The 115058-nt window shown below is 70.8% G+C and carries 104 protein-coding genes (2 of these 104 only partly in view); 65 read left to right on the top strand and 39 right to left on the bottom strand.

The window, feature by feature from the left end:
• Nucleotides 1-30, top strand: partial view of a malto-oligosyltrehalose synthase gene (gene treY, locus ACBJ32_RS20020; protein WP_375127984.1) — the 3' end only. 2811 nt of this gene lie to the left of the window's left edge; only the last 30 of its 2841 coding nucleotides appear in the window; its start codon lies off the left edge, out of view; its stop codon occupies nt 28-30.
• Nucleotides 20-1735, top strand: a complete 1716-nt coding sequence (gene treZ / locus ACBJ32_RS20015; RefSeq protein WP_375127983.1) for a malto-oligosyltrehalose trehalohydrolase — start codon at nt 20-22, stop codon at nt 1733-1735. The genes treY and treZ overlap by 11 nt, the downstream gene beginning before the upstream one ends.
• A 224-nt stretch (nt 1736-1959) precedes the next feature.
• Here the strand turns inward: treZ and ACBJ32_RS20010 are convergent, their stop codons facing one another.
• Both ACBJ32_RS20010 and ACBJ32_RS20005 read right to left on the bottom strand, forming a co-directional pair.
• Nucleotides 1960-2940, bottom strand: a complete 981-nt coding sequence (locus tag ACBJ32_RS20010) for a hypothetical protein (RefSeq protein WP_375127982.1) — start codon at nt 2938-2940, stop codon at nt 1960-1962.
• 397 nt (nt 2941-3337) lie between these two features.
• On the bottom strand, nt 3338-4255 hold the full coding sequence (locus ACBJ32_RS20005; RefSeq protein ID WP_375127981.1) for a winged helix-turn-helix transcriptional regulator: 918 nt from the start codon (nt 4253-4255) through the stop codon (nt 3338-3340).
• Between the two features lie 279 nt (nt 4256-4534).
• On the opposite strand from ACBJ32_RS20005, the gene ACBJ32_RS20000 reads away from it, so the two are divergent.
• A complete protein-coding gene (locus tag ACBJ32_RS20000; RefSeq protein WP_375127980.1) occupies nt 4535-5089 on the top strand; it encodes a hypothetical protein in 555 nt (184 codons plus the stop codon).
• Nucleotides 5090-5202: 113 nt separating this feature from the next.
• On the opposite strand, the gene ACBJ32_RS19995 is transcribed toward ACBJ32_RS20000, so the two are convergent.
• From ACBJ32_RS19995 to ACBJ32_RS19955, 9 genes are all read right to left on the bottom strand, one after another.
• Nucleotides 5203-6786, bottom strand: a complete 1584-nt coding sequence (locus tag ACBJ32_RS19995) for an FAD-dependent monooxygenase (RefSeq protein WP_375127979.1) — start codon at nt 6784-6786, stop codon at nt 5203-5205.
• Between the two features lie 92 nt (nt 6787-6878).
• Complete coding sequence (locus ACBJ32_RS19990) at nt 6879-7169, bottom strand: MTH1187 family thiamine-binding protein (RefSeq protein WP_357875854.1); 291 nt, start codon at nt 7167-7169, stop codon at nt 6879-6881.
• A gap of 67 nt (nt 7170-7236) precedes the next feature.
• Complete coding sequence (locus ACBJ32_RS19985; RefSeq protein ID WP_357875852.1) at nt 7237-7557, bottom strand: hypothetical protein; 321 nt, start codon at nt 7555-7557, stop codon at nt 7237-7239.
• Nucleotides 7558-7567: 10 nt separating this feature from the next.
• Nucleotides 7568-8245 carry a uracil-DNA glycosylase gene (locus ACBJ32_RS19980; RefSeq protein WP_357875850.1) on the bottom strand — a complete coding sequence of 226 codons (678 nt, stop codon included), beginning with the start codon at nt 8243-8245 and terminating at the stop codon, nt 7568-7570.
• A 69-nt stretch (nt 8246-8314) separates the two neighbouring features.
• Entirely contained in the window at nt 8315-9691 is a 1377-nt protein-coding gene (locus ACBJ32_RS19975) for a M1 family metallopeptidase (RefSeq protein WP_375127978.1), read from the bottom strand.
• A gap of 72 nt (nt 9692-9763) precedes the next feature.
• Entirely contained in the window at nt 9764-10675 is a 912-nt protein-coding gene (locus tag ACBJ32_RS19970) for a carbohydrate ABC transporter permease (RefSeq protein ID WP_375127977.1), read from the bottom strand.
• Nucleotides 10672-12054, bottom strand: coding sequence for an ABC transporter permease subunit (locus ACBJ32_RS19965; RefSeq protein ID WP_357875845.1), 1383 nt, complete (start codon nt 12052-12054; stop codon nt 10672-10674). Before ACBJ32_RS19965 ends, ACBJ32_RS19970 begins: the two co-directional genes overlap by 4 nt.
• 12 nt (nt 12055-12066) lie before the next feature.
• Nucleotides 12067-13392 carry an ABC transporter substrate-binding protein gene (locus ACBJ32_RS19960; protein WP_357875843.1) on the bottom strand — a complete coding sequence of 442 codons (1326 nt, stop codon included), beginning with the start codon at nt 13390-13392 and terminating at the stop codon, nt 12067-12069.
• Between the two features lie 7 nt (nt 13393-13399).
• On the bottom strand, nt 13400-14647 hold the full coding sequence (locus ACBJ32_RS19955; protein WP_375127976.1) for an ABC transporter substrate-binding protein: 1248 nt from the start codon (nt 14645-14647) through the stop codon (nt 13400-13402).
• A 129-nt stretch (nt 14648-14776) separates the two neighbouring features.
• Between ACBJ32_RS19955 and ACBJ32_RS19950 the strand changes: the two genes are divergently transcribed.
• From ACBJ32_RS19950 to ACBJ32_RS19940, 3 genes are read left to right on the top strand one after another with little or no spacing between them, the layout of a single operon-like run.
• Nucleotides 14777-15283, top strand: coding sequence for a PadR family transcriptional regulator (locus tag ACBJ32_RS19950; protein WP_185109639.1), 507 nt, complete (start codon nt 14777-14779; stop codon nt 15281-15283).
• Complete coding sequence (locus ACBJ32_RS19945) at nt 15280-16008, top strand: ABC transporter ATP-binding protein (protein WP_375127975.1); 729 nt, start codon at nt 15280-15282, stop codon at nt 16006-16008. The genes ACBJ32_RS19950 and ACBJ32_RS19945 overlap by 4 nt, the downstream gene beginning before the upstream one ends.
• Nucleotides 16005-18272 carry an FtsX-like permease family protein gene (locus tag ACBJ32_RS19940; RefSeq protein ID WP_357875837.1) on the top strand — a complete coding sequence of 756 codons (2268 nt, stop codon included), beginning with the start codon at nt 16005-16007 and terminating at the stop codon, nt 18270-18272. Before ACBJ32_RS19945 ends, ACBJ32_RS19940 begins: the two co-directional genes overlap by 4 nt.
• On the opposite strand, the gene treS is transcribed toward ACBJ32_RS19940, so the two are convergent.
• Nucleotides 18259-19971, bottom strand: coding sequence for a maltose alpha-D-glucosyltransferase (treS, locus tag ACBJ32_RS19935; RefSeq protein WP_357875835.1), 1713 nt, complete (start codon nt 19969-19971; stop codon nt 18259-18261). The two genes, ACBJ32_RS19940 and treS, sit on opposite strands and share 14 nt — an antisense overlap.
• A 264-nt stretch (nt 19972-20235) precedes the next feature.
• Nucleotides 20236-21873 carry an asparagine synthetase B family protein gene (locus ACBJ32_RS19930; protein ID WP_375127974.1) on the bottom strand — a complete coding sequence of 546 codons (1638 nt, stop codon included), beginning with the start codon at nt 21871-21873 and terminating at the stop codon, nt 20236-20238.
• Nucleotides 21874-22011: 138 nt separating this feature from the next.
• Here ACBJ32_RS19930 and ACBJ32_RS19925 point away from each other — a divergent pair, with 138 nt between their 5' ends.
• From ACBJ32_RS19925 to ACBJ32_RS19905, 5 genes are all read left to right on the top strand, one after another.
• The gene (locus tag ACBJ32_RS19925) at nt 22012-23859 is read left to right on the top strand and encodes a hypothetical protein (RefSeq protein WP_357875831.1); all 1848 of its coding nucleotides are present in this window, start codon (nt 22012-22014) and stop codon (nt 23857-23859) included.
• A 10-nt stretch (nt 23860-23869) separates the two neighbouring features.
• A complete protein-coding gene (locus ACBJ32_RS19920; protein WP_375127973.1) occupies nt 23870-24484 on the top strand; it encodes an anticodon-binding protein in 615 nt (204 codons plus the stop codon).
• 124 nt (nt 24485-24608) lie between these two features.
• Nucleotides 24609-25991, top strand: coding sequence for a diaminopimelate decarboxylase (lysA, locus tag ACBJ32_RS19915; RefSeq protein WP_357875827.1), 1383 nt, complete (start codon nt 24609-24611; stop codon nt 25989-25991).
• Complete coding sequence (locus ACBJ32_RS19910) at nt 25988-27277, top strand: homoserine dehydrogenase (protein ID WP_375127972.1); 1290 nt, start codon at nt 25988-25990, stop codon at nt 27275-27277. Before lysA ends, ACBJ32_RS19910 begins: the two co-directional genes overlap by 4 nt.
• Before the next feature lie 33 nt (nt 27278-27310).
• On the top strand, nt 27311-27772 hold the full coding sequence (locus tag ACBJ32_RS19905; protein ID WP_375127971.1) for a hypothetical protein: 462 nt from the start codon (nt 27311-27313) through the stop codon (nt 27770-27772).
• A gap of 355 nt (nt 27773-28127) precedes the next feature.
• Here ACBJ32_RS19905 and ACBJ32_RS19900 read toward each other — a convergent pair whose 3' ends face one another.
• From ACBJ32_RS19900 to ACBJ32_RS19885, 4 genes are read right to left on the bottom strand one after another with little or no spacing between them, the layout of a single operon-like run.
• Nucleotides 28128-29795 (bottom strand): glycosyltransferase, encoded by a 1668-nt coding sequence (locus ACBJ32_RS19900; RefSeq protein ID WP_375127970.1) that lies wholly within the window; start codon nt 29793-29795, stop codon nt 28128-28130.
• Nucleotides 29792-31744 (bottom strand): glycosyltransferase, encoded by a 1953-nt coding sequence (locus tag ACBJ32_RS19895; protein WP_375127969.1) that lies wholly within the window; start codon nt 31742-31744, stop codon nt 29792-29794. Before ACBJ32_RS19895 ends, ACBJ32_RS19900 begins: the two co-directional genes overlap by 4 nt.
• The gene (locus tag ACBJ32_RS19890) at nt 31741-33234 is read right to left on the bottom strand and encodes a glycosyltransferase (protein WP_375127968.1); all 1494 of its coding nucleotides are present in this window, start codon (nt 33232-33234) and stop codon (nt 31741-31743) included. The genes ACBJ32_RS19895 and ACBJ32_RS19890 overlap by 4 nt, the downstream gene beginning before the upstream one ends.
• Nucleotides 33231-33692 carry a hypothetical protein gene (locus ACBJ32_RS19885; protein WP_357875817.1) on the bottom strand — a complete coding sequence of 154 codons (462 nt, stop codon included), beginning with the start codon at nt 33690-33692 and terminating at the stop codon, nt 33231-33233. Before ACBJ32_RS19885 ends, ACBJ32_RS19890 begins: the two co-directional genes overlap by 4 nt.
• Nucleotides 33693-33931: 239 nt before the next feature.
• Between ACBJ32_RS19885 and ACBJ32_RS19880 the strand changes: the two genes are divergently transcribed.
• On the top strand, nt 33932-35071 hold the full coding sequence (locus ACBJ32_RS19880; RefSeq protein ID WP_375127967.1) for a glycosyltransferase family 2 protein: 1140 nt from the start codon (nt 33932-33934) through the stop codon (nt 35069-35071).
• Nucleotides 35068-36696 (top strand): glycosyltransferase family 2 protein, encoded by a 1629-nt coding sequence (locus tag ACBJ32_RS19875; RefSeq protein WP_375127966.1) that lies wholly within the window; start codon nt 35068-35070, stop codon nt 36694-36696. Before ACBJ32_RS19880 ends, ACBJ32_RS19875 begins: the two co-directional genes overlap by 4 nt.
• A gap of 144 nt (nt 36697-36840) precedes the next feature.
• Here ACBJ32_RS19875 and ACBJ32_RS19870 read toward each other — a convergent pair whose 3' ends face one another.
• Nucleotides 36841-38268, bottom strand: coding sequence for a glycosyltransferase (locus ACBJ32_RS19870; protein ID WP_375127965.1), 1428 nt, complete (start codon nt 38266-38268; stop codon nt 36841-36843).
• Between the two features lie 240 nt (nt 38269-38508).
• Between ACBJ32_RS19870 and thrC the strand changes: the two genes are divergently transcribed.
• The 24 genes from thrC (at nt 38509) to ACBJ32_RS19750 (ending at nt 61684) form a co-directional block, all read left to right on the top strand.
• Nucleotides 38509-39567, top strand: coding sequence for a threonine synthase (thrC, locus tag ACBJ32_RS19865; protein WP_375127964.1), 1059 nt, complete (start codon nt 38509-38511; stop codon nt 39565-39567).
• Between the two features lie 27 nt (nt 39568-39594).
• Nucleotides 39595-40500, top strand: coding sequence for a homoserine kinase (gene thrB / locus ACBJ32_RS19860; protein WP_375127963.1), 906 nt, complete (start codon nt 39595-39597; stop codon nt 40498-40500).
• Between the two features lie 457 nt (nt 40501-40957).
• On the top strand, nt 40958-43045 hold the full coding sequence (rho, locus tag ACBJ32_RS19855) for a transcription termination factor Rho (protein ID WP_375127962.1): 2088 nt from the start codon (nt 40958-40960) through the stop codon (nt 43043-43045).
• Between the two features lie 164 nt (nt 43046-43209).
• The gene (locus ACBJ32_RS19850) at nt 43210-44463 is read left to right on the top strand and encodes a sensor histidine kinase (protein ID WP_375127961.1); all 1254 of its coding nucleotides are present in this window, start codon (nt 43210-43212) and stop codon (nt 44461-44463) included.
• Nucleotides 44464-44522: 59 nt separating this feature from the next.
• Entirely contained in the window at nt 44523-45158 is a 636-nt protein-coding gene (locus ACBJ32_RS19845) for a response regulator transcription factor (RefSeq protein WP_357875801.1), read from the top strand.
• A gap of 126 nt (nt 45159-45284) precedes the next feature.
• A complete protein-coding gene (gene rpmE / locus ACBJ32_RS19840; protein ID WP_357875799.1) occupies nt 45285-45503 on the top strand; it encodes a 50S ribosomal protein L31 in 219 nt (72 codons plus the stop codon).
• An 89-nt stretch (nt 45504-45592) separates the two neighbouring features.
• Nucleotides 45593-46645: a peptide chain release factor 1 gene (gene prfA / locus ACBJ32_RS19835; protein WP_357875797.1), complete on the top strand. Its 1053-nt coding sequence runs from the start codon at nt 45593-45595 to the stop codon at nt 46643-46645.
• Nucleotides 46642-47496: a peptide chain release factor N(5)-glutamine methyltransferase gene (gene prmC / locus ACBJ32_RS19830; RefSeq protein WP_080042514.1), complete on the top strand. Its 855-nt coding sequence runs from the start codon at nt 46642-46644 to the stop codon at nt 47494-47496. The genes prfA and prmC overlap by 4 nt, the downstream gene beginning before the upstream one ends.
• Nucleotides 47497-47506: 10 nt before the next feature.
• On the top strand, nt 47507-48154 hold the full coding sequence (locus ACBJ32_RS19825) for an L-threonylcarbamoyladenylate synthase (protein ID WP_357875795.1): 648 nt from the start codon (nt 47507-47509) through the stop codon (nt 48152-48154).
• An 89-nt stretch (nt 48155-48243) separates the two neighbouring features.
• Nucleotides 48244-50331, top strand: coding sequence for a hypothetical protein (locus ACBJ32_RS19820; RefSeq protein ID WP_375127960.1), 2088 nt, complete (start codon nt 48244-48246; stop codon nt 50329-50331).
• Nucleotides 50331-50699 (top strand): hypothetical protein, encoded by a 369-nt coding sequence (locus tag ACBJ32_RS19815; protein WP_357875791.1) that lies wholly within the window; start codon nt 50331-50333, stop codon nt 50697-50699. Before ACBJ32_RS19820 ends, ACBJ32_RS19815 begins: the two co-directional genes overlap by 1 nt.
• Before the next feature lie 63 nt (nt 50700-50762).
• Complete coding sequence (gene glyA, locus ACBJ32_RS19810; RefSeq protein WP_375127959.1) at nt 50763-52028, top strand: serine hydroxymethyltransferase; 1266 nt, start codon at nt 50763-50765, stop codon at nt 52026-52028.
• A gap of 57 nt (nt 52029-52085) precedes the next feature.
• Nucleotides 52086-53375, top strand: coding sequence for a glycosyltransferase family 4 protein (locus tag ACBJ32_RS19805; protein ID WP_375127958.1), 1290 nt, complete (start codon nt 52086-52088; stop codon nt 53373-53375).
• Nucleotides 53376-53505: 130 nt separating this feature from the next.
• Nucleotides 53506-53928 carry a hypothetical protein gene (locus tag ACBJ32_RS19800; RefSeq protein WP_357875785.1) on the top strand — a complete coding sequence of 141 codons (423 nt, stop codon included), beginning with the start codon at nt 53506-53508 and terminating at the stop codon, nt 53926-53928.
• Nucleotides 53929-53993: 65 nt separating this feature from the next.
• Nucleotides 53994-54209 (top strand): AtpZ/AtpI family protein, encoded by a 216-nt coding sequence (locus ACBJ32_RS19795; RefSeq protein ID WP_357875783.1) that lies wholly within the window; start codon nt 53994-53996, stop codon nt 54207-54209.
• 67 nt (nt 54210-54276) lie between these two features.
• The gene (gene atpB / locus ACBJ32_RS19790) at nt 54277-55074 is read left to right on the top strand and encodes a F0F1 ATP synthase subunit A (protein ID WP_357875781.1); all 798 of its coding nucleotides are present in this window, start codon (nt 54277-54279) and stop codon (nt 55072-55074) included.
• Nucleotides 55075-55146: 72 nt separating this feature from the next.
• A complete protein-coding gene (atpE, locus tag ACBJ32_RS19785; RefSeq protein WP_103955992.1) occupies nt 55147-55377 on the top strand; it encodes an ATP synthase F0 subunit C in 231 nt (76 codons plus the stop codon).
• Nucleotides 55378-55411: 34 nt separating this feature from the next.
• Complete coding sequence (locus ACBJ32_RS19780) at nt 55412-55966, top strand: F0F1 ATP synthase subunit B (RefSeq protein ID WP_357875779.1); 555 nt, start codon at nt 55412-55414, stop codon at nt 55964-55966.
• A complete protein-coding gene (locus ACBJ32_RS19775) occupies nt 55966-56775 on the top strand; it encodes a F0F1 ATP synthase subunit delta (RefSeq protein ID WP_375127957.1) in 810 nt (269 codons plus the stop codon). The genes ACBJ32_RS19780 and ACBJ32_RS19775 overlap by 1 nt, the downstream gene beginning before the upstream one ends.
• A 23-nt stretch (nt 56776-56798) precedes the next feature.
• Nucleotides 56799-58448, top strand: a complete 1650-nt coding sequence (atpA, locus tag ACBJ32_RS19770; RefSeq protein ID WP_357875775.1) for a F0F1 ATP synthase subunit alpha — start codon at nt 56799-56801, stop codon at nt 58446-58448.
• 3 nt (nt 58449-58451) lie between these two features.
• Nucleotides 58452-59354 (top strand): F0F1 ATP synthase subunit gamma, encoded by a 903-nt coding sequence (locus ACBJ32_RS19765; protein WP_357875773.1) that lies wholly within the window; start codon nt 58452-58454, stop codon nt 59352-59354.
• A 1-nt stretch (nt 59355) separates the two neighbouring features.
• Nucleotides 59356-60804 (top strand): F0F1 ATP synthase subunit beta, encoded by a 1449-nt coding sequence (gene atpD / locus ACBJ32_RS19760; RefSeq protein WP_375127956.1) that lies wholly within the window; start codon nt 59356-59358, stop codon nt 60802-60804.
• A 67-nt stretch (nt 60805-60871) separates the two neighbouring features.
• Nucleotides 60872-61273 (top strand): F0F1 ATP synthase subunit epsilon, encoded by a 402-nt coding sequence (locus ACBJ32_RS19755; RefSeq protein ID WP_080042501.1) that lies wholly within the window; start codon nt 60872-60874, stop codon nt 61271-61273.
• Nucleotides 61274-61303: 30 nt separating this feature from the next.
• Nucleotides 61304-61684 (top strand): DUF2550 domain-containing protein, encoded by a 381-nt coding sequence (locus ACBJ32_RS19750; protein WP_357875769.1) that lies wholly within the window; start codon nt 61304-61306, stop codon nt 61682-61684.
• A 14-nt stretch (nt 61685-61698) separates the two neighbouring features.
• On the opposite strand, the gene ACBJ32_RS19745 is transcribed toward ACBJ32_RS19750, so the two are convergent.
• Nucleotides 61699-62289, bottom strand: a complete 591-nt coding sequence (locus ACBJ32_RS19745) for a cob(I)yrinic acid a,c-diamide adenosyltransferase (RefSeq protein WP_375127955.1) — start codon at nt 62287-62289, stop codon at nt 61699-61701.
• 127 nt (nt 62290-62416) lie between these two features.
• Here ACBJ32_RS19745 and ACBJ32_RS19740 point away from each other — a divergent pair, with 127 nt between their 5' ends.
• From ACBJ32_RS19740 to ACBJ32_RS19725, 4 genes are read left to right on the top strand one after another with little or no spacing between them, the layout of a single operon-like run.
• Nucleotides 62417-63313: an ATP-binding cassette domain-containing protein gene (locus ACBJ32_RS19740; RefSeq protein ID WP_357875765.1), complete on the top strand. Its 897-nt coding sequence runs from the start codon at nt 62417-62419 to the stop codon at nt 63311-63313.
• A complete protein-coding gene (locus tag ACBJ32_RS19735) occupies nt 63310-64419 on the top strand; it encodes an ABC transporter permease (protein ID WP_375127954.1) in 1110 nt (369 codons plus the stop codon). The genes ACBJ32_RS19740 and ACBJ32_RS19735 overlap by 4 nt, the downstream gene beginning before the upstream one ends.
• Complete coding sequence (locus ACBJ32_RS19730; protein WP_375127953.1) at nt 64420-65586, top strand: sensor histidine kinase; 1167 nt, start codon at nt 64420-64422, stop codon at nt 65584-65586.
• A gap of 40 nt (nt 65587-65626) precedes the next feature.
• Nucleotides 65627-65944, top strand: a complete 318-nt coding sequence (locus ACBJ32_RS19725; RefSeq protein WP_225272131.1) for an STAS domain-containing protein — start codon at nt 65627-65629, stop codon at nt 65942-65944.
• 121 nt (nt 65945-66065) lie between these two features.
• Here the strand turns inward: ACBJ32_RS19725 and ACBJ32_RS19720 are convergent, their stop codons facing one another.
• The 5 genes from ACBJ32_RS19720 to nucS form a co-directional block, all read right to left on the bottom strand.
• Nucleotides 66066-66608 (bottom strand): TetR/AcrR family transcriptional regulator, encoded by a 543-nt coding sequence (locus tag ACBJ32_RS19720; RefSeq protein WP_375127952.1) that lies wholly within the window; start codon nt 66606-66608, stop codon nt 66066-66068.
• A gap of 144 nt (nt 66609-66752) precedes the next feature.
• Entirely contained in the window at nt 66753-68225 is a 1473-nt protein-coding gene (locus ACBJ32_RS19715; RefSeq protein WP_375127951.1) for an aldehyde dehydrogenase family protein, read from the bottom strand.
• A gap of 38 nt (nt 68226-68263) precedes the next feature.
• Complete coding sequence (locus tag ACBJ32_RS19710; RefSeq protein WP_375127950.1) at nt 68264-68812, bottom strand: GNAT family N-acetyltransferase; 549 nt, start codon at nt 68810-68812, stop codon at nt 68264-68266.
• A gap of 5 nt (nt 68813-68817) precedes the next feature.
• Nucleotides 68818-70116 (bottom strand): carotenoid oxygenase family protein, encoded by a 1299-nt coding sequence (locus ACBJ32_RS19705; RefSeq protein ID WP_375127949.1) that lies wholly within the window; start codon nt 70114-70116, stop codon nt 68818-68820.
• 107 nt (nt 70117-70223) lie between these two features.
• Nucleotides 70224-70886 (bottom strand): endonuclease NucS, encoded by a 663-nt coding sequence (nucS, locus tag ACBJ32_RS19700; protein WP_357875750.1) that lies wholly within the window; start codon nt 70884-70886, stop codon nt 70224-70226.
• Between the two features lie 104 nt (nt 70887-70990).
• Between nucS and ACBJ32_RS19695 the strand changes: the two genes are divergently transcribed.
• The 5 genes from ACBJ32_RS19695 (at nt 70991) to ACBJ32_RS19675 (ending at nt 82575) form a co-directional block, all read left to right on the top strand.
• Nucleotides 70991-71281: an ATP/GTP-binding protein gene (locus ACBJ32_RS19695; RefSeq protein WP_357875748.1), complete on the top strand. Its 291-nt coding sequence runs from the start codon at nt 70991-70993 to the stop codon at nt 71279-71281.
• A 12-nt stretch (nt 71282-71293) separates the two neighbouring features.
• Entirely contained in the window at nt 71294-71998 is a 705-nt protein-coding gene (locus ACBJ32_RS19690; protein WP_375127948.1) for an alpha/beta hydrolase, read from the top strand.
• A 222-nt stretch (nt 71999-72220) separates the two neighbouring features.
• The gene (locus tag ACBJ32_RS19685) at nt 72221-75430 is read left to right on the top strand and encodes a LamG-like jellyroll fold domain-containing protein (protein WP_375127947.1); all 3210 of its coding nucleotides are present in this window, start codon (nt 72221-72223) and stop codon (nt 75428-75430) included.
• Nucleotides 75431-75466: 36 nt separating this feature from the next.
• The gene (locus ACBJ32_RS19680; protein WP_375127946.1) at nt 75467-81706 is read left to right on the top strand and encodes an RHS repeat-associated core domain-containing protein; all 6240 of its coding nucleotides are present in this window, start codon (nt 75467-75469) and stop codon (nt 81704-81706) included.
• A 110-nt stretch (nt 81707-81816) separates the two neighbouring features.
• The gene (locus ACBJ32_RS19675) at nt 81817-82575 is read left to right on the top strand and encodes an SDR family NAD(P)-dependent oxidoreductase (protein WP_375127945.1); all 759 of its coding nucleotides are present in this window, start codon (nt 81817-81819) and stop codon (nt 82573-82575) included.
• 82 nt (nt 82576-82657) lie between these two features.
• Here the strand turns inward: ACBJ32_RS19675 and ACBJ32_RS19670 are convergent, their stop codons facing one another.
• Nucleotides 82658-83140, bottom strand: coding sequence for a CAP domain-containing protein (locus tag ACBJ32_RS19670; RefSeq protein ID WP_375127944.1), 483 nt, complete (start codon nt 83138-83140; stop codon nt 82658-82660).
• Nucleotides 83141-83359: 219 nt separating this feature from the next.
• Here ACBJ32_RS19670 and ACBJ32_RS19665 point away from each other — a divergent pair, with 219 nt between their 5' ends.
• Entirely contained in the window at nt 83360-84103 is a 744-nt protein-coding gene (locus ACBJ32_RS19665; protein ID WP_375127943.1) for an alpha/beta fold hydrolase, read from the top strand.
• Between the two features lie 54 nt (nt 84104-84157).
• On the opposite strand, the gene ACBJ32_RS19660 is transcribed toward ACBJ32_RS19665, so the two are convergent.
• The 3 genes from ACBJ32_RS19660 to mce all read right to left on the bottom strand — a co-directional run bounded on the left by ACBJ32_RS19660 (nt 84158) and on the right by mce (nt 87414).
• Nucleotides 84158-85354, bottom strand: coding sequence for an AI-2E family transporter (locus ACBJ32_RS19660; protein WP_375127942.1), 1197 nt, complete (start codon nt 85352-85354; stop codon nt 84158-84160).
• 137 nt (nt 85355-85491) lie between these two features.
• Complete coding sequence (locus tag ACBJ32_RS19655; RefSeq protein WP_375127941.1) at nt 85492-86787, bottom strand: DivIVA domain-containing protein; 1296 nt, start codon at nt 86785-86787, stop codon at nt 85492-85494.
• 204 nt (nt 86788-86991) lie between these two features.
• Nucleotides 86992-87414, bottom strand: coding sequence for a methylmalonyl-CoA epimerase (mce, locus tag ACBJ32_RS19650; RefSeq protein WP_357875730.1), 423 nt, complete (start codon nt 87412-87414; stop codon nt 86992-86994).
• 86 nt (nt 87415-87500) lie between these two features.
• Here mce and ACBJ32_RS19645 point away from each other — a divergent pair, with 86 nt between their 5' ends.
• Nucleotides 87501-88688, top strand: a complete 1188-nt coding sequence (locus tag ACBJ32_RS19645) for an acetyl-CoA C-acetyltransferase (protein WP_375127940.1) — start codon at nt 87501-87503, stop codon at nt 88686-88688.
• A 63-nt stretch (nt 88689-88751) separates the two neighbouring features.
• On the opposite strand, the gene ACBJ32_RS19640 is transcribed toward ACBJ32_RS19645, so the two are convergent.
• Nucleotides 88752-89126 carry a nitroreductase family deazaflavin-dependent oxidoreductase gene (locus tag ACBJ32_RS19640; protein ID WP_375127939.1) on the bottom strand — a complete coding sequence of 125 codons (375 nt, stop codon included), beginning with the start codon at nt 89124-89126 and terminating at the stop codon, nt 88752-88754.
• A gap of 66 nt (nt 89127-89192) precedes the next feature.
• Here ACBJ32_RS19640 and ACBJ32_RS19635 point away from each other — a divergent pair, with 66 nt between their 5' ends.
• Complete coding sequence (locus ACBJ32_RS19635) at nt 89193-89888, top strand: TetR/AcrR family transcriptional regulator (RefSeq protein WP_375127938.1); 696 nt, start codon at nt 89193-89195, stop codon at nt 89886-89888.
• Between the two features lie 9 nt (nt 89889-89897).
• On the opposite strand, the gene ACBJ32_RS19630 is transcribed toward ACBJ32_RS19635, so the two are convergent.
• On the bottom strand, nt 89898-90287 hold the full coding sequence (locus ACBJ32_RS19630; protein WP_375127937.1) for a hypothetical protein: 390 nt from the start codon (nt 90285-90287) through the stop codon (nt 89898-89900).
• A 213-nt stretch (nt 90288-90500) separates the two neighbouring features.
• Between ACBJ32_RS19630 and ACBJ32_RS19625 the strand changes: the two genes are divergently transcribed.
• The gene (locus ACBJ32_RS19625; RefSeq protein WP_375127936.1) at nt 90501-91922 is read left to right on the top strand and encodes a hypothetical protein; all 1422 of its coding nucleotides are present in this window, start codon (nt 90501-90503) and stop codon (nt 91920-91922) included.
• Between the two features lie 179 nt (nt 91923-92101).
• On the top strand, nt 92102-93208 hold the full coding sequence (locus ACBJ32_RS19620) for a hypothetical protein (RefSeq protein WP_375127935.1): 1107 nt from the start codon (nt 92102-92104) through the stop codon (nt 93206-93208).
• 283 nt (nt 93209-93491) lie between these two features.
• Here the strand turns inward: ACBJ32_RS19620 and ACBJ32_RS19615 are convergent, their stop codons facing one another.
• The 3 genes from ACBJ32_RS19615 to ACBJ32_RS19605 all read right to left on the bottom strand — a co-directional run bounded on the left by ACBJ32_RS19615 (nt 93492) and on the right by ACBJ32_RS19605 (nt 96187).
• Complete coding sequence (locus ACBJ32_RS19615; protein ID WP_357875716.1) at nt 93492-93644, bottom strand: hypothetical protein; 153 nt, start codon at nt 93642-93644, stop codon at nt 93492-93494.
• Between the two features lie 154 nt (nt 93645-93798).
• Nucleotides 93799-94470 carry a DUF4230 domain-containing protein gene (locus tag ACBJ32_RS19610; RefSeq protein WP_357875714.1) on the bottom strand — a complete coding sequence of 224 codons (672 nt, stop codon included), beginning with the start codon at nt 94468-94470 and terminating at the stop codon, nt 93799-93801.
• A gap of 28 nt (nt 94471-94498) precedes the next feature.
• The gene (locus ACBJ32_RS19605) at nt 94499-96187 is read right to left on the bottom strand and encodes a hypothetical protein (RefSeq protein WP_375127934.1); all 1689 of its coding nucleotides are present in this window, start codon (nt 96185-96187) and stop codon (nt 94499-94501) included.
• Nucleotides 96188-96417: 230 nt separating this feature from the next.
• On the opposite strand from ACBJ32_RS19605, the gene ACBJ32_RS19600 reads away from it, so the two are divergent.
• The 6 genes from ACBJ32_RS19600 (at nt 96418) to ACBJ32_RS19575 (ending at nt 101593) form a co-directional block, all read left to right on the top strand.
• A complete protein-coding gene (locus ACBJ32_RS19600; RefSeq protein WP_375127933.1) occupies nt 96418-96969 on the top strand; it encodes a MarR family winged helix-turn-helix transcriptional regulator in 552 nt (183 codons plus the stop codon).
• Nucleotides 96953-97894: a tetratricopeptide repeat protein gene (locus ACBJ32_RS19595; protein ID WP_357875708.1), complete on the top strand. Its 942-nt coding sequence runs from the start codon at nt 96953-96955 to the stop codon at nt 97892-97894. The genes ACBJ32_RS19600 and ACBJ32_RS19595 overlap by 17 nt, the downstream gene beginning before the upstream one ends.
• A 9-nt stretch (nt 97895-97903) precedes the next feature.
• Complete coding sequence (locus ACBJ32_RS19590; RefSeq protein WP_375127932.1) at nt 97904-98533, top strand: AAA family ATPase; 630 nt, start codon at nt 97904-97906, stop codon at nt 98531-98533.
• A 77-nt stretch (nt 98534-98610) separates the two neighbouring features.
• Entirely contained in the window at nt 98611-100020 is a 1410-nt protein-coding gene (locus tag ACBJ32_RS19585; RefSeq protein WP_357875704.1) for an NAD-dependent malic enzyme, read from the top strand.
• Nucleotides 100021-100525: 505 nt separating this feature from the next.
• Nucleotides 100526-100708, top strand: a complete 183-nt coding sequence (locus tag ACBJ32_RS19580) for a hypothetical protein (RefSeq protein WP_375127931.1) — start codon at nt 100526-100528, stop codon at nt 100706-100708.
• Between the two features lie 9 nt (nt 100709-100717).
• Nucleotides 100718-101593 carry a Crp/Fnr family transcriptional regulator gene (locus ACBJ32_RS19575; RefSeq protein ID WP_375127930.1) on the top strand — a complete coding sequence of 292 codons (876 nt, stop codon included), beginning with the start codon at nt 100718-100720 and terminating at the stop codon, nt 101591-101593.
• A gap of 33 nt (nt 101594-101626) precedes the next feature.
• Here the strand turns inward: ACBJ32_RS19575 and ACBJ32_RS19570 are convergent, their stop codons facing one another.
• The 4 genes from ACBJ32_RS19570 to ACBJ32_RS19555 form a co-directional block, all read right to left on the bottom strand.
• The gene (locus ACBJ32_RS19570; RefSeq protein ID WP_357875698.1) at nt 101627-102124 is read right to left on the bottom strand and encodes a hypothetical protein; all 498 of its coding nucleotides are present in this window, start codon (nt 102122-102124) and stop codon (nt 101627-101629) included.
• 47 nt (nt 102125-102171) lie between these two features.
• Entirely contained in the window at nt 102172-103722 is a 1551-nt protein-coding gene (locus ACBJ32_RS19565) for a glycerol-3-phosphate dehydrogenase/oxidase (RefSeq protein WP_375127929.1), read from the bottom strand.
• A 5-nt stretch (nt 103723-103727) separates the two neighbouring features.
• Nucleotides 103728-105206, bottom strand: coding sequence for a glycerol kinase GlpK (gene glpK / locus ACBJ32_RS19560; protein WP_375127928.1), 1479 nt, complete (start codon nt 105204-105206; stop codon nt 103728-103730).
• 74 nt (nt 105207-105280) lie between these two features.
• Nucleotides 105281-106027 (bottom strand): IclR family transcriptional regulator, encoded by a 747-nt coding sequence (locus tag ACBJ32_RS19555; protein WP_375127927.1) that lies wholly within the window; start codon nt 106025-106027, stop codon nt 105281-105283.
• A 92-nt stretch (nt 106028-106119) separates the two neighbouring features.
• Between ACBJ32_RS19555 and ACBJ32_RS19550 the strand changes: the two genes are divergently transcribed.
• Nucleotides 106120-106746: a TetR/AcrR family transcriptional regulator gene (locus tag ACBJ32_RS19550; RefSeq protein WP_357875690.1), complete on the top strand. Its 627-nt coding sequence runs from the start codon at nt 106120-106122 to the stop codon at nt 106744-106746.
• A gap of 81 nt (nt 106747-106827) precedes the next feature.
• On the opposite strand, the gene ACBJ32_RS19545 is transcribed toward ACBJ32_RS19550, so the two are convergent.
• Nucleotides 106828-107355 carry a hypothetical protein gene (locus ACBJ32_RS19545; protein WP_357875688.1) on the bottom strand — a complete coding sequence of 176 codons (528 nt, stop codon included), beginning with the start codon at nt 107353-107355 and terminating at the stop codon, nt 106828-106830.
• Between the two features lie 110 nt (nt 107356-107465).
• Between ACBJ32_RS19545 and ACBJ32_RS19540 the strand changes: the two genes are divergently transcribed.
• Nucleotides 107466-108044 (top strand): YqgE/AlgH family protein, encoded by a 579-nt coding sequence (locus ACBJ32_RS19540; RefSeq protein ID WP_080042458.1) that lies wholly within the window; start codon nt 107466-107468, stop codon nt 108042-108044.
• Here the strand turns inward: ACBJ32_RS19540 and ACBJ32_RS19535 are convergent, their stop codons facing one another.
• A complete protein-coding gene (locus ACBJ32_RS19535; protein ID WP_357875684.1) occupies nt 108045-108653 on the bottom strand; it encodes a TetR family transcriptional regulator in 609 nt (202 codons plus the stop codon).
• A gap of 160 nt (nt 108654-108813) precedes the next feature.
• Here ACBJ32_RS19535 and ACBJ32_RS19530 point away from each other — a divergent pair, with 160 nt between their 5' ends.
• The 6 genes from ACBJ32_RS19530 to ACBJ32_RS19505 form a co-directional block, all read left to right on the top strand.
• A complete protein-coding gene (locus tag ACBJ32_RS19530) occupies nt 108814-110409 on the top strand; it encodes an MFS transporter (RefSeq protein ID WP_375127926.1) in 1596 nt (531 codons plus the stop codon).
• Nucleotides 110410-110499: 90 nt separating this feature from the next.
• A complete protein-coding gene (locus tag ACBJ32_RS19525) occupies nt 110500-110760 on the top strand; it encodes a DUF3039 domain-containing protein (RefSeq protein WP_357875681.1) in 261 nt (86 codons plus the stop codon).
• 80 nt (nt 110761-110840) lie between these two features.
• A complete protein-coding gene (locus tag ACBJ32_RS19520; RefSeq protein ID WP_375127925.1) occupies nt 110841-111791 on the top strand; it encodes a zinc metalloprotease in 951 nt (316 codons plus the stop codon).
• Nucleotides 111792-111812: 21 nt separating this feature from the next.
• Nucleotides 111813-113204, top strand: coding sequence for an MFS transporter (locus tag ACBJ32_RS19515; RefSeq protein WP_375127924.1), 1392 nt, complete (start codon nt 111813-111815; stop codon nt 113202-113204).
• Between the two features lie 787 nt (nt 113205-113991).
• Nucleotides 113992-114471: a hypothetical protein gene (locus tag ACBJ32_RS19510; protein WP_375127923.1), complete on the top strand. Its 480-nt coding sequence runs from the start codon at nt 113992-113994 to the stop codon at nt 114469-114471.
• 124 nt (nt 114472-114595) lie between these two features.
• A protein-coding gene (locus ACBJ32_RS19505) for a DEAD/DEAH box helicase (RefSeq protein ID WP_375127922.1) crosses the window boundary here: on the top strand, nt 114596-115058 show its 5' end (the start). The gene runs 1289 nt beyond the window's last position; the window shows 463 of its 1752 coding nt (coding positions 1-463); the start codon lies at nt 114596-114598; its stop codon lies off the right edge, out of view.

Below are 115058 nucleotides of genomic sequence, written 5' to 3'. Positions count from 1 at the left end.
GTCTCACTCCTGGAGAGACATGATCTTTGAGGTCTGGGCACCGAAGGCCACGGCGGTCGAAGTGGACGTCCTGGGCGGTCGCCGGGCGATGTCCCCCCGCGTAGGGGGCTGGTGGTCGGTGGAGGTGGAGGGAGCCGAACACGGCACCCGGTACGGCTTCGTGGTGGACGGCGACGGACCGTACCCCGACCCCCGCACCCGGCGGCAGCCGGAGGGCATCTTCGGGCAGAGCGCGGTGTACGAGCACGCCCGCTTCACCTGGTCCGACCACGACTGGAAGGGTCGCGACCTGCGTGGAGCCGTGATCTACGAGCTGCACATCGGGACGTTCACCCCGGAGGGGACGTTCGCCTCGGCCATCGAGAAGCTGCCGCACCTGGTGGAGCTCTGCGTCGACTTCGTGGAGGTCATGCCGGTCGCGCCGGTGCCGGGCGGGCGCAACTGGGGCTACGACGGCGTGGATCTCTACGCGGTGAACGAGACGTACGGGGGACCCGACGGGCTCAAGTCGTTCGTGGACGCCTGCCACCGGGCCGGGATCGGGGTCATCCTGGACGTGGTCTACAACCATCTCGGCCCTTCGGGGAACTTCCTGCGGCCGTTCGGGCCGTACTTCTCCGGCTTCGACGGCAGCTATTGGGGTGAAGCGGTCAATCTGGACGGGCCGGACTCCGATGAGGTGCGGCGCTACTTCATCGGCAACGCGCTGCAGTGGCTGCGCGACTTCCACATCGACGGGCTGCGGCTGGACGCCGTGCACGCGCTGCACGACAGGCGCGCCAGGCATCTGCTGGCCGAGCTGTCGGAGGAGGTGGACGCGCTGGCCTGCTCCGTCGGCCGGCCGCTCTCGCTGATCGCCGAGTCCGACCTCAACGACCCGCGCATGGTGCGCTCGCTCGACGCCGGCGGGCTCGGCATGACCGCGCAGTGGGACGACGACGTTCACCATGCCCTGCACTGCGCCGTCAGCGGCGAGAGCCACGGCTACTACCAGGACTTCGCCCAGCTCTCCGCCCTGGCCAAGGTGCTCACGCACGGGGTCGTGCACGACGGGACGCACTCCAGCTTCCGGGCCCGAGCGCACGGCAGCTCGTTCGCGGGCGTGCCGGGGCACCGGCTGGTGGCCTGCCTGCAGAACCACGACCAGATCGGCAACCGGCCCGCGGGCGACCGCCTGCCGATCCCGGCGCTCAAGCTCGGCGCGGGACTGCTCCTGACCTCGCCGTTCACGCCCATGCTGTTCATGGGGGAGGAGTGGGGGGCGCGTACGCCGTTCCTGTTCTTCTCCGATCATGTCGAGCCTGAGCTGCGCAACAGCGAGGGGGTGCGGAGGGAGCGGGAGTTCGACGGGTTCGGGTACGTGTGGGAGGCGCCCAACCCTTCGGACGAGGAGACGTTCCTGCGCTCGAAGCTGGACTGGAGCGAGGTGAAGGAGGAGGCGCACTGGTCGCTGCTGTGCTGGTACCGCGACCTGATCGCGCTGCGCAAGGCGCTGCCCGAGCTGTCGGACCCGCGGCTGGACCGGGTGCGGGTGGAGATGGACCCGCTGGGCAAGTGGCTGCTGGTGTGGCGGGGGAAGCTGGCGGTGACGGTCAACTTCTCGCAGGAGTCGGTGACCTTGCCCTTGTCGCCCGGGACGGTGCTGCTGGCCTCGGACGAGCCGGTGTCGGCGGATGGGGAGGGGCTGCGGCTGCCCGCGCAGTCCATGGCGATCTGTCGCCCTTCTGCTGAGTGAGCAGCTCGCTCGCTGCTCTGGCTTGGGTGGATGCGGCGCCTCGGCGGGGTGGTGGCGGTTCGCATCGGCGGGGTGGAGGTGGTTCGCGTCGGCGGGTGGAGGTGGTTCGCGTCGGCGGGGTGGAGGTGGTTCGCCTCCACGGGGTGGAGGTGGTTCGCCTCGGCGCGCGTGGAAGCGGTGCTCCTCGGCGGGGGAGGTGGGCCGCTGGTGCGGGGCGGCCCGGATCATGCCGCGAGGACTCGTGCCGGCTCTGGGGCGCCGACGTCGATCGAGGTCAGGGCGGCGTGGTGGGCGGCCTGGGTGGCGCAGAGCCAGTCGTTCAGCGAGCCGGTGAACCCTGAGGGCGGGCCGACCTTGAGGCAGGTGATCTGGCCAGTGCCGGGGGCCGGGCCGACCTTCAGGCGGCGGATGCTGCCGGTGCGGCCCAGCTCTCCCGTGTCCGCGTCGTACGGGGTCAGGCGGACGCCGAAGGGGAAGCCGCCGTCGGGCTGGTCGGCGGGCTGGATGTGGAGGAAGTCGTCGATCTTGCGGTCGGTGGCCGCCGGGTGCGTGGCGAGGTAGGAGAGGTGGTCGGTCAGCAGGCGGTTGGCGACCGTGCGCAGGAGGTTGGTGGCGCACAGGTTGTGGGCGCAGGCGGCGCCGTCCAGGGTGATCTCCGGGAGGGCGAAGCGGCGCAGGCCCCGCGACGTGACGCGCAGGCAGTCGCACGCCCCCATGTCGGACGGGTCCCAAGGTGGGCAGGTGGCGGCGTCGTGGACCTGGACGTCCCAGGAGAGCCAGTCGTCGTCCAGGCGGAAGTGGGTGGGCTCGCCCGCGCATCTGCCGCACGTGAGGATGGTCGAGTCGGTCAGCGGGTCGATCAGGAGGCCGTCGCTCTCCCTGGCCAGGGCCCTGGCTGAGGCGCGGGCCACCTGCACGGTGGTGGGGAGCCTGTGCGGGGGTGCGGTGGTGGACACGATGACGTGTTGTTTCGTACGGCGGAGGCGGCGTCTCTCGTCGTCCGTGAAGGTGGTGGCCGTCGGTTTCCACGGGGTCGGGTGGAGGGTCACCTCGAGTGTGCCTTGGGCTGCTGAGGTGATGGCGGCACGTTTGAAGGGGCCGCCGACGCGCCACGGGACGAATGACTCGACGTCGAAGGGGGCTTGCTCCATCGCGACGATGAACTGGGTGGTCATGGTGCGGGGGAGGGGGATTGTGATCTTCATGGTGGGCCTCCGGGTGGGTGTGGTCAGAGTGGGCTGGATTCACGTCCGGACCTCGGTGGGATTCGGAGGCACTCAGGATCTGGGATGAGGGGTGGCGGGCGAGGACTGGAACGGCGTTCTGTGGATAAGCGGTGAAAGGGGTGGTCGGCCTGTGGAAAACCTCGGGCGGCTGGGTTGCGCTTTTTGTCTGGCGAAGAGCCGGCGGGAAGCCAAGGCTGAGGGCGCCCGGGCGGCAAGGGGTGACGGTGCGCAGGGTGGTGGGTGAATGCCCTGCGGGGGGTGAGGGCGCATGGAGGAGCGCGGGCGCGGGTGCGTGGGACCAGGGTGCGGGACGGGAGGAAGGGGCGAGGGCCAAGGCAGTGCGGAGGGGTGGGGCGGGGGAGGGCCGGGGTGAGGGTCAGGCGAGAGTGCGGGCCGCGTCGGTGGCTTCGGTGATGGCTGCGGGGATGTCCAGCACCGGGAAGATGACGTGGCGGATGATCCGGGAGCGGTCGATCACCAGGATCAGGCGCTTGAGCTTCAGGTCCTGACCGGCTCGGAACGTCGGCAGCCGCAGAGCCGCTGCCAGGCGCAGGTCCATGTCGGAGAGCAGGGGGAACGGGATCGACTCCGCGGCGGCGAAGGCGGCCTGCTGGTCCGGGCGTTGCGTGCTGACGCCGTGAACCGCGACACCGGCGCCGGCGAGCTCGGGATGCCGGTCACGGAACAGCCGGTTCTCCAGCGTGCATCCGACGGTTCCAGGCACCTGGTCCCAGTCCGGCGGCAGGGAGGTGGCCGGGCCGGTCGAGGGATAGGCGAACAGGATCGTGGCATTCGCGTCGGCGACCACGTCGAGCTGGGCGGGGCGGGGTGAGCCGGCGACCACGTTGAGCTGCGCGGGGTTGGGCGAGCCGGTGGGCAGGGCGAGCGGGGTGGGCACCTTCGTGCCGAGGACAGCCTGTACGCGCGAGATCTCCGTCCCTCCGGCCCGGGGAGCCCCCGTCACGGACCCGTCCCCCAGCAACCACCGATCGGCCCAGTCCTGCATGCTGATCAGCGTCGGCGCCAGCGCCCACCCCGTCTCCGTCAGCACGTACTCGTGCCGCACCGGCCGCGCCTGATACGGCTCCCGAGCCAGCACCCCGTGGTCCACCAGATGCTTCAGCCGCTCGGTCAGCACCTTCCGTGAGATGCCGAGCTCGCGCAGCAGGTCGTCGAAGCGGCGGTGCCCGCGCGTCACCTCGCGCACGATCAGCAGGCTCCACCAGTCGCCGATGACGGATGCCGCCTGGGCGATCGAGCACTGGATGTCCTGCTCACGCAGCTCCCTGACCATGACATGACCTTACCGCACAGTGAGTCTCTAATGGAGACTCAATCGGTTTCCGAAGGAGACTCAAGGTGTGGGCGAGCCGGCGAGAGCTGACGGCATCGGCCGGGTCGGCGGCGGTGGTGTTGCCGGTCGCCGTGATGGCGCTGTGTGGGGGAGGGGAGATGCCGGCGCAACTTGCGGGACGACCGAGACTGTTCTGACCTGGTTTGTTAGGAAATGTCCATGGTCATCCTGAACCGAATGGCGACGTGTGTCCGTCAAAGTGTCGTGATCCCGTTTGAGATGATCGACGAAGATCTGCACACGGCACGCCGGCGGGCGCGCCGCTGGGACGAGCTGCACGAGAGCCGCACGGCGATCACCGGCCTGATGCGGGACGCCGGGCAAGAGTTCGACGCCCCCGCGGAGGCCGGGCCGGGGGCGTACACGAGGGAACTGGCGACCGTGGAGCGGGAGCTGGCGGAGGTGGGGCCGGCCCGAGAGCTCTACGAGGAGCTGCTGGTACGCCGGGAGCGCCGCATGACGGGATCGGCCGATCCGCGGGGCGCTGAGCTGCTGGAGATCGGGCGGATGCTGGCCGAGCTGGACGTCGAGCTGCCCGCGCGGGAGCGGGCCAGGGCCGCCGGGTTCGCGGTGCTCGACGGCGGAGGCGATCGGGAGGAGACGGTGGCCGCGTTCGTCAGGGACGTCGGTGCGCTGGGCATGACCGTCACGCCGGACGTGGCCGACGGCGAGGTGGAAGGGGTGGTGGCGGGGCTGGAAGAGCGCTGCGCGGAGCTGGGACGGCTGCGCGACACGCTCCATGCCCGGCGTGAGGAGCTCCTGCTGGCCGGTTGAGGAGCGAACTGGCTGCCGTTCAACGGCCGGTGGTTCCGGCTGGCATGCCGTTCAACGGCCGGCGGTGACTGACCAAGGGCCGGCGTCGGCTGATCGGCGGCCGGCGTTGCCGGTCAGCGGCTGAGGATCTGCCGGAGGACCCGCTCCAGCGTGGCCGCCGGGTCCGCGACCGGCTCCGACGACCGCCAGGCCACGTACCCGTCCGGCCGCATCAGTACGGCGCCGCCCCCGCTGACGCCGTACCGCTGCTCGAAACGCCCCTCCACGTCCAGCAGCTCGTCATCCACCGGCAGCCGCGTCAGCCGCACCCCGAGCCGCTCCTTGACCACCCGCCCCGCCTCCATCCACGCCTGCCGGCCCTGCTTGGCGGCCATGAGCACGAAGCCGTCCCCGAACAGGTCGATGGTGGAGATGCGCTGCCCGTCCCAGTCGAGCACGACGTGCGGCGCCCGGCTGCCGGGCCGCCCGCCGGCCAGGCGCGGGTCCTCCAGGATCGAGCCGTCGTCGCCGGGCTCGTCGAGGATGGCCGTGGAGTGGTAGCGGTGCCCGAGCAGGGTGTGCAGGAGATCCGCCTGCCGCTCCGGGTAGCCGATGCGGGCCGCGGGCGGCATGCGCGCGCCGAGCTCGGCGAGCTGCGCGTCGGCGGTCAGCGTCCCGATCGGGCGGCGTTCGGCGTCGTAGGTGTCCAGGAAGGCGGGCCCGGCCTGCCCCGTGAGCACCAGCCACAGCCGCCAGGCCAGGTCGGCACCGTCCTGCAGGGCCGTGCTGCCGCCCTGGCCCCCGGTGGGCGGCATGGTGTGGGCGGCGTCGCCGGCGAGGAAGACCCGCCCTGCCCGGTAGGCACCGGCCAGCTCGTGCGCGATGCCGAACGTGGCCCGGTCGAGGATCCGCACGTCCAGGCCGGGCCGGCCGGTCGCCAGGCGTACCAGCTCGGCGCAGCGCTCCACGGCGATGGGGCCCTCGTCCTCCGTCTGGTGGACGCTGAGCACGTGCGCCCCGGCCCCCGCGCCGGTCACCAGCGCGCCGGTGAAGGCGTCGTTGCGCAGGTACCACAGCGTGACCTCGCGCTCGCGCACCAGGTCCGACAGGTCGGCGTCGAACATGATGGAGCACATCCGGCTCAGCGTGCCCCTGCCGGAGGTGGGCACGCCCAGCGACCGGCGCAGCGGGCTGCGGTGACCGTCGGCGGCCACCACGTAGTCGGCCCGTACGAGGCTGTCGCCGTCCTTGCCGCGGATCAGCGCCGTCACGCCGTCGCCGTCCTGTTCCAGCGAGACCAGCTCGGTGGAGAAGCGCAGGTCGGCGCCGAGCTCCTCGGCCTTGACCCGCAGCACGCGCTCGATGTCGGCCTGCGGCGCCCCCACCGGCGCTGCAGGCGTGAGCTCGGCCAGGAGTGCGTACTCGGCCTGCCCGCCGTCGGTGATCAGGTGGGGTTCGGGGTCGGCCAGGTCGCGGGCGATCGCGATGCGCATGCCGTCGCCGATCCCCGCCCAGATGCCGGCGAGCTCGTCCTCGATCCCGGGTACGGGCCGCAGCAGCTCGACGGCCCGCGGCCCGACCCCGAACGCCTTGGGCTGCACGGAGGTGCTCGGACGCCGCTCGACCAGCGTCACGGGCACCTCGCGCCAGGCCAGCAGCGTCGCGGCGCTCAGGCCCGCGTACCCGCCGCCGACCACCAGAACGGGCACTCGCTCCATTGATTCCACCTCCGGGCACGCGTACTATCGCGTCTGCGTAGAGCAACACGATATGACGCGTCCGCCGTAGGGTCAAGATATATCGCGTTTTGTCAGGAGAGGTGGCGCTCCAGGGACTCGAGCTTGGCGGTCATGCCGTCCGTGACCCCCTCGCGCAGGTCGGCCTTGAGCACGAGGCTCACCCGCGGCGCGACCTCGGCCACGGCGTCCACGGCGCGCTTGACGACGTCCATGACCTCGTCCCACTCGCCCTCGATCGTGGTGAACATGGCGTCGGTGCGGTTGGGCAGCCCGCTGTCGCGCACGACCTTGACGGCGCGGGCGACGGGCTCGGCGACCCCTTCGCCGACGCCCAGCGGGGTGATGGAGAAAGCGACGATCATCAAGGCTCCTCAAGAAGGGCAGCGAAAAGCCACGACGTCCGCAGAACGCCGTGGCCGCCGCAGTACGTCACGCGTGGTCGTGCTCTTCTTCCTCTTCCTCGCTCGGCCCCTCGGACGGCTCCACACCGAGCACGGCCTCGCGGGGCTCGATCTCGCTGATGTGCTCGACGAGCTGCAGCACGTGGTCGGGCTCGATCAGCCACTGCAGCGCCGAGGCGCCGGAGTCGTCGGAGGCGACCAGCTCGGCCTGCTCGGTGCGCTCCTCTTCGGTCAGATCGGCGTCGGGATGCCTGATCTCGGCCAGCGCCGCGGCCTGCAGCGCGTCCATGTCGAGCACCTCCACGGTCAGCTCGACCGTCAGGCGCAGGAACTTCGGTTCATCACTCATGGCGACGATGCTAGGGCAGCTTCCACTCGACAGGCGCCGCGCCTTGCTGCACGAGCAGTTCATTCGCCCGGCTGAACGGCCGCGAGCCGAAGAAACCGCTGCGCGCCGAGAGCGGCGAGGGGTGCGCGGACTCGATGCGCGGCACCTGGCCGAGCATGGGCGCCAGGTTGCGGGCGTCGCGGCCCCACAGGATGGCCACCATCGGCTTGTCACGCGCCACGAGAGCGCGGATGGCCTGCTCGGTGACCTGCTCCCAGCCCTTGCCCCGGTGCGAGGCGGGCTTGCCGGGCATCACGGTGAGCACCCTGTTGAGCAGCAGGACGCCCTGCTCGGCCCACGGCGTCAGGTCGCCGTTGGACGGCCGGGGCAGACCCAGGTCGGTCTCCATCTCCTTGTAGATGTTGACCAGGCTGCCGGGCAGTGGCCGCACGTCGGGCGCCACCGAGAACGACAGCCCCACGGGGTGACCGGGCGTGGGGTACGGGTCCTGGCCCACGATCAGCACCTTGACCTCGTCGAAGGGCTGGTTGAAGGCACGCAGCACGTTGGCGCCGGCGGGCAGGTACTGCCGGCCTTCGGCGATTTCCTTGCGCAGGAACTCTCCCATCACGGAGATCTGCTCGGACACGGGCTCGAGCGCGCGTGCCCACCCTGCTTCGACGACTTCGTTCAACGGACGACCGGCCATGGCCGTTGAGCTTAGCCAGGTCTGGTACGGCTTGCGGCCCGAACCCGGGGACAAGCCGTACCAGAATGATCACAACGACGGCTTGCCGGGCTTGAGGAGCCACGCGTCGAACAGGGCCCCGAGGTCCCTGCCCGACACGCGCTCCGACAGGGCGACGAAGGCGGCGGTGTCGGCGTTGCCGTACCTGTACTGGGTCGCCCAGGCCCGCAGGATCGCGAAGAACGGGTCGTCGCCGACCGTGCGCCGCAGCACGTGCAGGGTCATCGCGCCGCGGTCGTAGACGGGGGCGTGGAAGAGGTTCTCCGGGCCGCCGGGGTCGGCGGTCGGGGTCTGCCAGAACGTGTCCTCGGCCGGCCGCGCGTACGCCTCGTCGAAGGCGGCCTGCACGCTCTGCGTCCCGCGCTGGTCCGCCCAGAGCCACTCGGAGTAGGTGGCGAAGCCCTCGTTCAGCCAGATGTCGCGCCAGAGCGTGGGCGTCACCGAGTTGCCGAACCACTGGTGCGCCAGCTCGTGCGCGATCAGGGACTCGCCGGGCACGCGCGGGTAGATGGGCCGGGTCTGCGTCTCCAGCGCGTAGCCGACCTCGGGCGCGTGGTCCACGATCCCGCCCGTCGAGGAGTACGGGTAGCGCCCGAAGAGCCGGCTGAAGTAGTCGAGCATCGGCGGGTGCCGCTCGGCGAAGCCCGTGGCGTCACCGGTCGCCTGGGGGTCCACCGCGGTGGTCACCCGGTAGCCGCCGATCCGGCGGTCGGTGAGCTCGAACGTGCCGATCGACACCGTGGCGAGGTAGCTGGCCATCGGCTCGCGGGAGTTCCACACGTACGTCGTCCGCCCGCCCTTCGAGGCCTGGCGCACCAGGTCCCCGTTGGCCACCGCCACCCGGGAGCTGGGCACGGTCACCGTGAACCGGTACGTCGCCTTGTCCGTCATGTGGTGGTTGCCGGGGTACCAGGTGATCGCGCCCTGGGGCTCGTTGGCGTTGAACACGCCGTCGCCGGTCCTGATCCACCCGTCCATGGAGCCGTCGGGGTCGATGACGTGGGCGGGGTTGCCGTCGTACCGGACCACGACCGAGAAGCCGCGCCGGTCGCGCAGCGTCCTGGCCGGCGTGACCACCAGCTCCGAGCCGCTCTGCGCGTACGTGGCGGGCCTGCCGTCCACGGTCACGGACCGTACGGACAGCGTGTCGACGAGGTCGAGGTTGAAGCGGCTCAGCGCCTGCGTGGCCCGTGCCGAGATGGCGGCGCGGCCGGACAGGCGTCCTGAGGACGGCTCGTAGTCGAGCGTGAGGTCGTAGTGGAGGGCGTCGTAGCCGCCGTTGCCCTGGCCGGGGAAGTACGGGTCGCCCGCGCCGGGCGCGCCGGGCGTGCCCGCCGGGGAGGCGGCGGCGGGGGTGAGGGGAAGCGTGAGGAAGGCTGCCGCGGTAAGAGCGAGAAGACGCTTCATGAAAAAGCATCGAAAACGCCCGAATGGGCGTTACGGCGGGCGCCCGCCGCGAGAAGGCGGGCGCCCGTCACGTCACTTGACCGAGCCGGCCATCATGCCCTGCACGAAGTACCGCTGGAACGCGAAGAACAGGACCAGCGGGATGATCAGCGACATGAACGCGCCGGACGAGAGGATGTCGGTGTTCGACCCGAACTGCCGCATCTGAGACTGCAGATACTTGGTCATCGGCTGGTTCCCGGTGTCGGCGAAGACCAGCGCGATGAGCATGTCGTTCCACACCCACAGGAACTGGAAGATGCCCAGCGACGCGATGGCGGGCTTGCCCAGCGGGAAGACCACCGAGACGAAGATCTTCCACTCGGGCGCCCCGTCCATGCGCGCGGCCTCCAGCAGCGAGGCCGGGATGCCGACGAAGAAGTTGCGCAGCAGGAAGATCGCGAATGGAAGCCCGAACGCCACGTGGAACAGCACCACGCCCAGGATGCTGCCGAAGATCCCGGTGCCGCCGTAGAAGGTGGCGATGGGGATCAGCGCGATCTGGATGGGCACGATCAGCAGCCCGACGACCACGAGGAACGCCGCGTCCCGGCCGGGGAAGTCCATCCACGCGAACGCGTACGCCGCCATGGCCGCGATGCCGATCACCAGGACCGTGGTCGGCACGGTGATCAGGACCGTGTTCCAGAAGGACGTGGTGAACCCGCTGCCCAGCAGGTTCGCGTAGTTCTGGATGGTCAGCTCGGCCGGCTTGGTGAAGATCGTCCACCAGCCCTCCGCGCTGTTGACCTGGTTCGTCCGCAGCGAGACGACCAGCAGGCCCAGCGTCGGCACCAGCCAGAACAGGCCCAGCAGGATCATGATCACCTGGACGGCGCCGCTGCCCAGCCGGTCGACGATCTTGCTGACCACGCCCCTGCGCGGCGTTCCCGACTCCAGCCCGGACGGCCCCGCGGACGCTGCCGCGGCTGTCGCGGTCGTCATGAGTCTCCCCTCCTGAACCGCCGGATGTTCATGACCATGAAGGGAAGGACCAGTACGAGCAGGAAGATCGCCAGCGCGCTGCCCAGCCCCTGGTTGTTCCCGCCGCCGAACGACACGCGCCACATCTCCAGCGCGACCACGTTCGCCTGTGGTTGCACCGACGCGGGCGCGATGATGAACACCAGGTCGAACACCTTCAACGTATTGATGATCATCGTCACGAAGACGACGAGCAGGACCGGCGACAGCAGCGGCACGGTGATCTTCCGGAACACCTGCCACTCCGTGGCGCCGTCGATGCGGGCCGCCTCCAGGGCGTCGCGGGGGATCGCCGCCAGCCCGGCCGCGAGCAGCACCATGGCGAAGCCGGCCCACACCCAGACGAACGCGCCGATGATCGCGGGCGTGATGAGCGTCGGGCCCAGCCACTGCAGGCCGCCGTACGAGGCCTGGAAGTTCGACTGCGGCAGCCGAACCGTGTAGGACCCGGGAGCCAGGCCCTCGAAGCGGAACGTGCCGTCCTCGGCCGTCGTCGCGGTGGCCGCGACCTGGCCGTTCTGGACCGCCTCGACGGTCATGCCCGGCAGGCCCTTCTCGGTGCCGTCCACGGCGCCGCTCTGGCCGCCGCCGCCCTGCGTGAAGTCGAACCAGACGGTGCCCGACAGGCCGTCACCGGCGGGCGCGGCCTTGGCGGTCTGGGCGTTGGACGGCATGATGTCCGGCTTGACGCCGACGATCGGGATCAGCACCGGCTGTCCGGCCTGGACGGGCTGCTTGGTGACGACCGCGCCGTTCTCGGCGGCGACCTGCGACTGGTCGCCCTCGCGCGGCCGGGCGTCCGGATAGCCCTGGGAGGAGGAGAACGTGTCGGCCACGGTGGTGAGCACGGCGTTGGCCAGGCCCTTGTCCGGGCTCTGCTCGTAGACGAGGCGGAAGATGACGCCCGCCGCCATGAGGGAGACCGCCATCGGCATGAACACGATCAGCTTGAACGCCGTCGCCCACCTGATCCGCTCGGTCAGCACCGCGAAGATCAGGCCCAGCGTGGTGACGATGATCGGCGCGACGATCACCCAGATCAGGTTGTTGCGGATCGTGGTCAGCATGCCCTGATCGGTGAAGATCGAGACGTAGTTGCCGAGCCCCACGAACTCTTCGAACCCGTTGGCGCCGAACAGGCTTCGGACGATGGAGTAGACGATCGGATAGACCACCCAGATTCCCAGCAGCACCGCTGCCGGGAGGAGGAAGGCGATGGCGACCGCCGGCGAGGGGCCGAGGCGTCGTTGCTTGCGGGGGGTTTCAGCCGGTCCGGTTGAGGTGCCGCCCGCGGCCTGCGCCGCGGGCGGGTCCTGCCGGCCGTCCAACCGTTCGGTCACGGCCTTACCTCTTTACTTCCAGGCCTTCTTGGCCTCTGCTTCGAGCGCCTCCTGGGTGCCCTTGACGTCGCTCGGCTTGCGCAGGAAGTCCTGCAGCACCTTCCACTCGCCCTTGCCGTCGGTGGCGCCGAAGGCGCTCGGCGCCAGGTCCGACATGTCGTAGCGGACGGCGTCGCCGGCCGAGACGATCGTCTGGCCGAGCTGCTTGGTCAGCTCGTCCGGGTAGTTGTCGGGCGAGACGTTCTTGTTGGGCGACAGGTAGCCGGGCAGCTTGGCCCAGACCTCGCCACCCTCCTTGGAGGCCAGGAACTGCACCAGCGCCATCGCGCCGGGGGAGTCCTTCATGGCCACGGCCACGTCGCCGCCCAGCACGACCGGGGTGGTGTCACCGGCCTTGGGGAACGGGAAGTACTTGGCCTCCTCGCCGACCTTGGCGCCCGCGTTCACGGCCTCGACGGCCACGAAGTCGGCCTCGATGACCATGGCGGCCTTGTCGGTGCCGTAGACCTTGGTCACGCAGGTCGGGAAGTCGGTCTGCATGGTGCCGGAGGTGCCGTCGACCAGGTAGTCGTTCTTGCCGGCGATCTGCGCGATCTTCTCCAGCGCCGCGCCCACCGTCGGGTCGGTCCACGGGATCTCGTGCTTGGAGAGCTTGTCGTAGTTCTCCGGGCCCGCGGTGGACAGGTAGACGTTCTCGAAGAGGTCGGTCAGCGTCCAGCCGGAGGCGCCGCAGAACGAGAACGGCGGCGTGCCGGAGTCGGCGACGGTCTGCGCGGCCTTGACCAGCTCGTCCCAGTTGGTCGGCGGCTGCACGCCCGCGTCCTCGAACGCCTGCGACCGGTACCACACCAGCGACTTGTGCGCCGCCTTGACCAGCACGCCGTACACCTTGCCGTCGACGGAGCCGAGCTCCTTCCAGTACGGCGTGTAGTTGGTGTCGACCTCCTGGACGACCTCCGGGGTCAGCGGCTTGAGCGCGTTCTGCTCGACGTACTGCTGCACCAGGCCCGGCTGCGGCAGGATCGCGACGTCCGGCGGGTTGTTGCCCTGGATGCGCGGGCCGAGGTAGGCGCCGGTGTCCTCGCCGGTGGAGGCGTAGGTGACCTCGGCGCCGGTCTTGTCGGTGAAGGCCTTCAGCACCTGCTCGAAGTTCTTCTGCTCGGCGCCGGTCCACTTGGCGGCTACCTCGAGCTTGACGCCCTGGAGCGGCTTGGCGCCGCCGCCGGTCGCCGATGCCGATCCCGCCGCCGTGGGCTCGGACGTCGTCGGCGCGTTGCCGCAGGCGGCGACGGCTACCGCGAGCCCGGCCAGGATCGCTGCTGCTCTGCCTTTTCGCATGGCTGCCTCACTGGGTTCTGATGATTTCTTCGAGTTCGGACTTCATGGAGGCCGCGACGTCGTCAGCGGTCTCGGGGGAGGGGTCGCCGAGCGCCTTGGCGACCGAACTGGCGATCACCAGGCTCAGCTGGTTGTAGTTCGCGCTCACCGGCCGAGGCCGGGCCGCGAGGATGCTCTCCTTGAGCACGGGCAGGTAGGGGAAGCGCTCGATGAGCTCGGGGTCGTCGTAGAGCTCGGTCCACACGGGCGGGAAGGAGCCCTCGGTGAGGACCCGGCGCTCGTTCTCCAGGCTCGTGAAGTAGCGGATGAACTCCTGGGCGGTGTGCTGGTGCTTGGAGTAGGCGCTGATGGCCAGGTTGGCGCCGCCCAGCGTGCTGGAGCCGGGGCCGTCGAGGCCGGGCAGCCGGGTCACGCCCAGCTTGTCGCCCAGCTCGGCCTTGGCCGGTCCGTACGCGTGCGGCCAGTTACGGGCGAAGGCCAGCCTGCCCTCCTGGAAGGCCAGGCGCGACTCCTCCTCCTTGAAGCTCAGCGACTCCTTCGGGATCCAGCCCTCGCGCAGGCCCTGGAGCAGGAAGTCGAGTGCGACCCCGCCCTTGGCCGGGTCGAGGGTCACCTCGGTGCCGTCGCGGCTGACGAGCTCACCGCCGGCCGACTGCACGGCCTCGGAGAAGTTGACCGTGAGCCCCTCGTAGGCCAGGAACTGCCCCGCATACCCTCCTATGTTGTGCTTTTTCGTGATCTCGCGTGATCGGTCGCGAAGCTCGGCCCAGGTCCGCGGCGGCTTCTTGACCAGGTCTTTCCGGTAGTAGAGCAGCCCAGCGTTGCTCGTGTACGGAACGGCCCAGAGCTTGTCCTTGTAGACGGCCGTCTCCACGACGGGCGGCAGGAACCTGTCGAGCGGGAACAACCCGCGCTCCAGGGGGATGATCCAGCCGTTCTCCGCGAATTCGGCAGTCCACACCACGTCGAGCCCCAGCACGTCGTACCGGCTGCTCTGGGCCTGAAGGTTGGCCGCGATCTGAGCGCGTTGCTCGTCGGCGGCCTCGGGCAGCTCCAGCAGCGTCACCTTCTCGGCCGGGTGGGCCTGGTTCCAGCGATCCAGCAGGGGTTGCAGGTACGCCGTGGTGTCGCGTCCGGTGGCGAAGGTGATGGGCCCGGTTCCGCCCGTCCCCTTGTCGCCGCCGCCCTCGTCCCCCGCCGCCGCGCAGCCGGCCGCCAGGGTCACGGCCAGCAGCATCGGCAGGAGGCGAAGCACCCTGTTTCCTCCACGTTCAAGATGAATTACATACGTGTTAGGTAGATGCATTCATGTTATGCACAGCGGTAATCTGAAGGTCAACAGATTGCTCTGTAACGCGTACGTAACAGAGCGGGGAGGAGAGCGGTGCGGCCTCACCTGCTGGCGCTCCTGGCGAAAGAGCCTGCCCATGGCTACGAGCTCAAACAAGCGCTTGAGCAGACCTTCGGCAGTGCCTATCCCTCGCCCAACATCGGGCAGATCTACGTCACGCTCGGCAGGCTGGAGAAGGACGGTCTCATCAGGGCCGTGGACGTGGAGCAGTCCAACCGGCCCAACAAGAAGGTCTACTATCTGACCGCGAAGGGCCGCGAGTCGCTCGAAGCCTGGGTGGACGAGCCGACCGAGGGCCCCAGGGTGCGCGACGAGTTCTTCATGAAGCTCGTGCTCGCCCCGCTCACCGGCATCGCGGACCGGATGGCGCTGATCAGCCGTCAGCGCCGCCACTACCTGTCGCTGATGAGCGACCTGAACGACCTGCTGTCCCGCACCGCGCCGACCGATCGGGTGGCGATGCTGCTCATCGAAGGGGCCATGTTGCATCTGCAAGCGGATCTTGACTGGCTCGAACGATGCCAGGAGGATCTGGCATGAGCCCGGTTGTGAAAACGGTCAATCTGGTCAAAATCTACCAGGATGGCGCGGTGCCCGTGCCTGCCGTCCGCGGAGTGGATCTCCAGGTCGAGCTGGGAGAGTTCGTCGCGATCATGGGCCCGTCGGGGTCCGGCAAGTCCACGCTCGTGCACATGCTGGGCGGCCTCGACGCGCGCACCAGCGGTGAGATCTGGCTCGACGGCAAGCGCGTGGACACGCTCTCCGAGAGCGCGTGGGCGCTGCTGCGGCGCAAGAAGATCGGCTTCGTCTTCCAGTTCTTCAACCTGGTCGCCAACATGACGGTGGGCGACAACGTCGAGCTGCCCGCGCTGCTGTCCGGGGCCTCGCCCAAGGTGGCCCGCGAGCGCCGCGAGAGCCTGCTGGCCGCGCTCAACCTGACCGACCGGGCCGACGCCGCGCCCGCCCAGCTCTCCGGCGGCGAGCAGCAGCGGGTGGCGCTGGCCAGGGCGCTGGCCAACAAGCCCAGCCTGCTGCTGGCCGACGAGCCCACGGGCAACCTCGACAGCCGCAACACGCGCGACGTGCTGCGCCTGCTGAGCGACGTGCACAAGGAGGGCCAGACCATCGTCATGGTCACCCACGACGCCCGCGTCGCCAGCCTGGCCGACCGGCTCGTGTCGCTCTTCGACGGCGAGATCGTGGACGACGGCCGCATCGCGCGCCGCCGCACGCGCACCGCCGGCGAGGTGATCGACCTCCGATGAGCACTGTCCTGGCCGGTAGCCGGTGGATCAGGGCCGACCTGCGGGCCAGGACGGGGCAGGCGGTGCTCACCGTGCTGGCCGTGGCCGGCATCGTGGCCGCGCTGATCACCGCGGCGACCCTGCTCGAAGACGGCACGAACCCGTGGCGGAGCCTGTCGGCCCAGACCGACGGGGCCCACGTCTGGATCTACACCAAGGACAGCCCCCAGGTCGCGCTGGGCGCCATCGACGGCGTGACCCAGACCGCCGGCCCGTACCGCTCCGCGCCCGTCACGGTGGCGCAGAACGGCAAGAAGGAGCCGGCCTCGCTGCGCGCGATGCCCGCCACCCCGCCGGCGGTGGCGCACCCCGTGGTGGCGGAGGGCCGCTGGCTGGACCCGTCGCAGCCCGACGGGGTGGTGGTCGAGCGCTCGTTCGCCGGATCGCTGGGGCTGCGCATCGGCGCGCCGTTCACGATCATCACGATCAACGGCGAGCGCCACACGCTCTACGTGCGCGGCATCGCCGACTCGGCCGACCAGGGCTTCTATCCCGAATGGACGCCGGGCCTGGCCTACGTGCTGCCCTACATGCTCGACCGCATCGAGCCCATGCTGGGCCGCAGCGAGTGGGTCACCGGGCTGCGCCTGGCCGACCCCGAGGCCTCGCAGGTCGTCTCGCAGCGCGTGGTCGTGCTGCTGGAGGACCGGCTGCAGCGTGTCTACACCTGGCGCGAGGTCAGGGCCGCCATGGAGCTGGACAACCGGCTGCTGGGCACGCTGCTCGCGCTGTTCGGCGTGGTGGGGCTGGTGGCCGCCGCGCTCGCGCTGGCCAACGCCGCCGGCGGCCGGGTGCTGGGCCAGCTCCGCGACCTGGCCACGCTCAAGTCCATGGGCTTCACCAGGGGCCAGGTCGCGCTGCTGCTCCTGGTCGAGCACGGCGCGCTCGGCCTGCTCGGCGTCGCGATCGGCACGCTGGTGGGCTGGGGCGTGATGGCGGCGATGCTCGGCGCCGGCTCCGTGGCGCCCATCCCCGTGCTGGCCATCGTCGCGGGCACGGCCCTGGTGGTGCTGGCCGCCGTCGGCGTGCCCGCCTGGCGAGGCGGGCGCACGCCGCCGATCCCCGACGTGCCCGCCGCGCCGCCGCGGGGCCACCTGTCCAGGCTGGCCCGCCTGGCCCTGCTCGTACGCCTCCCGCCCGCGCTCGTCCTGGGCACCAGAGACGCCTTCACCCGCCGGGTGCCGGCGTTCCTGACGGCGTTCGGCCTGGCCGTGCCGATGATGATGACCACGATCGGGCTCGGCGTCTGGGCCACGCTGGACAACTTCTCCGCCCATCCCGAGCAGGTGGGCCAGTACGCCGCCCTGTACGTCAGGCCGGGCAAGGAGGACCCCGCCGTCGCCGAGCGGCTCGCCGCCCAGGACAAGGACGTGGCGGAGGTCTATCCGGGCACCGACGTGAACGCGCTGGCCCCGGGCGAGGCCCGCTCCGTCCGGGTGCGGGCCATCGGCAGCTCGACGAGCCCGTACCCGTTCCCGGTGGTCGAGGGCCGCATGTACGCCCGCCAGGGCGAGGCGGTCGCCGGTCAGGGGCTGCTCGACCTGCTCGGGATCAAGATCGGCGACCGGGTGCGGCTCACCGTGGGCGGCACCCCGCTGATCGTCAGGATCGTCGGCAGGACCGTCGAGCCCGAGCAGGACGGCGAGGTGCTCTCGGTGGGGCTCGACAGCCTGGCGGCCAAGGACTCGGTGCCGCCGGAGTACTACGCGCTGGCGCTCAAGCCGGGCGCCGACCCGCTGGAGGTGCGCGGCCGGCTGCTGGCCGTCTCGGAGGAGGGCCTCGACGTGCAGGCGGCGGTCAACCCGGCCGACCGGCTGGCGATCATCCGGGTGGTGATCGTGGCGCTGATCGCCGTGCTGACCCTGATCGGCCTGGCCAACCTGCTCACCGCCAGCGCGCTCGGCCTGCGTGACCACGCCTTCGACCTGGCCGTGCTCAAGGCCATGGGGCTGACCCCGCGCCAGGTCATGGCCACCCTGGTGACCGGCACGGGGCTGCTGGTGGTGCTGGGCGTGGGCGTGGGCACCGTGGCGGGCATCTCCGTCGTCACCGGGCTGATCGACTGGCAGGGCCACACCAGCGGCGTCGGCGCGGGCATCGGCCGCGCGCCGTCGCCCCTGACGCTGGCGGTGGCGGTGCTGGTCGCGGTGGGCACGGCCCTCGCCGTCGCGCTCATCCCGGCGCGCCGCGCGGCCCGTGCCCAGGTGCCGGTCACCTCTCGCTGAGGCTCTCCTCGGGCCGCTTGAGCGCGAACCAGTAGAAGCCGTGCCCCGGCAGGGTGAGCAGGTAGGGCAGCTCCCCGATCGCGGGGAACGGCACCCCGCCCCTGGCCTCGACCGGCGTCATGCCCTCGAAGCGCCGCAGGTCCAGCTCGACCGGCTGCGGGAACTTCGACAGGTTGTTGACGCACAGCATCACGTCGGCGTTGTCCTCGCGCACGTACGTGAGCACGCAGGGGTTCGACGACCACATCTCGGTGTAGGCGCCCACGCCGAACACCGGGTGCCTGCGGCGGATCTCCAGCATCTTGCGGGTGAAGTGCAGCAGCGACCCCTCGTGCCGCTGCTGGGCCTCCACGTTGACCGCCTGGTAGCCGTAGATCGGGTCCATGACCGCGGGCAGGTAGAGCCGGCCGGGGTCGGCTGAGGAGAACCCGGCGTTGCGGTCGGGGCTCCACTGCATCGGCGTGCGGACCGAGTCGCGGTCCTCCAGCCAGATGTTGTCGCCCATGCCGATCTCGTCGCCGTAGTAGATGACCGGCGAGCCGGGCAGCGACAGCAGCAGCGCGGTGAACAGCTCGATCCGGTCCCTGTCGTTGTCGAGCAGCGGGGCCAGGCGGCGGCGGATGCCCAGGTAGGCCCGCATGCGCGGGTCCTTGGCGTACTCCTTGTGCATGTAGTCGCGCTCTTCCTCGGTCACCGTCTCGAGCGTGAGCTCGTCGTGGTTACGCAGGAAGATGCCCCACTGCGCGTTCTCCGGCAGCTTGGGCGTGCGGGACATGATCTCGGAGATCGGCTCCCGGGTCTCCTTCTTGACCGCCATGTAGATGCGCGGCATGAGCGGGAAGTGGAAGGCCATGTGGCACTCGTCGCCGCCCGTGGTGGGGTCGCCGAAGTACTCCACCACGTCCTCGGGCCAGCCGTTGGCCTCGGCCAGCAGCACCCGGTCGGGGTAGAGGCGGTCGACCTCCGCGCGGATCTTCTTCAGGTACGCGTGCGTCTCGGGGAGCCCGGCGCACGCGGTGCCCTCACGCTCGAACAGGTACGGCACCGCGTCCAGCCGGAAGCCGTCGATGCCCAGGTCCAGCCAGAACCGCAGGACCTCCAGCATGGCCTCCTGCACCGCCGGGTTGTCATAGTTCAGGTCCGGCTGGTGGTGGAAGAAACGGTGCCAGTAGTACTGCTTGCGCACCGGGTCGTAGGTCCAGTTGGACTCCTCGGCGCCGATGAAGATGATCGGCGCGTCGGGGTAGCCGCCGGGATGGTCGGACCACACGTAGAAGTCGCCGTACGGCCCTTCAGGGTCGTGCCGGGACGCCTGGAACCAGGGGTGCCGGTCACTGGTGTGGTTCATCACGAGGTCGGTGATGATCCGCAGGCCCTTTTCGTGGGCCTGCTCGATCAGCGCCACGAAGTCCCCCAGGTCCCCGAAGTCAGGGAGGATCTTCATGTAGTCCGAGATGTCGTATCCGCCGTCACGCAGCGGCGACTCGTAAAGGGGCAGCAGCCACAGGCAGTCCACGCCGAGCCACTCGAGATAGCCGAGCTTCTCGATGAGACCGCGCAGGTCGCCGGTGCCGTCGCCGTTGGAGTCCTTGAACCCCCGGACGAGAACCTCGTAGAACACCGCCCGCTTGTACCAGGCTGGGTCCTCCGAGACGAAGGCCTCGGAGATCGGCTCCGGCGATGGGGATGCGTTGATCATGATGTCGCTCACAGGAAGAGATGTGGGCAGGACGAAGTCACCGGTTGCCCCGGCGTTGTTATCTGGTGACCGCGCCGCGTGGAGTCGTCATCCCTGCGAACTCCACTGCCCTCGAACGGGACCGGATTTGTGATCTGGTGCCCGTTTGTGCGGCGCTTACGGGCCGAACACTACCAGCCCGTTGGCTTTCCGGAACCCGCTTCTGCTGTGCGACGTGTAATACCCGCGAGATCGGGATGTAATCGCCATGTTACCCAGAGTTCGCTAAAAAGGCGTGGCCAGGTCGGAGAGGTCGCTCTCGAAGTCGTTCAGCCAGAGGCCGAACAGCACAAGACCGCGCACCCAGAACCGGTCGTTCCAGCCGTTGAACCTGGTCAGCGCGTCGGGCCCACCCGCGACCACCTCGTGCAGCTCATCCGACAGCAGGTTCGGCACGCGGTCGACCAGAACCTCCAGCATGCGGTGCGAATAGGCCCGGGCGGGAGCGGCCGTGGAACGCAGCGGAACGCGCTGGAGCGGCTGCTTGATCACGTTCGTCGAGGGCAGAGCGGCCACGCGCGGGTTGGCCGCGTACAGCACCTCGCGGTAGAAGCGGCCCTTGTCCTTGCGCGCCACGCCGACCGACAGCGCGGCGTCGAAGAACTCCGGATGGATGAACGGCGCCGCGAACGACGCCTCGGGGCCCACCAGGTTCACCGCCGAGCGCGCGATGCCCCGCACCGTCCTGGTGTGCAGCACCGACAGCGGCAGCTCGGCCCGGTGCCCGTGGAGCATCGAGGTGGCGGCCTGGAACTGCTCGCGCACCGTCTCGTCCATCCACTGCGCCGCGGCCTTCGACAGGAACGGCTGCGTCGGCTGCCCGAGCGAGAGCGAGGCCAGCACGGCCGCCGACCGCTCGGCCTGCGTCGTGGCCTCCAGCGCGGCCCCGCTGACCATGAAGTTCTTCAGCAGCGGCCCGCCGGCCAGCCCGTCGACGAGGATCCGGCCCGCGCCGTGCACCTCCTTGGCGAAGGGCGCGTACCAGGCGTGGTGCGGCGTCAGGTACTCCAGCCTGCGCGCCACCTCCATCGCGTCGGCCGGATAGTCGGCGGCGTCCTGGGTGATCACCCGGTGCGGGATGCCCAGCTCCCTGGTGATCGACCTGGCGAAGGCGATGTCGGTGTCGGTGCCGTCGTCGGGGCTGGTCGTCCACGACTCCACGTCGAACCCGCGCGCCCTGGCGACGCTGGCCAGCAGCCGCGAGTCGTAGCCGCCGCTGACCGGCACCAGCAGCCTGCGCCCGGCGTAGTCCTCGTACACCCCGTGCAGCAGCTCGACGATCTCCCGCGGGCTGATCCACTTCTCGTACGGCTCCGTGCGCAGCCAGCGCGGCAGCCGCCGCTCGGTCGCCAGCCGGTCGTGCTCGAACACCAGCGCGCTCGCCCCGGGCAGCCGCTTGACCTCGGTGTACGGGGTCGCCTCGCCCAGCGGGAACGTCACCTGCAGGATCGAGGCCCACGCCGACCAGTCGATCTGGACCGGCACGAGGCTGAGCAGGGGCTGGATCAGCGAGGAGAAGTAGACCGCCTCGCCCAGCCGTACGTAGTAGACGTCCACCAGGCCCAGCGCGCCCGTGTGCAGCGTCACCTTCCGCCCGTCGCCGATCAGCCCCGGCGTCTCGAACGTCTCCGCGACCGTGATCCACTCGTCCTCGGCGGCCTTCGGCCTGCGCTCGCCCCAGGCGAAGGCGTACGAGTCGCCCGCGCGGTGGTAGGGCGGCAACGGTGAGGAGCTGAACAGCGCCGCGTCGGCCGACTGCAACGCGGGCCAGACCTTGGGCCCCGCCGCCATCAGCTTGCCGAGCACGGCGGTGTCGATCCGGCCGAGAGCGCCGCAGACGTAGGGCCGCACGTTGAACTGCACCGGATCTCAATCCCTTCGAGACGCTTCTCGGCAAAGAGTATCCTTTGGCGGGCTACGAGAGCGGAGGTCCGGTTCGCGAACGTAGTGAGTGAACGATGCGACGCAGCGTCTTGACGCCGGACCGACGAAGGAGGACCGGTGTCTACTGAGCTAGAGAGCACGCGGCGGGCGTTGCGCGATGCGATCGCGCAGGCCGAGCGGGCTGCCGAGCTGGCCAGGCTGCTGGACGCCGCCCAGGCCGAGCTGGCCGCGGCGCAGGAGAGCACCGAGGAGGCCAGGGTGCTGGCCGAGCAGCTCAGCGAGATCGAGGAGCGGCTGGCCGCCGAGCAGGCCACCTCCGACAAGCTGCGCAGGGAGCTGGCCGAGCAGCGCTTCCAGGCCGAGGTGGCGCAGTGGAAGCTCTCCTCGATGAAGGTCGCCCGCTGGAGCCGGCTCGGCGACGCCATCAAGAGCGGCAAGAGCAACCCGGTACGCCTGGCCAAGGGCCTCAGGGGCGCCGCCAAGCCGGTCAAGCGCCCCGTCGCGCCCAAACGCAGGCCGGTGGCCGGCTCCGCCAAGCCCAGGGACGAGCGCCCAGGAGCCGCCTTCCAGGCCACCAGCACGACCAGGACGCTCGGTGGCGCCTCCTTCAAGCTCAAGCCGTACCGCGTGCCGACCGGCCCCAACACGCGCCCGCACCTGACGGCCGCGGTGATCGCCGACCCGCACGCCGAGGCGCTGCTGCGCTACGAGTGGCGCCAGACGACCGGCTTCACGCCCCGCGACTTCGCCAGGGTGCTCCCCCTGGAGGTGCCGCACCTGCTGGTCGTCGAGTCCGTCACGCAGGGCCCGTGGGCCGAGGAGATCACCGGCGAGCCGGGCGAGGGCCTCAAGGCGCTGCTGGCCTGGTGCGCCGAGCGCGGCATCCGCACCGTGTTCTGGCACACCAAGGGCGAGGTGTCGGCGTACGCGGCGGCGGCCGACCTGTTCGAGCACCGCTTCACCGCCGACCTGACCGTGGCCTGGCCGCGGCTGCAGTACGGCGTGCAGCCCCGGGTGCACAACCCGCTGCCGCTGGCCGGGGGCCGCATCGACCGGGTGCTCACGCTCGACCAGCTCCTGCCCGAGCACCTGTCGTACCCCGACGTCCTGACCTCCTACCGCTGGCCCGCCGCCGCCGACTGCCCGCCGGGCACCCCGCAGTGGCGGCTGGCCGAGATCGCCGCCTGCGGCACGTCGATCGGCACCGAGGCGGACAGCCGGCGGGCGCACGTGGCGCTGCGGCGGGCGTACTCGATGGGCACGATGAGCGAGCGCGTCGACGAGCTGCTCGACGCCATCGGCCTGCCCAGCGCCCGGCCCACGCTCAACACCTCCGTCCTGCTGCCCGTGCTCGACCCGTACCTGCTGGAGCACGCCCTGGCCCAGGTCGCCAAGCAGTCCGGGGTGGACCAGCTCATCGTCATCGGCCCGCCGGAGGCCGAGCTGCGGGCCCGCGACGTGCTGCCGGACGTGGAGGTCATCCACCGCCGCCCGCACGCGGCGATGACCGAGGGCGCCATGCTCAACGCCGGCATCGACCTGTGCGAGGCCGACCTCGTCGCGGTCATGGACCCGCGCGACGTCTACGGCCCCCACTACCTGTCGGACCTGCGCCGCGCCTTCCTGTTCAGCACGGCCGACATCGTCGGCAAGGCCGCCTTCTACGCCCACCTGCGCAAGCCCCAGGCCACGCTGCTCAAGCAGCCGGAGGCCGAGTACACCTACCTCCCCGAGATCGCCGGCGGCACCCTGCTGGCCCGCCGCAACGCGCTGCGCGAGCTGGGCTTCGCCGACCTCACGGAGGGCTGGGACGAGGTGCTCATGCGGCAGTGCCGCACGGACGGGATCAAGGTCTTCTCGGCGGACCGGTTCGGCTACGTACGGGTGCGCGACGAGGACCGCTGGCTCCTGGGGGCCGCGCACCTGGTCGAGTACGGGTCGGCGGAGCCGCACGCGCTCATCTAGGGTCGTCCCCGTGACACCTGGTGAGCTGGCCGGGGTGCTGGGCGAGCCGCCCGTGCCCGAGGGGACGTGGGAGCGCGAGGCCGTGTACGTCTCCGCCGCGGCCCTGCGCCGCCGCCTGCCCGCCGGGGAGCTCGCCGCCCGGGTGCGGGAGCTCGACGGGGTGGCCGCCGTGGAGGTCCGGGGACAGGGTTTCCTGCGGATCGTCCTGACCGAGCCTGTCGTGGACCTGGAGCCCGTGGCCGTCCCCTTCGAGCCCGCCTGGCCGGACTTCCCGCGCACCTGGGACAACCCCGGGTTCGTGGTGCGGTACGGGCACGCGCGCGCCTGTGCCGTGCGGAGGTGGGCCGGGCAGCTCGGGGTGCCGGCGGGGTTCCGGCCCGAGGAGCTGTCCGACCGGTACCACCGGCGGGTGCTGCGTGTGCTGGCCGAGCTGCCGGGGAGGCTGGCCGGCCGGGAGCCGGGGTGGGAGAGTTTTCTCCTGCGGCTCGCGCTCGCCTACCACGACGCGCACGAGCGGGCGCCCGCCGTTCCGGTGGGGGACGAGGAGCCGGGGCCGGTGCACGCGGCGCGGGTGCGGGTGGCGGACGTGGTCGGCAAGGTGCTGCCAGGCCCCGACCGGTTGTAACGTGTCACAAAATATCCGGCTAAACGGCGAAAAAACGTAAAAATATCCCTTCTGGGGCTTGATCGCGTCTCGATACGTGGGCAGAGGGTCATGGCGTACTGGCGCTTCCGATAGCCTCGATCGGGTGAGTCGATTCGCCCATCCCGCCGGGGACCGGCACGCCGAGATGCTGCCCCAGGAGCGCCCGCCGCTGGCGCCCGCCGACCTCAATCGGATCAACCCCGCGATCTGGCCCCGAACGTCGTCCCGGGCCGATGGCGCGCTCACGGTCGGCGGTGTGGACGTTCGCGACCTGGCCCGCGACCACGGCACGCCGCTCTACGTCCTCGACGAGGACGACGTGCGCTCGCGCATGCGCGACTACGCCACGGCGTTCGCCGGCTCCGAGGTCCACTACGCCGGCAAGGCGTTCCTGTGCAAGGAGATGGTGCGCTGGTTGCAGGCCGAGGGCCTCGGGCTCGACGTGGCCAGCAACGGCGAGCTGGCGGTCGCGCTGAGCGTCGGCTTCCCCGCCGAGCGCATCACCATGCACGGCAACAACAAGTCCGTCGCCGAGCTCACCAGGGCGCTGGAGGCCGGGGTCGGGCACATCGTGGTCGACTCCTTCGACGAGATCGCCAGGCTCGGCTACCTCGCCGAGCAGCACGGCAAGCGGCCCAAGGTGATGATCAGGGTCACCACCGGGGTCGAGGCGCACACCCACGAGTTCATCGCGACGGCGCACGACGACCAGAAGTTCGGCTTGTCGCTGAACACGGGGGCGGCGGCCGAGGCGGTGCGCCGGATCCTGGCCCTGCCCCAGCTGGAGCTCGTCGGGCTGCACTCGCACATCGGCTCCCAGATCGTCGACACGGCCGGGTTCGAGGTGGCCGCGCGGCGGCTGACCGCGCTGCTCGTGCAGATCAAGGACGAGCACGGCGTGGTGCTGCCCGAGCTCGACCTCGGCGGCGGCTACGGCATCGCCTACGTCGAGGGCGACGAGGCCCCCGACATCAAGGAGCTGGCCGACGGCCTGCGCGAGATCGTCTCCAAGGTGTGCAAGGACGCCGGCCTGCCCGTGCCCCGCCTGACCGTCGAGCCGGGCCGCACCGTCGTCGGCCCCGGCGGCATCACGCTCTACGAGGTCGGCACGATCAAGGACGTCGAGGGGCTGCGCACGTACGTGAGCGTCGACGGCGGCATGAGCGACAACGTGCGCACGGCGCTCTACGGCGCCGAGTACACCGCCGCGCTCGCCAGCCGGGCCAGCGAGGCCGAGCCCATGCTCAGCCGCCTGGTCGGCAAGCACTGCGAGAGCGGCGACATCATCGTGCGCGACTTCTACCTGCCCGCCGACCTCGCCCCCGGCGACCTGATCGCCGTGGCCGCGACCGGCGCCTACTGCCGCTCGCTGGCCAGCAACTACAACTACCTGCCCAGGCCCGCCGTGGTCGCCGTCTCCGGCGGCGTCTCCCGGGTGATCGTGCAGGGCGAGACCGAGGACGACTTGTTGAGGGGGCAGCTGTGAAACCGCTGAAAGTGGCTCTTCTGGGCTGCGGAGTCGTCGGCTCGCAGGTCATCAGGCTCATGCACGAGCAGGCCGACGACCTGGCCGCCCGCGTCGGCGCGCCGCTGGAGCTGGCCGGGGTCGCCGTGCGCCGCCTGGGCCGCAAGCGCGACATCGACGTCGATCCCGCGCTGCTGACCACCGACGCCGAGTCGCTGGTCACCCGCGACGACGTGGACATCGTGATCGAGGTCATCGGCGGCATCGAGCCGGCCCGCTCGCTGATCGTCGCCGCCCTGTCCAGGGGCAAGTCGGTCGTCACCGCCAACAAGGCGCTGCTGGCCGAGGACGGCGCCACCCTGCACGAGGCCGCCCGGACGGGCAACGGCGACCTGTACTTCGAGGCCAGCGTGGCCGGCGCCATCCCGCTGCTGCGCCCGCTGCGCGAGTCGCTGGCCGGCGACCACGTCAAGCGGGTGCTCGGCATCGTCAACGGCACCACCAACTACATCCTCGACAAGATGGACTCCACGGGCGCCTCCTTCACCGACGCCCTGGAGGAGGCGCAGACGCTCGGCTACGCCGAGGCCGACCCGACGGCCGACGTCGAGGGCTTCGACGCCGCCGCCAAGGCCGCCATCCTGGCCGGGCTCGCCTTCCACAGCCGCGTCCGCGCCGACGAGGTGCACCGCGAGGGCATCACCGAGATCACCGCCACCGACGTGGCCTCCGCCAAGGCCATGGGGTACGTCATCAAGCTGCTGGCCATCTGCGCCCGCTCCGACGACGGCCGCTCCTTCGGCGTGCGGGTGCACCCGGCGATGATCCCGCGCTCCCACCCGCTGGCGGGGGTGCGCGAGGCGTACAACGCGGTCTTCGTGGAGGCGGAGTCGGCGGGCCAGCTCATGTTCTACGGCAAGGGCGCCGGCGGCGCCCCCACCGCCTCGGCCGTCCTCGGCGACCTGGTGGCCGTCGGCCGCAACCGCCTGGCGGGCACCCGCGGCCCCGACGAGTCGACGTACGCCGACCTGGCCGTGCACCCGATGGGCGAGACCGTCACCCGCTGCCACGTGGCCCTGGACGTCGCCGACAAGCCGGGCGTGCTGGCGCAGGTGGCGGAGCTGTTCGCCAAGCACGACGTCTCGATCCAGACCGTCCGCCAGGAGGGCCGCGGCGACGACGCCCAGCTCGTCATCGTCACCCACCGCGCCACGGACGCCGCGCTGTCGGCGACGATGGCGGGGCTGCGGGAGCTGGACATCGTACGGGCCGTGGCGAGCGTCATGCGGGTGGAGGGCGACGAGTAGGCGATTGACTTCGGTCCGAAGTACCGTCGTCGCGTGACTACGCCGGCGGTTCCCTTCAGCGATCTCTCCAAGCATTCCAAGGAGGTCGCCGAAACGGTCAGCCGCGCGCATCGCGTGCACATCAGGCGGCGTGACGGGGAGGATCTCTACCTCACGACCGCCCGGCACGACCGGGAGCGGGAGGAGACCGCGAGTGTCGTGGCCCACCTGCTCTCGGCGCTCGTCATGAGCGACGAAGGCGTCCGGGCCGTCGAGCACGCGCTTCCCGCCGTGTTCTCGTGGACCCGGCACCTCTCAGCGGAGGAACAGCGAGAGTTCGTCCGGGACCTCGTCGCCGCCACCAAGGACGCTGTGGAGCTGGATGTCCACGCCACCCTGCACAGGGTGATCGCCGAGTGGCGGGCGACCGCCCGCATCCTGGCCGATCCGACCCTGACTGCCCACCTCACCCGCCCCCTACCGGACGAGGACCATGGTGAGGTGCTCGCGCCGTGAGCCCGAAGCGCGGGGACGATGTGGCGCCTCCCCCGATCGGCGACGAATGGCGCCTGCGGTTCGCCACGAACGAAGCAGCCAAGGGACGGGCGGCATTGTGCACGGAGGCCCCGGGAAATGCCCGCCGGTGTTACGAGGCGCTGCGGAACGACCCGATTTCCATGGACAACCCCGATCGGCGGCATCGGTTGCGAGGCCGACTGGCCACCGCCAGTCTTGGCGGGCGTGACCTGCCGCATTGGGAGTTCGAGGTCACCTCTGGCGGACGTGTGAGATACCTAGTCGACACGGACCGGCGCACCGTGCACTTCGTGTACGCGGCCGACCGGCACCCGAAGGACACGGACGCGTAGGGCTAGTCGCCGGGGAAGGCCAGGTTGCGGACGCGGCGCACGGCGCGCTTCAGCACCGTCCGGTTCCGCTCCCTGGCCAGCCGCACCGCCTCCTGGCGCCAGGCCTCGGCCTTCTCACGCCACCGCGCCGCGTCCCGGCCGTTCTTGCCCGCCGCCCTGCGCGCCTGCGCGAGCTCGGCGCGCAGCGCGGCCACGCGCTTGCGGTAGCGGGCGAGCTCCTGCTCGTGCCTGGCCGTGAGGACCGCCACCTCCGACGGCGGGCGCCTGCGCGGCGGGTAGACGGCGGGACGGCGCCTGAAGCCCCACGTCTCCCCGTCCACCCACTCCAGCCCGAACAGGGCGTCGACGAGGTCGTCCAGGTGCTCGCCCGGCCCGGCCACCAGGGCGGCGCGGGACAGGGCCGCCGTGCGGTCCAGGCGGGCGGTCGTGACGCCGTCCGCGGTCTCCTCAAGGACGACGCACAGCGTGCCCGAGTCGTGCTCCTCCAGGTACGCCACCAGGCGTTCCACGGTGTCCTTCGACACGACCCAGCCCGGCGGGACCGACAGCCGGAACGGCGCCGTGCCCGTGGGGGGCGGGCTGAAGTGCACCCGGGGGTCGTGCTCGAAGGCGGCGTGGACGAGCCGGAGGTCGAGGTGGGGGTCGGCCAGGGGGGAGCGCCGCTCGGGGGTGAGCAGTTCCCAGGGGCCGGTGACGGTGACCCTGACGTCGGGCAGCGAGCCGGCCAGAAGGGAGTCCACCGTGGCCCGCACGTCCTCGTAGGCGCCCTCGGACACCGTCACGTCCACGTACGGCACCAGCCACTGCCGCCCCGCGTCCGTCCGCAGGTAACGCCGGTACGGCACCCGGTCGGCGACGTACGGATCGTTGTACCGCTTCAGCGCCCCGTGGTCGCGCATCGCCGTGGGCAGCCCGAGGTGCCACGCCCTGGACTCGGGGTCGGGCACGTACACGGCGCCCGCCTGCGTGAGCCGGTAGCCCAGCTCCGTGTCCTCGGCCAGCACCAGGGACGTGTCCATGCCGCCGGCCGAGCGCAGCAACGCCGCCGGGTACGACACCGTGGCCCCCACGTGGATCCTGGTGGCCAGGGAGCTGGGCGCGGTACGCAGGCCGTCGTGGTCGTGGATGATCTGCTCGGCCCAGTCGTGGCGGTGCGGCGACAGGGGGAAGAGCCGCTCCTCGGCGCCTTCCGCCAGCGCGGCCACGACCTGCTCGGGCGCGGGCAGCGGGCCGGGGCCGGTGAAGTCGATCCAGCCCAGCGCCACCACGTACGGGGCCAGGTGGTGCCAGCGGAGCTGGGCCTCCACGTGCCGGCGGTGCGGCACCATGTCGGCGTCCAGCACGAACACGACCTCGCCCGTCGCCGCGTCGAGCCCCGCCTGCACCGCCCACGCGCGCCCCCAGCCGCCCGGCGGGCTGGAGATCAGCTTGGTCCTGGCGGGGGCCAGGTCCGGCAGGTACAGCGGCGTGGCGCTGCCGTCGTCCACGACGATGACGTCGAGCAGGTGCTCGGGGTAGCTCTGCGCCGACAGGGCCGCGAGCGTGAGGTTCAGCGTCTCCTGGCGGTCGTGGGCCGGGATCACGACGGTGACCGTGAGCGTGGGCTCCCACTCGCCCAGCGCGGGCGGGCTCAGCACGCCGAAGTCGTTGTGCGGGATGCGCGGGATCACGAAAGGGGGCTCCCGTCGAGCGCCATCAGCGCGTTCGGCCGGAAGCCGCGCCACTGCCGCCTGTTGCGCTGCAGGAACGTCCCGAGCGGCTCCTGCCAGGTGTGGTTGGCCGCGGGGCCCCTGCGCAGGATGTACCCGAGCCCGTGCGTACGGTAGATCTGCCCGCCCGCCGCCTGCAGCGCCTCCTGGAACTGCGTGTCCACCGAGCGCGGCAGCGGCCGGAACCCGCCCACGGCCTGGAACGCCGACCGCTCGACGAGGATCGTCCCGCCCGCCACGAAGCTGGTGATCTGCTCGGTGATCTGATGGCGGTGCACGGTGACGTCGATGGAGGACAGGTAGACGAACTCCGGCACCGTGCCGACCACCTGCGCCCCCGAGTACGCGTGCGCCAGCAGCAGATCGGCCAGGAAGTCGGGCCCGTACCAGTCGTCGTCGTCCATCTTCAGCAGGAACGACCCGGAGGCCCTGGAGGCGGCGTCGTTCAGCACCTCGCCGAAGACGGCCCGCCGGTCGGCCTCGAACACGGTCAGCGGCCCCTCGAAAGCGGCGATCGCCGCCGCCACGTCCGGATGCCCCTTCGGCACGCCGTGCAGCGCGAGGACCACCTCCAGCCCGGCGCCGCGCTGGCGGGCGATCTGGTCGAGCGCGAAGGACACCATGTCGGTGCGGCGGGTGGCCAGCAGGACCGACGTGAGCGGGGGAGCGGGCGCGGGCGCGCCGAGCTGCTCCCACCGGGCGGCCACCCCGTGGGTGCGCAGCGCGGCGCGGCGCAGCCGGATGCTGTGCTCCTCCCGCCGCAGGTCGTCCGAGAGGTCCGGCTCGCCGGTGAGCAGCTCGACGAGCTCGCCGCCGAGCGCGCCGGCCCAGCGCGGCACCGTGCCGGCCACCAGGGGCACCCCGGCGGCGCTCAGCCCGGCCAGCACCCGTACGGCCGTCAGCGGGCCGCTGTGCGCGTGCCGCCAGTCCACCTCGACGCCCCTGATCTGGCGCAGCCTGGCCACATCGGCGTCGGTCACGCCGCCCGACTCGGCGAACGACGTCACGACCTTCCCGTCCAGCACCACCGACCAGCGCCCGTCGCGCTCGGCCAGCGACGCCATGCCGCGCGACGGGGTGGTGACGAAGCCCTGCGGGTTCACCAGCCGCTCGTCCACCGGCGGGATCATCGACGGCTCGGCGAGCACGTCGGGGTCGGCCAGCGGCGAGTCCGTCATGCCGGGGCGGCCCAGCCGCTCCCAGCTCAGGGACTCCAGCGCGGGCCGTTCGATGGGCGTCTCGGCTCCGGCCCATCCGGTCTGCGTGGCCGTGGCGGGCTCGCCGCCGTGACGCGGGCCGGGTTCAGGCCCCAGGGCGTCCGCCGTCAGCGTGCGCAGGACCACGTCGGAGCCGGGAGCGCCCACGCGCTCGGGGACGGGGCCGCTCACCTCGGCGGGTGTCGCGTTCGGGTCACCCGGCCGCCAGTCGGCCGCGCCGACGCCCGCGATGGCCGCCGCCGGCGCCGCGATCACGTCGAGGCGGTGCCCGGCGAACGCCCGGGCCGTGGCCGTCACCGTACGGCCGGCGGGCGTGGCGGCGGAGAAGCGCGCGTCCACCACCCAGACCCGGTTCTTCGGCTGGTACACCCGCAGGTCCGTCAGCGCCCGCCACCGGTGCGCCGGGGTGGGCGTGGGCACGGGGGCGGGGTGCGCGGGCGGCGTGTCGAGCACGGCGACGACCACCCGCTCGGCCTGCGGCAGCAGCTTGTGCAGGGTGGCGACCCTGCGCAGGTCGGAGGGGGTCCTGGCGAGCACGAGCACCTCCCGGGAGCGCTCCGGCTCCGCGTGCGGCTCCAGCAGGTCCCGGTCCAGGTCCACCGCGCCGTCCCGGCCGTGCAGGTGCTCGACGTCGTCGATCCCGGCGAAGAACACCCGTGCCTCGCGCAGGTCCGCCAGCAACCGCTCGATCATCCGGCGCTCCGCAGATGGCGCATGATCGTGTTCAGCGGACCGCGCGGCTCCTGCTCGTCAGGCGGCTCGGCGAGCCGCTCGACCTCGGCGGACAGCCGTTCCACCCGGGCCTTCAGCTCCTTGATCTCGGCCAGCCGCTGCCCGGCCAGCGCCCGCCACTTGGCGGGCTCCCCGGACAGGGGCTCGGCCTCGTCCGCGGGGACGACGCCGTACTCGTCGCCGCTGACCCACTCCGACCCGAACATCTCGTCCACCAGGTCGTCGGCCCCGCCGGGGAACAGCGCGGCGCGGGCGAAGGCGGCCGTGCGCTCCAGCCGGGCGGCCACGACCCCGCCAGGGCTCTCCGCGAGCGCCACGCAGACCAGGCCCAGCAGGTCACGGTCGGCGTGCTTGACGAGCCTGGCGAGCGAGTCGGCCCCCAGCACCCATCCGGCGGGCAGCGTGACCAGGAAGGGGGCGGGCGCCGCCGAGGCAGGCATGCCCTCCGCGAACTCGACCCGCGGCTCGTGCGCGTACAGGTTGTGCAGGAGGCGCAGCTCCAGCAGGGGGTCGTCGAGGTTCGAGCGCCGCTCGCCGGTCAGCTTGCTCCAGGGGCCGACGAGGGTGACCGCCGCGTCGGTGAGCGTGCCCGCGAGGGCCGAGTCCACGGTGGCGCGCGTCTCCTCGTACGTCGTGGCGGCCACCGCCACCCGCACGTACGGCACCAGCCACTGCCGGCGCGGATGCGCGCGCAACCAGCGCAGGTCGGGGATCAGGTCGCCCAGATAGGACCAGTTGTGCCGGTGCACCTCCCGCTCCCGCAGCATCACGGTGGAGGGCCCGACGTGCCACGCCCTGGCCTCGGCGTCGGGGATGAACACCGCGCCCGCCTGGGCCAGCCGGTAGCCGAGCTCGGTGTCCTCGGCCATGTTCAGGGAGGCGTCCACGCCGCCGGCGGCGCGCAGCAGCTCCGCACGCACGGAGGAGGAGGCGCCGGTGTGCAGCAGGTACGGGTTCGTCCCGGCGTCCTTGAGCCTCCTGGTGGACTCCAGGATCTTCCTCGTGTACTCCGTCTGGACGCCCTCCTCGCCGGGCGCGTCCACGAACCGCGTGTCACCGATCACCACGGCGTAGTCGATCAGGTGGTGCCAGCGCATGTGCGCCTCGAGGTGGTCGTCGGCGAGGATCATGTCGGAGTCCAGCCAGTGGATCACGTCGCCGGTGGCCGCGAGCTGCCCGGCCTGCCTGGCCGCGCCGCGTCCCCACCCGTCGGCCACCCGTACGACCCGCGCACCCGGCACCCGCAGCGGCGGCTCGCTGCCGTCGTCGGCGACGATCACCTCGACGAGCTCGGCCGGGTACGTCTGCCGCGCCAGCGCGGGCACCGTGCGATCGAGCGCCTCCTGGCAGTCGTAGGCCGGGATGACCACCGACACCTTCAGCGTGGGCCGCCACGTGCCGGGCTCCGGCGGACGCAGCACGCCGTAGTCGTTGTGCCTGATCCGGGTCATACGGGGTCCTTGGCCAGACCTCTGACTTGTTCGCGCAGCTCCGCCACCTCGTGCGCCCGCGCCATGGCGTTGACCCGGTCCTCGCCGAGCGAGGCCAGGATCGCGCCGAGGTCGTCGGCCCGCCGCGCGGCGGAGTCCTCGACGGCCTGCACCAGCACGTCCAGCCTGGTCTCGATGTTCTTCAGCGCGGCGGTGGTCCTGGCCAGCTCGGCCTCGTGCTTCTTGATCCGCAGGTCGATGCGGTGCGCCTTGCCGTCCAGGCGGCGCACGGTGAGGACGAGCAGGGCGAGTGCGGCCAGCGAGATCATGAACGCCACGGCGGCCGCCGCGGCGCCGAGCGTGATCAGGTCGGCGAGTACGAGGAGCGCGAGCACGCCGAGGGCCAGTGCTGCGAGGGGTGCGGCGGTCGCTGCCAGGCGGCGGGGCGAGAGCATCCGCGCATACCTTTCGTCGTTCACGGCTTGCAGGACATCGGAGGCTTCACGGACATCAGGGGAGTATTGACACCTTATTCAACATTGGCAACCAGCGCGCCATAAGTTCGCCAAGGTTCCCAGCGAATCATCAGGCTCAGAACCTGCGCAGGGCCGCGCGGAGCGGGTGTCCTGCCGAATCTGGCATGCGCGTCTACTAGTCAGTAAAACGGGCGTAAGGTAGGCGCCGATCACCTCTCGAACGGTCAAGGAGCGCACCACCCATGTCCGTCACCCCTTGCGGCTTCACGCGTACGCCGGAGAAGGGGCTGGCCCGCCTGCACTGGGGCGACAACGGCTGGGCCGTGGAGGGCCAGCCGCTCGACGTGCCCGCGCTGCGCCCGCTGCGCGGCCTGGAGATCGAGTGGCCCGACGGGCGGGTCCCGCTCGACGGCCTGCTCGATCTGGCCGCCGCCGGGGTGCCGCTGACGGCGGGTCACGCGCCGCCGTGGGTGCCGGAGGACCTCGCGGCGCTGCTCACCGACCGCGACTGGCTCGGTCACGCCGCCGACGGCACCGTGCGCTCGCCGGCCGACCTGCGGCGCGAGGAGCACAGCGTACGCCTGCGCCGCCTCGCCCACCCCGTCGCCGCCCCGCAGGTCAGCATCGTCATGGCGACCAAGCGGCCCGCCCTGGCCGGCCAGGCGCTGGCCCAGATGGAGCGCCAGCGGGACGTGCGCGCGGAGGTGCTGCTGGGATTGCACGGGGTGCGCCACGAGCAGGTACGCGAGGCGGTCTCGGCCTGCTCGCTGCCCGTGCGGTGGATCGAGGCGGACGCGTCCGTGCCGTTCGGCGAGGTGCTCAACCGGGCCGCGGCGCTCGCGAGCGGCGACTACCTCGCGAAGTGGGACGACGACGACTGGTACGGCCCGCGGCACCTGGCCGACCTGTTGATGGCGATGTCCTACGCCGGGGCCGACGTGGTGGGCACCACGGCCGAGTTCTTCTACCTGGAGCCGCTCAAGGCGACGGTCAGGCGGACGACGTTCGCGAGCGGGGCGAGTTATCCGAGCGAGGTCTGGGCCGATCATGTGGCCGGTGGCACGATCCTGGTGCCCCGGGCGAAATTCCGTGAAATAGGCGGATTTCCTGGATTGCCGCGAGCGGTGGATCTTGAATTTCTGAAGGCGGCGCAAAAGGCAGAAGCGCGCATCTACCGGACTCACGGGCTCGGTTACGTCCTGCGCCGCGGCCTCAGCGCCGACCACACCTGGCAGCTCCCGCTGGCCCACTTCCTCAAGGTGGCCGCGAACCAGTGGCGCGGTTTCCGCCCCAGCCTGCTGATGGAAACCGACGGCATGCCGACGGCGGCGGCTCCCAGCCTTCCGGCGCCGGCCTTGAGCGTGCCGATGGAAGCCGCATGACCTCACGTGTCAGGGTGCGCGGGAACGACTACCGGGTGCTCGTCCCCGACGAGCACTTCACACCCCGGCTGACGGTCAGCGTCGTCATCCCGGCCTACGGCGGGCAGGACAAGCTCGACCTGGTGCTCGCGGCGCTGGCCAGGCAGACGTACCCGGCCGAGCTCACCGAGATCCTCGTCGTCGACAACGGCAGCTCACCGCCCCTGCGCCTGCCCGCGGGCACCGCCGCCCGGCTGATCGGCTGCGACCGGCCGGGCCGGGCCAGCGCCCGCAACGCCGGCCTGGCGCAGGCCACGGGCGACGTCATCCACTGGCTCGACTCCGACGTGGTGCTCACGCCCGGCGCCATCGAGGCCCACATGCGCTGGCACCACGCGGCGCCGTACCTCGTCGTCACCGGCTACATCCGCTTCACCGGCGCCGACCTCCCCGCCGAGCTCCCCGGCGACCTCGCCGGACACTTCGAGCCCGCCGAGCCGCACGCCTGGATCGTGGACCTCGTCGAGCGCACCGACGGCCTCACCGACAACCCGCAGCGCCCCTTCAGCCTGCACGTCGGAGGCGCCACCTCCGTCAACGCCCGGCTCATCGAGGCCGCCGGGCCCATGGACGAGGAGCTGATACTCGGCCAGGACACCGAGATGGGCTACCGGCTGGGACAGGCGGGCGCCGTCTTCGTCCCCGAGCCCGCAGCCCGTGCCTACCACCTCGGCCCGACCATGCGCATGCGCGACAAGCAGCCCATCGACCGGGTCAGCCACGCGTTCGTCGCCGACCGCATCCCTGCCTACCGCTGGCTCAGAGGGCATCCCGGGCGGCAGTGGAAGGTCCCGTACGTCACGGTCGTCGTGGACGGGACCCGCGGCTACGACGCCGTCCGCACGACGGTCGACGCCGTGCTCGCCGGCACGGTCCCCGACGTGTCGGTACTGCTCGTCGGCCCCTGGTCCACGCTCGACCGCGACCGCCGCGCCCCCCTCCTGGACCCGAACCTGGAGCTGGTGCTGGTCCACGGGCACTACCTGCACGAGGGCCGCGTACGCCTGGCCGAGACGGCGGACGTGGACCCGGCCGTGCCCTTCGTCCTCCACCTGCCCACCGGCTGGGCGCCCGGCGAGGACACCCTCGCCCGCCTGCTCGACCTGGCCCGCGACGACGCCTTGGGCCTGGTCAACGTGCTCCTCCACGAAACCTCCTCCGACGGCGTCGTGGCGGCCCGCCTGGAACGCACCTCCGCCTTCGCCAGGGCCCGCCTCGTCGCGGCGGACGGCGAGGACCTGGACGACGTGGTGGACGAGGTGTCCGGCGTCTCGTGGGTCGAGGGCGAGACGTACGGCTTCACCACCTCACCTGGGGTTGCGCAGGGGCGGCGCGGGGCGTACCGGGCCCGGGCGGAGGCCGAGGCGGAGGCCGCCAGGCTCGCCAAGGAGGCCGAACGGCTGCGCGCGCAGGTGGCCAAGTGGCGCGAGGAGGCCGGACGGTGGCGCAAGTCCACCGTGGAGCTGCGCCGCGAGGTGGGCGCCCTGCGCCGCCAGCTCGCCGCCGTCAACCGAGCCCAGCAGGGTCTGCGCACACTGGTCTCCACCACCATGAAACGCGCCCTCCGCAAACGCCTGCGCGGCTGACCCGCCCACCGCCCACCGCCCACCGAGCGCACCGACGCGTGAGGCTTGGCGTGCGCGCGAGCCGCCTGCGCACCATCACCCCCGCGCACAAAGGCTCCCCACGCCACAAGCCCCTCCAACGCAAAAGCGCGCCGAGGGAAACCGTCAGTTGGGACGCAGAGCGGACTTCAGGCGGCGGAACAGCGAGTTCTCCGCACTCTCCGCACTCTCCACAGACACCGCAACAGGCCCGGACGCAGCGGCAGGCGCAGACGGCGGGGCGGGGATGGTGACCGGTTCGGGCTGGGCGGGAGCGGGCCAGAAGCGGTCGGGAGGTTCGTGACGGACACCGTGCGTGGCGGAGATGACCTCGTCCAGGTCGTCCCCGGGCGAGGTGAGCAGGCACGCGCGCCCCAGAGCCGAGGTGCGTTCGAGGCGGGCCGTACGCCCGTCCGGCAGGTCCACGATCAGCACCCCGGCGAGATCCTTCTGGACCGACTCGATCATGCGCTCCAGCGTCGCCCGGTGCAGCGGCACGTCCACCGGCCCCCGGTAGCGGAACGGGGTCGGCGCCGGGGTCGGGGCGGCCTCGTCGATGAGGCGGATGCGTTCGTCGTTGGCGAACAGATCACGCATGAGCCGCAGCTCGAAGCACGGGTCCGACAGGCCGAAGCGCTGCCCGGACGAGAGCCGCGACCACGGCCCCACCAGCGTCACCACGATGTCCTGCAGCTTGCCGTCGAGGGCCGCCGCCACCGCCTGCCGCACCACCGACTCGCTGGTGTCGGTGACGTCGAGCACGACCTCCACGTACGGCACCAGCCACCGCCGCCCCCGGTCCTTGCGCAGGTCCCTGCGCAGCGGGATCCGGTGCGCCAGGTACGGCTCCACGGCCCGCACGGCCCGCTCCCGGTCGCGGTGCTGCGAGGGCAGCCCCAGGTGCACGGCCTGGGCGTCCAGGTCGGGCACGAAGACGACCCCGTGCATGGCCAGCCGGTAGGAGAACTCGGTGTCCTCGCCGCGGATCACGGTCGGGTCGAGACCGCCCACGGCGTGGAAGACCTCCCTGGGAAGGGCGAAGGTCGGGCCCGTGCACACGTGGTACGGGTTGCGGCTCTTGCGTAGCCCGTCGGTCTTGGCGATGGTCGCCTCGGTCGAGCTGGGCACGGCGGTGTCCAGGTCGAACAGCTCTCCCAGGTGTCCCGCCCGGAAGACCTGGTCAGGAGTGACGTGCGGCGGCTCGACGAACTTCTTCATCCCGATCGTGACCAGGTAGTCGGTCACGTGGTGCCATCGGGCCAGCGCCTCGATGTGCTCGCGGCAGGCCACCATGTCGGAGTCGAGCCGCTGGATGATCTCGCCGTCGGCGGCCTTCGCGCCGGTGTTGACGGCGTTGGAGATGCCCCAGCCGTCCTCCACCCGTACGAGACGGGTGTTGACGGGGCGGATCTCCGGCAGCCGGATCGGTGGCCGGCTGCCGTCGTCGACGACCAGGACCTCCAAGAGGTGCGCCGGGTACGTCTGTGCGGCCAGCGCCGCCAGCGTCAGGTCGAGCTTGTCCTGCCCGCCGTGCGCGGGTACCACCACGCTCACGGAAAGGGCGGGTGACCAGGCGCCGAGCTGCGGTGCCGCCACTGGTGAAAAGTCGTTCTGCCTCAGAGCAGGACGCGCGTTCATGGTCGTGACCCCCTGCCGAGACCCTATCGGGAGATGCTGAGTATTTCCTGAATAGTGCTCCTGTCTAACCATCAAGTCCGACTCGTGGACACCGCTCCGCGACACGTGCGCGCACCCCGTACACTCGGTGCCCAACAGCGCAGGTAGGGAGTCATCATGAGCAGGTCGTGGCGTGGCCTCATCGAGGAGTACCGCGAGCGTCTTCCGGTCACCGCGAAGACGCCGGTCATCACGCTGCTCGAAGGCGGTACGCCGCTGGTGCCCGCGCACCGCGTCTCGGCCCTCACGGGGTGTGACGTCTACCTGAAGGTCGAGGGGGCCAACCCGACGGGCAGCTTCAAGGACCGCGGGATGACGATGGCCATCAGCAAGGCCGTCGAGGAGGGGGCCAAGGCGGTCATCTGCGCCTCCACCGGCAACACCTCGGCCTCCGCCGCCGCCTACGCCGTGCGTGCGGGGCTGACCTGCGCCGTGCTGGTGCCGCGGGGGAAGATCGCCATGGGCAAGCTGGCCCAGGCGCTCGTTCACGGGGCCACGCTGCTGCAGGTGGAGGGGTCGTTCGACGACTGTCTGGAGATGACCCGCAAGCTGTCGTCCAGCTACCCGATCGCGCTGGTCAACTCCGTCAACCCGTTCAGGCTGCAGGGGCAGAAGACGGCGGCGTTCGAGATCGTCGACACGCTCGGTGACGCGCCCGACATCCACTGCATCCCGGTGGGCAACGCCGGCAACATCTCGGCGTACTGGATGGGTTACCAGGAGTACGCGGACGACGGCGTGTCGACGAAGCGGCCGCGCATGTTCGGCTTCCAGGCCAGCGGGGCGGCGCCCATCGTCGCAGGCGCGCCGGTCGCGCACCCGCACACCATCGCCACCGCGATCCGCATCGGCAACCCCGCCTCCTGGTCGCTGGCCACCGCGGCCCGCGACGATTCGGGCGGGCTCATCCAGGCGGTGACCGACCGGCAGATCGCGGCCGCGTACAAGCTGCTCGCGCAGGAAGAGGGCGTGTTCGTGGAGCTGGCTTCGGCCGCCAGCGTCGCGGGGTTGCTGCAGGCCCACGCGCAGGGCATGGTTGAGGCGGGGCAGCGCATCGTGTGCACGGTCACGGGCAACGGGCTGAAAGACCCTGACTGGGCCATTTCGGGGGCACCGGCGCCGGTGGTCATCCCCATCGACGTCCACGCCGCCGCGGCGGCGCTCAACCTCGCCTGACGGGGAGTGACGAGGAAAAGTGAACGAATGAGGACCGTTGACATTCGCGTGCCCGCGACGTCGGCGAACCTGGGGCCGGGTTTCGACGCGCTCGGGCTCGCGCTGGGCCTCCACGACGACGTACGCGCCACGCTCACCGGCGAACGCGGCGTGCACGTCACCGTGGAGGGCGAGGGCGCGGGGGAGGTGGATTCCGGCGAGGGGCACCTGGTCGTCAAGGCCATGCGGATGGCGTTCGACCGCATGGGCGTGCCTCAGCCGGAGGGCATACACCTGCACTGCCGCAACCGGATCCCGCACGCACGGGGGCTGGGATCGTCGTCGGCGGCCGTGTGCGCGGGCATCCTCGCCGCGCGCGCTTTGGCTGATAGCGAACTTTCCGACGGCGACGTGTACGCGCTGGCCACCGAGATGGAAGGGCATCCCGACAACGTCGCCCCCTGCCTGGCCGGCGGGCTGACCATCTCGTGGTCCGACCACGACGGGCTGCCGCATATGGTGAAACTGGCTCCCGACCAGCGCATCCGTCCGGTCGCCGTCGTTCCGTCGACGCGGCTGTCCACGGAGGCCGCGCGGGGGCTGCTGCCGAAGGACGTGCCCCACAAGGACGCCTCCTTCAACGCCGGCAGGGCCGCGTTGCTGATCGCCGCGCTGACCCGGATGCCTGAGCGAGAGCTGCTGCTCGCCGCCACAGAAGACCGCCTCCACCAGCAATACCGCGCGCCTGCGATGAGGGCGAGCGCGGATCTGGTAGAACGTCTCCGTGCAGTGGGCGTGCCCGCGGTCGTTTCGGGAGCGGGTCCCACGGTTCTTGCGTTTTCGACATCGGATACGCAGGATTTGATCGCGCCAGAAGTGGGTAATGACTGGCACATCCAGCAAATGGACGTCGACCCGGTTGGTGCGAACGTTCAGTTCCCCGAGACACGCTGATGCCTCTTTAGACCTTCAGGGAATAGCCGTGTGCGCTGGTGATGTTAGGCTGATAGCCGCACCAGATGCCCCCTTGGTGGGTGCGTGCTTGTCAGCCACACATCGCTGCATCATGCTTCACGTCGCGAGGCGGAAGCAGCGCGGCTGTCTCCCCGGAATCCGTTGCCTCCGGTTGGCCCACACCCGGTTGGCTCGACGTGAGGTGGCGACGACGGGGATCTGCGCGTTCGAATCACATCGACATCTGGTTGGCGACAGCAATCTGGGGGGTGTCAGCCACGCGCCAAGGGCCATCGGCGGCGTGGAAGAACCCCTCCCCAAGAGTGGCGGCCGTCTCCATCGACAGCCGAAGATCGCAAAGTGCACCCCGACCCGGTCTGTCCCGCCGGATCGCAAGCACCTCCGGGACGCCCGGAAGAACAAATCCGGCGCCCGACCCCTGGGAAGGACCTTTTAGTTGAGCGACACCACCGAACTCCTCTCCGACGCATCAGGCGCTGAGCCCGCGTCCGGCGACACCCCCACCCGCGCCGCGGCCAAGCCGCGTGCGCGTCGCTCCGGCACCGGCCTGTCCGCCAAGGTGCTGCCCGAGCTGCAGAAGATGGCAGCGGAGCTGGGCATCAGCGGGACCGGGCGCATGCGGAAGAGCCAGCTCATCGCGGCCATCCAGGAGAAGCAGGGTGGCGGTTCCGGAGACGGCGCACCCACTGCCGCGGCTGTGACCGAGGCGCCCGCGGCGACCTCGACGGAGGCGGCGCCCGCGGCCGAGCGGCCCACCCGTACGCGCAGGGAACGTTCCCGCACCAAGCCCGCCGACAAGCCCGCTGAGGAGACCGCTCCGCAGCCCGCTGCGGCGCAGGCCCCCGAGCCCGTGGCCGTCGCGCCGGAGCCGGTCGCCGCCGCCCAGGCGGAGCCCGTCGTGGAGCAGCAGGCACAGGCGGAGACGCAGCAGGGCGAGTCGCGCTCCGAGCGCGGCGAGAGCCGGCGCGAGCGCCGCAGCCGTGGCGAGCGCCGCGAGCGCGGCGACCGCGGCGACCGCGGCGGCGACCGCGGTGAGGGCGGCCGCGCCGAGAGCAGCCGTGACGGAGCGCGCGACAGCGCCCGTGACGGGGCCCGCGACAGCGCCCGTGACGGGGCCCGTGATGGGGCCCGCGACGGCGGCCGTGACGGTGGCCGCGATGGCCGCGATGGCCGCGACGGCCGCGACGGCCGCGACGGCGGCCGTGGCGAGCAGCGCGACCGCATCGCCGCCGACACCGGCAGCCGTGGCGACCAGCGTGGCGACCAGCGCGGCGGCGGGGACGACGACGATCGTGGCGGGCGTGGCCGCAGGGGCCGCTTCCGCGAGCGCAACCGCGGCCGCGGCCGCGAGCGTTACGAGACGGGCGAGCCCGTCATCGGCGACGACGACGTGCTCATCCCGATCGCCGGCATCCTCGACATCCTCGACAACTACGCGTTCGTCAGGACCAGCGGTTACCTGCCGGGCAGCAACGACGTCTACGTCTCGCTGGCCCAGATCCGCCGCAACGGCCTGCGCAAGGGCGACGTCATCACCGGCGCCGTCAGGCAGCCGCGCGAGGGCGAGCGGCGCGAGAAGTTCAACGCCCTGGTCCGCCTCGACACCGTCAACGGCATGGACCCGGAGCAGGCCCGCAACCGGCCCGACTTCAACAAGCTGACGCCGCTCTACCCGCAGGAGCGCCTGCGCCTGGAGACCGAGCCGAACATCCTCACCACGCGGATCATCGACCTCGTCTCGCCGATCGGCAAGGGCCAGCGCGGCCTCATCGTCTCCCCGCCCAAGGCCGGTAAGACGATGGTGCTGCAGTCCATCGCCAACGCGCTCACCCGCAACAACCCCGAGTGCCACCTCATGGTCGTGCTCGTGGACGAGCGGCCGGAAGAGGTCACCGACATGCAGCGGTCGGTCAAGGGCGAGGTCATCCACTCGACCTTCGACCGTCCCGCCGAGGACCACACCACGGTCGCCGAGCTCGCCATCGAGCGCGCCAAGCGCCTGGTGGAGCTGGGTCACGACGTGGTCGTCCTGCTCGACTCGATCACCCGTCTCGGCCGCGCCTACAACCTGGCCGCGCCGGCGTCCGGGCGCATCCTGTCGGGTGGTGTCGACTCCACGGCGCTCTACCCGCCGAAGCGGTTCTTCGGCGCCGCCCGCAACATCGAGAACGGCGGCTCGCTGACGATCCTCGCCACGGCCCTGGTCGAGACCGGGTCCAAGATGGACGAGGTCATCTTCGAGGAGTTCAAGGGCACCGGCAACATGGAGCTCAAGCTCAACCGGTCCCTGGCCGACAAGCGCATCTTCCCCGCGGTGGACGTCGACGCGTCCAGCACGCGTAAGGAAGAGATCCTCATGGCCAAGGAGGAGCTGCAGATCGTCTGGAAGCTGCGGCGCGTCCTGCACGCGCTCGACATGCAGCAGGCGCTGGAGCTGCTCCTGGAGAAGATGAAGGAGACGAAGTCCAACGCGGAGTTCCTCCTGCAGGTCCAGAAGACCACGGTGAGCAACGACCGCGACTAGCGGCCGCGCGTGCGTGAGGGGGTGGCAGGTTCGCCTGCCGCCCCCTTTCGCGTCCCTGGGGAACGGGGTGGGGGGAACGGGGTGGGGCTAGCCCCACCCCCGCAACGGTTGCTCGCTGTATTCCCCTGCCACCGCCGCCGGGGCACGCTTGCAGCATGCGAACGGTGGCGTTGAAGGACCGCGTGCCGTTGGGCCCCTGGGGCCCGCTCGGCGTGCTGGTGGATCCGATGACGTGGCGCGCGGCGCCCTACCTGCTGGTCAGCGGGGCGATCGGGCTGTTGTGGTACCTCGTGCTGGCCCTCACGATCCCGAGCTCGCTCGTGCTCTCCGCCGTGTGGGTGGGCGTGCCGCTGTCGATCGCGACCGTGCTGCTGTGGCGCGGCGGGGCCCGGCTGGAGCGGCGGCTGCTGCGGCTGGCGTTCGGGATCGGCATCGCCGACCCGTACCGGCCGCGTCCCGAGCGCGGGCTCGGCGCGCACGTGCAGTGGCTGCTGAAGGACCCGGCGACCTGGCGGGACCTGGGGTACCTGCTCATGCTGCTGCCGCTGGGGTTCGTCGAGGCCGTGGTGTCGTTCGCGATGTGGATGGGGACGGCCGGGCTGCTGCTGGCCCCCGTCCTGTACCCGCTGGAGCAGGGGGCGGACGGCAGCGGATACTTCGTCGAGGACTGGGCGGGGGCCTGGGTCGCCGGCATGTTCGGCGTGCTGCTGCTGGTGCTGAGCGCGTACCTGGCCAGGGGGATGGCCTGGCTGCACGGGACGCTGGCGACGGTGCTGCTCGGCGGCGGCGAGGAGGAGCGGCTGCGGGCCAGCAGGGCTCGCGGCATCGACGCGGCCGAGGCCGAGCGGCGCAGGATCGAGCGCGACCTGCACGACGGCGCCCAGCAGCGGCTGCTGTCGGTGGCGGTGGACCTGGGGCGGGCGCAGTCGAAGTTCGACAGCGACCCGGAGACCGTCAGGGAGCTCATCGCGCAGGCCCACGCCGGCACCAAGGCGGCCATCGCCGAGCTGCGCAACCTCGCCAGAGGCATCCACCCGGCCATCCTGAGCGACCGCGGGCTGGACGCGGCCCTGTCGGGGCTGGCGGCGCGGGCGCCGATCAGGGTGGACGTGTCGGTCGAGCTGGACGAGCGGCCGCCGCCCGCGGTGGAGAGCATCGCGTACTTCATCGTGGCCGAGTCGCTGGCCAACATGGCCAAGCACTCCGCCGCCACCGAGGCCTCGGTCGCGGTCATCAGGGATCGCCGGGGCGTGGTCGTGGACGTGTGGGACAACGGCATCGGCGGCGCCGCGGTCGTCCCCGGCGGCGGCCTGGCCGGGCTGGCCGATCGGGCGGCCACCATCGACGGCATGCTCCTGGTGCACAGCCCCATGGGCGGCCCCACGATCGTCCGCGCGGAGCTGCCGTGCGAGTGGTAGGCGCGCAGGAGCGCCGCCCGCGGTTGACCGCCGGACATCGCCGACTGTAAGCCTGGGCCATGCGCGTGGTCATCGCGGAGGACTCGGTACTGCTGCGTGAGGGGCTGGCGCGGCTGCTGGCCGACGGGGGCATCGAGACGGTGGCGGCCGTCTCCGACGGCCCCGCGCTGGTGGGCGCCGTGGCCGAGCACGAGCCCGACCTGGCGATCGTCGACGTGCGCATGCCGCCCACCCACACCGACGAGGGGCTGCGGGCGGCCCTGCAGGTACGGGCGGCCCGGCCCGACTTCCCGATCCTGGTGCTGTCGCAGTACGTCGAGGAGCGCTACGCCGGAGACCTCATCGGCAGGGCCGTCGGATACCTGCTGAAGGAGCGGGTGGCGGACGTGGCGGAGTTCCTCGCCGCGGTGCGGCAGGTGGCGGCGGGTGGCACGGTCATCGACCCCGAGGTGGTCGTGCAGCTGCTCAGCCGCCAGCGCCGCGGCGCGCCGCTGGACTCGCTGTCGCCCCGCGAGCGCGAGGTGCTCGCCCTGATGGCCGAGGGCCGCTCCAACACCGCCATCGCCGGCCGTCTGGTCGTCACGGAGGGTGCCGTGGAGAAGCACATCTCCGGAATCTTCGCCAAGCTGGCGCTGGGTCCGGCGCCTGAGGACCACCGGCGGGTGCTGGCCGTCCTGACGTACCTGGGACGCTGATCGACGGGAATGACCGATGGCCTGGGATGGTTACACGATCTGGCACACTGGTAGCTGACCATTTCGCGGCTCCGGTTCACGCCATGCGTGAAGGCGACCCGGCGGCCGCGCCCCGAAAGGACAGCAATGAAGCGCGACATCCACCCTGAATACCACGTGACGCAGGTGACCTGCTCCTGCGGTAACACGTTCACCACCCGTAGCACCGCCAAGAACGGCGCCATCCACGCCGACGTGTGCTCGGCCTGCCACCCGTTCTACACGGGCAAGCAGAAGATCCTCGACACCGGCGGCCGGGTGGCTCGCTTCGAGAAGCGCTTCGGCAAGAAGGCCACGGGCAAGTAGCTCCACCCACGCCGGCCCGGACGCACCCCGGTGCGCCGGGTCGGCGTTGTTGGTGAAACGGCCATACTTTTACGAAAAAAGGACCCACGGTGAACCTCGACGAGTTGCTCAAGGAGTATTCCGAGCTGGAGCTGCAGCTCGCCGACCCCGCCGTGCACGCAGACCAGAACAAGGCCCGCACGCTCGGCCGGCGTTACTCGCAGCTCACGCCGATCATCGGCACCTACCGCGAGCTGGAGTCCACGCGTGACGACCTGTCGGCCGCCAAGGAGCTGGCCGGCGAGGACGAGGCGTTCGCCACCGAGGCCGCAGAGCTCGAGGAGCGCGTCCCCCGGCTCGAGGAGAAGCTCCGGCACCTGCTCATCCCGCGCGATCCCAACGATGACAAGGACATCATCATGGAGATCAAGGCGGGCGAGGGCGGCGAGGAGTCCGCGCTGTTCGCGGGCGACCTGCTGCGGATGTACCTCCGCTACGCCGAGCGGCTCGGCTGGAAGACCGAGATCATCGACAGCCAGCCCTCCGACCTGGGCGGGTACAAGGACGTCACGGTCGGCATCCGGGCCAAGGGCGACGAGGGCGTCTGGTCGCGGCTGAAGTACGAGGGCGGCGTGCACCGCGTGCAGCGGGTGCCCGTCACCGAGTCCCAGGGCCGCATCCACACCAGCGCCGCGGGCGTGCTCGTCTACCCGGAGGCGGAGGAGGTCGACGTCCAGATCGACCCCAACGACCTGCGCATCGACGTCTACCGCTCCAGCGGGCCCGGCGGTCAGAGCGTCAACACCACCGACTCCGCGGTCCGCATCACCCACCTGCCCACCGGCGTCGTCGTCTCGTGCCAGAACGAGAAGAGCCAGCTCCAGAACAAGGAGTCGGCCCTGCGCATCCTGCGCGCCCGGCTGCTGGTCATCGCGCAGGAGGAGGCCGACGCCGCGGCCCAGGCGGAGCGCAAGTCGCAGGTCCGCACCGTCGACCGCTCCGAGCGGATCCGCACCTACAACTTCCCGGAAAACCGTATCTCCGACCACCGCGTCGGCTTCAAGGCGTATAACCTCGACCAGGTTCTCGACGGCGAGCTGAACGCCGTCACCCAAGCCCTCATCGACGCCGAGACGGCGGAGAAGCTCGCACAACACTCATGACATTTCTGCTGGACGAGATCGCGCTCGCCACCGCCCGGCTGGCCGAGGCAGGCGTTCCTTCGCCGCGCACCGACGCGGAGGAGATCGCGGCGTTCGTCCACGGCGTGCGCAGGAGCGAGCTCCACACGGTCAAGGACTCCGAGTTCGACGCGCTGTTCTGGGAGGGCGTCGCCCGGCGCGAGGCCCGCGAGCCGCTGCAGCACATCACCGGTCACGCCTACTTCCGCTACCTGGAGCTGGCCGTCGGGCCCGGCGTGTTCGTGCCGCGGCCCGAGACCGAGGTGATGGCCGGCTGGGCCATCGAGACCCTGCGCGAGATGGACGTCAACGCCCCCCTCGTCGTCGACCTCGGCACCGGCTCCGGCGCGATCGCGCTGTCCATCGCGCAGGAGGTGGCGCTGGCCGAGGTGCACGCCGTGGAGGTCGACCCGGCGGCGTACACGTGGGCCAAGCGCAACATCTCCGAGCTCGGCCAGGGCCGCACCCACCTGCACCCCGAGGACCTCGCCGAGGCGCTGCCCGAGCTCAACGGCAAGGTGGACCTGGTCATCTCCAACCCGCCGTACATCCCGCCCGGCGCCATCCCGCGCGATCCCGAGGTGCGCGACTACGACCCCTCCAGAGCCCTGTACGGCTCGGGCGACGACGGGCTCGGCGAGGTGCGCGCGGTGGAGCGCACGGCCCGCCGCCTGCTGCGTCCCGGCGGCTGGGTGGCCGTGGAGCACGCCGACGAGCAGGGCAGAGCCGTCTACCTGACGTTCCCCGAGGACAACGGCTGGCGCGACGTACGCCTGCGCCAGGACCTCACCAGAAGAGACCGCTTCGTCACGGCCCGGCTGGGCCAGGACTAGGATGCACGCCGTGGGACGACGTTTTGACTGCTCCGATCCCGACCAGCGGACCATCGCGCTGATGGAGGCGGCCGCGGCCGTGCGCCGCGGCGACCTGGTGGTGCTGCCGACCGACACGGTCTACGGCATCGGCGCCGACGCCTTCACACCGGCGGCCGTCCAGGCGCTGCTCGACGCCAAGGGCCGGGGCCGTGACATGCCCCCGCCCGTGCTCGTGGGCACCGTCAGAGCCGCCACAGCGCTCGTGGACGACCTCGGGGCGTACGGGCAGGACCTGATCGACGCCTTCTGGCCCGGGCCGCTCACGCTCGTCTGCAAGGCCAACAGGGCCCTTTCCTGGGACCTGGGCGACACCAAGGGCACGGTGGCCATTCGCATGCCGCTCCACCCGGTGGCGCTCGACCTGCTCAAGGAGACCGGGCCGATGGCCGTCTCCAGCGCCAACCGCTCGGGCTCGCCCGCCGCGACCACCGCGGAGGAGGCCCAGGAGCAGCTCGGCGACTCGGTCGAGGTCTACCTCGACGGCGGCAAGACCACCGACAACACGCCCTCCACCATCCTCGACCTCACCACGGCCGTCCCCCGGCTGCTGCGGCGCGGGGCCATCCCGGTGGAGAAGCTGCGCGGCATCATCGGGTACGTCGCCACCGACGACTGACGTATACCCGCTGCTTATTCCGGCTGCGATCGCGCTCGGGCCATGATTACGGTGAGGCCCGGAGCGGCGATACGTCCCGGGAGCGGCCCATGGGCAAGTACGACGGCATGGATCCCCAACTGGTCCGTGACCTGCTGGCCGAGGTGAAGCACGCGGCTGCGGAGATGCGCAGGATCGAGGATCGGGTCAGGGCCACCATGCAGCGCGCCGGCGTGTCCACCGAGGCCACCCACCGGCCCGCCCAGGTCGCCGACGCCGTGGGCGAGATGGTCAAGGACGTCAACGGGCGGCTCGCCGTGCTGGAGAAGCGGGCGGATCGTCCTGGGAACGGGGCGGGGCCCGCGGACGAGCCCAAGGACGTGCGGGGGGATCGGGACCAGTACGAGAATCCGCGTGCCGGTGAATCCGACGGGGACAAGAAGACCGGCTCCGACAAGACGACGGACGCCGAGGGGAAGACCGGCTCGGAGGGCAAGACCGGCTCGGACGGCAAGACCGATTCGGACGGCAAGACCGGCTCGGACGGCAAGACCGGCTCGGACGGCAAGACCGGCTCGGACGGCAAGACCGATTCGGACGGCAAGACCGGCTCCGAATCGAAGACCTGCGACGACGCAGAGGGCGCGGGAACGGGGCGGGACGGCGGGACCGGCACCGAGGGGAAGACCGGGGACCAGCCTGCGGAGACGCCCAAGGACGACGACCTGGGCAGCAGGCGCGATCAAGGGGCCGAGGCGGATCGCGGTGTGACGGACCCGCCCGCCAAGGACACGGACACCCCCGCTCGGGACACGGACACGCCTGCCGCAGACGGGCAGGACGGGCAGGACGGGCAGGGCGGGCAGGACGCCACCAAGCCGAGGGTCGTGGTGGTCGATGGCGTCAAGGTCCTCCAGGTGCCGCTCGACGCGCCTCAGGCGGCGGTGATCGAGGACATGCTCGAGAACCCGGACCAGGTGCAACCGGCCGAGATGCCGAAACTTCCCGCCGACGGCACGGACCCGGCGAACGCCACGAACGTCAACGACTATGCCGACGACGGCAGTGACGTGGTCTCCGCCGAGGCGAACCCGCTGGACCTGGACGCTCTCAAGACCGTCATCGAGGACCACCGGCAGATCGCGCCCCAGGACATGCCCGGCGTGCAGGTTCCGGAAGGCGAGTACGGCAGGGGCGAATGGGCCGAGCGCGACATCCGCCCGGACGGGCCTGCGGGCTCGATCGACGCGGGCGGCCCGGGTACGGGCGGAAACACGCCCGTGACGCCTCCGCCGGCGGACTCGGCGGGCGCCGGCGGCACGGTGACGGACGTCGGCTCGGCCGCGGAGGCGTCGGGCGCCGCCACCACGCCGGGCGACGAAGCCTGCGACTCGGGCAAGGGCACGGACAACCCGCCGCGCGGTGACGGGACAGGCGGCGACACGGATGTCCCGCCGACGGGTCAGGACTCGAAGCCGGATCAGCCCACGAAGCCGGATCAGGACACGAAGCCGGATCAGCCCACGGGCGACAGGCCTGCGGGAGATCAGCCGACGGGCGGCAACCCCACGGGAGATCAGCCGACCGGCGATGGCTCCACGGGAGATCAGCCGACGGGTGACCGTCCGGCCGGCGACCAGCCGGAGCAGGGCACAGGCGGCCCAGGAGAGCCTGTGGCCATCCCGCCGACCAACCCCGCCGAGACGCCCACCGGCAACGCCGACACGCCGGCCACAGCCCCGGAGACAGGCCACCGTGCCGGCGCCGAGGACCCTGCGCCGGGCCGGACAGCGGAGACCGGCTACGGACCGGGCTCGGCATCGCAGCCACCGGCAGGCGCCGGCGCGGATCCCGCGTACGACATATTGATCGCCTACGACGTGGAGCCCGGCCACGACGCGACGGCCGGCACGACGGCCGGCACGACGGCCGGCACGACGGCCGGCACGACGGCAGGGCCGGACGGCGCCGCGTGGGCGGACGACGGCAGCGACGTCGTCACCGCCGGCACGACCCCGCCCACCCTGGACGCGCTCAGAACGGTGATCGACCACCACCGCGACATCCAGCCCCAGGACATGCCCTCCGTCCAGATCCCCCCAGGCGAGTACGGCAAGGGCGAATGGGCCCCTGAGGACGTCGGGCCGGACGGTCCGCCAGGGGCGATCGACCCGGGCCGGCCGGAGAGGAGCGCGTGATGTACGCCGACCCACCGGCCCCCAGGGCCAAGGGCCGCGACGAGGCCCCGCCCGCCTCCCCGGGCGGCCTCGACGGCCAGCAGCACCCCTGGAGGTTCAACCCCGACTACCAGAAGCTGGTCGAGGCGTGGGAGGAGGTCCTGCCCCAGCTGGAGACGCTCAGGACCACGCTCGACAAGGCGTACTCGCTGGCCAGGAGCCCCCAGACGTGGGACGCCCCGGTGGGCGAGCGTTACGTGGAGGACATCCGCGAGTGGCGGCGCAGGCTCGCGCTGTACCGTCACTCCATCCTGACGTCGATCAGCGACGCGGCGGGGGACACGCCCCGGTGGGTACGGACGACGGACGTGCCGCAACCCTTCTGGTGAGATGAAATTTCGGGGAATCACCGGTATATGGGAGAAACGGACATTGGGGCGTACAGTGGGGAAATGGGTACGGAGCCCTACTACGGTCCGGATTTCGGGATGCTGCGGAGCCGCGATCCCGAGATCGCGCAGGTCCTGATCGACGAGCTCGACCGGGTGCGCGGCGGGATCCAGCTCATCGCGAGCGAGAACTTCACCTCGCCCGCCGTCATGGCCGCCCTCGGTTCCACCCTCACCAACAAGTACGCCGAGGGCTACCCGGGCAGGCGTTACTACGGCGGCTGCGAGGTGGTGGACCGGGCGGAGCGGCTGGCGGTCGAGCGGGCGCGCGACCTGTTCGGAGCCGAGCACGCCAACGTCCAGCCCCACTCCGGCGCCTCGGCGAACCTGGCCGCGTACGCCGCGCTGCTGCAGCCCGGCGACACCATGCTGGCCATGGCGCTGCCGCACGGCGGCCACCTCACCCACGGCTCGAAGGTGAACTTCTCGGGAAGATGGTTCGACGTCGTCTCGTACGGGGTGCGTCGCGACACCGAGCTCATCGACTACGACGAGGTCCGCGACCTGGCGCTGCGGCACCGGCCGAAGCTCATCGTGTGCGGGGCCACGGCGTACCCGAGGCTGATCGACTACTCGGTGTTCCGCGGCATCGCGGACGAGGTGGGGGCGTGGCTGCTGGCCGACGTGGCGCATCCGATCGGGCTGATGGCGGCCGGCGCGATCCCGTCGGCGGTGCCGTACGCGGACGTCGTGACGTTCACCACCCACAAGGCGCTGCGCGGGCCGCGCGGCGGCGCGATCCTGTGCACGGGGGAGCTGGCAGGCAAGATCGATCGCGCGGTGTTCCCGTTCGTGCAGGGCGGGCCGCTGATGCACGTGGTGGCGGCCAAGGCGGTGGCGTTCGCGGAGGCGATGCGCCCGGAGTTCGCCGACTACGCCAGGCGGGTGATCGCGAACGCGCGGGCGCTGACGGAGGCGCTGGCGGTGGAGGGGATGCGGGCCGTCTCGGGCGGCACGGACACGCATCTGGCGCTGATCGACCTGCGCGGGGCAGGGGTGTCGGGGGCCGAGGCGGAACGCAGGTGCGCGGCTGCGGGGATCACGCTGAACCGCAACGTCATCCCGTACGATCCCGAGCCGCCCGCGATCACCTCGGGCATCCGCGTGGGCACGCCGTGCGTGACCACTCAGGGGATGGGGCTCCAGGAAGTCGAAGAAGTCGGCGCGCTCGTGACGCGGGCGGTGCGGAATCCGGGCAGCTCAGCGGAGGTCAGGGAAAGAGTTGCGGCGCTTCTCGCCATCCACAAGCCATATCTCAGCGAATATTAAGCGGGTCTGTGTCGTTTTCCGGTCACAGCTGGCCGGAGCATCCGGGAAACTAGGTTCGTGCGCGAATACCTGTTCATGGCGCTCATCTCAGCGGCGGTGACGTATCTGCTGGTCCCGCTGGTGCGCCGCTTCGCCATCCGTATCGGCGCCATGCCCGAGGTTCGCGAGCGCGACGTGCACACCACGCCGACGCCCAGGCTGGGCGGCCTGGCGATGTACGGCGGCCTGGTCGTCGGCCTGCTGACGGCCAGCCAGCTCACCCACACCGGCGAGGCGCTGGCCGGGTACGACGCCGACGTGGTCACGGGCCTGATCCTGGCCGGAGGCCTCATCACGGTGACCGGGTTCCTCGACGACTGGTGGGGCATGGACGCCTTCATCAAGCTCGGCGGGCAGATCGCGGCGGCGGGCGTGCTGGTCTACTTCAACCTGCGGCTGCTCTACATCCCGCTGCCCAAGGACTGGGGCGGCTCGATGAGCCTCGACTACACGCTCAGCACGGTGATCACCATCCTGGTCGTGGTCGTGACCATCAACGCGGTCAACTTCGTCGACGGGCTCGACGGGCTCGCGGCCGGCATCGTGTGCATCGCGGCCATGGCCACCTGGGCGTATTCCATCTTCCTCGCGCAGAGCATGAGCGCGGGCAACATCACCACGACGGCCGCCATCGCCGCCGTCCTCATCGGCACCTGCCTGGGGTTCCTGCCGCACAACTTCCATCCGGCGAAGATCTTCATGGGCGACACCGGGGCCATGCTGATCGGCCTGGTGCTCGCCTCCTCCATCGTGACGGTGACCCCGCTCGACCCGGCCGCCATCGACGACATGAACAAGGTCGGCGTCCTGGTCCCGCTGATGCTGCCGGCCGCGGTGCTGGTCCTGCCGCTCGTCGACCTGATCACGGCCGTGGTGCGGCGCACCTCGCAGGGCCTCTCGCCGTTCGCGCCCGACCGCGGCCACCTGCACCACCGGCTGCTCGACATCGGCCACTCGCAGCGGCGTTCCGTGCTGATCATGTACGCGTGGGCGTTCCTGTTCGCGTTCGGTGTGGTCCTGATGTCCCGCGAGGGCGTGCCGGTGCTGCTGTTCCCCGTCGTCATCGTGCTGGCGCTGGCCGTGCTGGTGCTGATGGCGGCCCCGCGCTGGCGCGGCAGGGGCGGCGCGCACTCGGCGCCGCGGCGCAAGGAGCCCGACAACGACGACGGCCCGCCCACGGGTCCGATGCCGCCCATTTTGCCGGATACGCAGGTCAGACCCCCAATGCCGCCGACCGACGGTCCTTCGCGCGAACGCGCGACGGCCGAGGGGAATCCGGTCATTCCCGTCTTCCCGAGCCGTTCTTGATCGCGAACTAGAAACGGCAGGTAAAAGCGGTCTTCCGTGAGCTTGTGATATCTTTCACGAGCAGGGACTCCAGACTTACCGGTTCTGGAGGTAGCAAACGCTCGCTTGATAACTCGCTGATGGAGCACCGATGCAGGCCAACGACGTGCGCGTACTCAAGAGCGCCGCGATTCCGACCGCAGTGGTTGGAGTGGTCACCGTGGTCGTGGCATTCCTCACCGCAGCGGGCAAGGGAGCACTGGGCGCGGCCATCGGCACCTTGCTCGTCGGGGTTTTCTTCAGTATCAGCGTGGTAGCGGTGTCCTATGCCGCACGCGTCTCACCGCAGATGATGGCGATCGCCGCGATGCTGAGCTACCTCGTCAAGGTCGTCGCCATCATGATCGTGCTGAGCGTCTTCGGCGACACGACCGCCTGGAACCCCCAGGCTTTCGCCTGGTCGGTCGTGGTCTGCACGCTGGTGTGGACGGCCTTCGAGGTGCGCGCCTTCATCAAGACCAAGATGCTTTACGTCGACCCCGAAGCCAAGGTCCCCGGTAAGGGCGACTCATGAGGCTGGTTCACGGACGGGGTCCGATATGACTAGTCCTCTACTCGCCTGCTATCGTCGGGGCCGCGATGAGCGCACAGGAACGCCGACCGGAAGAAGACGGTCGCGACTTCGCCGATGCCATGTGGTCAATTCCCAGCTATCTACTCGCGGGGATGGCCATCTACGGTGGCATCGGCTGGTTGCTGGACCGCTGGCTCGACACGTCCGCGTTCTTCCCCATAGGCACCGTCCTGGGGCTGGTGCTTGCCGGCTATCTGGCCTACCGGAAGTTCTCTCGCTAGTCCGACGTAGCGAAAACTTCGCCGAGGAAACCCTTGTGATCCACTACGACGTTGAAGGGAACGCCGCGTGATTACGCTGACGGCCCCAGCCCACGGCGACGGCGAGTTCACCGCGCCGACACCGAACGAGCTCTTCGACCTGGCTCCGATCATTCCCGGGGTCGAATGGTTCACCAAGCCGGTCCTGCTGGCGGTCCTCAGCGCCATCATCGTGATCGGCTTGACCTGGGCCGCCTTCTCCAAGCCGAAGCTCGTGCCCAGAGGCATGCAGAACGTCGTCGAATACGGCTACATGTTCGTCCGTGACCAGGTCGCCCGGCCCTTTCTGGGCAAGGACGCCGACCGGTTCATGGGCCTGCTGCTGACCCTGTTCTTCCTGGTCCTGGTCTGGAACCTGATGGGCGTCGTGCCGATCGCCCAGTTCCCCGTGGCCTCGCACATCGCCTTCCCGGCGGTGCTCGCGATCTCCATCTACGTGCTGAAGATCTACCTCGGCATCAAGCATCAGGGCGCCGGCGGCTACTTCAAGAACATGATGTTCCCGCCCGGGCTGCCGAAGCCGATCTACCTGCTGCTGTCGCCGATCGAGTTCCTCTCGAACATGATCATCGCGCCGTTCACGCACGCGGTCCGACTCTTCGCCAACATGTTCGCCGGGCACATGCTGCTCGCGTTCTTCAGCATGGTCGGCTTCTGGTTCCTGTTCGAGAAGCTCACCCCGCTGGGCGCCGGCGTCGGTGTCGTCGGCGTGGTCATGACGATCATCTTCACCGGGTTCGAGATCTTCATCCAGTTCCTGCAGGCATTCCTCTTCGCGATGCTGGCATCGATGTACATCGGTGGCTCCTTGCACGCAGAACACTGAGAACCACATACCGGAATATCCATGACCGGTGAGACTCCGCTTCACCGGCCGTCCAGTAAAGGAATAACAGTAATGAGCGTTCTCGCTGAGGTCTCCGGCAACGTCACCGCCATCGGTTACGGTCTCGCCGCCATCGGCCCCGGCATCGGCGTCGGCATCATCTTCGGTCAGGGCGTCCAGGCGATCGCCCGCCAGCCGGAGGCGTACGGCCTGATCCGCCAGAACATGCTCCTCGGCTTCGTCCTCACCGAGGCCCTCGCCCTGATCGGTCTGGTCGCGCCGTTCCTCTTCGCGAACCTCTAAAGGCCAGAAGAATCCCTGACGAAAGGCTGCACCCATGACGTTGGCAGCTACGCTCCTCGCGGCGGAGGAGGGTGAGTTCAACCCGCTCCTGCCGCACACGTACGAGCTCGTCGTCGGTATCTTCGCCTTCCTCGTCGTCTTCTTCGTCGTCGGCAGGATGCTGGTCCCGCGTATTCAGAAGACGCTGGCCGAGCGGACCGACGCGATCGAGGGCGGCATCAAGAGGGCGGAGGAGGCGCAGGCGGAGGCTCAGGCTCTCCAGAAGCGCTACTCCGAGCAGCTCGAAGAGGCCCGTCGCGACGCGGCCAGGCTGCGCGAGGAGGCTCGCGAGCAGGCCGCGCAGATCAAGGCCGAGCTTCGTGAGGAGGCGCAGGCCGAGGCCCGCCGCCTCGTCGAGGCCGCGCACGCGCAGATCGAGGCCGACCGCCAGGCGGCCTTCGCCCAGCTCCGCACCGAGATCGGTCGCCTGTCGACCGATCTGGCAGGCCGCATCGTCGGCGAGTCCCTCGAGGACGAGGCCCGCCAGAGCCGCATCGTGGACAGGTTCCTCGACGAGCTGGAGAGCTCCAACGCGCAGGCGGTGCGCTGATGCGCGGTTTGAGCAGGACCTCGCTGGCCGAAGTCGAAGAGCGCTTCAACGCGGTCGCCGGTAGTGCCGACCTCGGTGCGCTCTCCGACGAGCTGTTCGCGGTCGCGGATCTGCTCGACCGCGAGCACGGCCTGCGCCGCGCCCTGTCCGACCCGGCCAGGGCGGCCGAGCAGAAGGCGGGCGTCATGCGCTCGCTGCTCGACGGCAAGGTCGGCGCCGCGGCCCTGGCCACCGCCGAGGCGGCGGTCTCGGCCAGGTGGTCGCGCGCCGGTGACCTGGCCGACGTGCTCGAACGGCTCGGCGTCGTCGCCGCGGCCGCGGAGGCGGAGAGCCAGAGAAGGCTCGACGACGTGGAGGACGAGCTCTTCCGCTTCGGCCGCATCATCGCCGCCAACCCCGCCCTGCGTCGCGCGCTCGCCGACGCGGCCGCTCCCGAGGAGGGCAAGCGCGAACTGCTGCGCAACCTGCTCGAGGGCAAGGTCGCCCCGTCCAGCCTGCGCCTGATCACGCAGCTGGTGGTGCACCCGCGTGGGCGTAGCCTGGAAGTGGGCCTGGAAGAGGTCGGTCAGCTCGTGGCCCAGCAGCGCCAGCGCCTGGTGGCGGTGGTCCGCAGCGCGGTCGAGCTGACCGAGGCGCAGAAGCAGCGCCTGGAGGCGTGGCTGCGCACCTCGTACGGCCGTGACGTGCACCTGAACGTCGAGGTGGACAAGCGAGTGCTCGGTGGGTTCTCGGTCCGCATCGGCGACGAGATCATCGACACCACAATCGTGGGACGAATCGAAGAAGTCCGCCGCCGGTTGGCCGGCTAGGCGAAGAGGGAGACAGAGTAGAGATGGCGGAGCTTACGATCCGGCCGGACGAGATCCGGGACGCGCTTGAGCGCTTCGTCCAGGCGTACGAACCGGAAGGCGCCGCGCGCGAGGAGATCGGGACCGTCGTCGACGCCGGCGACGGCATCGCCCATGTCTCCGGCCTTCCCTCGGCGATGGCGAACGAGCTGCTCGAGTTCGAGAACGGTACGCGCGGCCTGGCACTGAACCTCGACACCCGCGAGATCGGTGTCGTCATCCTGGGCGAGTTCAGCGGCATCGAGGAGGGCCAGACGGTCCGCCGGACGGGCGAGGTCCTGTCCGTGCCCGTCGGCGACAACTTCCTCGGCCGCGTGGTCGACCCCCTGGGCAACCCGCTCGACGGCAAGGGCGCCATCGAGGCCGAGGGCGTGCGCGCCCTCGAGCTGCAGGCCCCCACGGTCGTCCAGCGCCAGCCCGTGAAGGAGTCGCTGGCCACGGGCATCAAGGCGATCGACGCCATGACGGCGATCGGCCGCGGCCAGCGCCAGCTCATCATCGGCGACCGCGGCACGGGCAAGACCGCGATCGCCGTCGACACCATCCTCAACCAGCGCGAGAACTGGGCCTCTGGTGACCCCACCAAGCAGGTGCGCTGCGTCTACGTCGCGGTGGGCCAGAAGGGCTCGACCGTCGCGCAGGTGCGCGCTCGCCTGGAGGAGGCCGGCGCGATGGAGTACACCACCATCGTCGCCGCTCCCGCCTCCGAGGCCGCTGGTTTCAAGTACATCGCCCCCTACGCCGGCTCGGCGATCGGTCAGCACTGGATGTACCAGGGCAAGCACGTCCTGATCGTCTTCGACGACCTGACCAAGCAGGCGGACGCCTACCGCGCCGTCTCGCTGCTGCTGCGCCGCCCGCCGGGTCGTGAGGCCTTCCCCGGTGACGTCTTCTACCTCCACTCCCGGCTGCTGGAGCGCTGCGCCAAGCTCTCCGACGACATGGGCGGTGGCTCGATGACGGGTCTGCCGGTCATCGAGACCAAGGGCAACGACGTCTCGGCGTTCATCCCGACCAACGTCATCTCCATCACCGACGGCCAGGTCTTCCTCGAGACCGACCTGTTCAACGCCGGCGTGCGCCCGGCCATCAACGTCGGTGTCTCGGTGTCCCGAGTCGGTGGTTCCGCCCAGTCCAAGGCCATGCGGAAGGTCGCGGGCACGCTGCGTCTGTCGCTGTCGCAGTACCGCGACCTCGAAGCCTTCGCGGCCTTCGCCTCCGACCTGGACGCCGCCTCCAAGGCTCAGCTGGAGCGCGGTCAGCGTCTGGTCGAGCTGCTCAAGCAGGCCCAGTACAGCCCGTTCTCGCTCGAGCGCGAGGTCGCCTCGATCTGGGCGGGCACGACGGGCGAGCTGGACGAGGTGCCGATCGAGGACGTGCGCCGCTTCGAGGGCGAGTTCCTCGACTACATCCAGTCGTCGCACAAGGGCATCTTCGACACCATCCGCGAGACCCGTGAGCTGACCGACGACACGGTGACCGCTCTGAAGGACGCCATCACGGAGTTCAAGAAGGGCTTCACCACCTCCTCGGGTGAGCTGCTGGTCAAGGACGAGCCGGTGGCGCCGCTGGGGGCCGACGAGGTCGGCCAGGAGAAGATCAAGAAGGTCGTCCGGCCGGCGGCGGAGAAGTAGGACATGGGTGCCCAGCTAAGGCTGCTGCGGCGGCGGATCAGCTCGGTCAAGTCGACCGCGAAGATCACGCGCGCCCAGGAGCTCATCGCCTCTTCACGGATCGTGAAGGCGCAGCAGCGGATGCAGGAGGCGCTGCCGTACGAGCGCGAGATCACTCGCGCCGTCACGGGCGTCGTCAGCAACGCTGCCAGCGTCGACCATCCGCTGACCGTGGCGAAGGAGAACCCCGCCAAGGCGGGCGTCCTCGTCGTCACCAGCGACAGCGGGTTCTGCGGTGGCTTCAACGCCAACGTGCTGCGCGAGGCCGAGGCCCTGCGCGGGCTGCTGGAGGGCCGCGGGATGACCGTGGTGCCGTTCGTGACCGGGCGTAAGGGTGTCACCTGGCACACCTTCCGCAACCGGGAGATGGGCGGCAGCTGGGTCGGGTTCTCGCGGAAGCCGGCCTACGCCGACGCCAAGGAGATCGCGAACACGCTGATCGACTCCTTCAAGGACGAGAACGGGATCGACGAGATCCACATCGTCTCGACGGAGTTCGTCTCGATGCTCACGCAGAACGTCGTGGTCAAGCGGGTCCTGCCGCTGGAGGTCGAGGAGACCGAGGCGACGGACACGACGGTGATCCCGCCGTACTTCGAGTTCGAGCCGACCGCCGGCGACGTGCTGGAGTCGCTGCTGCCGCGGTACGTGGAGTCGCGCATCTTCACGGCGCTGCTCCAGTCGGCCGCCTCCGAGGAGGCCGCCCGGCGGCGCGCGATGAAGTCCGCGACCGACAACGCCAACGAGCTGATGCGGGTGCTCACCCAGCAGATGAACCAGGCTCGCCAGGCCGAGATCACCCAGGAAATCAGCGAGATCGTCGGTGGCGCCAACGCGCTCGCTGACGCCGCAGCGGGGAAAGAGTGAAATGACTGCAGAGGCTGTTGAAACTGTAGAAGCCCCCGCGGCCGGCACTGGCCGCGTGGCACGTGTCACCGGCGCCGTCGTCGACGTGGAGTTCCCCGTCGAGGCGATGCCGGAGATCTACAACGCGCTCAAGGTCGAGGTGACCCTCGGCGGCGAGACCAAGACCCTGACGCTCGAGGTCGCCCAGCACCTGGGTGACAACCTCGTCCGCGCCATCTCCATGCAGCCCACCGACGGCCTGGTCCGCGGCCAGGCGGTCACCGACACCGGCGCCCCGATCTCGGTGCCCGTCGGCGACGTCGTCAAGGGTCACGTGTGGAACGCGCTGGGCGAGACGCTCGACGTCCCGACCTCCTCGCTCAAGATCGAGGAGCGGTGGGGCATCCACCGTCCGTCGCCGGCCTTCGACCAGCTCGAGTCCCGTACCGAGCTGCTCGTCACCGGTATCAAGGTCATCGACCTGCTCACCCCGTACGTGCAGGGTGGGAAGATCGGCCTGTTCGGCGGCGCCGGCGTGGGCAAGACGGTTCTCATCCAGGAGATGATCCGCCGCGTCGCCCGTAACTTCGGTGGTACGTCGTGCTTCGCCGGTGTGGGCGAGCGCACCCGTGAGGGCAACGACCTCTGGCTGGAGATGGAGGAGGCGGACGTCCTCAAGGACACCGCGCTCGTCTTCGGCCAGATGGACGAGCCGCCGGGCACCCGTCTGCGCGTGGCCCTGTCGGCCCTGACGATGGCGGAGTACTTCCGCGATGTGCAGAAGCAGGACGTGCTGCTGTTCATCGACAACATCTTCCGCTTCACGCAGGCCGGTTCCGAGGTCTCCACGCTGCTCGGCCGTATGCCGTCCGCCGTGGGTTACCAGCCCACGCTGGCCGACGAGATGGGTGTGCTCCAGGAGCGCATCACCTCGACGCGCGGTCACTCGATCACCTCCATGCAGGCGATCTACGTGCCCGCCGACGACATCACCGACCCGGCCCCGCACAACGCGTTCGCGCACCTCGACGCGCAGACCGTTCTGTCGCGGCCGATCTCGGAGAAGGGCATCTACCCCGCGGTGGACCCGCTCGACTCCTCCTCCCGGATCCTCGACCCGCAGATCGTGGGCGAGGAGCACTACCGGGTGGCCCAGGAGACCAAGCGGATCCTGCAGAAGTACCGTGAGCTCCAGGACATCATCGCGATCCTCGGTATCGACGAGCTCTCCGAGGAGGACAAGGTCACCGTCCAGCGGGCCCGCCGCATCGAGCGCTTCCTGTCGCACCCGATGTACGCGGCCGAGGCCTTCACCGGCCAGCCCGGCGAGACCGTGCCGCTCGACGAGACCATCGCCTCCTTCAAGGGCCTGTGCGCCGGCGACTACGACCACCTGCCTGAGCAGGCGTTCTTCATGGTCGGCGGCATCGACCAGGCCATCGCGAAGGCCGAGGAACTCAAGCGTCGCTAATCGCCCCACGGTGGTGGTGCGGCGTTGACCGCCGCGCCACCACCTGATCGGAAAGGAACCTACACAAGTGGCGAAGCTACGCGTAGGGGTTGTCTCACCCGAGCGTGAGATCTGGTCGGGCGAGGCCGACATGGTGATTGCCAAGACCGTGGACGGCGAGATCGGTATTATGCCGCAACACGCACCTGTGCTCGGTGTCCTCGTCGAGGGCGGAGTGCTGCGCGTGAAGCGGGAGGGTGAGCCGGAGCTGGTGGCGGCGGTGCACGGGGGTTTCATCTCCGTGGCCGACGACGAGGTCTCCGTGCTCGCCGAGGTGGCCGAGCTCGGTTCCGAGGTCGATGTCGCGGCTGCCCGCGACGCTCTCGACCGGGCCCAGGCCTCGATCGAGGCCAACCAGGAGGACGCCGACGCGGCAATCGAGGCCAAGCGTGCCAGGGCTCGGCTGCGGGCGGCGGGCGAAGAGGTTTAATACATATCAAGCGGCGTTCAGGGGGGCGGCATGGTAGCGACGGTTGTGATTCTCGTAGTGCTGCTGGCCGCCCTCATCGTGCTGCGCGGGGTGACGCTTGCCCGCTCGCGCGGCAGTGTGCCCTGTCGCCTGCGGGTAGGGGACCGCGGGTGGCAGAGCGGAGTAGCCCGGTACGCCGACGGGGAGCTCCACTGGATCCCGCTGCTCGGCGTTCGACTCCGGCCGCGTCACGCAATCGCGAGGCGCGGCCTTGTTGTATCCGCCCGGCGCGAGATCGACGGTGGGCTCTTCGCGGTCGACTGCACGGGGAGCACCCGGGGGATCTCGCTGGCGATGAGCGCTGATGCGATGACGGGGTTCCTGGCCTGGCTGGAGTCCGCGCCGCCCAGCGCCTATCTGGACGTCGCGTAGCCAGGCCGCCGCGGTCAGCGGGTGCCGCCGGGCTTCCAGAGGAGCTCGTTGCCGGCGTGAGCCACGCGGCAGGCGACGAACAGCAGGTCCGACAGCCGGTTGAGGTATTTGGCCGTCAGCGGGTTCATGTCGTCGTGGGCCTCCAGGGCGGCCCAGGCCGTACGTTCGGCCCGGCGTACCGTGACGCGGGCCACGTGGAGGGCGGCCGTGGCAGGGTCGCCGCCCGGCAGGATGAAGCTGCGTAGCGGCTTGAGATCGGCGTTGAAGCGGTCGATCTGCTCCTCCAGCCGGTCGATGTACGACTGCTCCACCCGCAGCGGCGGGAACTGCGGATCGGGGACGACCGGCGTGGCCAGATCGGCCCCGACGTCGAAGAGTTCGTTCTGGATGCGTACCAGGCACTGGGCCAGCTCGTCGGGGAACGTGCCGTGCGACAGCGCCAGGCCCAGATGGGCGTTGGCCTCCTCCACGTCGGCGTAGGCCGCCAGCCGCGAGTCGGTCTTCGCGGTGCGGCTCATGTCGACCAGCGCTGTCGTGCCGTCGTCTCCGCCCCGGGTGTAGATATGTGAGAGAACGACAGGCTTGTCCTTGTCGGCGCGCGTCATGGTTTCAGCGTAGTGACAAATGTCATCCGAATCCTCCGCGAGATCCACATCCGGCCGGTGATTTCCACGACTACCTGGGCGAACCCGGACAAGGCCACTATTGACCCATGACGAAGGAGATGACCTGATGCTCGAGATCAGCGAGCTGCGCAAGCGTTTCGCGGGCGGCCCCGACGCCCCCGGCGGCAAGGTCGCCCTCGACGGGATCAGCTTCACGGTGCGGACGGGCGAGATGTTCGGCTTCGTCGGTGCCAACGGTGCGGGCAAGACCACGACGATGCGCATCGTGATGGGCGTGCTCCAGGCGGACTCCGGCTCGGTGAGCTGGCAGGGCCGGCCCCTCGGCCACGACGACCGGCACCGGTTCGGGTACATGCCCGAGGAGCGCGGCCTGTACCAGAAGATGCGGGTCGCCGAGCAGATCGAGTACTTCGGCCGCCTGCACGGGCTGAGCGCGCCGGCCGCCAAGCAGGCCACCGACGACCTGCTGCAGCGGCTCGGGCTGACCGAGCGCAGGGGCGACATGGTGCAGGCGCTCTCGCTGGGCAACCAGCAGCGCGTGCAGCTCGCCGTGGCGCTGGTGCACGACCCCGAGCTGCTGATCCTCGACGAGCCGTTCTCGGGCCTGGACCCAATTGCGGTGGACGCGCTGGCCACGGTGCTGCAGGAGCGGTGCAGGGGCGGCGTGCCGGTGATCTTCTCCAGTCATCAGCTCGAACTGGTCGAGCGGCTGTGCGACTCCGTCGGCATCGTCTCCGCCGGCCGGATGGTGGCCTCCGGCTCGGTGGCCGACCTGCGGGCCGCCGAGAGCGACACGCTGCGCGTGGTCGTCCGCGAGCCGGCTCCCGGCTGGGCCGACGGCCTGCCCGGCACGGTGACCGTGCGGGGTGACAGGCACATCCTGCTGACGAACGAGGGCGACGACCAGGAGATCCTGCGCCGCGCCATGAAGGCGGGCCACGTCGAGCACTTCGGCGTCGAGCAGCCGTCCCTCACCGAGATCTTCAAGGAGGCCGTGGCGTGAACGGATTGTGGCTGGTCGCCCGGCGCGAGATCAGCACGCAGGTCAGGACCAGGGCGTTCGTGATCGGCCTGCTCGTCACGGCGCTGCTGGTGGGGGCGGTGTCCTTCCTGCCCAGGATCATGGGCGGGGGCGACACCTACACCATCGGCCTCGTCAACTCCCAGCAGCTCCCGCTGCACGCCGCCGCTCCCGACATCGAGTTCGAGTGGCGCAAGTTCGCCGACGAGGCGGCGGCCAAGCAGGCCGTGCTCGACGGTGACCTGGACGCGGCGCTGGTCGACAACAGCAGGGTGCTCACCGACGGAGAGATCGAGACCGAGCTCGGGGTGCTGCTGCAGAGCGTCAACCGCGAGTTCAAGCTGGGCGCCGCCGGCGTGGCCATCCCGCCGCTGGAGATGCAGTCCGTGGGCGCCGACACCCGGTACGAGGCCGCGCGCCAGGGCATCGCCACCGTGCTCGTGCTGCTGCTGTTCATGCTGCTCATGGGGCAGATCGTGATGGTGGCCATGGGGGTGGTCGAGGAGAAGGGCAGCCGGATCGTGGAGATCCTGCTGGCCTCGGTGCGGCCGTGGCAGCTGCTCGGCGGCAAGATCCTCGGGCTGGGCGTGCTCGGCCTGATCAACCTGGTCACGATCCTGGTGATCGGGCTGGGCGCCTCGTCGGTCTCCGGCCTGGCCGCCGACTTCCCGCCGGGCATGGTGGGGCTGGTGGTCGCGGTGCTGCTGTGGTTCGTGCTCGGGTACGCCTTCTTCGCCACGCTGTCGGCGGCGTTCGCCTCGCTGGTCTCCCGCCAGGAGGAGGTGAACAGCGTGCTGACCCCGCTCACCATGATGATCATGGCCACCTACTTCGTGTCGTTCTACGTCACCAACGAGCCCACGAGCACGCTGGCCACGGTGCTGTCGTACGTCCCGCCGTTCTCCTCCATGGTCATGCCGGTGCGGATGGCCGCGACCGACGTGCCGATGTGGCAGGTGGGGGCCTCGATGGCGGCGATGTTGCTGGCCGTGCTGGTGGTGCTGAAGCTCGGCGCCACGGTGTACGAGCGGGCCGTGCTGCGGACGGGGGCCAGGCTGAAGTTCGGCGAAGTGCTGCGTAGCCGGTAGATGAATGAGATCGAACGGGCACGGCGCTACACCTGGCACGTCCTGATATCGGGCATCGCCGCCATGTGGGTGGTCATCGCCATCAGCGTCGGCGTCAGGATCGAGGACGGGCAGCTGGACTGGCGGCGCATCGCGCTCGCGCTGATCGCCGCGATCGGTTTCACCTCTCTGTGCCCGCGCATCATCCGCGCGGTCCTGGACCGCCGCTACCCCACCAGGCTGGTGGTGGTGGCGGCGGTCCTCGCGTTGGCCGCCGCCGCCGTGGGCGGGGCGGCCCCCACAGCGTGGGGTTTCGTGCTCGTGGCCTGGCTGTCCATCGCCACCCTGCACATCCCCCGCCGTGCCTCGCTGATGGTCGCGGTGGGCACGTGGCTGACCTGCGTGGGGGTGTCGACCCTGACCTGGCAGGACAACCTGTTCGCCGGTGGGATGGACCTGACGTTCCAGGAGGTGCTGTTCTTCAACGCGCTGATCTACGGGGTCTTCTGCGTCGTGGTGCCGCCGTCCAACCGGCTGTGGATCTGGATCTGGATGCTGGCGGAGGAGGCGCACAAGGGCCGCGAGGCGCACACGAAGCTGGCGCTGGCCGAGGAGCGGCTGCGCTTCGCCAGGGACCTGCACGACCTCGTGGGGCACCAGCTCTCGGCCATCGCGGTCAAGACCGAGCTGGCCGTACGCCTGTCGGACGTGGACGGGGACGCGGCCAGGGGCGAGATGGCCGAGGTCAACACGCTGACCAGGAAGGCGCTCAAGGAGCTGCGGCAGGCCGTGCGCGGCTACCGCGAGCTTGACTTGGCCGCCGAGGTGAATAGCGTGAAAGGAGTGCTCGAAGCGGCGGGGGTCCGCTGCGAGGTGCGCCTGCCCTACCGCGAGCTGCCGCCCGGTGTGGCGCCGGTGTTCGCCTACGCCGTGCGCGAGGCGGTGACGAACGTGCTCAAGCACAGCACGGCGACGTTCTGCGAGATCACCATCAGCTTCACCGCGCAGGAGGCGGAGCTCATCGTGCGCAACGACGGCGTGGCCCGCCGCCAGGCGGTGGATCTGGGGAGCGGACTGGCGGGCATGGGCGAGCGGCTGGCCGCCGTGGGCGGCAGGATGACGGCGAACCCGACGGCCGACGGACAGTTCCTGCTCACGGCGGTCGTGTCATTGCCGCTGACGGGGTAGGGGGGTACTACGTACGTGCGTACGTGACTGAGGAGGTGGCATGCGCGTCCGGGGCAATCCGGGTGCCCAGGTGGTGCGGATCGGGGCCCGGCTCGACGCCGGCACGTCGGCCGGAGTGCGAGAGCGCCTGCACAAGGCACTCGACTCCGGCGAGGGCGATCTGATCCTGGATCTCTCCAAGCTGGAGATGATCGACGCCACCGGCCTCGGCGTGCTCGTGGGGGCGCACAGGCGCGCGCTGAGCGTCGAGCGCCGACTCGTTCTTCGGGGGGTGCCACCGCGGATCATGCGGATTCTCGCGGTGACCCGGCTGAATCGGGTGCTGCACGTGGAGGCTCCGGCGGCCGCGGTGGCCTGAGGTGACATATCGGAGCGGGCGACGATCAGCCGGCGCCCGCTCTTTCCATGCTTAGACAAAATGTAGTTTTCGGCTGACCGAGTCCGCTAAACGCCCGATGAATGACCGCTGGATAACGCGCTCAGCCGGTGCCGAGGCTGCGATTGAAGATGTGGACGGCCACCGCGACGAGTTCGTCGATGCCCGGCTGGTCCTCGGCGAGCAGCCATTCGATGAGCAACTCTTGTAACGCCCCAATGACTCCGAGTGCCACCAGGCGCCGATTCAACCCGGTGCCGAGCGGGAAATCGGCGGACGCCTCCTCGACCAGCCGCGCGAACGCGGCCACCGCGCGCTGACGGGAGAGTGTCAGGACGTCTCCCGATCTGCGCACCTCGACATGCATGATCCGGGCCCGCCGCCAGTCGGCCGTGGTGAACTCGATATAGGCGCGAATCCCGGCCCTGACTCTCCCGTCAAGCGTGTTCGGCGCCTCCTCCAGCGCCTTGGCGACGACCGAGAGGCTTTCCTCCACGCAGCGCTCGTGTAACGCCTGCAGGAGCTCCTCGCGCCCGCCGAAACATTCGTAGAAGGCGCGGTTGGAGATCCTGGCCTCCGAGCACAGCCTTTCGATGGTCGTCGCCGTGAAACCCGGCTTCGCGTATAGCGTGTACGCGGCCGTCATCAGCCGCTCGCGTCTGTCTGCCAGCCTTTGCTCAGCCGACATTCCCCGGTAAGACCGGTTCACATTCCACCCGTCCAACATGATCGTGGCCCCCAGAGCACACAATTATGGACGGATGATCCGTTAAGGGAAAGGGTAAGAAGATTATCTTTTACGTCGGCCGTGCAAGAACGTGACGAGTCTGACCAGTCGCTCAAGCTCCGCAGGCCCTCGATTGAACGATGTCAGGTTCATCCCGGGCATCGCGAAGCGCTGCCGGGCGATCGCCTTCGGCCGGGAGAACTCGCGCAGCCCGTCGGCTCCGTGAATCCTGCCGAACCCCGAATCGCCGATCCCGCCGAAGGGCAGCGCGGGCACCCCGGCGAAGGAGATGACGGAGTTGATCGCGGTCATCCCGCTGCGCATGAGGCGCGCCAGCTCCGCCGCGCGGCGGGCGTTCCGGCTGAAGATCGTGCCGCCCAGCCCGTACGCCGACGCGTTGGCCAGCGACAACGCCTCCTGCGCGTCGCGGGTGCGGCGCACCGTGATGGTGGGGCCGAACGTCTCCTCGCGGACGGCGGGCGAATCCTCCGGCACGTCCTCGACGATCACCGGATCCACGTACGGCGCCCGCACGGAGCCGGGCCCGCCCGTGACCACCTTGCCCGCTTTCGTGGCGTCGTCGATGTGCCGCTTGATGATCTCCACCTGGCCCGGCATGGTGATCGGCCCGTAGTGCTCGCCGGCCTTCACCTTCGTCACCCGCTCGGACAGCTCGCGCATGAAACTTTCATAGACGGCGTCCACGACGTAGACCCGCTCGACGCCGACGCAGGTCTGACCGGCGTTGGCCATCGCGCCCCACAGGCAGGCGTCGGCGGCCGCCCCGAGGTCGGCGTCGGCGTCCACGATGAACGCGTCCTTGCCGCCGCACTCGGCCACGATCGGCGTGAGGTTCTCGGCGCAGGCGGCCATGACCCGCTTGGCCGTGGCGGTGGAGCCGGTGAAGGCGACCTTCCTCACCCGGGGGTCGGCCGCCAGCGCCGCGCCGGTCTCGCCCAGCCCCGTCACGGTCTGGAACACGGGGTGCTCGGGCACCGACTCCGCGAAGAGCTCGGCCAGCCGCACGCCGACGCCGGGGGTCAGCTCGCTGGGCTTGAACACGATCGCGTTGCCGGCCGCCAGCGCGTACGCGATGGAGCCCATGGGCGTGAAGACCGGATAGTTCCACGGGCCGATGACGGCGACGACGCCGAGCGGGAGGTACTCGAGGGTGGCGGCCAGGTTGAGGCCGATCATGCCGGTGGCCACCCGGCGGCGGCCGAGCACCTTCTGGGCGTTGCGCGCGGCCCAGTCGAGGTGCGTGAGGGTGAGCACGAGCTCCAGCGTGGCGTCACCCACCGGCTTGCCCGTCTCCTGGTGGATGAGCGCGGCCAGCTCCCTGAGGTGCTGGGCGAGGACCGCCTTGTAGTCGAGCAGCCGCCGCCTGCGCTCGGCCGGGCCGAGCGCGGCCCACCACGCGGCGGCCTCCTCGGCCCGGCCCACCGCCTGGTGCACGGCGTCGGGGGTCTGCTTGGGGTGACTGCCGACGATCTCGCCGGTCGCCGGGTTGAGTGAGTCGAACGTCAGCGTCGTCATGGCGTCACGATAATCCGGTAAGGCGTCACTTACCACAATCAGGGGGCAGGTCGCCACATTCCCCATACCGGCGGGCCGTCGGGCAGCGTGAAGCGCTCGGTGACCTGGAAGCCGTGCTTCTCGTAGAAGGGGACGTTCGACTCCTTGCTGCTCTCCAGATAGACGGGCGCGTCGCAGCGAGCCAGCCCCTCCCGCATGAGGGCGCTGCCCACGCCCGTGCCCTGCAGTTCCGGCACCGTGCCGAGCTGGGCCAGGTACCAGTGCGGCTGCTGGGGCCGGTGCCTGGCCATGGTCTCGTCGAGCGTGATCCCGTACGAGACCCGGTCCCCCATCGCGGCGACCAGGCCCGGGACGCCGGCCTCCTCGTCGGGCCGGTGACCGGGCGGGTCCCAGATCGCCACGCCGGAGATGTCGCCGGCCACGTCGGTGACGGCGTGGATGTGCCGGGCGAGCGCGACGAACATGGCGGCGGTGCCCTTCTCGTCGGGCAGCAGCCACCGGATCACCGGATCGTCGTGGAAGGCCCTGGCCAGCGCGTCGCCGATCGCCTCTGCCTCCTGCTCCCACCGAGCGGCTCTGATCCGCATCGTCCTCACTCCTCTCCCAGCCAGGACCCGTGGAAGCCGGCGGGCACGCGGCGCGGCAGCCGTACCGAGGCCACGTCGGACAGGTCGCGGGCGTCCAGCACCAGCAACTGCGAGGAGTCGCCCGCGGTGACCACGGACAGCAGCCACCCCTCGTCCTCCCCGGAGGCCCCCTCGGCCGGTACGAACACCGCCTCGCCCGTGTCGCCCCCGGTCTTCCTGACCTGGGAGCCGCCGTCGCGCTGGTCGTACTTGACCAGGCTGTCCTCGCCGACCGTGTAGAGGTAGCGGCTCTGCCGCCCGAGCAGGTCCTCGTTGAACGTGGGGAACTCCACGTTGCGGTCGTCCAGCTGCTCCTCCTTGGCCACGCCCGTCACCGGGTCGAGCGTCCACCGGTGCAGGACGGCCGCGCCGGAGGCGGCGGCCGACGCCGCGGGGTCCTCCGCGCCGCCGATCTGGTCCCACAACGGCGTGAAGCGGTCGCGGGTGTACCGGGCCGCGTTGAGGACGACGCGCCCGTGAGCGTCCTCCCAGGCGTTCCCGACGTGGAAGACGTAGCAGGGGTCCACCTCGAACCACCGCGTCGGCCCGCCCGCCCTGGGCGTCACGCCGACCCTGGCGCCGTAGCCGTCCTCCCACGCGTACGGCATGCCGCCGCGTTCCAGGCGGAAGACCACCGGCAGGTCGAGCCAGACGAGGTGGTGCTCGGTGACGGCGAAGTCGTGCATCATCGTCGGGCCCGGGACCTCGATCTCCTTGCTCTCCACCAGCTCGCCGTCCGCCGACAGCCGGTGGTAGGTGAGATACGGCGGGAAGAAGCCGTAGCCGAAGAAGTGCAGCTCGCCGGTGAGCGGGTCCTGCTTGGGGTGGGCGGTCATCGCGGTGGTGAGCCGCCCGCCGAAGTCCACCGGCCCGACGGTGTCCAGCTCGGGCGTCACCTCGTACGGGAAGCCGTTCTCGACCAGGGCCAGGATGCGGCCCGAGTGCCGGACGACGTGGGTGTTGGCGGAGACGGCCGCCAGGTCGACGCCGGTCTCGCCGGCGAAGGGGGCGTTCTCGGTGAACTGCTTGGTGCGCACCCACCGGTTCCGGTACCACTCGGCGCGGCCGTCGCGCAGGCGCACGCCGTGCAACATGCCGTGGCCGGCGAACCAGTGGCCGGGGTCCTCGCCGGGGCGGGGGTTGGGGCCGTTGCGGAAGTAACGGCCGGTCAGCTCCTCCGGCAGCTCGCCGGCGACGGTCAGGTCGTGGGCGTCGATCTCGTCGGGGACGGGAGCGAGGTTGCCGCTGAGGTACGTGGGGGTCATCGAGCCTCCAATGTTGATAGGTCGAAGGTAAAACGTCCAGATATGACCTGTCAACATTGGAATGTCACGGCACGGGAAAGGCCGTCCCGCCCTGCCGGGGGAGACGGCTAGAAGAGGGTCGGATTCTCCGGCTCGATGCCGCGCAGGGCGTCGTAGTCGAGCGTCACGCAGTCGATGCCGCGGTCGGCGGCCAGCACGCGGGCCTGGGGCTTGATCTCCTGAGCCGCGAAGACCCCGCGTACGGGAGAGAGCAGCGGATCGCGGTTGAGCAGCTCCAGGTAGCGCGTGAGCTGCTCGACGCCGTCGATCTCGCCGCGCCGCTTGATCTCCACCGCCACCGTCGCCCCCGTGGCGTCCCTGCACAGGATGTCCACGGGCCCGATCGCCGTCATGTACTCGCGCCGGACCAGCGAATACCCCTCGCCCAGCGTCGTGATGTGCTCGGCGAGCAGCTCCTGCAGGTGGGCCTCCACGCCGTCCTTGATCAGCCCGGGGTCCACCCCCAGCTCGTGACTGGAGTCGTGGAGGATCTCCGCCATGGTCAGGACCAGCTTCTCGCCGGTCTTGCCGTGGGTGACCGTCCAGGTCTCGCCGTCCTCCTTGAGCTTGCACGGCGGATTCATCCAGTTGAGCGGCTTGAAAGCGCGGTCGTCGGCGTGAATGCTCACGCTGCCGTCCGCCTTGATGAGCACGAGCCTCGGCGCCATCGGCAGGTGTGCCGTGAGCCGTCCGATGTAATCCACGCTGCATCGCGCGATGACCAGCCGCATGACCGTCCACCTTAGTGCCTCTGGAAAACTGGACGCATGGCGTTCGAACGGGTGGGTGTGATCGGTCCTGGCACGAGGGGTGCCGCGAGCGGGTTCCCCCGCGGATGAGCCCTCGCCGTGCCCGCCGGAGGGAGTCCTCCCGCCCTTTCGGCTTCCCGACCGGCCTGGACAAGGTGGAGGAATGGCCCGACGGGGAGTGGAAGGTGCGCATGCTCACCGGCGCCTCCTCGACCAAGAACTACCGGTGCCCCGGCTGCGACCAGGAGATCCGCAGCGGCCAGCCGCACCTCGTGGCCTGGCCCAACTGGACGGGCGGCGACGAGGAGCGCCGCCACTGGCACCAGGCCTGCTGGCGTAAGAGACTCGACCGCGGCCCCGGCCGCACCCGTTACTGAAGGGACCTTTCGGTGGAGATTCGCGCGGCGACGGTGCTGCCCGCCCGGCGGGAGCCGGTCGAGCTGCACACGGCCGACGGCCTGACCCTGGTCGGCGAGCTGGCCCAGCCCCTCGACCGGCCGCCGGTGGCGACGCTGGTGACCCTGCACCCGCTGCCCACCCACGGCGGGTTCATGGACAGCCACGTCTACAAGAAGGCCGCCAACCGGCTGCCCGCGCTGGCCGACCTGGCCGTGCTGCGCTTCAACACCCGCGGCACCTCCTCCGAGCGCGGCACCTCCCAGGGGGCGTTCGACGGCGGCGAGGGCGAGCGGTACGACGTGGCAGCGGCGCTGGAGTACGCCGAGTACCACGACCTGCCCCACGTGTGGGTGGTCGGCTGGTCGTTCGGCACCGAGCTGACGCTGAAGTGGGCGCACGACCCGCTGGTGGAGGGCGCGATCCTGCTCTCGCCGCCGCTGCACAGGGCCACCGACGCCGACCTCGACTCCTGGGCGGCGTTCGGCCGGCCGCTGACGGCGCTGGTGCCGGAGTTCGACGACTACCTGCGGCCGGAGGAGGCGCGCGCCCGGTTCGCCAGGGTGCCGCAGGCCGAGGTGATCGGGGTGGGCGGGGCCAAGCACCTGTGGGTGGGGGAGCCGTACGTGCGGATCGTGCTGGACGAGATCGTCAAGCGGGTCAACCCGGCCGCCTGGCCGCTGCCGACGGAGGTCTGACGAAAACCTCGCGCCCATAGTGCGGTCATGAAGAAATCTTTGAGCAGAATGACCAGAACTATGGACCCCGTGGACGGGCCGGAGTGAGAATCCGATCGTCAACAGAAGATCGTGGAGACGCCGGGCGGCCTCCTGCCCCGGGCGTAATCCCTGCTCGGCATGGGCGAGGCACGTATGCGGGTAGTGCATGGACTGGTCGCGGCGGCGTTATCTATCACGGCATTGACGGCCCCCCAACCGGTGGCCGCGCAGGACGAACCCGAGCGGCCCGCGGCCGCTCAACCAGCGCAGGAGCGGGCCGCGGTGGCCGCGGCGCGCACCGCCGGCAAGCCGGTCGAGGTGGAGTCGCTGCGCAGCGAGACGCGCACGGTCTTCGCCCAGCCCGACGGCACGATGACCATGGAGCTGAACGTCCGGCCCGTCCGGGTGCGCAAGGACGGCCGCTGGGTGCCCGTGGACACCACGCTGCGCCTGCGCCCCGACGGCGCGGTGGAGCCGGTCGCCGCCGCGGTGGACCTGGCCTTCTCCGGCGGCGGCAGCGCGCCGCTGGCCCGCCTGTCGCGCGGCGCCAAGTCGATGGAGCTCGGCTGGACCGGCGCGCTGCCCAAGCCCACGCTGAGCGGCGACACCGCCACCTACGCCGAGGTCATGCCGGGCGTGGACCTCCAGGTCACCGCCGACGTGGACGGCTTCTCGCACCTGCTGGTGGTCAAGTCGCGGGCCGCCGCCGCGGGGCTGACCGAGCTGACCTACCCGCTCACGGCCGACGGCCTGACGCTGGAGGCCGACAGGGCGGGCAACCTGGAGGCCACCGACGAGAACGAGGGCACGATCTTCATCGCGCCCACCCCGAAGATGTGGGACTCCCAGGGCATCACCAGCCCGAAGGCGCTGAGGGAGGGCCGCTCGCCCGAGGCCCGCGAGGCCACGATGGGCGTGGAGCTGAAGGGCAGGAACCTGCGGCTCAAGCCCGACCTGCGGATGTTGTCGGACGCGAGGACGAAGTTCCCCGTCTACCTGGACCCGTACTTCTCGGCCGCCCGCGGCTCGTGGACGGCCGTCTGGAGCAACTGGCCCAACTCCAACTACCTCAACTCCAGCGACGTCGCGCGGGTGGGCCACGTCGAGTCGCAGAAGAACCGCTCGTTCTTCAACATGGCCACGGGCTCGACCATCCACGGCAAGCAGATCATCAAGGCGACGCTGCGCACGTACGAGACGTGGTCGTACTCGTGCAGCGCCCGCAAGGTGGAGGCGTGGGGCACCGGCGCCGTCACCAAGAGCACCACGTGGAACAACCAGCCGTCGTGGACCAGGCTGCTCGCCACGGTGAACGTCGCCAAGGGCTGGGGCGCGAGCTGCCTGCCCGGCGGCGTGGAGTTCGACGTCACGTCGTGGATCGCCGACGCCGCCGCCAAGAAGTGGTCGCAGGCCACCATCGGCCTGCGGGCCACCAGCGAGACCGACGTCTACGCGTGGAAGAAGTTCAAGAACAACCCGAGCCTGGTCATCGAGTACAACTCGCTGCCGGCCGACCCGCTCGCCGCCGACGTGTGGTCGGACCCGGGCGGCCCCTGCGTCTCCGGTGACGGCCGCCCGATCATCGCCACCGCCGCGCCCAAGCTGTGGGCCAAGCTCAAGGACACCGACAACTCGGTCAAGGGCCGCTTCGAGTGGTACAACGCCGCCGGCGTGAAGACCGGCGAGTACGTCACCCCGCTCGGCTCCACCGGCACCGCCTTCTCCGCCACGATCCCGCAGACCCTGTACGCCGACGGCTCGCTGATCCGCTGGCGCGTCCGCGCCGAGGACGGCAAGGCCACCAGCGCGTGGAGCCCCTGGTGCGAGGCCACCGTGGACGCCACCGCCCCCGGCAGGGAGCCCGAGGTCTCCTCGCCCGAGTACACCGAGAACGGCTGGAGCGACGGGGTCGGCCTGCCCGGCAGGTTCTCCTTCGGCCCGAACGGCGTCGCCGACGTGGCCGCCTACGTCTGGGGCCTGGACACCACGCCCACGACCGTGGTCGCCCCCGGAGCGGACGGCAGGGCCACGATCGCGGTGACCCCGCGCCACGACGGCCCGAACGTGCTGGCCGTGCGCAGCAAGGACCGCGCGGGCCAGCTCGGCCCGATCCGCACCTACGTCTTCAACGTCAACTCGGGCAGGGGCCCCAGCGGGCACTGGACGATGGACGACGGCCAGGGCGCCACGGCCGCCGACGCCACGGGAGCGCACCCGGCCACGCTCAGCGGGGCCACCTGGACCACGGGCAAGACCGGCACCGCGCTCAAGCTGGCCAACTCCTACGCGCAGACCGCGGCCCCCGTCATCGACACCAGCCGCAACTTCACCGTCACCGCCTGGGCCCGCCTGACCGGCAACGCCGCCTCCGCCACCGCCGTCACCCAGGAAGGCGGCAGGACGGGCGCGTTCGCCCTGCAGTACGCCAAGGCCAACGACCGCTGGGCGCTGACCCTGGCCGGTTCGGACACCGACGGCGCGCCCGCCGTGCGCGCCCTGTCGGCCGCGGCCCCGCGGCTGAACGAATGGACCCACCTGGCCGGCGTCTACGACTCGGCGGCAGGCCAGATCTCCCTGTACGTGAACGGCCGGCTGGAGGGCACGGCCGCCGTCACCAACCCCTGGAACGCCACGGGCCCCCTGACGATCGGCCGAGGGAAGGTCGGCGGGGCGGCTTCGGACCACTGGCCCGGGGACGTCGACGAGGTGCGCGCCTACGGCCGCGCGATGTTCGCCGACGAGGTCGCCGATCTGGTCAACAGCGCTGCCACGCTGGTGGGCCACTGGACGCTGGACGAGGAGTCCGGCACGTCGGCGGCCGACTCCTCGGGCCGGGCGACCGCCGCGACGCTGTCCGGAGCCGCCTCGTGGACATCGGGCTGGCTGGACGGGGCCCTCGCGCTCGACGGCGTGAACGGCCACGCCCAGACGAGCGCGCCCGCCGTCAACACCAGGACCGGCTTCACCGTCGCCGCCTGGACCCAGCTCGACTACCTGCCCACCCGCGACACGGCAGCCGTGGCACAGCCGGGCGGCCGGGCCGCCGGGTTCCAGCTCGGCTTCGACAAGGAGCAGGGGCGGTGGACGCTCGGCATGGCCGCCGCCGACACCGACACCGCCGCCCTCGTACGGACCCGCTCCGACGCCATCCCCAACCCGCTGGAGTGGACCCACATCGCCGGCGTGTACGACGCGCTGGCCGGTGAGCTCCGCGTCTACGTCAACGGCCGCCTGTCCGCCACCACCGTCACCGATCACCTGAGCACCTGGAACGCCACCGGCCCGCTGCAACTGGGCCGGACCAAGGCCGCGGGCGTCTTCACCGGCCACTGGCCGGGAACCGTGGACGACGTCCGCACCTACGACGGCGTCCTGAGCGCCGAGCAGATCGCCCAGCTAGCAGCCCAGTAAGTCTCCCTTTCCGCACCCTCACTCTGGGAGAGGTACATGGACCCGCAGGATGAGTTCGACCTGCCCGAATCCCGCTGGAATCGTTTACCCGAACCCGACGAACCCCACCTGCCCGACACGTCCTGGAACACCTTCCGGGACGTGGCCAGGCCCGAGTCCCCGTGGCCGCGCCGCCTGGCGGCCGCCCTCTCGATGGTCCTCGTGCTGCCCCTGGTCAACGCCATGCCCGCGGCGGCCGAGTCCCGCTCGGCCCCGTCGGTGCAGAAGGAGACCCCGGTCAAGGGCACGAGCGTGCCGGTGCAGCCGCCGCCGGCCGACCCCGTGCAGAAACAGGCGTGGCAGGCGCCGCCGGCGGTCACCTGGCCCAAGCCGCAGAAGGCGGAGCTCGGCAGGGCCAAGGCCCTGGCCGGGTTCCCGGTGCAGGTGGCCGCCGACCGGAGCAGCAGCGACCCGGTCAGCGTGGAACTGCTGGAGACCGACCGTCTCGGCCTGGCGATGCGGGTGTCGCCGGGCCAGGGTGTCGCGGTCGCCACCGCCAAGGCCGCGAAGAAGACCGAGCTGAAGATCGACTACTCCGGTTTCCGCTACGCCTACGGCGGCGACTACGGCGCCCGCCTCGGCATGGTCAAGCTGCAGGAATGCGCGCTGAAGTCGGCCACCGCCACGGCGGGCTGCCCGCGGCCGGAGCCGGTCAAGAGCGCCAACGACCCGAAGGCGGGCACGCTGACCGCCGAGGTCGAGACCGGCGCCGTGTACGCCCTGGCCGCCGCACCCTCCGGCCAGTCGGGCGACCACTCCGCCACCTCGCTGGCGCCCTCGGCCGACTGGAGCGTCGGCACCCAGACCGGCGACTTCTCCTGGAACTACGAGCTGCGCACCCCGCCCGCGCTGGGCGGCGAGGAGCCCGAACTGTCGCTCGGCTACTCCTCGCAGAGCGTTGACGGGCGCACCGCCTCCACCAACAACCAGGCGTCCTGGGCCGGTGAGGGCTTCGAGCTGAACCCGGGCGGCTACATCGAGCGCCGATACAAGCCCTGCATGATCGACGGCAAGAAGACCGGCGACCTGTGCTGGGACCAGGACAACGCCGTCCTGTCGCTGGGCGGCTCGTCGATCGAGCTGATCAAGGACGCCACGACCAAGCAGTGGCGGCCCAAGCGCGACGACGGCACCCGGATCGAGGCGCTGACCGGTGCCACGAACGGCGACAACAACGGCGAGCACTGGCGGGTGACCACCGCCGACGGCACCCAGTACACCTTCGGCCTCAACCGCCTGCCCGGCTGGGTGAGCGGCAAGGCCGAGACCAAGTCGGTGCAGACGGTACCGGTGTTCGGCAACAACAGCGGTGAGCCCTGCTACAGCAGCACCCCGGCCAACGCCTGGTGCCAGCAGGCCTACCGGTGGAACCTCGACTACGCCGTGGACACCCACGGCAACGCCACCACCTACTGGTACGCCCAGGAGAAGAACTACTACGGCCGCAACTCCAAGCCCGAGCTGGGCACGGTGTACGACCGGCACGCGTACCTCACCCGCATCGACTACGGCTACCTGAGCAGCGAGCTGTTCACCAAGCCCGCGGCGTCCCGGGTGCTGTTCGAGGTGGCCGAGCGCTGCCTGCCCAGCGGCACCGTCACCTGCGCGCCCGCCGAGCTGAAGAAGGAGACCGCGAGCCACTGGCCGGACGTTCCGTTCGACCAGATCTGCGACGCGGGAGTGAAGTGCGTCGACCGCCTGGCGCCGACGTTCTTCAGCCGCAAGCGGCTGACCAAGGTCACCACCCAGGTGCTCAACGCCGCCGGGCAGTACTACGCGGTCGACTCCTGGGCGCTGGCCCACCAGTTCCCGGCCACCGGTGACGGGCTGAGCCCGGCGCTGTGGCTGGCCTCGATCCAGCAGACCGGCCACGTGGGCGGCACGATCACGCTGCCGAAGACCACGTTCAAGGGCGTGCAGCTGCCCAACCGGGTGGACGCCACCGAAGGCCGCGCCCCGCTGGTCAAGTGGCGCGTCCAGGCCGTCGACAACGGCACGGGCGGCGAGCTGCGGGTCAACTACAAGGCCGCCGACTGCCAGGCCGGCGCGCTGCCCGCCGCCGACAAGAACACCAGGCTCTGCTTCCCGCAGCGCTGGGCCCCGCCGAACGAGGCCGAGGTCACCGACTGGTTCCACAAGTACGTGGTGGCGCAGACGGTCGAGGTGGACCGCGTCGCGGCCGCGCCCGCCGTGGTCACCAGCTACGAGTACCTGGACGGCGCCGCCTGGCGCTACGCCGACAACATCCTGGTCAAGCCCGAGCACCGCACGTGGTCGGACTTCCGCGGGTTCGGCAGGGTACGGGTGCGCGAGGGTGACGGGCAGGACACCAAGCGCACGCTGACGGAGTTCCGCTACTTCCGCGGCATGCACGGCGACAAGCAGGCCGACGGCTCCAAGCGGAGCGTGCAGGTGGAGGACTCCGAGGGCGTCAAGCTGGACGACCTCGACCAGTACTCGGGCTTCGAGCGCGAGGAGATCCTGTACGACGGCGACGGCGGCGCCCTGCTGAAGGCCACCGTCGAGGCGCCCTGGTCGGTCAAGACGGCCGAGTCCACGCAGGGCGGCGTCACCAAGGCCGCGTACGTGGTCGAGGCCGAGTCCATGGTCACCCGCACGGCGCTGCCCGGCGGCAAGTGGCGGCGCACCGGCGAGGCGCGCACGTACGACGCCAAGGGCCTGCTCACCCAGGTCGAGGAGAAGGGCGACCTGGCCAGCACGGACGACGACCGATGCACCCGCTACACCTACGCCCGCAACGACACGAGCTGGATGCTCGACTACACCAGCCGCGTCCAGAAGGTGGCCGCGCCCTGCGCCACGTCCGTCTCCACGCTGGCCGCCGGAGAGCTGATCTCCGACGAGAAGGTCCAGTACGACGGCAAGGCGTTCGGCCAGGCGCCGAGCAAGGGTGACGTGACCTCGGTGCAGCAGACCGTCAACGCCGACGGCCAGACGATCACCGACACCACGCACACCTACGACGTCTACGGCCGCGAGACCAGCGAGACCGACACGGTCGGCACCAAGACCGTGACCAGCTACACCCCGGCCACGGGCGCCCTGGCGACCGAGATCAAGGAGACCAACGACCTCGGCCACGTCGATCGCACGTTCATCGAGCCGGCCTGGGGCGAGCCCGTCGCCGAGGTCGACACCAACAACCGCCGCGTCGACATGGAGCACGACGCGCTGGGCCGCCTGACCAAGGTCTGGCAGCCCGACCGCAGCAAGGCGGCAGGGCAGTCGCCCAGCACCGAGTACTCCTACCTGATGCGGGCCGACGGCCCCAGCGTCGTCACCACCAGGACGCTGCGCGCCGACGGCGGCTACACCGAGAGCCACGAGCTGTACGACGGCCTGATGCGCGAGCGCCAGACCCAGGAACCCGCGCCCACCGACGACCAGACGCAGGACCCGGCGCTGCGCGACGGCCGCACGATCACCGACACCTTCTACAACTCCCAGGGCGAGGACTACAAGCAGAACACCGGCTACTTCGCCACCGGCGCCCCCACGACCACCCTGCTCGCGGTGGCCGACGCGGACGTGCCGAACCAGGTCGTGACGCTGTTCGACGGCGTGGGCGACGTCAACGCCCAGCTCCTCAAGGCCAAGGGCGTGGAGAAGTACCGCGTCACCGCCAAGGACGAGGGCGACCGGATCCACATCACCCCGCCGCCGGGCGGCACGGCGACGACCCGCATCGGCGACGCCGAGGACCGGCTGATCGAGCTGCGCCAGTACAAGGGCGCGACCCCGACCGGCGAGTACGAGTCCACCAAGTACACCTACGACCACGCGGGACGCCTGTCCACGGTGACCGACCCGGCGGGCAACGTCTGGCGCCACCACTACGACTTCCGCGGCCGGGAGATCAAGACCGAGGACCCGGACAAGGGCGTCACGACGATGACGTACAACGACGCCGACGAGCTGGTCTCCACGACCGACTCGCGCGGCAGGACGCTCTGGTACGGCTACGACGCCCTCGGCCGCAAGACCGAGATGCGCGAGGGTTCGGCGAGCGGCACGCTGCTGGCCGAGTGGAAGTACGACGCCCTGGCCAAGGGGCACCTGAACGCCAGCATCCGGTACGTGGACGGGCAGGCGTACAAGGCGGAGATCAACGCCATCGACGTCGACTACCGCCCGCTGCGCGAGACCGTGACCGTCCCGGAGCGGGAGGGCAAGCTGGCGGGCTCCTACCAGCTCAACACCCGCTACACGCTCGACGGCCAGGTGCAGTCGGTCAGCTTCCCGGCGGGTGGCGGGCTGGCGGAGGAGCAGGTCGTCTACAGCTACGACGCGCTCAGCCAGCCGGTCAAGGTCACGGGCCTGTCGGCGTACGTGAGCGCGACCCGCTACTCCAAGCTCGGCGAGACCCTGCAGTACGAGCTGGGCGACAACGGCAGGAAGACCTGGCTCACCTACACCCACGACGAGTCCACCCGCAGGCTGACCAGCATGCGGCTGGACCGCGAGGGCACGACCAAGACCGACCTGGACGTCAACTACACCTACGACGCCATCGGCAACATCACCAAGATCAATGACAGGGCGAACCAGGACACGCAGTGCTTCACCTATGACCATCTGCGCCGGTTGACCTCGGCGTGGACGGCCACGGACGACTGCGCGAGCGGCTCGCCCCAGTCCGGCACGATCGGCGGCGTGGCCCCGTACGCGGTCAGCTACGCCTACGACGTCACCGGCAACCGGATCAAGGAGACCAAGCACGCCTTCGGCGGCGGGGGCGAGCAGGTGCGCGACTACACCTACCCCGAGCCGGGCGGCAAGCAGCCGCACGCGCTGCAGGCTGTCGGACAGGACCTGTTCGAGTACGACGCGGCGGGCAACACGACCAGGCGCAAGGTCGGCAACTCCGACCAGAGCCTGGTGTGGGACGCCGAGGGCAACCTGGAGTCGGTGACCGAGGCCGGCAAGACCACGTCGTTCGTCTACGACGCGGACGGCGACCGCCTGCTCCGCAAGACGCCCACCGACGCCACGCTCTACATCGACGACATGGAGCTGCGTCTCGACTACGCCAAGGACGCCGTCGAGCAGACCCGCTACTACACCATCGGCGGCGAGGCCATCGCGGTGCGCACGCCGGACAACCAGGTCTACCTCATGGCCAACGACCACCAGGGCACCGCGCAGGCCGCGGTGAACGCCGGCAACGGCGAGCTGGCCGTACGCAGGCAGACCCCGTTCGGCGAGGACCGGGGCTCGCCACCGCCGTGGTGGCCGGGGCAGCGCGGGTTCGTCGGCGGCACGAAGGACGCCTCGACCGGGCTCGTCCACCTGGGCGCCCGCGAGTACGACCCGAGGTTCGGTCGGTTCCTGTCGGTCGACCCGATCATCGACGACACCGATCCGCAGCAGCTCAACGCCTACGCCTACGCCAACAACAGCCCCGTCACCATGAGCGACCCCGACGGTCAGCTGTTCTGGTTCGCCGTCGGCATCGGCGTCCGCGTCGGTGCTCGTTACCTGCTGAAGAAGGCGGCCCAGCGCCGTCTGCGGCAGCTCGCGATCAAGAAGGCCAAGGAGGCTGCCAGGAAGCGGAAGATGGAGGAGATGAAGCGGAAGCTCAGGGAGGAGGCCAAGAAGCGGGCCAGAGAGGCGGAGAAGAGGCGGAAGGCCGCCGAGGCCAAGCGCAAGCGGCTGGCCGAGGCCAGGAGGCGCGCCAGGGAGAAGGCCGAGCGGGCCCGCGAGGCGGCGGCGAAGCGGCGAGCCGCGGCCAGGGCCCGCCGGGAGATCAGGAAGGCGGGTCGCGAGGCGGCGGCCAAGCGGCGCATGGCGCAGGCGGCCCAGCGGCGCAACCACCGGGCCGGCCAGCTCCCGCGCGGCATCCAGCACGCGCGCTCGCGGCCCGCCAGGCGGCCCACGAGCCACCGCTCCGTCCAGCGGCAGTCGCCGCCGAAGGCGACCAGGCAGCCGGCACAGCCACGGCCGAGCCAGGTCTACCGCAACGACGGCAGCGTGCAGCCGACCCAGTCGTACACCGTGTACGGCAACGGCCGCATGTACCCGCAGGGCAGGCCGCCGTCGAACCTGCCGAACAGCGGCGGCAGCGGCCAGGGCCAGAAGCAGATCTTCCGGCCCGAGAAGATCGAGATGGAGGTCAACACCAGGCGAGGGGCCATGGGTCACCTGGGCATGCGTGGCGGGAAGCTCGGCGACGACGTCGCCGACTTCCTCGACACCTTCCTGGGCGGCCTCGGCTGACCCCGATCTCCGAGCGACCGGCGCGGGACCTTCGCGGTCCCGCGCCGGTGGCGCTTTCTGGGGAGATGTCCATAGAATCTTGTTCGGTTTCCGGCCATGGAGGAGGCGGCGTGGGCGCGTTCGATCTCGCGGGCAAGCAGGCCCTGATCACCGGGGCGTCGAAGGGGATCGGGCGGGCCATCGCGCTCGCGTACGCCGAGGCGGGGGCCGACGTGGCGCTCGTCTCCCGCTCCGCCGGGACGCTGGCCGAGGTGGGCAAGGAGATCGAGGCGCTGGGGCGGCGCGCGGTCGTCATCCCCGCCGACCTCACCGACCGCGAGGCCGCCGCCTCCGCCGTCGCGGCCGCGATCGACGGGCTCGGCCACCTCGACATCGTCGTCAACAACGCGGGCGGGTCGAACTTCCTGGTCGAGTTCAAGGACCTGCGGCTGTCCGGGTGGGACAAGCTGATGCGGCTCAACCTCGACTCCGCCATGGCCGTCTGCCACGCGGCCGCCCCGCACCTGCTCGGCCGGGGCGACGGGGTGGTCATCAACGTGGCCTCCGTCGCCGCGCTCGGCGCGCCCCTGCTCGCCCCCTACGCCGCAGCCAAGGCCGGGCTGGTGGCGCTGACCAAGACGCTGGCCGTGGAGTGGGCGGGCTCCGGCGTGCGGGTCAACGCCCTGTGCCCCGGGTGGACGGCCACCGACCTCAACCGCAACCTGTGGGAGGACGAGGCGTCGAGCTCCGCCACGGTGGCGAGCGTGCCGATGCGGCGGTGGGGGACGGCGGAGGAGATGGCGCAGCCGGCCGTGTTCCTGGCCAGCGCGGCGTCGGCGTACATGACGGGGCAGGTGCTGTTCATCGACGGGGGCGCGACCGCCATCTGAGCGCGCCGATGGCACGTCGGCGGGGGTGCGTACCGCTGCCTGGGCGCGCCGGCGGTGTGTTGGCGGGGTGACCGCCGGCTGGTCACGCCGGGGGCACGTTCTCCTCGTACTCGCCGTCCACGTTGCCCGGGGGCTCGAAGACGAAGACGATGTAGGTCTCGTAGTGGGCCTGGCCCTGGCCGGCCACGCGGGCGGCGCCCATCGCCTTGCTGGCCTTCCAGACGAGCTGGCTGAAGTGGCAGGGGCGCGGATCATCCCAGTCGTAGCCCGCGCACTGGGCGTACCAGCCGGCCACCGCTTCGGCGGCCTCGCTCATCTCCTCGCCCTCGCTCCTGAACACGATCTCGCCGGTGCCCGCCCGCACGGGCCCGTACGCGGCCTGCCGGGAGATCTCGGCCGCCCGGGTCTTGGCGTACTCGACCAGGAGCGGGTCCATGACGAGGGGCGGGGCGTGGTGGCGGTCGCGGCGCGCGTTCGTCTCGCGCAGCGCCTGGAGGAGGAAATCGGCGTTGGTGGCGTCGGGAAGCGCGGGTCGGGTGCCTGCCATGCCTGTGGGACCTGTCATGCCTTGTCACCTCGGAATGCACGTCGCTGTGCCTGGATTGTGCGCGTGAATTATTCGTCGGGCAATGTCAGATTTATGGCGAATACTGGCTAAGTGTGGCTTTTGTCGGCATAGTCGGGGGCGATCGGCATGAACCATTGAGTGATTGTCGCCGTGAACCGGGCTACCGTGTGATCCGTGCAGCTCTACACGAGATCTGCCGGGACCGGGATCCCGGTTGTGCTGCTTCACGCGTTCCCGCTGTCGTCGGCCATGTGGCTGGCGCAGCGGGAAGGGCTGGCCAAGGTCTGCCGGGTCATCACCCCGGACCTGCGCGGCTTCGGCGGGTCGCGGCTGGGCGAGGACGAGCCCTCGCTGGACCTGATGGCCGACGACGTCGCCAGGCTGCTCGACGAGGAGGGCATCGACAGGGCGGTCGTCGGCGGGCTGTCGATGGGCGGTTACGTGACCATGGCGTTCTGCCGCCGGCACCCCGACCGGGTGCTCGGGGTGATCCTGGCCGACACCAAGGCCGGCGCGGACCCGCCCGCGGCGCGGGACAACAGGGAGCGCATCGCGCAGGCGGTGCTGTCCGGCGGCAGCGAGGTGCTGGTCACCGAGGTGCTGCCCGCGCTCATCGGGCGGACCACCAGGGAGCGGCGGGCGATGGTGTTCGGCCGGGTCAAGGGGCTGGTGCAGTCCGCGCCGCCCGGCGCGGTGGCCTGGGCCCAGCGGGCCATGGCCGCCAGGCCCGACTCGTTCGAGACGCTGAACGGGCTCAAGGTGCCGCTGCTGATCATCGTGGGGGAGGAGGACGAGCTGTCACCGCCTTCCGACGCCGACGCGATGGCGCAGGCCGTGCCGGAGGGCAAGGTGGAGATCATCCCGAAGGCGGGGCACCTCAGCGCGGTCGAGCAGCCGGAGGCGTTCAACACGGCCGTGATCGGGTTCCTCGAGACCGAGCTCGGCGGGGTGCGGAGGTAGGCCGGGGCCCGATGCCGCCGGGGCGGCATCGGCCCGCGGGTCAGTGCGAGGAGGTCACACCTGGTCCTGGTGCGGGAGCACCAGCTCGCGGATGATCAGCGCGATCGCCGCGGCCACCGGGATGGCCAGCAGGGCGCCGACGATGCCGAGCAGCGCGCCGCCGAACAGCGCGGCGATCACCGTCACCGCCGGCGTGACGTTCACCGAGTGCTTCATCACCCTGGGGTAGATGAGGTAGTTCTCGACCTGCTGGTAGGCCACGAAGAAGATGGCGCACGCGATCCCGGCGGGCCACGAGTCGAGCAGCGCGACCGCGGTCACCAGCACCGCGCCGATCGTCGCGCCCACCAGCGGGATCAGGTCCGTCAGCGCCACGACCAGGGCGAGCGCGAGCGCGTACTGCACGCCCGCGATCGACAGGAAGATCCACGTCACCACGCCCGCGATGACCGAGATGAGCACGTTGCCCGCCACGTACCCGCCGATGCCGCGGAGGATCTCCTCCGTGATCGCGCGCGTCCGCGTCCTGCGCGAGGACGGTACGAGCTTGAGCAGGTAGTCCTTGATCGTGTGCAGCGAGCCGAGGAAGTACAGCATGAGCACCAGCAGCGTCACCGTGGTGAACACGCCGTTGAGCACCACCAGCCCCGCGCCCATGATGCCGGTCGCCAGCGACGGCCCCAGCGTGCCCGTCACGAACGTCCTGATTTGCGGGAGGATCTGGTAGTCCTGGTCGAGCTGACGCAGCGTCGGATGGTTGCTCAGCTCCGTGAGGTAGCCCGGCACCGCGTCGATGAACTCGGTGAGCTGCTTGCTGACCGGCGGCACGATCGCCAGCCCGAACAGCGCGAACGCCACGATGACTCCGGCGAACACGATGGAGATCGCGCCCCGCCTGGCCAGGCCGCGCCGGTGGAGGGCCTCGACGGCCGGGTTCAGGCCGACCGCCAGGAACATCGCCACGACGATCAGGATGATCGTGCTCAGCGAGGCCACGATCATCTGGGCCAGCGCGATCGCCGTCAGCACACCCAGGCCGCCGACCAGGCCGAAGAGGAAGGGGCCGCGGGCGAGCGGCTTGCCGGGCAGCCCGTACGACCCGGGGCCGGCCTCGTCCTGCGCCTTCCCCTGGGCCTTCCCCTGGGCCTTCCCCTGGGCTTTCTCCCGTGCCTTCTCTGGGGCCTCGGGCTCCTGGGGGCGGTCTTCTTCCTGCGTGGTCGCCGGCTCGACGTCTGCGGACAAGGGGGACACTCCAGGGGGATCGGCAACACAGCATGACGGACTCGTACCACTTCGTACACGCCCGACGGCAAAGAGAGAGCCTAGCGACCATTCGGCCGCCAGGCTCTCCCCAGCCGTCGTTCAGCCCCGTGTCGTGATCGCCGGCGTTACTCCTGCCACCACTCCGCGTCGTCGTCGGCCTTCTTGACCTCCACCTTGGGCGCGGGGGTCGTGGGCGGAGCGATCGGCTCGGCCGCAGCGGGCGCGGCGAGCGCGGGCTTCGGCGGGGCCGCGGTGACCGCGGGCTCCGGCTCCATGCCCGGCAGGGCGGCGCCGCCGAGGAGCTGGCGGAGCTGGGCCAGGTGGCTGGTGATGCTGTCACGCTGGCGGGTGAGCTCGTCGACCTGGCGCTGCATCGCCGTACGGGTGCGCTCGGCCTCGTTCTTCGCCTCGGTGACGATCGTCTCGGCGCTCGACTTGGCGTCGGCCACGATGGTCTCGGCGCTCTTGCGGGCGTTCGCGACGAGCTGCTTGGCGTGCAGGTCGGCCTCGCGGCGGGTCTGCTCGGCCTGCTGCGTGGCCTTCGTGGCCCGCGACTCGGCGGTGGCGGCACGCTGCTCGGCCTCGGCGACCAGCTTCTGCGTGGCGGCCTGGGCGGTGGCGTGGCGCTCGGCCTCCTGGCGCTCGGCCTCCTCGCGGCGGGAGGCGAGCTGGATCTCGAACTCCGCCTCGTCCTGCGCCCGCTTGGCCTCCGACTCCTCCAGCACCCGCTGCGCCTGCGCGCGCATCTCGTCGGCCTGCCGCTTGGCGGTGGTCAGCACCTCGTCACGCTCGCGCTTGGTGGACGCGCGCAGCTGCGCCACCTCGCGCTCGGTGGTGGTGCGCAGCTTGGCGATCTCCCGCTCGGCGTCGGCCCGCTTCTCCGCCACCTCGTGGTCGGCGGTGGCGCGCAGCTTGGCGGCCTCCCGCTCGGTGGTGTTGGTCAGCTCGTCGGCCTCGCGGCGCGCGGTCGAGCGGATGTCCTCGGCCTCCCGCTCGGCAGTCGTCCGCATCTCGTCGCTCTCGCGCGTGGCCTGGGCGCGCTTCTCGGCGGCCTCGGCCTCGGCGGCGGCGCGCACGTCGGCCGCCTCGACCTTGGCGGCGGCCTTGATCTCGTTCGCCTCGGACCTGGCGGCCTGGACGAGCTCGGTCGCCTGCTCCTCGGCCAGCCGGAGCAACTGCTCGATGCGGGCGCCCAGACCGGAGTAGGTGGGGCGCTCCTGCTCCTGCAACTGGCGCTGGGAGTCGGACAGGTCGCGCTGGAGGCTGGCAACCTGCTCGCGGGCCTGGCGTAGCTCCCCGTCGAGCTGCTTGAGGTGATCGTGGACCTGATGCCGGTCGTAACCCCGGAGCACCACGTCGAACTCGCGTGCGGGGGCGTCCTCGAAGAAGTTGTTGAGCTGGGCGTCGATGTCGGACTGCATGGAGGCTCGATCCTGGGTTGTCGAGACGGCTACACGGGCCGGACGGGGGGTTCGGGGCATCCGTACCAGGAGCCTGTGCCTCTCGGCAGGCCCCATGTCCGGTGGAAGGTCAAGCGTACTCCGCTGGTGCCACCTGCGAAGCCCCGTCCATCTTTATGCGTGACTAGTTACATATGAACGTTTTTTACGTTTTGTGGGGGTTTGTTAATGCTTGGCCGCTTGGACCAGCTCTGTCAGCATCCCGCCCACATCCTTGGGGTGCAGGAACGCGATCTGCGACCCCATCGAGCCGTGGCGGGGGCGCTCGTCCAGCAGCCTCACACCCTTCTCGCCGATCCTGGCCATGGCCTCCTCGACGTCCGGAACCCCGAACGCCACGTGATGGACGCCTTCGCCCCGCTTCGCCAGGAATTTTCCCACAGGCGAGTCGTCGGAGAGAGGCTCCAGGAGCTGAATGTAGGAGCCCCCGCCTTCGCCGTCGGCGATGTGCAGCATCGCCTCCTTGACGCCCTGCTCCTCGTTGACCTCCCTGGCCACGACCGTGAGCTCGAACGTGCGGGAGAAGAGCTCGATCTTCTCCTCGAGGTCACGACAGGCGATCCCGATGTGGTCGATCCGCATGAACATGTGTGGCCTACCTCCATGGCGAGCGACGTCGTACTCGTGGGTATCGTGTCAAAAGACCGGACGCGCGAGCACAGGAGGCCGTTGTCATGTCCAGTTCCGTCATCGTCGCCGGAGCTCGCACCCCCATCGGAAAGCTCCTCGGCTCCCTGTCCGGCCTCCCGGCCGTCGAGCTCGGCGGCATCGCGATCAAGGCCGCCCTGCAGCGGGCCGGGGTCGCGCCCGAGGCCGTCGAGTACGTCATCATGGGCCAGGTCCTCCAGGCCGGCGCCGGGCAGATCCCCTCCCGCCAGGCCGCCGTCAATGCCGGCATCCCCATGACCGTCCCCTCGATCACCATCAACAAGGTCTGCCTGTCGGGCCTCGACGCCATCGCCCTGGCCGACCAGCTCATCAGGGCCGGCGAGTTCGAGATCGTGGTGGCCGGCGGCATGGAGTCCATGACCAACGCCCCCCACCTGCTGCCCGGCCTGCGCAAGGGCGTCAAGTACGGCGGCTCGCAGGTGGTCGACTCGATGGCGCACGACGGCCTGTTCTGCGCCTTCGACCAGTGCGCGATGGGCGAGTCGACCGAGCGCCACAACACCCGCCTCGGCATCGGCCGCGAGGAGCAGGACGCCCTGTCGGCCCGCTCCCACCAGCTCGCCGCCGCCGCCGCCAAGAACGGCGTCTTCGAGGAAGAGATCGTCCCCGTGGAGATCCCGCAGCGCCGCGGCGAGCCGCTGGTCGTCAAGGAGGACGAGGGCGTACGCGGCGACACCACGGCGGAAACCCTCGCCAAGCTGCGCCCCGCCTTCGCCGCCGACGGCACCATCACGGCCGGCTCGGCCTCCCAGATCTCCGACGGCGCCTGCGCGGTGGTCGTCATGTCCAGGGCGAAGGCGGAGGAGCTCGGCCTGCCCTGGCTGGCGGAGATCGGCCGCCACGGCAACGTCGCCGGTCCCGACGCGTCCCTGCAGTCGCAGCCGGCCAACGCCATCAAGCACGCGATGTCCAAGCAGGGCGTGACGGCGGCCGACCTGGACCTGGTGGAGATCAACGAGGCGTTCGCCAGCGTGGTGCTGCAGTCGGCCAAGGAGCTGGGCGTGCCGCTGGACAAGGTCAACGTCAACGGCGGCGGCATCGCCCTGGGGCACCCGATCGGGGCGTCGGGGGCCAGGATCGTGCTGACGCTGGCGTACGAGCTGAAGCGGCGGGGCGGAGGGCTGGGCGCGGCGGGTCTCTGCGGAGGCGGCGGCCAGGGCGACGCCCTCCTCATCACCGTCCCCAGGTCCTGACGCTCCGTGCCGCGGGCCGCAGGCGCTTGATCAAGGTGCCTGCGGCGCGCGGGGCGCCCGTCCTCAGCCCGCGGCCAGGTCCATGCGAAGGAACTCGGTGATCCGCAGCACCCTCGGCGGCCGGGCCACCTCGTCGGGCAGCGCCCGGAACGCCTCGTCCTTCCCGATGACCCGCGGCGAGGTGAGCTCCACCTCCCGCCCGTCGACCCTGAGCCGCGCCCCATCGGCGGCCAGCACGTTCCGCACCCAGTCCGAGCCCGACCCGTACACCAGCACGAACAGGTAGCCTCCCGCGACGGGATGCGCGTCGAGAGGGGTGCGGTACGTGGCGCCGGAGACGCGCCCGACGTGGATCAGCACCGGCGACTTCCCGGCGGCGAGCGTGAGGGGGTTGAACACCCGCTTGTTCACGTGCCCCCACCATCTCGGCATCGGCATCGCGACCCCCTCCTCTTACGCGCGTAAGGTGACTTACATGTGTAAGACTGGCTTACGCTCGTAAGGTTGTCAATCGCCGAATCCGCCGGAGCCGTCGTGTCACCACCATCGCAACCGCTCAGCAGGGATCTCGTGCTCGAAGCGGCGATCCGGGTCGCGGACCGCGGCGGGGCGGAGGCGATCACGATGCGCAAGGTGGCGCAGGAGCTGGGCGTGGAGGCGATGTCCCTCTACCACCACGTGCCGAACAAGGACGCGATCCTCGACGGCGTGGTCGACATGGTGTTCGCGGCGATCGAGCTGCCCGGCGCCGAGCACGCCGACTGGCGGGAGACGATCCGCGCGCGGGCCTTCTCCGCGCGTGAGGTGCTGTCGCGGCACAACTGGGCCCTCGGCCTCATGGACTCCCGCCGCGACCCCGGGCCGGCCACGCTGCGCCACCACGACGCCGTCCTCGGCGTCCTGCGCAGGGCCGGGTTCACGCTGCCGATGGCCGCGCACGCCGTCTCGCTCATCGACAGCTACATCGGCGGGTTCGTCCTCCAGGAGGCCAACCTGCCGGTGATGACGCCGCACGACGTCGAGGAGGTGGCGGGCAACATCCTGGAGCACCTGCCGGCGGACGAGCTGCCGTACCTCACCGAGATGATCGTCGACCACGCCATGCGGCCGGGCTACGACTACACCAGCGAGTTCGGCTACGGCCTGGACCTGATCCTGGACGCGCTGGAAGCCCGGCGGGGACCCGGCGGCCAGACGTGAGAGCGCCGGCTATGGCCGCCGTTCCTCGTTGATCGTCTGGTCGCCGCCGGCCTGGTAGACGCGTCCCTGCCCGGACGCCTCGGCACGCATGTGGATGTTGGTCGCGCCGTCGCCCGTGGAGATGACGCCTGAGTTGTCGCCCCCGATGGCGACCGATCCCGGCCCCGACGCCGTCGCCCCGGGCCCGGAGGCCCGCTCGGGCTCGTCGTTCGCCGGCGCCGGACGGCTGCGCAGGCCGTGGATCGCGACCCCCAGCCCGGCCACGGTGAAGAAGAGCCCGATCACGCTCGCCAGCTTGTCGGCGTTGTCGAGGCCGACCCGTACGAAGGAGTAGACCAACGCCGCCGCTGCCACCACCGCGACCGCGGCCCCGCCCCACACCAGCACCCGCTTGCGCATACCGGCATCATCGGCCTTCAACGCCCGTGAGCACAATGCGAACGGACGCAGGTGCGCGCGGGCGGCTCGGGTGACCCCGCTGGACTCCCCTGTACGGGGCGGCGCCGCGCGAGCCGGGGGAGGACTGCGGCAGGGCGGCCGTCAGGTGAACACCGGCAAACGAACTCGCGTGACCGTATTGTCGGCAGAGGTCCCCGATATGAAGATCAGGGAGTGCCTCACATCGGAGCCATTCCCGCCGCGCTCGCCCTCGCCGCATCAACGCTGCTGACCGGCGGAAACATCAACGCGTCGGCAGACGTCCCGTTACCCTCGGCGGTCTTCCGCGCCACCCACAACAGCTACTCGGGCAACCTCGGCGGCGCCAGGAACTCGATCGCCTACCAGCTCGACCACGGCATCCGCTTCATCGAGCTCGACATCCACGACAACGGCTACGCCACCTCCCGCGACTACGCCGTCGGCCACGACTCCCCGGGGAACCAGGTCGACCACGCCGGGAACCCCGCCTCGAACCTGCTGCGCGACTGGCTCGGCGTCATCGACGCCTGGTCCGCGCGGCATCCCACCGCCGCGCCGATCGTCGTCGCCCTGGACGTCAAGGACGACCTGACCGACAACACCTCGTACGCCGCGGGCAACCTGGCCGCGCTCAACCAGCAGCTCACCTCCGCCTTCGGCGCACGGTTGTACCGGGCCGAGGACTACCCGGCGAGCCCGCCGACGGTGGACGAGCTGCGCGGCCGCGTCCTCGCGGTGATCTCCGGCGACGGGAGGACCCGCAGCGCGTACCGGCGCGACCTCGGCCACAACCCGGCCGTCGCGATCAACGGCCGCGGCCAGGTGGTGGAGGTGCACGACTCGGGCTCGGGCGACCTGTGGTACTGGACCGGCGTGTACGGCGCCGACGGCCGCGTCACCTGGCTGCGCCACGGCAGGTACGACAGCGGCGTCACCCCCGCCGTCGCGCTGAACGACCACGGCGACCTGGTCGAGGTCCACCAGTCCCAGACCGCGACCACGCTGTGGTACCGCGTCGGCCGGCTCGGCGCCGACGGCGAGATCACCTGGTCGGCCAGCCGCAAGTACGACGACGGCGTCCTGCCCACGATCAGGTTCACCGACCCGGCCGGCACGCGGCTGCGCGAGATCCACCGCAGCCAGAGCTCCAGCCAGAACTGGGAGTGGGGCGGCGTGCTCGACGCCGGCGCCATGTCGGTCTCGTGGAGCGGCAACGCCAGGACCTCCGACGCCCGCCACGACAAGACCACCTCGGCCAGCGGCACGGCCCGCGTACGCGTGTGGACCGGCGCCGACGGTCCCACGCCCGCGCAGACGCTGCGCGTCGACACCGACAGGCACACCGGGGACCGCGTCCGCTACCGGCAGATCGCCTTCGGCGAGTTCCAGCAGGGGGACGGCGCGGAGCTCCAGCAGGGGGCGCTGTTCCACGCGGCGCCGGCGGGCCAGTCCTCGTTCCTCACAGCGGCGCTGCGGGCGGGGAAGCTGGCCCGAGGCTGGGGCTTCAACTCGGCGGGCAACGCCACCGACCCGCTGGCCAGCTATCCGGCGACCGACCGCCCGTTCGACGGCTGGTACCGGGACCTCCTGACGCGGTCGGGCGCCGTGGAGTAGTCACACCATAGAGCCGTCACGGACAGTATTCATTGATTACGGAGCGTGCTCATAATGGAGTCACACCGACCAGAGAAGGCCCAAGCGCCACAGTAAGAGCGTCGACTCCACCAGCCTCGTCCTCCTGGCAGAGGTCATCCGCTCTCGTCGAGAGCACCTGTTGGAGCGGAGGATCCCCCATGCCCCCTGACGATCCGTTCGTCCTCCCCGTCCCGTACCAGCCCGCTCCCGCCCGCCTCAGCCCGCACGCCGACGCCGCGTTCGCCCACTCCACGGCCTGGGCCAGGACGACGGGCCTGCTCGACTTCGTGGACGGGCGAGGGGTGCGGGTCTGGGACGAGGACCGGTTCGTGTCCATGGCGATCCCGCTGCTGGCCGCGTACGGCCATCCGGACGCCGCCCCCGCGGAGTTGCGGCTGGCCTCCGACTGGTACGTCTGGGCGTGCTGGTTCGGCGACCACTTCACCCAGGTGTTCAGGCGGCCGGGCGCCTACCGGCAGGCGAAGGCGTACCTGCGCCGGCTGCGCCGCTTCACCCCGCCGGGCTCCCCGCGCACGCCGCGCCCGGCGAACCCGGCCGAGCGCGGGCTCGCCGACCTCTGGCCCCGTACGTTCGCCGGGGCCTCGCCGGGATGGCGGCGCAGGTTCGCCGCCGGCACGCAGGGGCTCATGCAGGGCTGCCTGCGCGAGCTGGAGAACGCCAGGGACGGCCGCGTCCTCAAGCCCATCGAGCACATCCGCCTGCGCCGCGCCTGCGGGGGTGCCCCGTGGGTGGCGGATCTCGTCGAGCGGGTCGCCGGCGCCGAGGTGCCCGAGAAGGTCGCGGGCACGCGGCCGGTCAGGGTGCTGCGCGACACGTTCTCTGACGGGGTGCACCTGCTCAACGACCTGTACTCCTACCGGCGGGAGGCCGTCGAGGAAGGGACGCACGACAACGGGGTGGTGGTGCTGCGGCGGTTCCTGGGCTGCGGGGCGCAGGAGGCCGCCGACCGGGTGAACGACCTGCGGACGTCCCGGCTGCGGCAGTTCGAGAGCGCGGCGCTGACGGAGCTGCCGCCGCTGGTGGAGGAGTGCGGGCTGGATCCGGAGGAACGGGGCAGGATCGCCCGGTACGTCCAGGGCCTGCGGGACTGGCAGGCCGGGGCGTGCGCATGGCATCGGCGCTCCGGCCGCTACCTCGACCTCGGCCCCGCCTCCCGGGCGAGCCGGCGGATCGAGATGCCGGCGGGGCACGCCAGCGCGGCGCCCGCGCCCAGCGATCAGGGCGTGCAGCGCGAGCCCCTCTGAGCCGCCGGCGCGCCCGCCATCCTGTCCGGGCGGGCTCGAGGGCCGGCCGTGACGCTGGTCCGGGCACGAGCACCGGCCGTGACGCTTGTCCGGGCGGGCGCGAGGGCCGGCCGCGATCCTGGTGCGGACAGCGCGAGGCCCCGGTCCGACCAGGAATGGACCGGGGCCTCGTGGCGTCGTGCCGCCGGCTCGACCAGGATTCGGGCCAGGGCGCCGTAGCCCCCCTAAGGGGGCGTTTCAGCCCGGCCGCGAGGGAGGATGCGGCCGGGCTGCTTGTGGGCGGTCATGAGACGAGGAACCGGGCGAGGACCGAGCGGTTACGGCGCTCGGCCGGCCGGCTCTTGCTCGCCTCGCGTACGCGCCGCTGCTCGGCCGCGGCCTGGCGCAGCTCGGCCGCGTGGTGCTGCATCACGGAGTATTCGAGTTCGGCGTTCATCCGACTTGCTCCCTTGTCTCGTTCCCTGCACTCTCAAGGTTCGTCCTAAGGCCCCCTCCGGCACATCGGGCGTATGCCTTATCTCTCGGCATAAGCGCAGATAGGGAGGTACTTAGGTGGGCGCACCGGATGACTAAGGCGCAGGTGAGGGTGCTTAGGGCTCGTCGGTGAACTTGACCGTGACCTTGGTGAAGCCGAGCGATTTCAGCATGCCCGACAGCATGGCCTTGGTGTTGGCGTCGGCCCTGGCCCGCAGGTCGCTGGCCACGGCGGCCTCGGTGATCTTCTTCTCGGCCAGGAGGTAGAGCTCCCGCTGGTCGGTGGGGGAGCCCGACAGGAAGTCGCTCACCCGGTCGAACAGGCCGCGCTGCTGGGCGAAGACGTAGGAGCGGCTGTTGTCGAGGTTCGGTTTCTCGAGCTGGGCGCGCGGCACCAGTACGGTCGCCTGGGTGCGGTCCTCCGAGACGGTCACACCGTTCGCCGCCAGGCCGGAGAAGTCCACGTAGGCGTCCACCCCGCCCGCCCCCACGAACAGCGTGCGGGTGCCCTTGATCGCGTCGGGCAGGAAGTTGGCGTCCTTCTCCAGGTCCACGACCACCTGGAAGGTCCCCGTCGCGGCCTCGAACCGGCTCAGGTCCTTGATGGACTGCAGGAGCACCGGCTGGCTGCGGTCGATGCTCTGCTCGCCCAGCGGGTTGACCCAGGACCAGGCCAGCCGGCCGCCCACGACGAGCAGGACCGCCAGCACCAGGAGGCCCGCCAGATATCGCCACCGGCGGCGCCGCCCGGGGGTCACCTCGGGCGACGCCGTTTGGGAAGTCGTCATGCGAGCATGACTACCCGTCAGGCGATCATCAGTGCCAGCCCTTTGGTGACATCTTCGCTCCCCAACCGTGGCCGTTTCCTTGCGGACCGCGCGCCGGGTGCTCGTGGGAGGCGGGGACCTGCTCGGCCGCCCCAGCGGTTTCGGGAGCCTGTGCCTGCTCGGAGTCCTGAGGCTCCGCCTGCGCCGGCCCTTGACCCGTCTCCTGCGCGGGCCCCCGTGCCGGCGCCTGTGCCGCCGGGGCCTCCCCGGCGGCCTGCGCCGGGACGGCCTCCTGCGGCCCGGGATCGAACACCGGCCAGCTCACCCCCGACGTGTCGGGAGTCCACCGGTCGGCGGCGGCTTCCAGGGGCTGTGCCGGCGCCGAGCCCGACACCGGCGTGCCCGGCGCGGCGCTGATCGACGTGGTGCCACCGGGCCCCGGGTACACCGGGTAGACGTGGCTCTGCTCGGGCATGGACCGCGCCTGCGGCGCCACCTGCGCGTGCGAGGGGCCGCCGCCGAAGTGCGTGCTCGACAGCCGGCAACCCTGGAAGTCGCTGTAGAACATGCGCAGCCACTCCCTGCGCTGGTGCTCGCTCCACGAGGAGAACGACGTCGTCGCGTAGTGGTGCTCGGGCAGCGGCGTGCCGGGCAGCGGCTCACCGCGCAGCCAGGCCACCACGATCTGCCGGTAACCCTCCGTGACCGCGCTCTGGCACCTGGGGGCCAGCGCCTCGATGTACTCGTGCGCCGCCTCCTCCGCGAACCCGGCGGACAGGTCCGGCACGTGCACCGGCGCGAGCCCGTTCGACGGCTTCAGCGGGTCGTCCAGCGGGCGCTGCTCCACCCGCGTGAACGCGGCGGGGGTGCCGGCGAGCCGCGAGGCGATCTGCGTGAACGCCGCCCCCAGCTCGGTCAGCCCCGCCTGCATCCCCGGGTGCACGCAGACCGTGATCGGCCACTCCTGGCAGGTGTAGGCGATGTCCACGGCCGCGGCCGGCTTCGGCTGGGCCAGCACCCGCGACACGCCCATCCCCGCGGCCAGCACCGCCAGCAGCGCGCACGCCAGCACCAGGGCCTGCCTGGTGACCAGCGCCGCCCAGCCGAGCAGCAGCGCCGCCGTGATGCCGAGCAGCCAGATCGTCTGGTCGAAGAACGGCGCCCCGTTCAGCCCCTGGAACAGGTCGTACGGCTCGCCGGTGCCCGGTGCCAGCTTGTCGGCCCACCCGCGGTCGTCGGCCAGCCACGAGAACAGCCCGTAGCAGGCCAGCCCGGCCAGCGGCGGGGTGAACGGCCGCGGCAGCACCCAGCCGGCCACCCACCCGATCACCGAGTACAACGCCAGCCCCGCCATGCCCATGGCCAGCCCGGTCAGGCTCAGCCTGCCCGCCTGGTCGGTGAGCACCGTCTTGACGGCGAGCACCAGCACCGTGGCCCCGAACGAGCCCACGACCACCATCACGATCGCCAGCGGCGCCTTGAGCGCCCGCCACGTCGTGAGCGAGCGCCCGCGCAGCGCCCGGCGCTTGCGCAGCGCCACCCAGGCGGCGAAGGCCGCCGCCACCGGCCCGGTCAGCCGGAGCGATCCGATGACCGCGGCCACGATGTTCTCCCACGCGTCCACGCCTGGAATCAGGACGTTCCACGCCGCGAACAGGCCGACAGCCAGCAGCACGGCAACCGTGACGGCCGCGCTGTGCTTCAGCTCCTCTCGTGAAACGCCCGCGTGCTCACGCACCCTTTTCCCCGTTGAAGTTCATCAAGCGCACCCCCCGTGCCCCTCGGTGATGCGGAACACGCGCGGTCCCGGCCGTCCCCACGGCCGCTGGACTTGGCATCCGCGTCACCATACGTAGGAGAACCATAACTGAGCGTGATGATTGATGTCCGGATTCTTGGTCAAGCGAAGAAGCCTGTCGCAGAGAGTGACCAGACGAACCGGGACGAGAGGCGCGCTACCGTAGCGCTGTGTCGCAGCCGAAGCCGCTCAACCTGCCGTTCGACCCGATCGACCGCGCCGCGGAGAGCTGGCGTGCTCACTTCGGGCCCTCCGCCGCCATGGCGGCCGTTACCTCGATCATGAGAGCGCATCAGATCCTGCTGTCGCAACTTGACTCGCTCCTGAAGCCATACGACTTGACCTTCGCGAGGTACGAGGGATTGGTCCTGTTGACCTTCAGCAAGACCGGCGCGCTGCCCCTGTCCAAGATCGGGGAACGTCTCATGGTTCACCCCACCAGCGTCACGAACACGGTGGACAGGCTGGAGAAGTCCGGGTTCGTCCGCCGGCTGCCCAATCCGCGCGACGGCCGCGGCGTGCTGGCCGAGATCACCGAGGCGGGCCGCGACGTCGTACGGCGGGCCACCGCCGACCTGATGGCCGCCGACTTCGGCCTCACGATGTACGCCGAGGACGAACTCCACCAGATGTTCGACCAGTTGCGCACCCTCAGGGTGGCGGCGGGTGACTTCCCGGCCTCGTCCATGCGGCAAGATGAAGGGCATGGCGGACTTCTCTAGACCCGGGTCCCTCTACGGAGCGGTGGACCTGGGCGCGCGCAAGCAGGCTCTGGAGGCGCAGGCCCGGCGGGAGGCGGCAGGTCCCCAGGCGGCCTCGTCGGCCTCCGTCGTCGACGTGACCGAGGAGACGTTCACGACCGACGTCATCGACCGGTCCATGACCGTGCCGGTGGTTCTCGACCTCTGGTCGCCCAGGGCGCCCGGCAGCGCCCAGCTCAGCCCGGTGCTGGAGAAGGTCGTCGGTGACCTCGGCGGCAGGGTCGTCCTGGCCAAGGTCAACGTCGACGCCAGCCCGCAGATCGCGCAGGCGCTGCGCGTGCAGGCGGTGCCGACGGTGCTGGCGATCTTCCAGGGGCAGGCCGTCACCGGCTTCCAGCAGGTGCTGCCCGAGCAGGAGGTGCGCCGCTGGCTCGACGAGCTGATGGGCGCGGTCGAGCAGTTCTACCAGGCCAACCCGGGCGCCCGGCCGCCCGGCGCCGAGCAGGACGGGCAGGAGGAGCCCGCGGGGCCGCCGGCCGACCCCGACATGGTGGCGGCCGAGCAGGCCATCGACCGGGGCGACTTCGACGCGGCGATCGCGGCCTACCAGCGGCTGCTGGCCCGCGCACCGGGCGACGAGGACGCCAAGATGGGGCTCGCGGGGGTCAACCTGATCAAGCGCACGGCCGAGGCCGACCCGGCCGACGTGCAGCGGCGCGCCCAGGACCCGTCCGACATCGACGCGCAGCTGCTCGCCGCCGACCTGGAGATGTTGTCCGGCGCGGTGGACGAGGCGTTCGCCCGCGTCATCGCCGTGGTCAAGCGCACCTCGGGCGACGATCGCGACAAGGCCAGGAAGCACCTGCTCGGCCTGTTCGAAGCGTTGCCCGCAGAAGACCCATCTTTGGCGAAAGCGCGCAGAGCTTTGGCCAGCGCTCTGTTCTAACCTGGAGATATGCGGGTCGTCACCATATCGGCGACATACGGCACGGCCGGCAGCCAGATTGGCCCGGCCGTCGCCGAGCGGCTCGGTGTGCCCTTCGTCGACCGCGCGATCCCCAGCGCCGTGGCCGAGGAGCTGGGCTGCACGCTGGAGGAGGCGCTGGCCTACGACGACCGGGCCGAGCACGGCCTGGCCCGGCTGTTCTCGGGCGCCGTGCGGCTGCCGACGGTCACGTTCGGCGGCGTGGACATGTACGTCCCGGGGGCGATGCCGCTCGCTCCCGAGGAGTTCGTCCGGCGCACGGAGCGCATGCTGACAGAGATGGCCCGCGACCAGGGCGGCGTGTTCCTGGGCAGGGCCGGCGCGGTGGTGCTGGCCGATCATCCGGGCGCGCTGCACGTCAGGCTCGACGCCCCGCTCCAGCGCCGCGTCCGGCAGACGGCCACCCTCGGCGAGCTCAGCGAGCGTGAGGCCCGCCGGATCATCGAGGACAACGACCGGGCCCGCAGCGCGTACGTGCGGCACTTCTACCGTGCCGATCCCGCTGATCCCTGTCGATATCACCTTGTTGTCGACAGCACGACGATCCCGGTGCCGGCGTGCGTCGAGCTGATCGTTCTGGCGGCCGAGGCGCTCGATTGACCGAGCGCCGAGTCAGGCCACGGTCAACAGCCCCTAACATGGATGCATTCTTGGTCAGTCCCGAAGGAGCGATTGACGTGGCGACCGTCCCGAGTGTGTCGTACTCCATCACCGTGCGTCTCGAGGTGCCGGCCGGCGGCAAGGCCGTCAGCCAGCTCACCCACGCCGTAGAGTCGGCAGGGGGCGTCGTGACCGCCCTAGACGTCACCAACGCGGGGCACGAGAAGCTCCGCATCGACGTCACCTGCGCGGCCAGGGACACCGACCACGCCCAGGCCATCGTCGACCAGCTCGAGGCGGTCGAGGGCGTCGTCATCCACAAGGTGTCCGACCGCACGTTCCTCATGCATCTCGGCGGCAAGATCGAGATGAAGTCCAAGGTGCCGCTGCGCAACCGCGACGAGCTGTCCATGGCGTACACGCCGGGCGTGGCGCGCGTGTCGATGGCGATCGCCCGCAACAAGGAGGACGCGCGGCGCCTGACCATCAAGCGCAACACCGTGGCCGTGGTCACCGACGGCTCGGCCGTCCTGGGGCTGGGCAACATCGGGCCGGAGGCGGCGCTGCCGGTCATGGAGGGCAAGGCGGCGCTGTTCAAGCGTTTCGCCGGCATCGACGCGTGGCCGATCTGCCTCGACACGCAGGACGTCGACGAGATCGTCCGTACCGTGCAGGTGATCGCGCCCGGCTTCGGCGGGATCAACCTGGAGGACATCGGCGCACCGCGTTGCTTCGAGGTGGAGCGGCGGCTGCGCGAGCTGCTCGACATCCCGGTCTTCCACGACGACCAGCACGGCACGGCGATCTGCGTGCTGGCCGCGCTCACCAACGCGCTGCGCGTGGTGAACAAGAACATCGAGAACGTCAAGATCACCATGGCGGGCGCGGGCGCGGCGGGCAACGCCGTGCTGCGGCTGCTGCTGGCCGCCGGCGCCCGCAACGTCGTCGTCTGCGACTACCTCGGCGCCGTGCACAAGGGCCGCGACGACCTCGACGAGTCGCTGCGCTGGATCGCCGACCACACCAACGCCGAGGGTTACTCCGGCGACCTGCGCGGGGCGGTCAAGGGCGCCGACGTGTTCGTGGGGGTCTCCGCCCCGGGCATCCTGACCGGCGACGACATCGCCACGATGGCCACGGACGCGGTGGTGTTCGCGCTGGCCAACCCGGAGCCCGAGGTGTCGCCCGACGACGCCCGCGAGCACGCCGCCGTGGTCGCCACGGGCCGCTCCGACTACCCGAACCAGATCAACAACGTGCTGGCCTTCCCCGGCGTGTTCCGGGGGCTGCTCGACGCGCAGGCGAGCGGGGTGACGCAGGAGATGCTGCTGGCCGCCGCGAACGCCCTGGCCGCCGTGGTCACGCCCGAGGAGCTGGGCCCGAACTACATCATCCCGAGCGTCTTCCACCCGGACGTGGCCACCGCCGTGGCGGCGGCGGTCCGCGAGTCCGCCGGTGGCCGGGCGCGAGGGTTCACCGAGGCGTAAAGCCCCCAGGGCAGCAGAGCAGCAGGCCCCCGCCGGAACACCTCCGGCGGGGGCCTGCTGTGGTTTTGGGCTGTTCCGCCGCCGGACGGGGAGGTGAGAGCCCGGGCTACCACCCCCGGCGCTCTCACCTCCCGCGAGCTGACGGCTCAACATGCTCGGCAAAGAGGCTGGAGCATCAGCACTCCCATCGAACCCCATCGGCGGCGCGACCCGGGATGAGGGTCGGATCGGGGAGGGAAGACTCGTTCCCGAGTGGTAAGAAACACCCTCTGGGCGGAAGTTTGTTTTCTCCGGGTGGATGAATTTTCTCCTCCGGTGATTCTGCGCCATGGCGGATTTGCCGCGCCTTCCGGCTGGTCGGGGTTGATATTTCGGGACCGTCCTGTCGCAAACGACTGATTTCTGGCGTGAATCTCGCCCTGGCCTTAAGGTCGTCCTGTGCGGGCCCGCTACCAAGTCCGGAAAAAATGAAACATGCTCGGCAAAGAGGCGAAATGGAGAACAAATGCGAGATCAATTCACCATTGTCATCGGTGCTCTCGTGGCCTCAGCCCTCATGGGCGTCATCGGCCACGCCGCCGTACGTCTGGCGAAAGCGGCTCCAGGTGCCGTGGTGCGCGCGCTGCTCGCGCTCGCCGTCGCACTCGGCGCCATCCCGGCGGTCCTGTACGCCCTCTACGGCTCCTAGGCCATGTCCATGGATCGCCTTCCTCCCCAGCGTGCGGGCCAGGTCAACTTCTGGCGGCACCTGCCGAAACTCGAGCGGGACGCGCTCACGCGCGTAGGAACCGAGCGCTCCGTCGAAGCCGGCGAGGCCCTGCCGGTGCGTGACGAACCCGGCATCACCGTCGTCACGGCAGGCGCCTGGATCCGGCTTCAGGCGGGTAGCGCACGCGCCAGCCGCAGCATCATCGACCTGGCCGCGCCGGGCGACCTCGTCAGCGCCCTGCATCCGACCGATCCCGCGGGCCCTCAATGGCTCGGTGAAATGGCCGACATTCATGGAGCCGTGCTCGCGCGGGGCAGAATTCTCGACGTCGCCCAGGAGATGATCCCGATCGTTCTCGGGGATCTGCCCCATATCCAGAATCTCATCAGGACGATACAGGCCGAGCAACTGCACTTCGCCAGGCAGTTGCAGGCCGTGCGGCGGCTCAAGATAGACGTACGCCTTTCACGTCTGCTGCTCAGCCTGCTTCACCGGTTCGGCGAGCGGCCCGTGGCCAACCGCAACGTTCTCGCGCCGCCGCTGTCACAAGCGGATCTGGCGGCGTGGGTCGGGGCCAGCGAGACCTCCATCGGGCGGATCCTCCGCCAGTGGCGCGACGACGGCCTCGTGCGCAGCGGCTACTCGTGGGTCTCCATCGAGGACAGAAAGTCCCTGCGCGACCTCGCGAACTCCTCGGCCGTGCCCTACGCCAGGTATCCCGCGCCCGGGAGACGGAGGATGACGTCCGGCTCCGCCGCCTCCGCGCAGAGGAGGATCATGCCCCGGATGGCCGGCCTGGACCTCGCCGGCGACCTGCCGCCCGGGCTGCACGCCCCGCAGCGGGCCGAGGGGTATCGCGGGTGAACGGCGCGGGGCCGCCCACCTGTCATGCGGCGCCTACGACGTGACGTTCGACGCGGTGATCGCGGGCATCAGGCGGTAGCTCTCCTGGAAGACCAGGTTGTGCGCGTCGCCGGCCGCGATCACCCGCAGCGTGTCGAGCTGCCCGGCCGCGTCCGACTCGTCGAAGACGTTCAGCGGCCAGTCGCCGACCGTGTTGCCGCGCAGGTGCGGGTGGTGGAAGTCGCAGCCGAAGTGGGCCACCACCGCGATCGGCTGGACACCGCTCTCGCGCTGCTGCGGCCACGTGAGCGACCACATCGCGTTCAGGCCGCCCTCGCGCGACCGGGTGACCCCGCTGGCCACCACCTCCCCGGTGCCGAGCAGCAGGTCGGCGTTGGCCTCGTCGAGCGCCCGGCGCGCCACGGGGTCGAGGAGCTCGACGGCCCTGGCGAACACGCGTTCCTTGTCCTCCCGCGTGACGGCGTTGCCGTGGTCGCCGTCGCGCAGGTCCGTGAAGTGCCTGAGCAGGGCTTCGTTGATGGGAGTGCGCATGCCCACCCCCTGCCCAGGCTGAGCGCCTGGCCACCTCCCCGCGCGAGTCAGGTCAGCAGCGCAGCGATCCTGGTGCGCACGTCCTGCGTGTCGAGGCCGCGTACGGTGAGCGTGGTGCGCCGGCGTACGACGTCGTCCACCGTGGCCGCCCACTCGTGGTCGCGGGCGTAGACCGCCTGGGCCCAGATGTCCGGCCCGCCGGGGTGGATGCGCTCGCCGAGCGCCGGGTCCTCCCTGATGAGCCGGGCCAGCTCGAACGCGATCGACCCGTAGTGCGTGGCCAGGTGCCTGGCCACCAGCGGGTCCATGCGCGTGCCCGGGTCGCGGTCGGTCCACAGCCGCATGGCGACCGCGTCGGGGCTGGCCAGGCCGGGCAGCGGCACGGCCGGCAGGATGTCGGCCAGGTCGTCGCCCAGGGGCCGCCCCGGCAGGTGGGCGAGGATGTCGAGCACGTGCTTGCCGATGTGCCGGTAGGTCGTCCACTTCCCGCCGGCCACCGACAACATGCCGCCCGAGCCGCGGCTCAGCACCGTCTCGCGCTTGGCCGCCGTCACCTGCCCGGGGCCGCCGGGCAGCACGCGCAGGCCGGCGAAGGCGTAGGTGATGTCCTCGCGCCTGAGCTGCTCGTCGCGCACGGAGTGGCCCGCCTCGTCGAGGATCTGCGCGAGGTCCGCGTCGGTCGGGCTCACGGCGCCGGGATCGCCCTCGTACGGCTCGTCCGTGGTGCCCAGCAGCAGGTGGTCCTCCCACGGGATCGCGAACGACACCCGGTACTTGTCGATCGGCGTGGTCAGCGCCGCCTTCCACGGCTCGTGCCGGCGCAGCACCAGGTGGGCGCCCTTGGACAGCCGGATGCTCGGCGCGGCGTCCGGGTCCTCCATCCGCCGCAGGTGGTCCACCCACGGGCCGGTGGCGTTCAGGACGAGCCGGGCGGACACGCCGAACTCCGCGCCGTCGAGCCGGTCGCGCAGCTCGGCGCCCGTCACGCTGCCGGACGTCTTGCGCAGCCCGACGACCTCGGCGTGGTTGAGCACGGTCGCGCCCGCGTCCACGGCCGCCCGCACGGTCATGACCGCGACGCGGCTGTCGTTCATCTGGTGGTCGCCGTAGACGGCGGCGGCCCGCAGACCCTCCGTACGCAGCGCGGGCACCTTGGCCAGCGCCTGGTGCGGCGTGATCACCTTGCCCATGCCGTCGCCGAACACCGACAGCGCCGAGTACAGGAACACGCCCGCGCCCAGCTTGGCGGCCCCGTGCGGTCCGCCCTTGTAGATCGGGACCAGGAACGTCAGCGGCTTGACCAGGTGCGGCGCGATGTCGGCGGCCAGGGCGCGCCGCTCGCGGTGGTTCTCCGCCACCAGCTTGACGTTGCCGGTCTGCAGGTAGCGCAGGCCGCCGTGGACGAGCTTGGAGGAGGCGCTGGAGGTGGCCCCGGCGAAGTCGCCGGCGTCCACCATCGCCACCCGCAGCCCCGCCTGGGCGGCCATCCAGGTCACCGACGTGCCGAGGATGCCGCCTCCGATCACGAGCAGGTCGTAGGCGGTGGTGGACAGCTCCTGCCGGACCTCCGCCCGGTCGGTGCCGATCGCGGTCGTCATCGCTGTCATCCCTCCTGCTCGACCCAGCCCAGGGTGCGGGCCACGGCCTTCTTCCAGTTGCGGTACTCGCGTTCGCGAGCCGCCTCGTCGATCGTGGGCCGCCACTCGGCGGCCTTGTGCCAGTTGGCGCTCAGGGTGTCGAGGTCCGGCCAGTAGCCGGTGGCCAGGCCGGCGGCGTACGCGGCGCCGAGCGCGGTCGTCTCGGCCACCATGGGCCGGATCACCGGCACGGCCAGCACGTCGGCGAGCGTCTGCATGAGCAGGTTGTCGGCGGTCATGCCGCCGTCGGCCCGCAGGGTCGTCAGGTCGAGCCCCGAGTCGGCGTTCATGGCGTCCACGACCTCGCGCGTCTGCCACGCCGTGGCCTCCAGCACGGCCCGCGCGATGTGCCCCTTGTTCACGAAGCCGGTCAGCCCCGCGATCACCCCGCGCGCGTCCGAGCGCCAGTGCGGCGCGAACAGCCCGGAGAAGGCCGGGACGAAGTAGCAGCCGCCGTTGTCGTCGACCGTCTTGGCCAGCGTCTCGATCTCGGCCGCGCTGGAGATCAGGCCCAGGTTGTCGCGCAGCCACTGCACGAGGGAGCCGGTGACCGCGATGGCGCCCTCCAGCGCGTACGTGGCGGGCCCGTCGCCGATCCGGTAGCCGACGGTGGTCAGCAGGCCGTGCTTGGAGACGACCGGGTGCCGGCCGGTGTTCATCAGCAGGAAGCTGCCCGAGCCGTAGGTGCTCTTGGTCTCGCCCGGCGCGAAGCAGGTCTGCCCGAACAGCGCCGCCTGCTGGTCGCCGAGCGCCGAGGCCACCGGGACGCCGGCCTCGGTGTGGCCGTAGACCTCGGCGGACGGGCGGATCTCGGGCAGCATCGCGCGCGGCACGCCCATCGCGGCGAGCAGTTCGTCGTCCCAGGCCAGGGTGTGGATGTTCATCAGCATCGTGCGGCTGGCGTTGGTCACGTCGGTGATGTGGCGGCCCGTGAGGTTCCACAGCAGCCAGCTGTCCATCGTGCCGAACAGCACCTCGCCGCGCTCGGCCCGCTCCCGCAGCCCGTACGCGTCGAGCAGCCAGCGGATCTTCGGGCCGGCGAAGTAGGTGGCCAGCGGCAGCCCGGACCGGTCCTTGAACAGGCCCTCGTGCTCGGCCAGCGCGCGCGTGAGCGCGTCGGTGCGGGTGTCCTGCCAGACGACCGTGGGGCAGACGGGGCGGCCGGTGGCGCGGTCCCACAGGACGGTGGTCTCGCGCTGGTTGGTGATGCCGAGGGCGGCGATCTGGGCGTCCTCGATGCCGGCCCCGCCGACCGCCTCGGTCAGGACGGTCCGCACGTTCTGCCAGATCTCGTCCGCGTCGTGCTCGACCCAGCCCGGCTTGGGGAAGATCTGGCGGTGCTCGCGCTGGGCGACGGAGATGATGTTGCCGGCCTCGTCGAACACGATGCACCGGCTGGACGTGGTGCCCTGGTCGATGGCTGCGACGTAGTGCGGTCGAGGCACTGGGTTCCTCGCAAGGCTCATGGTTCGACAATGCCGAACGAATGGTATGTGGTCCGTCGAAGCTTGTTCAAGTGTCATCGGGCGAGGTCGCGGGTGATGGCCCGGGCGGCGTCGCGTACGTAGGAGACGAACTCCATGTCGAGCCGGCCGTCCGTGGCCAGCCGCTCGACCGCGCCGCGGATGCCGATGGCGCCCACCACGAGGCCGCGCGGGTCCTTGATCGGGGCGGCGATGGCCACCTCGCCCTCCGTCAGCTCCTCCATCTCGGCCGCCCAGCCCCGCGCCCTGACCTGGTCGAGCTCCGCCTCCAGGGCCGCCGGGTCGACGATCGTGCGCCCGGTGCAGGCCTCCAGCGGCGGCGTGCCCTCGCCGTACGGGTCGTGGGCCAGCAGGACCTTGCCCAGGGCGCTGGCGTGCGTCGGCAGGTACGTGCCCACCTGCAGCGTCTGCATGCTGTCGTCGGGCCGGAAGACGTGGTGGATGACCAGGACGTGCCCCTCGTGCAGGGTGCCGATCCAGGCGCTCTCCCTGCTGCGGCCCGCCAGCGCGTCGGCCCAGTTGATGGCGCGGGTGCGCAGCTCGTTGACGTCGAGGTAGCTGCTGCCCAGATGGAGCAGCGTGGCGCCGAGCCGGTACTTGCCCGTGGCCGCGTCCTGCTCGACGAAGCCCACGTGGACCAGGGTGCGCAGGATGCCGTGCAGCGTCCCTTTCGGCAGGCCCAGAGCCCGGGCCAGCTCGGCCACCCCGAGTTGCCGTGGACCGGAGGCGAGCAGCCGTAGGATCGCGGCGGCGCGCTCCACCGATTGAATCGTCTCTCCCACAACGGGAACCCTAACGCAGTTCGGCAATGCCGAACACCTGCCTTAACGGGAAAAGTGTGCCGCTAATGTGTCTGTTGCGAGAAGGAGACTTGATGGACCAACTTTCCCGCTCGGCGGGAACCGTGCGGCCGGGGGGCCGCACAGCCCGGGTGCGCGCGGCCGTCCTGGAGGCGACCCAGGACGAGCTGGTCGAGCGCGGCTTCCACGGCCTGACCATGGATCAGGTCGCGGCCAGGGCAGGCGTCGGCAAGACCACCGTCTACCGGCGCTGGGGGAGCACCCCCGGACTGGTGGCCGACCTCATGAACGAGCTGGCCAACCAGTCCTCCGACCACGCCGACACGGGGAGCGTCGAGGAGGACCTGCGCGCCAACGCGCTGGCCGTGCTCGACGCGCTCAACGACGGGCGGCTCGGGGTGACGTTCCAGGCGGTCATCGCCGCCGCCACCTCCGACGAGCAGGCGGCCCAGGCGTTGCGCGCCTTCTACCTGCGCCGCATCGAGGAGTGGGCCAAGGTCGTGGACCTGGCCGTGCGGCGGGGCGAGCTGCCCGAGGGCACCGACGGCGGTGAGGTGATCAGGGCCGTCTCGGCGCCGCTCTACTACCGGCTGGTGGTCACGAGGGAGCCGGTGACGCGGGTGGTCGCCGAGCAGTCCGTGGCCCGCACGCTGGCCGCCGCCAGGGCCGGGGCGTTCGTCGTGGCGGCCCCGCCAGGCTGAAGCGGAGCCTGGGCAGTCGTGACAGGGCCGCCCGGGCGTGCGCGACCCGCGCGGCCTGTGCGGCGACTGGCCTGACCGGCGTCACATGCTCGATCGGGGCCAGATCGAGCCGTACCACCACAGGATCCCGCCCATCACCACGAGGCCGCCCGCCGTGGCCAGCTTCCCCATCAGATCGGCGGGCGGGCCCGTGTAGGGCAGGTGGCCGTGGCGTCGATGCCCCCAGGGGCAGTCGTTGTGGACGTGGCTGGAGTCGATCAGCGTCTCCGGCTCGTGGTCGCTCACCGAGTACGCCTCGATCTCGGCGCCGCTGCCCCTGCCCACCGGCACGTGCCGGACGATGGTCTTGCGGGCCGGGATCGAGCCGCTCGCCACGCTGGTGCCGTCGGCCTTCAGGTCGAAGCGGGCGAGCTGGCGGGTCTGGTTGTGCAGCCGTACGGCCACCTTGCCCGAGCGGCAGCCCACGTCGTCCACGGTCATCGTGAACGGGTCGCCGCCGTCGTGCCGGGGCCAGGGCCAGTCGCGCGACTGGGCGTCGGAGACGGAGGGGAGCAGCGCGATGGCGCCCAGCGGCAGGGCGGCCAGGATGAGGCGAATACCGGTACGCATATGATCCCCCAAGCGCGATTTTCGCTACCTAAAGTTCCCAAGCGTGCACGAAAAGTAACATCGGCACGCTGGGGGAGCGCGCACCCCTGCAGGTACTTCATGATGGATGTATGGCGGAAGCGATCTACGTCGGCGGGTTGCTGGTGGCGACGCCACTTCTCGACGACCCCAACTTCCGGCGTAGCGTCGTGCTGATTCTCGAACACGACCACGACGGCGGCACCCTGGGCGTCGTGCTGAACCGGCCCAGTGACATCTCGGTGACGCAGGTGCTGCCTGTGTGGGATCCCCTCGTGACCGGCCCCTCGGTGCTCTTCGAGGGCGGGCCCGTGCAGACCGACAGCGCGCTGGCGCTGGCGGCGGTGCCGAGCGGGGAGGAGCCGCTGGGCTGGCGCCGGCTGCACGCCGGCACCGACGCCGTGGCCCGGCTGGGCACGGTCGACCTGGACGCGCCGCCGGAGATCCTGCAGGGGGAGATCGCGCAGATGCGCATCTTCGCGGGGTACGCGGGCTGGACGTCGGGCCAGCTCGAGAGCGAGATCGCCGAAGGCGCCTGGTACGTCGTCGACTCCGAGGTCGGCGACACCTTCCACGCCGACCCGACCTCGCTGTGGCGGCAGGTGCTCCGGCGCCAGCGCGGCGAGCTGGCCTTCGTGGCGACCTGCCCCGACGACCCCACGATGAACTAGCTACAGGTCCCAGCCCGGCCGCAGGGAGCGCTCGGCCAGGGCGATGCTCTCCGCCATCCGCTGCCGGACCTCCGTCATCGTGCCGTCGTTGCGCGGGCACTCGAACCCGACGCGCATGGTGGACATCGCGAACGCCACGATCAGGTGCGTGAGCTGATCCTGGTCGGGGTCGACGCCCCTGCGCGCGGCGATCACCTCGGCCAGGTGCCGCTCGGTCTGGGCGCCCCTGGCCGCCGACAGGCCGACCAGGCGCGGGTGTTCGTCGAGCAGCCGGCGCAGCTTCAGGAATCTCTCCGCGTCCTCGGGTGTAGCGCTCTCGAGGTCGGCCAGCACGGCGCGATTCGCCTGCATCAGGCAGGTGAAGGGCGGCTCGTCCGGCGGCCGGGCCGCCAGGGCCTCCAGCATGAGGTCCTCGGCGTGGTCGTGGAACAGCAGTACCAGGTGATCCTTGCCGGTGAAGTAGCGGAAGAAGGTGCGCGGGGAGATCTCGACGGCCCCCGCTATCTGCTCGATCGTGGTCGACTCGTATCCTTGTTCGAGGAACAAGTCCAGCGCCGCGTCGAGGATCGCCAGGCGCGTCTTCTCCTTCTTGCGTTCCCGAAGACCCACTGTGGTCACTCCCTCGAAACCTTTCTGTCACAGTGTGCCATAAGTCATAGGACGACGAATAAAAGTCGTTTGTCACACGTCACAGGCTGACAGTAGATTACCGGAGGCTTACGAGATCTATGCCCCGGTGTGGGGCGATACGGGTACTTGAGGGGGATTCATGGCTGATACGAAGGCGGTGGCCGCACCGTCCTCGTCTGGCCCTGGCAAGCCGGGGACGGGGGGCAACCCGTGGCTTGTGCTGCTGGCGGTGAGCCTTGGTGTGATCATGGTGATGCTCGACGGCACGGTCGTCGGCATCGCCAACCCGGTCATCCAGGCCGACCTGAAGGCGACACTTTCCGACCTGCAGTGGGTGACCAGCGGTTACCTGCTCGCGCTCGCGGTCTTCCTGATCACCGCCGGCAAGCTCGGCGACCTGTTCGGGCACAAGCGGGTGTTCCTCATCGGTGTGGCGGGCTTCGCCCTGACGTCTGTGGGCATCGGGCTCAGCGCCGAGCTGGCCGACATCATTCCCGGGGTCTCCCCGATCGGCGCGCTGATCGGGCTGCGCGTGCTGCAGGGCCTGTTCGGCGCGCTGCTCCAGCCTGCCGCGCTGGCGCTGCTGCGCGGCGCGTTCCCGGGCGAGAAGCTGAACCAGGCGATGGGGGCCTGGGGCGCGATCATCGGCCTGTCCAGCGCCGCCGGCCCGATCGTGGGTGGCGTGCTGGTCGAGAAGGTGAGCTGGGAGTCGGTCTTCTTCATCAACGCGCCCGTCGGCGTCATCGCCCTGATCATGGGCGTGCTGCTGATCAAGGAGAACCGCTCGCAGACGTTCGCGCGCATCGACTGGCTCGGCGTGGTGCTGCTGTCCGGCGCGATGTTCTCGCTGGTCTGGACGATCATCAAGGCCCCCGAGTGGGGCTGGGGCGACAGCACGACGCTGACCTTCGTCGGGGCGTTCGTGGTGCTCCTCGCCGCGTTCGTCTTCTGGCAGAGCAGGGCCAGGCAGCCGCTGGTGCCGCTGTCGCTGTTCGCGAACCCGTCCATCTCCATCGGCACCTTCCTGATGATGATGGTCGCGTTCGCGATGTTCGGCGCGATGTTCTTCCTGGGCTTCTTCTTCCAGGGCGTGCACGGGCTGTCCCCGTTGCAGGCCGGCCTCTACATGCTGCCGATGAGCGCGGGCATGATCGTCGCCTCGCCGCTGGCGGGCATGGCGCTCGGCAGGCTCGGGCCGAAGGTCACGATGGCCGCCGGGCTGCTGATCACCGCGCTCGCGATGTTCCTCATGTCCCGGCTCGGCATCGACGCCTCGTTCATCGAGAGCGGCATCCCGTTCGTGCTGCTGGCCTTCGGCCTCTCGCCGGTCTTCGTGGGCGCCACGGAGATCATCGTGGGTAACGCGCCGGTGGGGCTGAGCGGTGTCGCGGGCGGCCTGCAGCAGTCGGCCATGCAGGTCGGCGGCGCGCTCGGCACCGCGATCCTGGGCGCCGTGATGGCCGCCGAGATCTCCGGCACGCTGCCGGGCCACCTCGGCCCCGCCGCGGCGCAGATCCCGCCGGAGCAGCTGACGCTCCTGGAGAAGGCCGCCGCCTTCGGCCAGGCCCCTCCCGGGCTGCCCGAGCAGATCGGCAACGCCGTCCACCTGTCGTTCATGGACGGCATGCATCTCGCCTTCCTGGTGAGCACCGGCATCGCGGTGCTGACCGCCGCGCTGACGCTCTTCGTCAGGGCCGGCAGGAAGACCGAGGGCGCGCCGGTCCACCTGGGCTGACAGGGCGCTTCCCGCACGGCCTCCGCTCATCCGGGCGGGGGCCGTACGGCGTTGCGGGGGGCGGTCGCGGGCGGGCATAAACTCAATGGGGTGAGCACGAAGATCCTCCCAGAGCAGGAGACCACTCCGCGGACGTCGCACGGCGACGGCGATCACGAGCGGTTCGCCCACTACGCGGACAAGCACAAGATCACCGAGAGCATGGTGACCGGCACGCCCATCCGCGCCCTCTGCGGCAAGGTCTGGGTGCCCAGCCGCGACCCGAAGAAGTACCCGGTCTGCCCGGAGTGCAAGGAGATCTACGAGGGTCTGCCCCAGGGCGGCGGCGAAGGCGACGGCGACAAGCAGTGAGTGTTGCTGTGCGGTAATCCTCCCGCGTGGAGCTACGGTCTGTAGCCAGACCAGCTCGTAACGTAGTGGGAGGACCGCACATGGTCCGGCGCGTGACCGCCGTCTCGTTGGCATGCCTGCTCGCGGCCGGGTTCGTCCCGCCGCTCCAGCCCGCGGCCCTGGCGGCCGGTTGCGAGGTGGTGACACCGCACCCTGCCGCCCGCGCGCACGGGCCCGTTCCCGCGGCTCGCACGCGGGGCCACGGGGCGTGGCAGGTGCCGGGAGGGCCGGGGCCGCGCTCGCCCAAGCCGCAGGACGTCGCCATGGTGATGGCCGAGCTGGGCAAGCGGTTGAGCGGGGTCACGCCGCCGAGCGAGATCACCGTGCCCACGCGGGTGCACGTCATCTCGCCCGGCCCCGACCGCCGGGTCTCCGACCAGGCGGTCCAGGCCCAGATCGACACGCTCAACTCCGCGTACGGCGGCAGGTTCGGCGGCGTGGACACCGGCGTGCGCTTCCGCCTCGACGGGATCTCGGTCAAGGAGCAGGCGGCCTGGTTCAGCGACCCCGTCGGCCACGAGAGAGCCATGAAGAGCACCCTGCACCAGGGCGGGGCCGGCACGCTCAACCTCTACATCGCCCAGCTCAGCGAGCTCATGCTGGGCTTCGCCAGCTACCCCTACTGGTACGCGGGCGCCCCCGCGCTCGACGGCGTGGTGATCGACTGGCGCAGCCTGCCCGGCGGGGCGCTGAGCGACTACAACAAGGGCTTCACCGGCGTGCACGAGATCGGCCACTGGCTCGGCCTGTTCCACACCTTCGAGAACGGCTGCCAGGCGCCAGGCGACGGCATCGACGACACCTCGCCCGAGGCCAGGCCGACCGAGGCGTGCCCGCAGGGCAAGGACACCTGCCCCGGGCAACCGGGCCAGGACCCCGCGCACAACTACATGGACTACGCCCACGACCGGTGCATGTGGGAGTTCACGGTCGGGCAGGCGGACCGGATGCACGAGATGTGGGCGGCATACCGCAACACGCCCGCTGCCTGACATGTCGGGCCCGTCTACGATATGCAGGTGACAGCACCAAAGGCACTCGACGCTCCCCACAAGCCCCCGGGAATCCTCGGCCCCGAGTACCGCACCGCCACCTTAGGCATCCTGCTGGTCGTCACGCTGATCGCCTTCGAGGGCATGTCCGTCGGTGTCGTCATGCCCGCCATCGCCGAGGAGCTCGACGCCCTCGACCTGTACGGGCTCAGCTTCTCCGCCTTCCTCATCGCGAGCCTGTTCATGAACGTGGTGGCCGGGCTCTGGTCGGACCGGCGCGGCTACCGGGTGCCGTTCCTGGCGGGCGTGGTGCTCTTCGCGATCGGCATGGCGCTGGCCGGCGCGGCCGGCTCGGCCGAGCTGTTCCTCCTGGCCCGGGCCGTGCAGGGGCTGGGCGGCGGAGCCTCCATCGTGGCGCTGTACGTGATGATCGCCCGGGTGTACGCCATGGAGGTGCGGCCCAAGGCGTTCGCCGCCGTCTCGGCCGCCTGGGTGGTGCCCGCGATGGTGGGGCCGTCGGTGGCCGGGTTCGTCGGGGAGCAGTGGGGCTGGCGTTACGTCTTCTACGGGATCGTGCCGCTGGTCGTGCCCGCGCTGGTGATGCTCGTACCGGCGCTGCGGATGGGCTCGGCCGCCGAGGCCCAGCCCGGCAGCGGGCCGCGCTCCAGGCCGGTCGAGATGACGCTGGCCGCCACCGCGACGGCCGGCGGGGCGGGGCTGCTGCTGCACGGCGTGGACCGGCTGCACGTCAAGGCCGGGGAGGCCGGCGTGGAGACCGTGGTGGGGCTGGCCCTGCTGGTCTACGGCCTGTACCGGCTGCTGCCGCCCGGCGCGCTGCGGTTCCGGCGTGGGCTGGCCACGACCGTCCTCATGCGGGGGTTCTTCTCTGCCGCCTTCTTCGGCGTGAACGCCTACATCCCGCTGGCGTTGCAGCACGTGAAGTCCTTCGACACCACGTCGGCCGGCATCGCGCTGACGACCGGGGCGCTCGGCTGGTCGGCGGGATCGTTCCTGCAGAGCAGGCGGGCCGGGGAGGCGCACACGCGGATCCGGCTCGGCGCCGGCTGCGTCACCGCCGCGATCCTGGTCTGCCTGCTCTCCGTCGTGCCCGGGGTGACGGGATGGATCTCCGTGCCCGCGTGGATCGTGGCGGGCTTCGGGATGGGGTTCGGCCTCACCACCATCAGCGTCACGGCCATGAGGCAGTCGCCGGTGAACGAGCAGGGGGCGAACTCGGCCGCGCTCTCCGTCACCGACCAGCTCGGCTCGGCGCTGTCGATCGGCATCGGCGGCGCGCTGGTGAACGTGATCGGGCACTCCTCCTCCCAGATCGCCACCGGGTTCCTGGTCATCTGCGGCCTCATGGCGGTCATCTCGCTGAGCGCGACCCTGCTCGCCGGCCGCGTCCGCTGAATTCCGTCCCTCCCGTCACAGCGATCACGGTTCTCCTGATCGTCGTGGCGAGGAGTGATAGGACAGCGGGCAAGGAGGTGCCATGGAGGATGATCACCGGGTCTGGCCCCCTCAGCCGGGGCCCAGGCATCGCCGTACTCCTCCAGAGGACACGGAGCCCGCGTGGGGCGCGCGCCGTGACGAGGAGCCGCGACGGGAGGGCGCGAGCACCCCGGACGCGGAGCAGGACCCGACGCGGGGTCCGGCACGTTCCCCGGCACCGGACCCGACGCGAGGTCCTGCACGTTCCCCCGCGCCGGACCCGGCGTGGGATCCGGCACGTTCCCCCGCGCCGGACCCGGCGTGGGATCCGGCACGTTCCCCCGCGCCCGGCCCGCCTGGGAATCCGGCGCCGGATGCTGCGGAGCCCGGCTGGGGCCGACCTCCCGAGCCGCCACCGGCGTGGGGGCGGCGCGGCCGGCCGTATGCGCAGGAGCCCGGTTGGGGACCACCTGCACCATCTGGCCGGATCCCGCGGGGGCGGCGGCCGCATCCGCTGGACCTGGGGCTGGAACCGGGGCCGGAGCCCGACGAGCCCGAGTGGAATCCCCGGATCCGCAGGGCCGCTCCTCGCGACCTCGGGCCCGCCGGAGGGCAGGAAGATCCGTGGGACGACGCGCTCCCCCCGTCCGCCCGCCTCCACGGCACTCCACGCGACCCCGGAGCGGGCGGGGGACAGCCCGGCGGGGGACGGCTGTGGCGGCGCGCGGGACTCGCGCTGGCGGCGCTGGCGGCGGGCGCGGGGCTGGTGGCCGGGGCGGCGGCGGTGGCGCTGCGGCTCACCGCGCCGGCGGGGGACACGGGGAGGCTGAGCGACGCGCTGGCCGGGGTGGCGGCGCCGCTGCCGCAGGGCTGGAGCGCTGGCGCGGTGCCGCCCGTCACGGGGTTCACCTCGGTCGTACGCGACGGCCACGGGGGGCTCGTGATGGCCAGGCCGGTGCCGGGGCCGGTGAAGGACGCCGAGCAGGCCACCGAGGAGGCGGCGGAGCTGTACTCCAGGCTCCTGCTCAGGGGCGACCGCGTGACGGTCGTCGAGGACCGGCGGCTGCCCGACGGGCACACCCGTGCGCTACGAGCGGAATACCAGGACGTGGTGAACCGCCCGGCGTACCTCAGAGTGATGCTGCTCACCCGGCAGGCCCGCCCCGTCCTGCTGGTCGGGCTGCTCCAACCCGAGGAAACCAGCCGCAGACAGGCGCTCGACGCGGTGATGACGAGCCTCCGATAAGCCGCATAGCACGTGAGGAAGACCTTGGCCAGAATCCTCGGCTCACGGCACGTCTTGTCGGTGGGCCCGATTACTCTTGGGTCACTGTGAGAGAGCGAAGCACACGAACCCCAGAGGTGATGCGGTGAGCACCTTCGCCGCGTCCCACCTTTCGCCTTCCTTTCCCGACCGGGCCGCGTGGGGCACCGCGCCCAAGTTGCGCGCCTGGCAGCAGGAGGCGTTCGACCTCTACTTCAGGCGCGAGCCGCGTGACTTCCTCACCGTGGCGACGCCGGGCGCGGGCAAGACGACCTACGCCCTGCGCATCGCCAGCGAGCTGCTCGCCAACGGGGTGATCAGGGCCGTCACGATCGTGACGCCCACCGAGCATCTCAAGCGCCAGTGGGCCGACGCGGCCGGGCGCGTGGGCATCGCCATCGACCCCGAGTTCAAGAACAGCCAGGGCGCCACCTCACGCGACTACACCGGGGTGGCGGTGACGTACGCGCAGGTCGCCATGCACCCCGCGCTGCACAGGGCCCGCACGGAGAACCGCAAGACCCTGGTCATCTTCGACGAGATCCACCACGCGGGCGACGCCAAGTCGT

It is taken from the genome of Nonomuraea sp. GTA35, from assembly GCF_041950525.1.
Classification (GTDB): domain Bacteria; phylum Actinomycetota; class Actinomycetes; order Streptosporangiales; family Streptosporangiaceae; genus Nonomuraea.
The sequence above is the reverse complement of the archived record's forward strand: the minus strand, read 5'-3'. Positions and strand labels throughout refer to the sequence as shown.

Coding starts and splice junctions, on each gene's coding strand:
- ACBJ32_RS19720 (WP_375127952.1), bottom strand. CDS start 66,608: ATGACGGCCGCGTACACGCTATACGCGAAGCCGGGTTTCACGGCGACG.
- ACBJ32_RS19945 (WP_375127975.1), top strand. CDS start 15,280: ATGAGCCCGGTTGTGAAAACGGTCAATCTGGTCAAAATCTACCAGGAT.
- atpA (WP_357875775.1), top strand. CDS start 56,799: ATGGCGGAGCTTACGATCCGGCCGGACGAGATCCGGGACGCGCTTGAG.
- atpE (WP_103955992.1), top strand. CDS start 55,147: ATGAGCGTTCTCGCTGAGGTCTCCGGCAACGTCACCGCCATCGGTTAC.
- ACBJ32_RS19710 (WP_375127950.1), bottom strand. CDS start 68,812: ATGCGGATCAGAGCCGCTCGGTGGGAGCAGGAGGCAGAGGCGATCGGC.
- ACBJ32_RS19670 (WP_375127944.1), bottom strand. CDS start 83,140: ATGACAGGTCCCACAGGCATGGCAGGCACCCGACCCGCGCTTCCCGAC.
- ACBJ32_RS19980 (WP_357875850.1), bottom strand. CDS start 8,245: ATGGCCGGTCGTCCGTTGAACGAAGTCGTCGAAGCAGGGTGGGCACGC.
- ACBJ32_RS19680 (WP_375127946.1), top strand. CDS start 75,467: ATGGACCCGCAGGATGAGTTCGACCTGCCCGAATCCCGCTGGAATCGT.
- ACBJ32_RS19595 (WP_357875708.1), top strand. CDS start 96,953: ATGGCGGACTTCTCTAGACCCGGGTCCCTCTACGGAGCGGTGGACCTG.
- ACBJ32_RS20005 (WP_375127981.1), bottom strand. CDS start 4,255: ATGGTCAGGGAGCTGCGTGAGCAGGACATCCAGTGCTCGATCGCCCAG.
- ACBJ32_RS19705 (WP_375127949.1), bottom strand. CDS start 70,116: ATGACCCCCACGTACCTCAGCGGCAACCTCGCTCCCGTCCCCGACGAG.
- ACBJ32_RS19550 (WP_357875690.1), top strand. CDS start 106,120: ATGGACCAACTTTCCCGCTCGGCGGGAACCGTGCGGCCGGGGGGCCGC.
- ACBJ32_RS19620 (WP_375127935.1), top strand. CDS start 92,102: ATGCCCCCTGACGATCCGTTCGTCCTCCCCGTCCCGTACCAGCCCGCT.
- ACBJ32_RS19820 (WP_375127960.1), top strand. CDS start 48,244: ATGGGCAAGTACGACGGCATGGATCCCCAACTGGTCCGTGACCTGCTG.
- ACBJ32_RS19745 (WP_375127955.1), bottom strand. CDS start 62,289: ATGACGCGCGCCGACAAGGACAAGCCTGTCGTTCTCTCACATATCTAC.
- ACBJ32_RS19570 (WP_357875698.1), bottom strand. CDS start 102,124: ATGCGCACTCCCATCAACGAAGCCCTGCTCAGGCACTTCACGGACCTG.
- ACBJ32_RS19740 (WP_357875765.1), top strand. CDS start 62,417: ATGCTCGAGATCAGCGAGCTGCGCAAGCGTTTCGCGGGCGGCCCCGAC.
- ACBJ32_RS19765 (WP_357875773.1), top strand. CDS start 58,452: ATGGGTGCCCAGCTAAGGCTGCTGCGGCGGCGGATCAGCTCGGTCAAG.
- ACBJ32_RS19610 (WP_357875714.1), bottom strand. CDS start 94,470: ATGACGACTTCCCAAACGGCGTCGCCCGAGGTGACCCCCGGGCGGCGC.
- ACBJ32_RS19725 (WP_225272131.1), top strand. CDS start 65,627: ATGCGCGTCCGGGGCAATCCGGGTGCCCAGGTGGTGCGGATCGGGGCC.
- mce (WP_357875730.1), bottom strand. CDS start 87,414: ATGTTCATGCGGATCGACCACATCGGGATCGCCTGTCGTGACCTCGAG.
- ACBJ32_RS19995 (WP_375127979.1), bottom strand. CDS start 6,786: ATGGAGCGAGTGCCCGTTCTGGTGGTCGGCGGCGGGTACGCGGGCCTG.
- treS (WP_357875835.1), bottom strand. CDS start 19,971: ATGATCAACGCATCCCCATCGCCGGAGCCGATCTCCGAGGCCTTCGTC.
- treZ (WP_375127983.1), top strand. CDS start 20: ATGATCTTTGAGGTCTGGGCACCGAAGGCCACGGCGGTCGAAGTGGAC.
- ACBJ32_RS19565 (WP_375127929.1), bottom strand. CDS start 103,722: ATGACGACCGCGATCGGCACCGACCGGGCGGAGGTCCGGCAGGAGCTG.
- ACBJ32_RS19940 (WP_357875837.1), top strand. CDS start 16,005: ATGAGCACTGTCCTGGCCGGTAGCCGGTGGATCAGGGCCGACCTGCGG.
- atpD (WP_375127956.1), top strand. CDS start 59,356: ATGACTGCAGAGGCTGTTGAAACTGTAGAAGCCCCCGCGGCCGGCACT.
- ACBJ32_RS19750 (WP_357875769.1), top strand. CDS start 61,304: ATGGTAGCGACGGTTGTGATTCTCGTAGTGCTGCTGGCCGCCCTCATC.
- ACBJ32_RS19515 (WP_375127924.1), top strand. CDS start 111,813: ATGCAGGTGACAGCACCAAAGGCACTCGACGCTCCCCACAAGCCCCCG.
- ACBJ32_RS19795 (WP_357875783.1), top strand. CDS start 53,994: ATGAGCGCACAGGAACGCCGACCGGAAGAAGACGGTCGCGACTTCGCC.
- ACBJ32_RS19715 (WP_375127951.1), bottom strand. CDS start 68,225: ATGACGACGCTGACGTTCGACTCACTCAACCCGGCGACCGGCGAGATC.
- ACBJ32_RS19985 (WP_357875852.1), bottom strand. CDS start 7,557: ATGAGTGATGAACCGAAGTTCCTGCGCCTGACGGTCGAGCTGACCGTG.
- ACBJ32_RS19800 (WP_357875785.1), top strand. CDS start 53,506: ATGCAGGCCAACGACGTGCGCGTACTCAAGAGCGCCGCGATTCCGACC.
- ACBJ32_RS19575 (WP_375127930.1), top strand. CDS start 100,718: ATGGATCGCCTTCCTCCCCAGCGTGCGGGCCAGGTCAACTTCTGGCGG.
- prmC (WP_080042514.1), top strand. CDS start 46,642: ATGACATTTCTGCTGGACGAGATCGCGCTCGCCACCGCCCGGCTGGCC.
- ACBJ32_RS19960 (WP_357875843.1), bottom strand. CDS start 13,392: ATGCGAAAAGGCAGAGCAGCAGCGATCCTGGCCGGGCTCGCGGTAGCC.
- thrB (WP_375127963.1), top strand. CDS start 39,595: ATGAGGACCGTTGACATTCGCGTGCCCGCGACGTCGGCGAACCTGGGG.
- ACBJ32_RS19630 (WP_375127937.1), bottom strand. CDS start 90,287: ATGCGCAAGCGGGTGCTGGTGTGGGGCGGGGCCGCGGTCGCGGTGGTG.
- ACBJ32_RS19545 (WP_357875688.1), bottom strand. CDS start 107,355: ATGCGTACCGGTATTCGCCTCATCCTGGCCGCCCTGCCGCTGGGCGCC.
- ACBJ32_RS19970 (WP_375127977.1), bottom strand. CDS start 10,675: ATGACGACCGCGACAGCCGCGGCAGCGTCCGCGGGGCCGTCCGGGCTG.
- ACBJ32_RS19540 (WP_080042458.1), top strand. CDS start 107,466: ATGGCGGAAGCGATCTACGTCGGCGGGTTGCTGGTGGCGACGCCACTT.
- ACBJ32_RS19780 (WP_357875779.1), top strand. CDS start 55,412: ATGACGTTGGCAGCTACGCTCCTCGCGGCGGAGGAGGGTGAGTTCAAC.
- ACBJ32_RS19655 (WP_375127941.1), bottom strand. CDS start 86,787: ATGCAGTCCGACATCGACGCCCAGCTCAACAACTTCTTCGAGGACGCC.
- ACBJ32_RS19530 (WP_375127926.1), top strand. CDS start 108,814: ATGGCTGATACGAAGGCGGTGGCCGCACCGTCCTCGTCTGGCCCTGGC.
- rpmE (WP_357875799.1), top strand. CDS start 45,285: ATGAAGCGCGACATCCACCCTGAATACCACGTGACGCAGGTGACCTGC.
- ACBJ32_RS19875 (WP_375127966.1), top strand. CDS start 35,068: ATGACCTCACGTGTCAGGGTGCGCGGGAACGACTACCGGGTGCTCGTC.
- ACBJ32_RS19975 (WP_375127978.1), bottom strand. CDS start 9,691: ATGAAGCGTCTTCTCGCTCTTACCGCGGCAGCCTTCCTCACGCTTCCC.
- ACBJ32_RS19880 (WP_375127967.1), top strand. CDS start 33,932: ATGTCCGTCACCCCTTGCGGCTTCACGCGTACGCCGGAGAAGGGGCTG.
- ACBJ32_RS19895 (WP_375127969.1), bottom strand. CDS start 31,744: ATGATCGAGCGGTTGCTGGCGGACCTGCGCGAGGCACGGGTGTTCTTC.
- ACBJ32_RS20000 (WP_375127980.1), top strand. CDS start 4,535: ATGATCGACGAAGATCTGCACACGGCACGCCGGCGGGCGCGCCGCTGG.
- ACBJ32_RS19615 (WP_357875716.1), bottom strand. CDS start 93,644: ATGAACGCCGAACTCGAATACTCCGTGATGCAGCACCACGCGGCCGAG.
- ACBJ32_RS19890 (WP_375127968.1), bottom strand. CDS start 33,234: ATGACCCGGATCAGGCACAACGACTACGGCGTGCTGCGTCCGCCGGAG.
- ACBJ32_RS19845 (WP_357875801.1), top strand. CDS start 44,523: ATGCGCGTGGTCATCGCGGAGGACTCGGTACTGCTGCGTGAGGGGCTG.
- ACBJ32_RS19815 (WP_357875791.1), top strand. CDS start 50,331: ATGTACGCCGACCCACCGGCCCCCAGGGCCAAGGGCCGCGACGAGGCC.
- ACBJ32_RS20010 (WP_375127982.1), bottom strand. CDS start 2,940: ATGAAGATCACAATCCCCCTCCCCCGCACCATGACCACCCAGTTCATC.
- ACBJ32_RS19990 (WP_357875854.1), bottom strand. CDS start 7,169: ATGATCGTCGCTTTCTCCATCACCCCGCTGGGCGTCGGCGAAGGGGTC.
- nucS (WP_357875750.1), bottom strand. CDS start 70,886: ATGCGGCTGGTCATCGCGCGATGCAGCGTGGATTACATCGGACGGCTC.
- ACBJ32_RS19695 (WP_357875748.1), top strand. CDS start 70,991: ATGAGCCCTCGCCGTGCCCGCCGGAGGGAGTCCTCCCGCCCTTTCGGC.
- ACBJ32_RS19520 (WP_375127925.1), top strand. CDS start 110,841: ATGGTCCGGCGCGTGACCGCCGTCTCGTTGGCATGCCTGCTCGCGGCC.
- thrC (WP_375127964.1), top strand. CDS start 38,509: ATGAGCAGGTCGTGGCGTGGCCTCATCGAGGAGTACCGCGAGCGTCTT.
- ACBJ32_RS19590 (WP_375127932.1), top strand. CDS start 97,904: ATGCGGGTCGTCACCATATCGGCGACATACGGCACGGCCGGCAGCCAG.
- ACBJ32_RS19775 (WP_375127957.1), top strand. CDS start 55,966: ATGCGCGGTTTGAGCAGGACCTCGCTGGCCGAAGTCGAAGAGCGCTTC.
- ACBJ32_RS19640 (WP_375127939.1), bottom strand. CDS start 89,126: ATGCCGATGCCGAGATGGTGGGGGCACGTGAACAAGCGGGTGTTCAAC.
- ACBJ32_RS19580 (WP_375127931.1), top strand. CDS start 100,526: ATGCGAGATCAATTCACCATTGTCATCGGTGCTCTCGTGGCCTCAGCC.
- glyA (WP_375127959.1), top strand. CDS start 50,763: ATGGGTACGGAGCCCTACTACGGTCCGGATTTCGGGATGCTGCGGAGC.
- ACBJ32_RS19730 (WP_375127953.1), top strand. CDS start 64,420: ATGAATGAGATCGAACGGGCACGGCGCTACACCTGGCACGTCCTGATA.
- ACBJ32_RS19645 (WP_375127940.1), top strand. CDS start 87,501: ATGTCCAGTTCCGTCATCGTCGCCGGAGCTCGCACCCCCATCGGAAAG.